Annotated in this window: 100 protein-coding genes, 1 tRNA gene, 2 pseudogenes and 1 riboswitch (1 of these 104 only partly in view); of the genes and pseudogenes, 60 read left to right on the top strand and 43 right to left on the bottom strand. The window is 72.4% G+C overall.

Translation table 11 applies throughout. From position 1 onward, the window contains the following. The 8 genes from IH48_RS37430 to IH48_RS0100500 form a co-directional block, all read left to right on the top strand. Positions 1-159, top strand: partial view of a transglycosylase family protein gene (locus IH48_RS37430; RefSeq protein ID WP_051838897.1) — the 3' end only. Its footprint begins 1,269 nt before the window's first position; the window shows 159 of its 1,428 coding nt (coding positions 1,270-1,428); its start codon lies beyond the left edge, outside the window; the stop codon is at positions 157-159. Between the two features lie 321 nt (positions 160-480). After that, a riboswitch (cyclic di-AMP (ydaO/yuaA leader) is annotated at positions 481-708 on the top strand. Between the two features lie 6 nt (positions 709-714). Continuing rightward, a complete protein-coding gene (locus tag IH48_RS0100530) occupies positions 715-1,407 on the top strand; it encodes a transglycosylase family protein (protein WP_030897526.1) in 693 nt (230 codons plus the stop codon). A 468-nt stretch (positions 1,408-1,875) separates the two neighbouring features. Beyond that, positions 1,876-3,171 carry a phosphopyruvate hydratase gene (gene eno / locus IH48_RS0100525; RefSeq protein WP_030897524.1) on the top strand — a complete coding sequence of 432 codons (1,296 nt, stop codon included), beginning with the start codon at positions 1,876-1,878 and terminating at the stop codon, positions 3,169-3,171. Between the two features lie 140 nt (positions 3,172-3,311). Further along, the gene (locus IH48_RS0100520) at positions 3,312-3,815 is read left to right on the top strand and encodes an FtsB family cell division protein (protein ID WP_030897520.1); all 504 of its coding nucleotides are present in this window, start codon (positions 3,312-3,314) and stop codon (positions 3,813-3,815) included. 67 nt (positions 3,816-3,882) lie between these two features. Next, positions 3,883-4,443 (top strand): DUF501 domain-containing protein, encoded by a 561-nt coding sequence (locus IH48_RS0100515; protein ID WP_030897518.1) that lies wholly within the window; start codon positions 3,883-3,885, stop codon positions 4,441-4,443. Beyond that, positions 4,440-5,372, top strand: coding sequence for a Ppx/GppA phosphatase family protein (locus IH48_RS0100510; RefSeq protein WP_030897516.1), 933 nt, complete (start codon positions 4,440-4,442; stop codon positions 5,370-5,372). Before IH48_RS0100515 ends, IH48_RS0100510 begins: the two co-directional genes overlap by 4 nt. A gap of 397 nt (positions 5,373-5,769) precedes the next feature. Beyond that, entirely contained in the window at positions 5,770-7,161 is a 1,392-nt protein-coding gene (locus IH48_RS0100505; RefSeq protein ID WP_030897513.1) for an NAD(P)/FAD-dependent oxidoreductase, read from the top strand. 426 nt (positions 7,162-7,587) lie between these two features. Further along, the gene (locus tag IH48_RS0100500) at positions 7,588-8,886 is read left to right on the top strand and encodes an SAM-dependent methyltransferase (RefSeq protein ID WP_051838896.1); all 1,299 of its coding nucleotides are present in this window, start codon (positions 7,588-7,590) and stop codon (positions 8,884-8,886) included. A gap of 222 nt (positions 8,887-9,108) precedes the next feature. Here the strand turns inward: IH48_RS0100500 and IH48_RS0100495 are convergent, their stop codons facing one another. Then, complete coding sequence (locus IH48_RS0100495) at positions 9,109-11,628, bottom strand: ABC transporter permease (RefSeq protein WP_030897506.1); 2,520 nt, start codon at positions 11,626-11,628, stop codon at positions 9,109-9,111. A gap of 649 nt (positions 11,629-12,277) precedes the next feature. Then, a pseudogene (locus IH48_RS0100485) lies at positions 12,278-12,706 on the bottom strand (ABC transporter ATP-binding protein); the annotation flags it as partial. A 270-nt stretch (positions 12,707-12,976) separates the two neighbouring features. Between IH48_RS0100485 and IH48_RS0100480 the strand changes: the two are divergent. Continuing rightward, positions 12,977-15,484: a glycoside hydrolase family 2 protein gene (locus tag IH48_RS0100480; protein WP_030897501.1), complete on the top strand. Its 2,508-nt coding sequence runs from the start codon at positions 12,977-12,979 to the stop codon at positions 15,482-15,484. Between the two features lie 231 nt (positions 15,485-15,715). Then, positions 15,716-15,802 (top strand) — tRNA-Leu (locus IH48_RS0100475). Positions 15,803-15,838: 36 nt separating this feature from the next. On the opposite strand, the gene IH48_RS0100470 is transcribed toward IH48_RS0100475, so the two are convergent. From IH48_RS0100470 to IH48_RS34195, 3 genes are all read right to left on the bottom strand, one after another. Further along, a complete protein-coding gene (locus IH48_RS0100470; protein WP_051838894.1) occupies positions 15,839-17,059 on the bottom strand; it encodes a 3-deoxy-7-phosphoheptulonate synthase in 1,221 nt (406 codons plus the stop codon). 94 nt (positions 17,060-17,153) lie between these two features. Continuing rightward, a complete protein-coding gene (locus tag IH48_RS0100465) occupies positions 17,154-19,127 on the bottom strand; it encodes an FAD/NAD(P)-binding protein (protein ID WP_030897495.1) in 1,974 nt (657 codons plus the stop codon). Between the two features lie 24 nt (positions 19,128-19,151). Continuing rightward, positions 19,152-19,955, bottom strand: a complete 804-nt coding sequence (locus IH48_RS34195; protein ID WP_158710216.1) for an O-methyltransferase — start codon at positions 19,953-19,955, stop codon at positions 19,152-19,154. A 562-nt stretch (positions 19,956-20,517) separates the two neighbouring features. On the opposite strand from IH48_RS34195, the gene IH48_RS34190 reads away from it, so the two are divergent. Both IH48_RS34190 and IH48_RS0100450 read left to right on the top strand, forming a co-directional pair. After that, positions 20,518-21,477 (top strand): helix-turn-helix transcriptional regulator, encoded by a 960-nt coding sequence (locus IH48_RS34190; protein ID WP_051838891.1) that lies wholly within the window; start codon positions 20,518-20,520, stop codon positions 21,475-21,477. A gap of 101 nt (positions 21,478-21,578) precedes the next feature. Next, a complete protein-coding gene (locus IH48_RS0100450; protein ID WP_078849369.1) occupies positions 21,579-22,646 on the top strand; it encodes a histidinol-phosphate transaminase in 1,068 nt (355 codons plus the stop codon). A gap of 76 nt (positions 22,647-22,722) precedes the next feature. Here IH48_RS0100450 and IH48_RS36745 read toward each other — a convergent pair whose 3' ends face one another. The 10 genes from IH48_RS36745 to IH48_RS0100400 form a co-directional block, all read right to left on the bottom strand. Then, positions 22,723-23,364: a hypothetical protein gene (locus IH48_RS36745; RefSeq protein WP_234434068.1), complete on the bottom strand. Its 642-nt coding sequence runs from the start codon at positions 23,362-23,364 to the stop codon at positions 22,723-22,725. Next, a complete protein-coding gene (locus IH48_RS36740) occupies positions 23,364-23,921 on the bottom strand; it encodes a hypothetical protein (protein ID WP_234434067.1) in 558 nt (185 codons plus the stop codon). The genes IH48_RS36745 and IH48_RS36740 overlap by 1 nt, the downstream gene beginning before the upstream one ends. After that, complete coding sequence (locus IH48_RS0100440) at positions 23,918-25,213, bottom strand: MFS transporter (protein ID WP_030897482.1); 1,296 nt, start codon at positions 25,211-25,213, stop codon at positions 23,918-23,920. The genes IH48_RS36740 and IH48_RS0100440 overlap by 4 nt, the downstream gene beginning before the upstream one ends. A gap of 2 nt (positions 25,214-25,215) precedes the next feature. Beyond that, the gene (locus IH48_RS34660) at positions 25,216-27,870 is read right to left on the bottom strand and encodes an ATP-grasp domain-containing protein (protein ID WP_078849446.1); all 2,655 of its coding nucleotides are present in this window, start codon (positions 27,868-27,870) and stop codon (positions 25,216-25,218) included. Between the two features lie 77 nt (positions 27,871-27,947). Continuing rightward, positions 27,948-28,577, bottom strand: coding sequence for a DsbA family protein (locus tag IH48_RS0100425; protein ID WP_030897476.1), 630 nt, complete (start codon positions 28,575-28,577; stop codon positions 27,948-27,950). Beyond that, positions 28,574-30,259: a class I adenylate-forming enzyme family protein gene (locus tag IH48_RS0100420; RefSeq protein ID WP_030897474.1), complete on the bottom strand. Its 1,686-nt coding sequence runs from the start codon at positions 30,257-30,259 to the stop codon at positions 28,574-28,576. Before IH48_RS0100420 ends, IH48_RS0100425 begins: the two co-directional genes overlap by 4 nt. A gap of 156 nt (positions 30,260-30,415) precedes the next feature. Further along, complete coding sequence (locus tag IH48_RS0100415; protein WP_037840737.1) at positions 30,416-31,300, bottom strand: prephenate dehydrogenase; 885 nt, start codon at positions 31,298-31,300, stop codon at positions 30,416-30,418. Then, positions 31,297-33,369, bottom strand: coding sequence for an aminodeoxychorismate synthase component I (gene pabB / locus IH48_RS0100410; protein WP_030897468.1), 2,073 nt, complete (start codon positions 33,367-33,369; stop codon positions 31,297-31,299). The genes IH48_RS0100415 and pabB overlap by 4 nt, the downstream gene beginning before the upstream one ends. Continuing rightward, the gene (locus IH48_RS0100405; protein ID WP_037840732.1) at positions 33,366-33,671 is read right to left on the bottom strand and encodes a chorismate mutase family protein; all 306 of its coding nucleotides are present in this window, start codon (positions 33,669-33,671) and stop codon (positions 33,366-33,368) included. The genes pabB and IH48_RS0100405 overlap by 4 nt, the downstream gene beginning before the upstream one ends. 410 nt (positions 33,672-34,081) lie before the next feature. After that, complete coding sequence (locus IH48_RS0100400) at positions 34,082-34,570, bottom strand: MarR family transcriptional regulator (protein WP_030897464.1); 489 nt, start codon at positions 34,568-34,570, stop codon at positions 34,082-34,084. 105 nt (positions 34,571-34,675) lie between these two features. On the opposite strand from IH48_RS0100400, the gene IH48_RS0100390 reads away from it, so the two are divergent. The 9 genes from IH48_RS0100390 (at position 34,676) to IH48_RS0100350 (ending at position 45,176) form a co-directional block, all read left to right on the top strand. Further along, positions 34,676-35,377: a nitroreductase family protein gene (locus IH48_RS0100390; RefSeq protein WP_051838887.1), complete on the top strand. Its 702-nt coding sequence runs from the start codon at positions 34,676-34,678 to the stop codon at positions 35,375-35,377. Between the two features lie 177 nt (positions 35,378-35,554). Next, positions 35,555-36,238 (top strand): phosphoribosylanthranilate isomerase, encoded by a 684-nt coding sequence (locus IH48_RS0100385; RefSeq protein WP_030897459.1) that lies wholly within the window; start codon positions 35,555-35,557, stop codon positions 36,236-36,238. Between the two features lie 89 nt (positions 36,239-36,327). Beyond that, positions 36,328-36,993, top strand: coding sequence for a uracil phosphoribosyltransferase (upp, locus tag IH48_RS0100380; protein WP_030897457.1), 666 nt, complete (start codon positions 36,328-36,330; stop codon positions 36,991-36,993). Further along, entirely contained in the window at positions 36,990-37,895 is a 906-nt protein-coding gene (locus IH48_RS0100375; RefSeq protein WP_030897454.1) for an EamA family transporter, read from the top strand. The genes upp and IH48_RS0100375 overlap by 4 nt, the downstream gene beginning before the upstream one ends. A gap of 46 nt (positions 37,896-37,941) precedes the next feature. Further along, a complete protein-coding gene (locus IH48_RS0100370; RefSeq protein WP_051838886.1) occupies positions 37,942-41,775 on the top strand; it encodes an amino acid adenylation domain-containing protein in 3,834 nt (1,277 codons plus the stop codon). A 65-nt stretch (positions 41,776-41,840) separates the two neighbouring features. After that, positions 41,841-42,092 carry a tautomerase family protein gene (locus IH48_RS0100365; RefSeq protein WP_030897450.1) on the top strand — a complete coding sequence of 84 codons (252 nt, stop codon included), beginning with the start codon at positions 41,841-41,843 and terminating at the stop codon, positions 42,090-42,092. After that, on the top strand, positions 42,092-43,024 hold the full coding sequence (locus IH48_RS0100360) for a pseudouridine-5'-phosphate glycosidase (protein ID WP_030897447.1): 933 nt from the start codon (positions 42,092-42,094) through the stop codon (positions 43,022-43,024). The genes IH48_RS0100365 and IH48_RS0100360 overlap by 1 nt, the downstream gene beginning before the upstream one ends. Before the next feature lie 160 nt (positions 43,025-43,184). Then, positions 43,185-44,255 carry an alkene reductase gene (locus IH48_RS0100355; protein ID WP_030897444.1) on the top strand — a complete coding sequence of 357 codons (1,071 nt, stop codon included), beginning with the start codon at positions 43,185-43,187 and terminating at the stop codon, positions 44,253-44,255. Between the two features lie 129 nt (positions 44,256-44,384). After that, positions 44,385-45,176: an SAM-dependent methyltransferase gene (locus IH48_RS0100350; RefSeq protein ID WP_030897442.1), complete on the top strand. Its 792-nt coding sequence runs from the start codon at positions 44,385-44,387 to the stop codon at positions 45,174-45,176. Positions 45,177-45,196: 20 nt separating this feature from the next. Here the strand turns inward: IH48_RS0100350 and IH48_RS0100345 are convergent, their stop codons facing one another. Next, on the bottom strand, positions 45,197-46,777 hold the full coding sequence (locus IH48_RS0100345; RefSeq protein ID WP_037840730.1) for a S53 family peptidase: 1,581 nt from the start codon (positions 46,775-46,777) through the stop codon (positions 45,197-45,199). Between the two features lie 139 nt (positions 46,778-46,916). Between IH48_RS0100345 and IH48_RS0100340 the strand changes: the two genes are divergently transcribed. After that, positions 46,917-47,792: a Bax inhibitor-1/YccA family membrane protein gene (locus IH48_RS0100340; RefSeq protein ID WP_030897437.1), complete on the top strand. Its 876-nt coding sequence runs from the start codon at positions 46,917-46,919 to the stop codon at positions 47,790-47,792. Positions 47,793-47,897: 105 nt separating this feature from the next. On the opposite strand, the gene IH48_RS0100335 is transcribed toward IH48_RS0100340, so the two are convergent. Then, entirely contained in the window at positions 47,898-48,128 is a 231-nt protein-coding gene (locus IH48_RS0100335; protein WP_030897435.1) for a DUF4287 domain-containing protein, read from the bottom strand. A 159-nt stretch (positions 48,129-48,287) separates the two neighbouring features. Between IH48_RS0100335 and IH48_RS0100330 the strand changes: the two genes are divergently transcribed. The 4 genes from IH48_RS0100330 to IH48_RS0100315 all read left to right on the top strand — a co-directional run bounded on the left by IH48_RS0100330 (position 48,288) and on the right by IH48_RS0100315 (position 50,994). Next, a complete protein-coding gene (locus IH48_RS0100330) occupies positions 48,288-48,608 on the top strand; it encodes a hypothetical protein (RefSeq protein WP_030897432.1) in 321 nt (106 codons plus the stop codon). A gap of 171 nt (positions 48,609-48,779) precedes the next feature. After that, complete coding sequence (locus IH48_RS0100325) at positions 48,780-49,829, top strand: aromatic ring-hydroxylating dioxygenase subunit alpha (RefSeq protein ID WP_030897430.1); 1,050 nt, start codon at positions 48,780-48,782, stop codon at positions 49,827-49,829. Further along, complete coding sequence (locus IH48_RS36495; protein ID WP_199809862.1) at positions 49,826-49,996, top strand: hypothetical protein; 171 nt, start codon at positions 49,826-49,828, stop codon at positions 49,994-49,996. Before IH48_RS0100325 ends, IH48_RS36495 begins: the two co-directional genes overlap by 4 nt. A gap of 62 nt (positions 49,997-50,058) precedes the next feature. Next, positions 50,059-50,994: a PDR/VanB family oxidoreductase gene (locus IH48_RS0100315; protein WP_030897427.1), complete on the top strand. Its 936-nt coding sequence runs from the start codon at positions 50,059-50,061 to the stop codon at positions 50,992-50,994. Here IH48_RS0100315 and IH48_RS0100310 read toward each other — a convergent pair. Then, positions 50,945-51,763: an IclR family transcriptional regulator gene (locus IH48_RS0100310; RefSeq protein WP_037840727.1), complete on the bottom strand. Its 819-nt coding sequence runs from the start codon at positions 51,761-51,763 to the stop codon at positions 50,945-50,947. The two genes, IH48_RS0100315 and IH48_RS0100310, sit on opposite strands and share 50 nt — an antisense overlap. A 187-nt stretch (positions 51,764-51,950) precedes the next feature. On the opposite strand from IH48_RS0100310, the gene IH48_RS0100305 reads away from it, so the two are divergent. From IH48_RS0100305 to IH48_RS0100265, 9 genes are all read left to right on the top strand, one after another. After that, positions 51,951-52,421 carry a MarR family winged helix-turn-helix transcriptional regulator gene (locus IH48_RS0100305; RefSeq protein WP_030897422.1) on the top strand — a complete coding sequence of 157 codons (471 nt, stop codon included), beginning with the start codon at positions 51,951-51,953 and terminating at the stop codon, positions 52,419-52,421. 66 nt (positions 52,422-52,487) lie between these two features. Beyond that, complete coding sequence (locus IH48_RS0100300; RefSeq protein ID WP_030897419.1) at positions 52,488-53,978, top strand: MFS transporter; 1,491 nt, start codon at positions 52,488-52,490, stop codon at positions 53,976-53,978. Then, complete coding sequence (locus IH48_RS0100295) at positions 53,975-55,153, top strand: M24 family metallopeptidase (protein ID WP_030897417.1); 1,179 nt, start codon at positions 53,975-53,977, stop codon at positions 55,151-55,153. The genes IH48_RS0100300 and IH48_RS0100295 overlap by 4 nt, the downstream gene beginning before the upstream one ends. Further along, on the top strand, positions 55,150-56,223 hold the full coding sequence (locus tag IH48_RS35600) for an aminopeptidase P family N-terminal domain-containing protein (protein ID WP_030897414.1): 1,074 nt from the start codon (positions 55,150-55,152) through the stop codon (positions 56,221-56,223). Before IH48_RS0100295 ends, IH48_RS35600 begins: the two co-directional genes overlap by 4 nt. Then, a complete protein-coding gene (locus IH48_RS35595) occupies positions 56,220-57,299 on the top strand; it encodes an ornithine cyclodeaminase family protein (RefSeq protein ID WP_037840724.1) in 1,080 nt (359 codons plus the stop codon). Before IH48_RS35600 ends, IH48_RS35595 begins: the two co-directional genes overlap by 4 nt. Positions 57,300-57,356: 57 nt before the next feature. Next, positions 57,357-57,869, top strand: coding sequence for a 3-isopropylmalate dehydratase (leuD, locus tag IH48_RS0100280; protein WP_051838882.1), 513 nt, complete (start codon positions 57,357-57,359; stop codon positions 57,867-57,869). Beyond that, a complete protein-coding gene (locus tag IH48_RS0100275; protein WP_030897406.1) occupies positions 57,866-59,161 on the top strand; it encodes an aconitase/3-isopropylmalate dehydratase large subunit family protein in 1,296 nt (431 codons plus the stop codon). The genes leuD and IH48_RS0100275 overlap by 4 nt, the downstream gene beginning before the upstream one ends. After that, positions 59,158-60,447: a 3-isopropylmalate dehydratase large subunit gene (locus IH48_RS0100270; protein ID WP_051838879.1), complete on the top strand. Its 1,290-nt coding sequence runs from the start codon at positions 59,158-59,160 to the stop codon at positions 60,445-60,447. The genes IH48_RS0100275 and IH48_RS0100270 overlap by 4 nt, the downstream gene beginning before the upstream one ends. After that, positions 60,444-60,941, top strand: a complete 498-nt coding sequence (locus IH48_RS0100265) for a hypothetical protein (RefSeq protein ID WP_051838877.1) — start codon at positions 60,444-60,446, stop codon at positions 60,939-60,941. Before IH48_RS0100270 ends, IH48_RS0100265 begins: the two co-directional genes overlap by 4 nt. Positions 60,942-61,074: 133 nt before the next feature. Here the strand turns inward: IH48_RS0100265 and IH48_RS0100260 are convergent, their stop codons facing one another. Then, positions 61,075-62,193, bottom strand: a complete 1,119-nt coding sequence (locus IH48_RS0100260; protein WP_078849367.1) for a hypothetical protein — start codon at positions 62,191-62,193, stop codon at positions 61,075-61,077. 397 nt (positions 62,194-62,590) lie between these two features. Here IH48_RS0100260 and IH48_RS0100255 point away from each other — a divergent pair, with 397 nt between their 5' ends. Continuing rightward, positions 62,591-64,078, top strand: coding sequence for a hypothetical protein (locus tag IH48_RS0100255; protein ID WP_158710215.1), 1,488 nt, complete (start codon positions 62,591-62,593; stop codon positions 64,076-64,078). A 210-nt stretch (positions 64,079-64,288) separates the two neighbouring features. On the opposite strand, the gene IH48_RS0100250 is transcribed toward IH48_RS0100255, so the two are convergent. Further along, the gene (locus tag IH48_RS0100250) at positions 64,289-65,509 is read right to left on the bottom strand and encodes an acetyl-CoA C-acetyltransferase (RefSeq protein WP_030897392.1); all 1,221 of its coding nucleotides are present in this window, start codon (positions 65,507-65,509) and stop codon (positions 64,289-64,291) included. Positions 65,510-65,848: 339 nt separating this feature from the next. Continuing rightward, positions 65,849-66,832: an SGNH/GDSL hydrolase family protein gene (locus IH48_RS0100245; protein WP_030897389.1), complete on the bottom strand. Its 984-nt coding sequence runs from the start codon at positions 66,830-66,832 to the stop codon at positions 65,849-65,851. A 249-nt stretch (positions 66,833-67,081) separates the two neighbouring features. Between IH48_RS0100245 and IH48_RS0100240 the strand changes: the two genes are divergently transcribed. Beyond that, positions 67,082-68,551: a cystathionine beta-synthase gene (locus IH48_RS0100240; RefSeq protein WP_051838873.1), complete on the top strand. Its 1,470-nt coding sequence runs from the start codon at positions 67,082-67,084 to the stop codon at positions 68,549-68,551. Positions 68,552-68,659: 108 nt separating this feature from the next. On the opposite strand, the gene IH48_RS0100235 is transcribed toward IH48_RS0100240, so the two are convergent. The 6 genes from IH48_RS0100235 to IH48_RS0100210 form a co-directional block, all read right to left on the bottom strand. Then, positions 68,660-69,517, bottom strand: a complete 858-nt coding sequence (locus tag IH48_RS0100235) for a polysaccharide deacetylase family protein (RefSeq protein WP_030897384.1) — start codon at positions 69,515-69,517, stop codon at positions 68,660-68,662. A gap of 257 nt (positions 69,518-69,774) precedes the next feature. After that, positions 69,775-71,241 (bottom strand): amidohydrolase family protein, encoded by a 1,467-nt coding sequence (locus IH48_RS0100230; RefSeq protein ID WP_030897381.1) that lies wholly within the window; start codon positions 71,239-71,241, stop codon positions 69,775-69,777. Positions 71,242-71,311: 70 nt separating this feature from the next. Beyond that, positions 71,312-71,674 carry a hypothetical protein gene (locus IH48_RS0100225; protein WP_030897378.1) on the bottom strand — a complete coding sequence of 121 codons (363 nt, stop codon included), beginning with the start codon at positions 71,672-71,674 and terminating at the stop codon, positions 71,312-71,314. Next, positions 71,671-72,570 carry an extradiol ring-cleavage dioxygenase gene (locus tag IH48_RS0100220; RefSeq protein ID WP_051838872.1) on the bottom strand — a complete coding sequence of 300 codons (900 nt, stop codon included), beginning with the start codon at positions 72,568-72,570 and terminating at the stop codon, positions 71,671-71,673. Before IH48_RS0100220 ends, IH48_RS0100225 begins: the two co-directional genes overlap by 4 nt. 2 nt (positions 72,571-72,572) lie before the next feature. Further along, complete coding sequence (locus IH48_RS0100215) at positions 72,573-73,475, bottom strand: citryl-CoA lyase (RefSeq protein WP_078849366.1); 903 nt, start codon at positions 73,473-73,475, stop codon at positions 72,573-72,575. Beyond that, entirely contained in the window at positions 73,472-74,644 is a 1,173-nt protein-coding gene (locus IH48_RS0100210) for a CaiB/BaiF CoA transferase family protein (RefSeq protein WP_420705438.1), read from the bottom strand. The genes IH48_RS0100215 and IH48_RS0100210 overlap by 4 nt, the downstream gene beginning before the upstream one ends. A 174-nt stretch (positions 74,645-74,818) precedes the next feature. Between IH48_RS0100210 and IH48_RS0100205 the strand changes: the two genes are divergently transcribed. Beyond that, positions 74,819-75,643 carry an IclR family transcriptional regulator domain-containing protein gene (locus tag IH48_RS0100205; protein WP_051838870.1) on the top strand — a complete coding sequence of 275 codons (825 nt, stop codon included), beginning with the start codon at positions 74,819-74,821 and terminating at the stop codon, positions 75,641-75,643. A gap of 9 nt (positions 75,644-75,652) precedes the next feature. On the opposite strand, the gene IH48_RS0100200 is transcribed toward IH48_RS0100205, so the two are convergent. Then, positions 75,653-76,063, bottom strand: coding sequence for a membrane protein (locus tag IH48_RS0100200; protein WP_030897368.1), 411 nt, complete (start codon positions 76,061-76,063; stop codon positions 75,653-75,655). Between the two features lie 146 nt (positions 76,064-76,209). Between IH48_RS0100200 and IH48_RS0100195 the strand changes: the two genes are divergently transcribed. Both IH48_RS0100195 and IH48_RS0100190 read left to right on the top strand, forming a co-directional pair. Continuing rightward, positions 76,210-77,055, top strand: coding sequence for a MurR/RpiR family transcriptional regulator (locus IH48_RS0100195; protein WP_030897365.1), 846 nt, complete (start codon positions 76,210-76,212; stop codon positions 77,053-77,055). A 110-nt stretch (positions 77,056-77,165) separates the two neighbouring features. Further along, on the top strand, positions 77,166-77,741 hold the full coding sequence (locus IH48_RS0100190) for a hypothetical protein (protein ID WP_030897362.1): 576 nt from the start codon (positions 77,166-77,168) through the stop codon (positions 77,739-77,741). Positions 77,742-77,810: 69 nt separating this feature from the next. On the opposite strand, the gene IH48_RS0100185 is transcribed toward IH48_RS0100190, so the two are convergent. From IH48_RS0100185 to IH48_RS0100165, 5 genes are all read right to left on the bottom strand, one after another. Continuing rightward, positions 77,811-78,185, bottom strand: coding sequence for a hypothetical protein (locus IH48_RS0100185; RefSeq protein ID WP_030897359.1), 375 nt, complete (start codon positions 78,183-78,185; stop codon positions 77,811-77,813). Between the two features lie 99 nt (positions 78,186-78,284). Further along, entirely contained in the window at positions 78,285-78,719 is a 435-nt protein-coding gene (locus IH48_RS0100180; protein ID WP_078849365.1) for a roadblock/LC7 domain-containing protein, read from the bottom strand. A gap of 40 nt (positions 78,720-78,759) precedes the next feature. Continuing rightward, positions 78,760-79,536 (bottom strand): hypothetical protein, encoded by a 777-nt coding sequence (locus tag IH48_RS0100175; RefSeq protein ID WP_030897353.1) that lies wholly within the window; start codon positions 79,534-79,536, stop codon positions 78,760-78,762. Beyond that, on the bottom strand, positions 79,533-79,931 hold the full coding sequence (locus IH48_RS0100170; RefSeq protein ID WP_030897350.1) for a hypothetical protein: 399 nt from the start codon (positions 79,929-79,931) through the stop codon (positions 79,533-79,535). Before IH48_RS0100170 ends, IH48_RS0100175 begins: the two co-directional genes overlap by 4 nt. A gap of 183 nt (positions 79,932-80,114) precedes the next feature. Next, entirely contained in the window at positions 80,115-80,852 is a 738-nt protein-coding gene (locus tag IH48_RS0100165; protein WP_030897348.1) for an SDR family oxidoreductase, read from the bottom strand. An 85-nt stretch (positions 80,853-80,937) separates the two neighbouring features. Between IH48_RS0100165 and IH48_RS0100160 the strand changes: the two genes are divergently transcribed. After that, positions 80,938-81,579: a TetR/AcrR family transcriptional regulator gene (locus IH48_RS0100160; protein WP_051838867.1), complete on the top strand. Its 642-nt coding sequence runs from the start codon at positions 80,938-80,940 to the stop codon at positions 81,577-81,579. 30 nt (positions 81,580-81,609) lie between these two features. Here IH48_RS0100160 and IH48_RS0100155 read toward each other — a convergent pair whose 3' ends face one another. Then, a complete protein-coding gene (locus IH48_RS0100155; RefSeq protein WP_030897344.1) occupies positions 81,610-82,986 on the bottom strand; it encodes a diaminopimelate decarboxylase in 1,377 nt (458 codons plus the stop codon). A gap of 119 nt (positions 82,987-83,105) precedes the next feature. Between IH48_RS0100155 and hutU the strand changes: the two genes are divergently transcribed. The 10 genes from hutU (at position 83,106) to IH48_RS0100105 (ending at position 95,947) form a co-directional block, all read left to right on the top strand. Next, positions 83,106-84,779 (top strand): urocanate hydratase, encoded by a 1,674-nt coding sequence (hutU, locus tag IH48_RS0100150; RefSeq protein WP_030897342.1) that lies wholly within the window; start codon positions 83,106-83,108, stop codon positions 84,777-84,779. A 20-nt stretch (positions 84,780-84,799) separates the two neighbouring features. Next, on the top strand, positions 84,800-86,002 hold the full coding sequence (locus IH48_RS0100145) for an allantoate amidohydrolase (protein ID WP_030897340.1): 1,203 nt from the start codon (positions 84,800-84,802) through the stop codon (positions 86,000-86,002). Next, positions 85,999-87,378 (top strand): formimidoylglutamate deiminase, encoded by a 1,380-nt coding sequence (locus IH48_RS0100140; RefSeq protein ID WP_030897338.1) that lies wholly within the window; start codon positions 85,999-86,001, stop codon positions 87,376-87,378. Before IH48_RS0100145 ends, IH48_RS0100140 begins: the two co-directional genes overlap by 4 nt. 56 nt (positions 87,379-87,434) lie before the next feature. Beyond that, the gene (gene hutI, locus IH48_RS0100135) at positions 87,435-88,640 is read left to right on the top strand and encodes an imidazolonepropionase (protein WP_030897336.1); all 1,206 of its coding nucleotides are present in this window, start codon (positions 87,435-87,437) and stop codon (positions 88,638-88,640) included. A gap of 227 nt (positions 88,641-88,867) precedes the next feature. Then, positions 88,868-90,022 (top strand): GNAT family N-acetyltransferase, encoded by a 1,155-nt coding sequence (locus tag IH48_RS0100130; protein ID WP_030897334.1) that lies wholly within the window; start codon positions 88,868-88,870, stop codon positions 90,020-90,022. Between the two features lie 123 nt (positions 90,023-90,145). Continuing rightward, the gene (locus IH48_RS0100125) at positions 90,146-91,555 is read left to right on the top strand and encodes a glycosyltransferase family 2 protein (protein ID WP_078849364.1); all 1,410 of its coding nucleotides are present in this window, start codon (positions 90,146-90,148) and stop codon (positions 91,553-91,555) included. Then, a complete protein-coding gene (locus IH48_RS0100120) occupies positions 91,552-92,343 on the top strand; it encodes a polysaccharide deacetylase family protein (protein WP_030897330.1) in 792 nt (263 codons plus the stop codon). Before IH48_RS0100125 ends, IH48_RS0100120 begins: the two co-directional genes overlap by 4 nt. A 131-nt stretch (positions 92,344-92,474) precedes the next feature. Next, positions 92,475-94,361, top strand: coding sequence for a hypothetical protein (locus IH48_RS0100115; RefSeq protein WP_030897327.1), 1,887 nt, complete (start codon positions 92,475-92,477; stop codon positions 94,359-94,361). A 42-nt stretch (positions 94,362-94,403) separates the two neighbouring features. Then, positions 94,404-94,844, top strand: a complete 441-nt coding sequence (locus IH48_RS0100110) for a hypothetical protein (protein WP_051838864.1) — start codon at positions 94,404-94,406, stop codon at positions 94,842-94,844. 2 nt (positions 94,845-94,846) lie between these two features. Continuing rightward, on the top strand, positions 94,847-95,947 hold the full coding sequence (locus tag IH48_RS0100105) for a glycoside hydrolase family 26 protein (protein ID WP_107059194.1): 1,101 nt from the start codon (positions 94,847-94,849) through the stop codon (positions 95,945-95,947). 22 nt (positions 95,948-95,969) lie between these two features. Here the strand turns inward: IH48_RS0100105 and IH48_RS0100100 are convergent, their stop codons facing one another. From IH48_RS0100100 to IH48_RS0100090, 3 genes are read right to left on the bottom strand one after another with little or no spacing between them, the layout of a single operon-like run. Next, positions 95,970-97,178: a dipeptidase gene (locus IH48_RS0100100; protein WP_030897319.1), complete on the bottom strand. Its 1,209-nt coding sequence runs from the start codon at positions 97,176-97,178 to the stop codon at positions 95,970-95,972. A gap of 8 nt (positions 97,179-97,186) precedes the next feature. Then, a complete protein-coding gene (purE, locus tag IH48_RS0100095; RefSeq protein WP_051839063.1) occupies positions 97,187-97,684 on the bottom strand; it encodes a 5-(carboxyamino)imidazole ribonucleotide mutase in 498 nt (165 codons plus the stop codon). Between the two features lie 32 nt (positions 97,685-97,716). Next, positions 97,717-98,916, bottom strand: coding sequence for a 5-(carboxyamino)imidazole ribonucleotide synthase (locus IH48_RS0100090; RefSeq protein ID WP_267885299.1), 1,200 nt, complete (start codon positions 98,914-98,916; stop codon positions 97,717-97,719). Between the two features lie 110 nt (positions 98,917-99,026). Between IH48_RS0100090 and IH48_RS0100085 the strand changes: the two genes are divergently transcribed. Further along, positions 99,027-99,533 carry a GtrA family protein gene (locus IH48_RS0100085; protein ID WP_030897309.1) on the top strand — a complete coding sequence of 169 codons (507 nt, stop codon included), beginning with the start codon at positions 99,027-99,029 and terminating at the stop codon, positions 99,531-99,533. 57 nt (positions 99,534-99,590) lie between these two features. On the opposite strand, the gene IH48_RS0100080 is transcribed toward IH48_RS0100085, so the two are convergent. Both IH48_RS0100080 and IH48_RS0100075 read right to left on the bottom strand, forming a co-directional pair. After that, positions 99,591-100,856, bottom strand: a complete 1,266-nt coding sequence (locus IH48_RS0100080) for an ATP-binding protein (RefSeq protein ID WP_030897305.1) — start codon at positions 100,854-100,856, stop codon at positions 99,591-99,593. A gap of 60 nt (positions 100,857-100,916) precedes the next feature. Beyond that, positions 100,917-101,594: a response regulator transcription factor gene (locus IH48_RS0100075; RefSeq protein WP_030897302.1), complete on the bottom strand. Its 678-nt coding sequence runs from the start codon at positions 101,592-101,594 to the stop codon at positions 100,917-100,919. 334 nt (positions 101,595-101,928) lie between these two features. Between IH48_RS0100075 and IH48_RS0100070 the strand changes: the two genes are divergently transcribed. After that, positions 101,929-103,449 carry a peptide MFS transporter gene (locus IH48_RS0100070; RefSeq protein WP_030897299.1) on the top strand — a complete coding sequence of 507 codons (1,521 nt, stop codon included), beginning with the start codon at positions 101,929-101,931 and terminating at the stop codon, positions 103,447-103,449. 265 nt (positions 103,450-103,714) lie between these two features. Here the strand turns inward: IH48_RS0100070 and IH48_RS0100065 are convergent, their stop codons facing one another. Together IH48_RS0100065 and IH48_RS0100060 are read right to left on the bottom strand one after the other, a co-directional pair. Further along, on the bottom strand, positions 103,715-104,197 hold the full coding sequence (locus tag IH48_RS0100065; RefSeq protein ID WP_030897297.1) for an ATP-binding protein: 483 nt from the start codon (positions 104,195-104,197) through the stop codon (positions 103,715-103,717). Positions 104,198-104,371: 174 nt separating this feature from the next. Then, complete coding sequence (locus tag IH48_RS0100060; protein ID WP_030897295.1) at positions 104,372-104,740, bottom strand: STAS domain-containing protein; 369 nt, start codon at positions 104,738-104,740, stop codon at positions 104,372-104,374. Positions 104,741-105,090: 350 nt separating this feature from the next. Here IH48_RS0100060 and IH48_RS0100055 point away from each other — a divergent pair, with 350 nt between their 5' ends. From IH48_RS0100055 to IH48_RS0100035, 5 genes are all read left to right on the top strand, one after another. Continuing rightward, positions 105,091-106,083: an RNA polymerase sigma factor SigF gene (locus tag IH48_RS0100055; RefSeq protein ID WP_030897292.1), complete on the top strand. Its 993-nt coding sequence runs from the start codon at positions 105,091-105,093 to the stop codon at positions 106,081-106,083. A 178-nt stretch (positions 106,084-106,261) separates the two neighbouring features. Then, positions 106,262-107,536 (top strand): DegT/DnrJ/EryC1/StrS family aminotransferase, encoded by a 1,275-nt coding sequence (locus tag IH48_RS0100050; protein WP_420705426.1) that lies wholly within the window; start codon positions 106,262-106,264, stop codon positions 107,534-107,536. After that, positions 107,529-108,854, top strand: a complete 1,326-nt coding sequence (locus IH48_RS0100045; RefSeq protein ID WP_420705425.1) for a lipopolysaccharide biosynthesis protein — start codon at positions 107,529-107,531, stop codon at positions 108,852-108,854. Before IH48_RS0100050 ends, IH48_RS0100045 begins: the two co-directional genes overlap by 8 nt. Before the next feature lie 421 nt (positions 108,855-109,275). Next, positions 109,276-109,731, top strand: coding sequence for a peptidase inhibitor family I36 protein (locus IH48_RS0100040; RefSeq protein ID WP_078849362.1), 456 nt, complete (start codon positions 109,276-109,278; stop codon positions 109,729-109,731). Between the two features lie 125 nt (positions 109,732-109,856). Beyond that, a complete protein-coding gene (locus IH48_RS0100035; protein ID WP_030897283.1) occupies positions 109,857-110,183 on the top strand; it encodes a YrhK family protein in 327 nt (108 codons plus the stop codon). A gap of 100 nt (positions 110,184-110,283) precedes the next feature. Here IH48_RS0100035 and IH48_RS0100030 read toward each other — a convergent pair whose 3' ends face one another. Then, entirely contained in the window at positions 110,284-110,646 is a 363-nt protein-coding gene (locus IH48_RS0100030) for a VOC family protein (RefSeq protein ID WP_030897281.1), read from the bottom strand. A gap of 159 nt (positions 110,647-110,805) precedes the next feature. Next, complete coding sequence (locus IH48_RS0100025; protein ID WP_030897278.1) at positions 110,806-112,149, bottom strand: UDP-glucose dehydrogenase family protein; 1,344 nt, start codon at positions 112,147-112,149, stop codon at positions 110,806-110,808. Between the two features lie 206 nt (positions 112,150-112,355). On the opposite strand from IH48_RS0100025, the gene IH48_RS0100020 reads away from it, so the two are divergent. Next, positions 112,356-113,537, top strand: a complete 1,182-nt coding sequence (locus IH48_RS0100020; RefSeq protein ID WP_078849361.1) for an acyl-CoA dehydrogenase family protein — start codon at positions 112,356-112,358, stop codon at positions 113,535-113,537. A 382-nt stretch (positions 113,538-113,919) separates the two neighbouring features. Further along, positions 113,920-114,174, top strand: a pseudogene (locus tag IH48_RS0100010) (transposase); the annotation flags it as partial. Between the last annotated feature and the right edge of the window lie 153 nt (positions 114,175-114,327).

The raw sequence follows: 114,327 nt of genomic DNA, 5'->3' as shown, positions 1-114,327 counted from the left end.
AGCTACACCGTCCGCGCGGGCGACAGCCTCTCGGGCATCGCGGCGAGCCGGCGGGTGGACGGCGGCTGGCGCGCGCTCTACGAGGCCAACAAGTCCGTCCTCGGGTCCGATCCCGACCACATCCTCCCTGGCCAGACACTCGACCTCGGCGTCGGCTGACGCCGTAGGCGACTTCGGGGACAGCGCGCGGGCGGCCACGAAGTGGCCCCCGTGCGCTGTCAGTTCGGCACCCTATGTCCGATTCTGTGAAAGTGAGACAAGCGTCTCTTCGGGTTGTTTGGTCGAAATGGCCCACCCAAAGGGCCTGTTTCGGCTGCCACCTGGGGATATGGACCCATGTGGGTGAACGCTTTGGGCGTTTTCGTCGAGATGTCCTTCTTTGAAGATCCGACAGTCATATGTTTACGGTCGTCACCGCTCGCACCGCGGGCCCTGACGACCGAAACGCCGAATCCTGCCGTCGGTCGCCAGGAACAGTCGTCGCGTCAAGCGCCGTAGGCAGGAGCGGGGGACCCATGGTTCCGCCGCCGGACCGGGAAGGCCGTCCCACGGGGACGGCCCAGCGGACCGGCTAGGGGTGAAGCCGCGAGCGGCACGCACGAGCAGTGCGGGCCGCACGGGCCACGAAGCACGTGGACCGATCGCGACCGGGCAACTCACTTGGCCCGAACCCGACAGCTGACCTCGCAGGCGTCGGTGAGGAGATGTTCCATGCTGCTGCGCTCCAGCAAGGCCCACAAGCACCGCCGCCCGTCGAAGGCCGTCCGCTACGCCACGCTCGCCGGTGTCACCGGCGCGGCCGTGGCCGTCCCGCTGCTGGCCGCGACGTCGGCCTCAGCCGCCTCCGTCTCCGAGTGGGACCAGGTCGCTCAGTGCGAGTCCGGCGGCAACTGGTCGATCAACACCGGCAACGGCTTCTACGGCGGCCTGCAGTTCACGAACTCCACCTGGGCCGCGTACGGCGGCACCGCCTACGCGCCGCAGGCCAACCAGGCCACCAAGTCGCAGCAGATCGCCGTCGGCGAGAAGGTGCTCGCCGGGCAGGGCAAGGGCGCCTGGCCCACCTGCGGCGTGAACCTCTCAGGCCCCGGCGGCTCAGGCGCCGCGCAGGGCAGCGGCACGTCGTCGCAGTCCGCCCCGTCGCACCAGTCGCAGTCGAGCACCTCGCACCAGTCCTCCGCCCAGTCCGCCCACACCGGCTCCGAGCACGCCGGCCGCGGCAGCGCGCGCCCGACGAAGATCAAGAAGGGTGACGGGGAGTACAAGGTCAAGTCCGGCGACACCCTGTCGAAGATCGCCAAGGCGCACCACGTCAAGGGCGGCTGGCACAAGCTGTTCGACCTGAACAAGGACATCGTCAAGGACGCCAACGTGATCTACCCCGGCCAGCAGCTGCACCTGCACTGATCCGGCGAAGGCGGCCGCGCCCACAGCGCGGCCGCCCCGCGGTGATCCCGCAGCTCGTCGTCGTGTCCGCGTCGCGGCCAACCCGGCCGGCACCCCGCAGGGCGGGGACCGGCCGCCTCCCACCGGCCCGCGGCGCGACACGCGGACACGGGCGCAGGCCCGCCCCACGGGACGTGCCGCCTGTCGGGATCGCACAGCGGACGGGCCGACGCGACCCAGCCGGCCCGGCACCGCACGGCCGCTCACCCGGGACCGCCCCGGTCCTTCGCACTCCCCCCGGTGCGACGGGCCGGGGCTCCGTGCTGAACGGGCCCGCGGCCCCCGCACGCCCCCGTCCGGGCGTCAGCGGCCCGGACTCGTGGCACGGCGACTGCCCGGGGGCCCATCCCGGCGCCCGCGCCGGATAGGCTCTTGCCGCAAGGACCACAGGCGCAGCGCCGCGCTCCACGTGTCACATACGAGAAGGAGATGCTCGTGCCGTCGATCGACGTCGTCGTAGCCCGGGAAATCCTCGATTCACGAGGCAACCCCACCGTCGAGGTCGAGGTGGGCCTCGACGACGGCAGCACAGGCCGTGCCGCCGTCCCCTCCGGCGCCTCCACCGGCGCCTTCGAGGCGCTCGAGCTGCGGGACGGTGACCAGAACCGCTATCAGGGCAAGGGCGTGGAGAAGGCCGTTCTCGCGGTGATCGAGCAGATCGGCCCCGAGCTCGTCGGCTACGACGCGACCGAGCAGCGCCTGATCGACCAGGCGATGTTCGACCTGGACGCCACCCCCGACAAGTCCTCGCTCGGCGCGAACGCCATCCTCGGCGTGTCCCTCGCCGTGGCGCACGCCGCGTCCGAGGCGTCCGACCTGCCGCTTTTCCGCTACCTCGGCGGCCCGAACGCGCACCTGCTGCCGGTGCCGATGATGAACATCCTGAACGGCGGCGCCCACGCCGACTCGAACGTCGACATCCAGGAGTTCATGATCGCGCCGATCGGCGCCGAGTCCTTCTCCGAGGCGCTGCGCTGGGGCGCCGAGGTGTACCACACGCTGAAGAAGGTCCTCCAGAAGAAGGGCCTGTCGACGGGCCTCGGCGACGAGGGCGGCTTCGCGCCGAACCTGGAGTCCAACCGTGCCGCGCTCGACCTGATCCTGGAGGCCGTGAACGAGGCCGGCTACGTGCCGGGCCGCGACATCGCGCTCGCCCTGGACGTCGCCGCCTCCGAGTTCTACAAGGACGGCACTTACGAGTTCGAGGGCAAGACGCGCTCCGCCGAGGAGATGACGGCGTACTACGCGGAACTCGTCGACGCCTACCCGCTGGTCTCCGTCGAGGACCCGCTGCACGAGGAGGACTGGGCGGGCTGGAAGACCATCACCGACCAGCTCGGCGCCAAGGTGCAGATCGTCGGCGACGACCTGTTCGTCACCAACCCCGAGCGGCTCTCGCGCGGCATCGACGAGGGCGCGGCCAACGCGCTGCTGGTGAAGGTCAACCAGATCGGCTCGCTGACGGAGACGCTCGACGCGGTCGAGCTGGCCCAGCGCAACGGCTTCAAGTGCATGATGTCCCACCGCTCGGGCGAGACCGAGGACGTCACCATCGCCGACCTGGCCGTCGCGGTGAACTGCGGCCAGATCAAGACCGGTGCCCCGGCCCGCTCGGACCGCGTCGCCAAGTACAACCAGCTGCTGCGCATCGAGGAGATCCTCGACGACGCGGCGGTGTACGCGGGCCGCAGCGCGTTCCCGCGTTTCCGCGGCACGGAGGGCTGAGAGGCTGTTGTCTTACCCGATGTGGGATCAGTAAGACAACAGCCTCTGACCCCGGTCCGTGTCACGCCGTCCCCGGCCGCGGTCCCGTACCGTGTCCGGGGACGCGCACGTACGTACGCAGGTGACAGGGGAGTGTGGCGATGGCACGGACCGGGAACCGGGACGACCGCTTCTCCACGGCGACACGGCTGCGCGTGCTCGGCGAGCAGACGGCCGCCCGCGTCTACCGCTCGCAAAGCCGCAGGCAGGCGCACCGCTCTCGGATGACGGGACGGGCGGCGTTCCTCGCGCTCGTGGTGTGCACGCTGGTCGTCGCGCTCGCCTACCCGATGCGCCAGTACGTCTCGCAGCGCGGCGACATCGCCGATCAGCGCAGGACGGCGCATGACGCCGAGAAGCAGGTCGAGAAGTTGCGCGACGAGAAGGCCAGGCTGCAGACGGACGCGTACATCGAGCGGCTCGCGCGCGAGCGCCTGCACTACGTCATGCCGGGGGAGAAGGGGTTCACGATGAACGCCCCGACGGCCGTCCAGCACGAGCAGCAGGCGGTCGGTCTCGCGAACAGGCCCTGGTACGCGAACATGTGGGACGACGTGGACCACGCGGACGCGGCCGCCGCGCGCGCCGGGACGGCGAAGCACTGACCGGCGGCGACGGCCGCCGCCCCTACGACGAACAGCTACGAGCAGCAAGGCAGCACACCAGGCAGTCATGGACACCCCTCCTCCGCAGACAGAACGCACCGAGCCGCCGACGGCGGAAGACACCGCGGCCTTCGCCGCCCAACTCGGCCGGCCGGCGCGCGGCCTGCGCGCCATCGCGCACCGCTGCCCCTGCGGCCTGCCGGATGTGGTCGAGACCGCGCCGCGCCTGCCCGACGGCACGCCGTTCCCCACCACGTACTACCTGACCTGCCCGCGCGCGGCCTCGGCGATCGGCACGCTGGAGGCGAACGGCGTGATGAGGGAGATGACCGAGCGCCTCGCGACCGACCCCGAACTCGCCGCCGCCTACCGGGCCGCCCACGAGGACTACCTGGCGCGGCGCGACGCGATCGAGGTCCTCGCCGGGTTCCCGAGCGCCGGCGGCATGCCGGACCGGGTGAAGTGCCTGCACGTGCTGGTCGCTCATTCGCTGGCGGCAGGCCCTGGCGTCAACCCGCTGGGGGACGAGGCGATCGCGATGCTGCCGCAGTGGTGGCTCAAGGGCCCGTGCGTGCGGGTGGCGGAACAGGGCACGGACAAGACGACGGGAACGGGGGCGGGCGCATGACCAGGGTGGCGGCGATCGACTGCGGCACCAACTCGATCAGGCTGCTGGTGGCGGACGTCGACACGGCGACAGGCACGCTGCGCGACCTGGACCGCCGGATGAGGATCGTCCGGCTCGGCCAGGGCGTGGACCGCACGGGCCGGCTCGCCCCCGAGGCGCTGGAGCGCACGTTCGAGGCGTGCCGCGAGTACGCGGAGGTGATCGCCCGTCACGACGTGGCGGCGACGCGGTTCGTGGCCACCTCGGCCTCGCGCGACGCCTCCAACCGCGACGACTTCGTGCGCGGGGTCGTGGACATCCTCGGGGTGCGCCCCGAGGTGATCACCGGCGACGAGGAGGCGGCGCTCTCCTTCACCGGCGCGACGCGGGAGCTCGCGACGCACGAGACGGCCCTGGTGGTCGACATCGGCGGCGGCTCCACCGAGTTCGTGCTCGGCGACGAGCGGGTGAAGGCGGCGCGGTCCGTGGACATCGGCTGCGTCCGCCTGACGGAGCGCCACCTGCTGCACGACGGCGAGTTGACCGATCCGCCGACGCGGGCTCAGATCGCCGCCGTGCGACGGGACATCGAGCGGGCTCTCGACGAGGCGGAGCAGACGGTACCGCTGCGGCGGACGTCGGCACTCGTCGGCCTCGCGGGCTCTGTGACGACGGTGGGCGCGATCGCGCTCGGCCTCGCGGAGTACGACTCGGCGGCGGTCCACCGCTCGCGGGTGGCGTTCGAGCGCGTCAAGGAGATCACGTCCATGCTCCTGACCTCGACCCACGAGGAGCGGGCGGCCCACGCGGTCATCCACCCGGGGCGGGTGGACGTGATCGGCGTGGGGGCGCTGATCCTCCAGACGATCATGGAGCGGACGGAGGCGGCGGAGGTCGTGGTCAGCGAGCACGACATCCTGGACGGCATCGCGCACAGCGCGGCCCGCTGACAGCCGAAAAGGGCCCACCGTGCGGCCCGTGCCCTGTGCCGGGAACGTCCGGGTGCGGCCCGGTCCGGAAAGTTCGTGAAGTTCTTCACAAGGAAATCCGGGCCGACGCGCCCGGCAGGTGGGCCGACGGGGTGGAAAGGATCTCCCCCGAGCGATGCCTTGCGCGAACGAGCGGTTATTGTACGGGGAGGCGTAGAGCCGCGGCGTGCCGCCGCCCGCCGTCCGCGAGCGCGGACCGGCAGCTCAGCGCCGGTGGAACCGCCCCGCGTACCGTCCGGTACGCATGCCGGGCCCCACCCGTCTCAGGTGAGGTGCCGCGCAGAGTAACACATAGTGGGTAAGTTCTTGTGAAGGGGCTCACGAGTACCCCCCTCGGGGCGGGTGGATACTCGATGCCATGAGCACCACGGAGCGTCCCAGGATCCTCGTTGTAGGCGGTGGGTACGTTGGCTTGTACGCAGCTCGTCGCATTCTCAAGAAGATGCGCTACGGGGAGGCGACCGTCACGGTCGTGGACCCGCGCTCGTACATGACGTACCAGCCCTTCCTTCCCGAAGCCGCGGCCGGGAACATCTCGCCTCGGCACGTCGTCGTCCCGCTGCGGCGCGTGCTGCCCAAGGCTGAGGTACTCACAGGCCGCGTCACGACCATCGACCAGGACCGCAAGGTCGCCACCGTCGCGCCGCTCGTCGGCGAGGCGTACGAGCTGCCCTTCGACTACCTGGTGATCGCGCTCGGCGCCGTGTCGCGCACCTTCCCGATCCCCGGCCTCGCCGAGCAGGGCATCGGCATGAAGGGCGTCGAAGAGGCCATCGGCCTGCGCAACCACGTGCTTGAGCAGCTCGACAAGGCCGACTCCACGAACGACGAGGAGATCCGCCGCAAGGCGCTCACCTTCGTCTTCGTCGGCGGCGGCTTCGCCGGCGCCGAGACCGTCGGCGAGGTGGAGGACATGGCGCGCGACGCGGCCAAGTACTACACCAACGTCAAGCGCGAGGACATGCGTTTCGTCCTCGTCGACGTCGCCGACAAGATCCTCCCCGAGGTCGGCCCGAAGCTGGGCACCTGGGGCAAGGAGCACCTCGAGTCGCGCGGTGTCGAGGTCTACCTCAAGACCGGCATGGACTCCTGCGTCGACGGGCACGTCGTACTCAACAACGGCCTCGAGGTCGACGCCAGCACCATCGTGTGGACCGCGGGCGTCAAGCCCAACCCGGTGCTCTCCCGCTACGGCCTCCCGCTCGGCCCCCGCGGCCACGTGGACTCCTCCGCGACGCTCCAGGTGCAGGGCACCGACTACATCTGGGCCGCGGGCGACAACGCCCAGGTGCCGGACATGGTCGGCCGCCGCGCCGGCAACGAGAACGCCTGGTGCCCGCCGAACGCCCAGCACGCGCTGCGCCAGGCCAAGGTCCTCGGCGACAACGTGATCTCCGGCATGCGGGGCTTCCCGCAGAAGGAGTACAGCCACGCCAACAAGGGCGCGGTGGCCGGCCTCGGCCTGCACAAGGGCGTCGCGATGATCGTCTTCGGCAAGACGAAGATCAAGCTGCGCGGCCGCCTCGCCTGGTACATGCACCGTGGCTACCACGGCATGGCCATGCCGACGTTCAACCGCAAGATCCGGGTCATCGCCGACTGGACCCTTGGCATGTTCCTCAAGCGCGAGGTCGTGTCCCTGGGTGCCATGGAGACGCCGCGCGAGGAGTTCTACGAGGCCGCCAAGCCGGCCCCGAAGCCCGCCGCCGTGGCCGCCCCCGCGGAGCCGGAGAAGGCCAAGGCCAGCTGACCCCGTCCGGGCGTAACGAAGGCCCGGGGCGCGAGGTCGCCACAGCCCAGCTCAAGGACGCGCTGGAACAACCCCAAGACCGAGAAGGCCGCCCGCCATCCGTGGTGCGGGCGGCCTTCTCCATGTCCGCGTGCCGGGCGCCCGGGCAGGTCGAGCAGGGGCGCGCGCCGCGTACGCCCCGGCGCCCGCGCCGCGCGCGTCGCCCTGACGGGCCAACAGGGCGCCGCGCGTGCGGCCGACATGGAGCGGGGCGCCCCGCCCGGCCCGCGCACCCCCGCCGCAGGTGGGACGGACCCCGCACGGCAAGGTACGTGGTGGTGCCAGGTATTTTGCCGTCCCATTGCGTTCCGCTGGTATCGCAGTGGCACGTCGACGGTGTTTACGTGGTGTGGGAAAGACTGGGATACGAACACGGAGGTGTGCGCCATGGCCGACGCCGCGTCGCGGCTGTCCGCTCTGACAGAGGAGCTGATCGGGGCGCCGCCCCCGGTGCGCATCCGTGCCTGGGACGGCAGCACGTCAGGACCCGCTGACGGCCCGACCCTGGTGATCCGCCACCGGCGGGCCCTGCGCCGCTTCCTGTGGAAGCCGGGCGAGCTGGGACTCGTACGGGCGTGGGTCGCCGGCGAGATCGACGTCGAGGGCGACCTCTACACGGTGCTCGACCGGCTCGCGCGGTTCATCTGGGACCGCGGCGAGGAGGCCGAGGCCGCCGCGAAGCACCCGGCGCTCGACCCGAGGCTGCGCTCGGCGGCGAAGTCGCTCGTTCGGCTCGCCGGCGCGTGGCCGCCGCCCCCGCCGCCCGCCGAGGAGATCCGCGGCCGGCAGGGCAGCCGCCACACCAAGCGCCGCGACAAGCAGGCCATCAGCCACCACTACGACGTCGGCAACGACTTCTACGAGATGGTGCTCGGCCCCTCGATGGTCTACTCGTGCGCCTACTGGGACGACGCCCCCGACTTCACCCTGGAGGACGCCCAGCGCGCCAAGCTCGACCTCGTCTGCCGCAAGCTCGAACTGAAGGAGGGCGAGCGGCTCCTCGACGTCGGCTGCGGCTGGGGCAGCATGGCGCTGCACGCGGCGCGCGAGTACGGCGCACGCGTCACCGGGGTCACGCTCTCGCGCGAGCAGGCGGTGTACGCGCGCAAGCGCATCGCGGAGGAGGGGCTCACCGACCGGATCGACATCCGCGTCCAGGACTACCGGGACGTCAAGGACGGCCCGTACGACGCGATCTCGTCCATCGGCATGGCGGAGCACGTCGGCATGGTGCGCTACCGCGAGTACGCGGACGACCTCTACGCCCTGCTCAAGCCCGGCGGGCGGCTGCTCAACCACCAGATCGGGCGGCGCCCGCTGGTCAACGACGAGGCGTACGAGATCGACGCCTTCATCGACTCCTACGTCTTCCCCGACGGGGAGCTCGCCCCGGTCGGCAAGACGCTCGCCACGCTGGAGGAGGCGGGTTTCGAGGCGCGTGACGTGCAGGCGCTGCGCGAGCACTACGCGCTGACGCTGCGGCGCTGGGTGGCGAACCTCGAAGCGCACTGGCGTGACGCGGTGCGCGCCACCTCGCCGGGCCGCGCACGGGTGTGGCGGCTCTACATGGCCGCGTCAGCGCTCTCCTTCGAGCACAACAAGATCGGCGTGAACCAGATCCTCGCGGTCAAGCCCCCCGAGGGCGGCCGGCCGGTGACGGCGCTGCGCGAGCTCGACTGGCGCTGACGCGCGCGGCGGGCGATGCGCCCGTCCGCGCGCCGTCCGCCGGCCTCGTGGGCCGTATGAGCGTGGCCACTGGCCACTTGCGGCCTGGCCCCGCCGCCGTGTACGGCGGCGGGGCCGGAGACTACGGTCTCCGGCCCCGCTTCCGTCACCGTGGGCGGGGCCTTCGCCGGGTCGGCGCGTCGCACGCGGCCTCGGCGGAGTAGCCCCGGCCTCCCGCCGGGGCTACTCCGTCTTCACCGCGCCGAGCACGTCGAGCCTGGCCGCGCTGCGCGCCGGCCACAGCGACGCCAGCACTCCGACGAGCGCCGAGAGCACCAGGAACAGCGCGATCCGCCCCCACGGCAGTACCAGCTCGTACCCCGGCAGCTCGCCCCTGATGGTCCGGCCGATCGCCCAGGCGAGGAACGTGCCGAGCACGACGCCGAGCACCGCGCCGAACATCGAGATCACGACGGCCTCGACGCGGATCATCCGCTTGACCCTGGCGCGGTCGAGGCCGATCGCCCGCAGCATGCCGATCTCACGCCGCCGTTCGAATACGGACATCGCGAGGGTGTTGACGACCCCGAGCACCGCGATGATCAGGGCCATCGCGAGCAGCGCGTACAGCAGGGCGAGCGCGGTGTTCACGAAGCCGCCGTAGCTCTGCCTGATGTCCTGCCGGTCCTGGAACGTGAACGCGGGGCTGTCGCCGAGCGCGTGCACCAGCGCCTTCTCGTGCGCCGCGCTCGCGCCGCCCGCCGTCTTGACCCACACCTGCGGGATGTACGGCTCCTTCTCGTGCGGGGCGACGACCGCGGTGGACACGACGAGCGGCGAGAGGAACTGGTTGTCCTCGTACGTGGCGCCGATCGTGAGCGTCCCCTTGCGGTCGTCGTCGTAGGTGACCCGCAGCCGGTCGCCGACGTGCCAGCCGTTGGACGCGGCGGTCTTCCGCGCGACCGCGACCTCCCCCTTGGCGAGGGTGCGCAGCGAGCCGTCGACGGTGTCCATCGTGAGGACGCGCTCGACGGCGCCGGGCGTGACGGCGGACGCCGAGTGGTAGTGGCCGCCGACCCGCAGATCGACCGCCTGCTGCGGGGAGACGGCGGTGACGCCGGGCACCTTGGCGAGTTCGGACGCGACGGACGGGGCGAGCGTGGAGCCCGAGGCCATGGAGACCATGTAGTCGCCGCGCACGCTGTCCGTCGTCATCCGGTCGACGGCGCTGCCGAGCGTCACGCCGAGCACGGTGAGGCCCGTGACGAGGGTGAGTCCGATGGCGAGCGCGGAGGCCGTGGCGCCGGTCCTGCGGGGGTTGCGCACGGCGTTGCGGCTCGCCAGGTTGCCCGGCGTGCCGAACACCGCGCGCAGCAGCGGCCGCACCAGGGCCACGGCGGGCCGCGACAGCAGCGGGATCAGCACGATGACGCCGATGAGCAGCAGGAAGGCGCCGCCCGCGATCAGCATGCGGCCGCTGTCCCCGCCGACGGACGCGCCGCCCGCGATGCCCGCGGCGCCGACGGCGGCCAGCGCCGCGCCGATGCAGTTGCGCACGACCAGGGAGCGCGTACCGGCGGGCGCGTGCGCGCTGCTCATGGCCGCGACCGGCGGGATCTTCGCGGCCCGGCGCGACGGCAGCCAGGCGGCGAGGAGCGTCACGAGGACGCCCACGCCGAGCGCGGCGGCCACCGCGTCACCCCCGACGACGAGGGGGCCGGCGGGCACCCGCGCACCGAACGAGCCCATCACGGAGCGCAGCCCGACGGCCAGCCCGAGGCCCAGCACGAAACCGGCGACGGAGGCGGCGAGCCCGACGAGCGCCGCCTCGACGATGACGGACCTGCGCACCTGCCGCCGCGACGCGCCGATGGCGCGCAGCAGCGCCAGCTCCCTGGAGCGCTGGGCGACCAGCATCGTGAACGTGTTCGAGATCAGGAAGACGCCGACGAACAGGGCGATGCCGGCGAACGCGAGCAGGATCTTGTTCAGGCTGGACAGGCTCTGGGCCGCCGTCCTCGCGTCCTGGCCGGCGAGCGCGGAGCCGGTGTCGGCGGTGGCGCCGTGCGGCAGGAGCCGCTTGACGGCGGCGAGCACGGCGGTGTCGGACGCGCCGGGCGACGCGGTGACGGTGGCGTCCATGAACCGGCCCGCGCGACCGCCGGGCAGGTAGAGGTGCTGCGCCTGGGCCGTGTCGAACAGGACGAGGCTGCCGCCCGCCTGGACGGCGCCGTCGTGCGTGGTGAAGACGCCGGAGAGCGTGTATGTGCGCACGGGCCCGTCGGTCGCGACGCGGACGCGGTCGCCCACGTGGTACCCGCCCGCGGCGGCGGAGCGCGCGTCGAGCGCGATGTGCCGGGCGTCGCGGGGGCCGTTGCCGTGGCGGAAGGCGTAGGAGGGGTCGCGCCCGTGGGAATCGGGCGCGAAGTTGGCGCCCTTGTTGGACCATCCCGTCCCGATGAGCTTGCCGTCGGGTCCCGCGACCCCGGCGAAGCCGCTCACCCGGCCGGTGACGGTGGCGACACCGGGGGCGTCCCGGATCGTGTCGAGGTCGTGCGCGGTGAGCCGGTGCTGGTCCTCGGTGGACACGGCGACGGCCACGCCCTTGTAGTCCTTGGCCGACTGGTCGGCGTAGGCCTTGCCGAGCGTGTCGGTGAAGACGAGCGTGCCGGACACGAACGCGACGCCGAGCAGGACGGCGAGGACGGTCATGAGGAGGCGGGCTTTATGGGCGAGAACGTTGCGGAGCGACGTACGGAACATGAGGGGTCCAGGTAGGGGTCGAAGGATGTAGTGGGGCCCTGCGGGTGGGCTGCGGCGGGGCGTGGCCGGGCGTGAACCCGTGACCCCGGCGGTGGTCGCACCCGCCCGGTGCGGCGGAAGCGGCGCTCCGGTCACGGGCCGGGTGCCGGCCCTGTGCCGTCGGCGGGCGCGTGCCGCGTGCTGCGTGCAGCGTGTGGGCTTACGCCTCCGTGGCGTGGGTGGGGCTGGGGCGCCGTTCGGTTGGGGTGTGAGCTCGTGCCTTCGGCGGGGCCGTGCCCGCCTGGTTCGGCGGGGGTGGTGGTCCTGTAATGGTCGGGGTGCGGGCCGTGCGCGGTCGGCTGCCGCGTGCCCCGTGGCGTGGGTGGGGCCGGGGCGCCGTTCGGTTGGGGTGTGAGCTTGTGTCTTCGGCGGGGCCGCGCCTGCCCGGTTCGGCGGGGGTGGCGGTCCCGTCACGGACGGGGTGCGGGCGGCGTCCCGCGCCTCGTGGACGCGTCCACGCGCCGGCGGGCGGCGCGGTCACGGCCGGCGTCCCCCGACCGCGGGGCCCGCGGTCGGGGGACGTCACAACGTGCGGCCCCGGCCGTCGAACGCCTTCATGCGGTCCAGCACGCCGTCCGCCGTCGGCTCGTACATCTCATCCACGACCCTCCGCGAGACCCACCGTCTCCACGACCCGCCGCAGCCACGCCTCGTCGGGCTTGCGGCCCGCGATGTCCATCGGCAGTGTGATGTTCTCGATCGCGTTCAGCGTCGGCAGCAGGTTGAACGCCTGGAAGATGAAGCCGATACGGTCCCTGCGCAACTGCGTCAGCTGCTTGTCCTTCAGCGTGCCGAGCTCGACGTCGCCGATCCGCACCGATCCCTCGCTGAACGAGTCGAGCCCCGCCACGCAGTGCATGAGCGTCGACTTGCCCGACCCGGAGGGGCCCATGATCGCCGTGAACTCGCCCTGCCGGAAGTCGACGCTGACCCGGTCGAGTGCCACGACGCGTGTCTCGCCCTCGCCGTAGACCTTCGACACACCGGCGGCGCGCGCCGCGGTGATGTCCTTGAGTCCGAGGGACGGGGAGATGGTCATGGCGAGACTCCTGGGTCGGTGCGACGGGGACAGGCACCATCCTGGGTGCGGCGAGCGCACGGATCGTCAGTCCCCGTGCTCGTTCCCGTGGCCCTCTCGGGGCGGACACCCGGCCCCCGCGTACGTCTCTGGTATGACGCCGGCCCCGGACGGGTACCACGAGGCGATCTTCCGCGGGCGCCGATGCCTCCATAGCCTGGGTGCGGCGTCTGCACCGTTCCGACACAGCGTCCGAGCGAACAGCGTCCGAGCCCCCCGGAAGGACCCCTGGTGCCCCTCACGACCACACCCCTGGTGACCGGCTGGACCCTCGCCCTGCCCAGGGACGGAGTCCCGGCACGTGACACCGTCCCGGACAGCGTGGACGCCACCGTCCCCGGCTGCGTCCACACCAACCTGCTCGCCGCCGGGATCATCCCCGACCCGTACGAGGGCGGCAACGAGGCCAGGCTCGACTGGATCGGCCGCGCGGACTGGACGTACACGACCACCTTCGCAGCCCCGCCGGCGGCCCGGAGCGCGGGACACCGCACCGACCTCGTGTTCCAGGGCCTCGACACCGTCGCCACCGTCACCCTCAACGGCGCAGAGCTCGGCCGCACCGCCAACCAGCACCGCTCCTACCGCTTCCCGGTCGACGGCCACCTGCGCCCCGGCGCCAACACCCTCACCGTCCGCTTCACCTCGCCCTACACCTACGCGGAGGAACTGCGCGAACGGCTCGGCCCGCTGCCCGGCGCCTACGACGAGCCGTACCCCTTCATCCGCAAGATGGCCTGCAACTTCGGCTGGGACTGGGGGCCCACGCTGGTGACCTGCGGCATCTGGCGCCCCGTCGCGCTGGAGACCTGGAGCGGCGCGCGGATCGCCTCCGCGTCGCTCGCGCCCGACGTCGCGGACGACGGGGTGCCGCTGCTGCGCACCGCCGTCCGGCTGGAGCGCGCGCCCGGCTGCGCGGGGCCGCTTGAGGTGGGCGTCGAGGTCGCCGGGGCGCGCGCCACGGTCCTCGTGCCGCGCGGCCGCACCGAGGGGTCCATCGACCTGCCGGTGCCCGGCGCCGAGCTGTGGTGGCCGCGCGGCTACGGCGAACAGCCGCTGTACGACGTGTGCGTGACGGTGCGCTGCCCGCCGGACGGGGCAGCGGCCGGGGCAGGGGCGCGTGAGGAGGAGGACGCGGAACCCGCCCACACCTGGCGCGACCGCACCGGCTTCCGCTCCGTCACCCTCGACACCGACGCGTTCCGCATCTCCGTCAACGAGGAGCCCGTCTTCGCGCGGGGCGTCAACTGGATCCCGGACGACTGCTTCCCCGCACGCCTCACCCGCGAGCGCGTGTCACACCGCCTCGACCAGGCCGTCGCCGCCGGGGTGAACCTCGTACGGGTGTGGGGCGGCGGCCTCTACGAGAGCGACGACTTCTACGCGCTCGCCGACGAGAAGGGCCTGCTCGTGTGGCAGGACTTCCCCTTCGCGTGCGCCGCCTACCCCGAGCAGCAGCCGCTGCGCGGCGAGGTCGCGGCCGAGGCGCGGGAGAACGTCGTCCGCCTGGCGCCGCACCCGTCCCTCGTGCTGTGGTGCGGCAACAACGAGAACATCGAGGGCCACGCCGACTGGGGCTGGCGCGACGAGCTGGCGCCGGGGCGCACATGGGGCGCCGGCTACTACTACGAGCTGCTGCCCTCGATCGTCGCCGCACTCGACCCGACACGGCCGTACTGGCCCGGCACCCCGTACTCGGGCGATCCTGACGTGCCGCCGCAGGACCCGGACCACGGCACGGTGCACCTGTGGGACGTGTGGAACCGGGTGGACTACCGCGCGTACGCGGACCGCGTGCCGCGGTTCGTCGCCGAGTTCGGCTTCCAGGGCCCCGCGACGTACGCGACGCTGCGCGCGGCGCTCGGCGACGCCGGGCTGCACCAGGACTCGCCGCTGCTGGCGAGCCACCAGAAGGCGGAGGACGGCGCGGGCAAGCTACTGCGCGGCCTCGGCGACCACCTGCCCCGGCCGGCCGCCGGAGACTTCGACGCCTGGCACTGGCTGACGCAGCTCAACCAGGCGCGCGCGGTGGCCTTCGGCATCCGGCACTTCCGCTCGCACGCGCCCGCCTGCATGGGGACGATCGTCTGGCAGCTGAACGACTGCTGGCCGGTGGTGTCCTGGTCGGCCGTCGACGGCGCCGGCCGTCGCAAGCCGCTCTGGTACGCGCTGCGCGCCGCCTACGCCGACCGCGTCCTGGTCGTGCGGGACGGAGCCGTGCACGCCGTCAACGACTCTCCCGACACCTGGACGGGCACGCTGAAGCTGGCGGTCCGCTCCTTCGACGGTGCGGTTCTGGCCAAAGAAGAACACCGGGTACGGGTGGCACCGCGCTCCGTCGCACACGTCGACCTCCCGGCCGCACTCGCGGAGCCGGCCGACCGGAACAACGCGCTCCTCACGGCACGGCTCGACGCGACGCGCACGCTCCACTTCTACGCGGAGGACACCGTGGCCGCGCTGCCTCCCGCGCGGTACACGGCCGGCGTCTCGCGGACCGGACCCGGCGGCTACGAGGTGCGCGTGACCGCCGAGACCCTCGTACGGGACCTGGCCCTCTTCCCCGACCGCCTCGACGCGGCGGCTGAGGTCGACGACATGCTGGTCACTCTGCTACCGGGCGAGAGCGCCGTCTTCCACGTGACGGGGGCGGATCTCGCCGACCCGGCCGCCCTCACGACCCGCCCCGTGCTCCGCTGCGTCAACGAGGCGCCGCGCACGGCCGGCGAAAACGCGTGACGGCTGACGTCCGTCCCGCCCGCGCCACGGGGCGGCGACTTCTCGTCATTCCGGCACGCGCCCCGGCGAACGACCGGCCGCGCCGCGGGCCTCCGGCATGTGCCCATGGCCAGGACCCGGTGCTGACGGCCCCTCAGACTCCAATAAAATAAGACAAGATCGGGTTGGCGGTCCGTTGTCGAACTGCCGCATCCCGATAGGCTCGTGAGCCAACACGGAGCCGCGCGCCACGCCCGGATGGTGGAATGCAGACACGGCGAGCTTAAACCTCGCTGCCCCTCAGGGGGCGTGCCGGTTCAAGTCCGGCTCCGGGCACCACCACGCCTTCCCCGGGCGCGCACGGCGACGCCAGGGTCACTCTCCGTCGCCTTCGTCCTCGGAGCGATCCGGTGTGCTGACCGCGTACAGTTCGGCCAGCTCGAAGGCCAGGTCGAGGGCCTGCCCCCGGTTCAGGCGAGGATCGCACGCCGTGTCGTAGCGGTCGGGCACCTGCGCGGGCAGCACCTCGTAGGTGCCGCCGACGCACTCCGTGACGTGCTCGCCGGAGAGCTCCAGGTGCACGCCGCCGGGGTGCGTGCCGAGCGAGCGGTGCACCTCGAAGAAGCCCCTGATCTCGTCGACGACGTCGACCAGCCACCGCGTCTTGTGGCCGCTCGGCGCGCTCACGGTGTTCCCGTGCATCGGGTCGCACACCCACACCACCCGTGCGCCGGACGTGGTCACCTTCGCCACCAGATCGGGCAGCGCCTCGCGCACCGCGCTCGCGCCCATCCGCGTGATGAAGGTGAGCCGACCCGGCTCGCGGTCCGGGTCGAGCATGTCGACCAGCGCCAGGGCATCGTCCGGTGTGGAAGCGGGCCCCAGCTTCACCGCGACCGGGTTGCGCACGCCCGCCACGAAATTCAGGTGCGCGCCTGCGGGTTGGCGGGTGCGCTCGCCGACCCACACGAGGTGTGCCGAGAGGTCGTAGGCGCCTGACGCCGCCTCACGCGTCAGGGCGCGCTCGTACTCGAGCACCAGTGCCTCGTGAGCGGTGAAGAACTCCCCGCCGCGCTCCGCCACGAGGCCCCGCAGGACGTCCAGGGTCCCGGCGGCCCGCTCGTAGCCGCGGCGCAGCCGCCCGGCCGAGGGCGTGCGCGAACGCTCCGTGAACTCTCGGCCGTTGACGAGATCGCCGCGGTACGCGGGCAGCGTGACGCCGTCGCGCGTCTCGTCGGGCCGCGAGCGGGGCTTGGCGTACTGCCCGGCCATCCGGCCGACCTGCACGACCGGCAGCGCGGCCCCGCCGGAGACGACGGCCGCCATCTGCCGGATGGTCCGGTACGTGCTCTCGATCCGGCCGGGGGTCGTCCCGTCGAACGTCTCGGCGCAGTCCCCGCCCTGGAGCGTGACGGCCGCGCCGTGGGCCACCTCGGCGAGCCGGGCGCGCAGCAGGTCGCACTCGGCCGCCGTGACAAGGGCCGGCCGGCCCGCCAAATCGGCGGCAACGGCGTGCAGCGCCGCCGGGTCGGGCCAGTCGGGCTGCTGCGCGGCGGGGGGATCGACCGCGTGGGGCGAGGGCGCGTGAGGCGTCATGCGAGATCCGCCTTTCGGTTGCGGAGCGCGCGGCCGGCCGGGTGGCCGGCCGCGCCCGGGTGGCCGATGGGCCCGTCGAGCCGGGCGGGCGAGCTCACGCGATCGCCTCCGCCTGTGCCGGCGCCGTGCCGTCGCCCGGCCCGGGCGGTACGCCGGGGACGGCGCGTGCGAGGGACCGTACCGCCGCGGCGATCGCGTCCGCGTCCGCCTGCGTCCCCGAGTCGGCACACGGGCGGGTGCCGGCCGCCGTCGCCCAGTGGACCCCCTCGGTGGGGACGCCGTACGCGAAGCGGCGCGGGTGCGCCCACCCGTCGGCGTCGAGCAGCCGGTACGGGCGCCGCGTCACCGCGAGCCCGCCGCTCTCGTGGACGCCGCCCGCGCCCTCGATGCGGTACGGGGTGCACTGGCCGGTGCCCAGCAGGTGGCGCAGCAGCGGGTCTGCTGTGCGCCGCAGGTCGGGCTCGGGCAGCCGTGCCTCGATGAGGGTGGTGGCGCGGCGCCGGCTGCCGGGCACGGCCGGGGACTCGACGAGGAACGCGGCTCCCGCGCCGTCGTCCGGCAGGCAGCTCACCCGGGCGCCGGGTCCGGTGATCTCGACGACGCCGGCTTCGATCAGCGCGATCAGCTCGGCGACGCGCGAGGCGGGCGGCCCGATGGACAGGAAGGCGTGGAGCGGTGTGTACCAGGCGTCGAGCTCGTCGCGGTGCGAGCCGCCGTCGAGCCCGCCGTGGCCGACCGCGAGGCGCACCTCGTCGCGCAGGTCGCTCAGCACGTCGAGGGCCGCCGTGAGCGGACCCGACACGTTGCCGAGGCGGGCGGCGCGCACATCGCTCGCGAGGTGGTCGAGCAGCCAGCGGCGGAAGTCCACCGGCCCGGCGAAATCCCGTCCGGAACAGGGGTGTTGTATGGCCTCCCAGTCCCAGCGCTCGGACGGGGACAGGCCGGCGGCGGCGACCACGGCGGCTCGCTCCCCGTCGGTGCGGGCTCCCAGGTAGTGTGCCGCGAACGGCTCCGCGTCCGCGCCCCGCGAGCGCAGCAGCGCCGTGTAGTACACGCTCTCGACCTCGCGGGCGATCAGCGGCCACAGGTGGGCGGTGAAGCCGATCGAAGCGTCCGTGGACGCCCGCAGCCGGGCGATCCGCGCGGCCGTCAGCGAGCGTGGCTCGTGCCGGCCGCCGGCGCCCTTCTCGTTGTCGCCGCGTGCGCGGTACGGCACGCCGCGCCGGGAGGCGGCATGGATCTTCGGCTCACGGCCCGAGCGCCGGTACACCAGCCGGTCGCCGCCCGCGCGTTCGAACGATCCGCCGCGCCCGACGGTGAGCTGCGCCATCCAGTCGAAGAAGCTGAGGCCGAGACCGCGCAGGACGACGGCCTCGCCCGGGGGCACGACGGCCGGGTCGGCGTCGGCGGGGTTGCCTGGCGGCAGGTAGCGCAGGCCGTGGGACGACGCGAAGGAGGCGAGCGCGGCCTCGGCAGGTGCGGGCAGCGCGGGCAGGTGGCCGAGCGCCAGCACGACGGCGTCCAGACCCGTCAGGCGTGTCCCGTCGTCGAGCACGACGACCTGGGGGCCTGCCTGCTCGCCGTGCTCGTCGTCGAGTTCGACGACGAGCGCCCGGTGCACCCGTATCGCCATGTGCCCCGGGGCGGTGGCGGTCAGCCGGTGGAAGGCCCACGCGAGGTACTGGCCGTGGAAGGCGCGGGTGGCGTAGTCGTCGGGCCCCAGGTCCCGGGCCTCCGCGAGGGTGGCGTCGTCGGTGGCCGGACCTGCGCCGCGCAGCAGCCCCTTGGCCCACGCGTAGAGGCTGGGGCCCTTCTCGACGGGGCCCTCCATCCGCGCGCCGGCGTCCGCGAAGAGGGTGACCTGCGAGGCGACGGTGTTCATCAGCAGGTGACGTGACTGGGTGGTGCGCCAGACGGCGCCGGGGCCGGGGGGCGCGGGGTCGACGACATGGACGGTGAGCCGGTCGCCGGACGGCGAGGTGCGCTCCTTCGCGCAGAGCCGTTCGAGCACGGACACCCCGCGGGGGCCCGCCCCCACGATGCAGAGGTTCAGATGTCTGCTGTTCACGTGTGGTTCTCCATCGGCGTGGGATCAGGAGGACATTCCCGGGTCCGTACGGGTGGGACCGTCCGCACGGGAGGGGCCGGCGAGGCGGCTCGACACTTCGAGGCCGTCGCCGATCGGCAGCGCCAGGGACAGGTAGCGCCCGGAGGCGCGGACCTGGTGCGCGTAGGCGCCCGGCAGGCCGTGGCGCTCGCTCGCCACGACCTGGCTGCCGGGCCGCATCACCGGTTCGAGCAGTTCGAGCGCGGACGGCCAGGCGGCCGGCCGGCCGCGCAGGACGAGCAGGTCGAGCGGGCCCGGCAGGGCTGCGGCCAGGTCGCCGAACGGCCCGAGGACGCGCGCCCACGGGGCGAGCCCGGCCCGTTCGAGCCAGGCGCGTGCACGGGAGGCGGCTGGGCGCCCGGGCGCCCAGCACACCGCCAGGCCGGTGCCGTTGTCCCGTACGGCGGCGGCCAGCGGGATCGCGGTGTCGGGCCAGGCGCCGCCGTAGTCGACGGTGACCCCGGGACGCCTGGCCCGGACGAGGGAGTACAGCAGCCTGCCGGCGTCCCGGGGCAGGGCGTCGGCGCCCGCCCGCGCCCGCAGGGCGCACAGCAGGGCTTCCACCGCCGGATCGTCGAGGCAGCAGTCCTGCGTGGCGGCCGTGCCGGGCGCGAGGAGGCCGGACCGGCGGCCGGCGGGACCGTGCTCCGGCGCGAACGACCAGGCCCGCGCGGCCGTTCGCGCGGCCACGCCCTGACCCGCGCGCCCCCGCAGGGCGAAGGGGCCTTCGACGAACTGGCCGGGGCACGGCCACTCGTGGTAGCGCACCTTCGGCGCGCCCCCCGGCACCGATGCCTTTTGGCCTGACTGCCGTGAGGAGCACGGGTCGTGGATGCGGGGCGGCTCCGCCCCGCACGTCCTGTCGTCGGCCCGGATCAGTTCCGCCCGGCACATTCCGTCTCCCCCCGCAGATGTCAGGATCCCGCCTGGTGGTGGCACCGCCGGGCCGGTAGTGCCACCCGGTGGCGGTGCGGACCCATCGGCGCGGTCAGCCGGGAACGTTCCAGCCGACGTCGTCCGTGTGGGCCGCTCCCTCGGGGCAGCGGCACGGCCGCTGCGCGCCCCTGGCCGCGCAGCCGTCGGAGAATGGCGCGAAAACGCCTCTCGATCTTGCGATCCGCCCGCAACTTGATATTCCCCCGAACATGGCATTTCCTTCGCAGTAGGATTTCGTCTGTTTGTGCATTGGCGACGCGGTTTGCGGTACGTCGACCGACTCGCGCAAACCGCGGCTTTTCTTTTCGTAGAAGTGACTCTGCCACCTCTGGACGGCCTGTAGGAGTTCGTACATGCTTCGGGTAGGCGCAGTGCAGTGAAACGAGGGATGCGAATGCAGACGAGCTCACATGAAATGGACATCGAAGGTGAGGGGGACCCTTCCGTGGCCGACGTGAGCGCCGCGGCCCTGCAGGGCCTGTCCGCGCAGTGGCCGTCCAGCGCGCAGCCCGAGAAGCGCGAGGCGTTACTGCGCATGGCGCAGGCGCTCAGCGAGATCTCGGGCATGATCGCCGCACAGGCCGAGCAGCCCGACCGGCGCGCCTGCGAGGACGGCCAGGACGAGTACCGCGAGGGCGCGGGTGATCGAAGACCGCGGCATCCGGGATTCCGTTACCTCGAAGGGGAAGCGGAGATCAACCACGCCATCCAGGAGGTCCTCGCCACCGCACACACGGAGATCCTCACCGCCCAGCCGGACGGCCCGCGCCCCGGCCCCGTGCTGGACGACGCGCTGCACGCCGTGCACGACCAGGTCGCGGCCGGCATCAGCATGCGCACGCTCTACCAGCACAGCACGCGCTTCGACGAGCCGACGAAGGAATACGTGCAGTCGGTCACGCAGTACGGGGTGCAGGTGCGCACCCTCGCGGAGTTCTTCGACCGGATGATATTGGTCGACCGCGCCGCGGCCTTCATTCCGGCCAACGCCGACCGGTCAAGGGCGGTGCTGGTCACGGAGACGGCCGTGGTCCATTTCCTCGCGGACGTCTTCGACCGTGCGTGGGACCGGGCCGCCACGTTCCCCTTTCTGCCGGTGCGCGCTGCGGACGCGGCCCCCGAGGTGATCCCCGCGATTCGGGAGTCCATCTGCAAACTCCTGATCGAAGGGCGCTCGGACAAGGAGATCGCCCGCCGCCTCGGACTCAGCCTGCGCTCCCTGCAAGCACACGTGGCCTGGCTGAAGAAGGAGTACGGGGCCCAGCACCGGCTGCAACTCGGCTACTTGATGGGGATGCGGAAACGCGACACGGGAACGCTCCCGGACGGGAGTTCGGCGCAAGGCGGTCTTGCGGCCACCCAGGCGGCCTCTTAGGGTGAGGCACCGCGCCGCAAGCCGGGCCCCGTGGCGGCCCGCAGCGCGCCCGTCGATCGGTCCCCCCAGGGGATCCATTTCTCCCTTTCTCTGTTGCCGCGGTGCCGGTGGTCCGCTGTTTTTCCGCTTCTGCTTCCGGCGCCACGCCATTCCGCGCCGGAAAGGTGCCCGATGACGCCCTACGGACTGTCTGCCAACGAAAACCCCATCCGCCGCTGCCCTCGGTGCGCCGGGTCGTCGCCGATGCGGCGGTCGCGGAAATGAACCGCTACCCCGACCGGCTCGCCGCGGAGGTGACGGGCGCGGTCGCCGCCCGGCTGTCCGTGCCGGCGGACAATCTCGCCTTCGGCGCGGGATCGGTGGGGGTGCTCCTGCACCTGCTGCACGCCGCGGTCGCCGACGGCGGCAGCGTGCTCTGCGCATGGCCGTCGTTCGAGGCGTACCCGCACCTCACGCAGGTGTGCGGGGGCGCGTCGGTGCGCGTGCCGCTGCGCGACGGCGTGCACGACCTTGACGCGATGGCCTCGTGCCTGCGCGAAGACACCCGCGCCGTCGTGGTGTGCAACCCCAACAACCCGACGGGCACCGTCGTGCGGCGGGTGGAGCTGGAGCGCTTCCTCGACCGGATGCCGCCGCACGTGCTGGTCGTACTGGACGAGGCCTACCGGGAGTTCGTCCGGGACATCGACGTCCCGGACGGCGTCGACCTGTACCGCGAGCGCCCCAACGTGGTCGTGCTGCGGACGTTCTCCAAGGCCTACGGCCTGGCCGGGCTGCGGATCGGCTACGCCGTCGCGTCGGCGCCGGTGGCCGCGCGGATCCGGGCGCGCGCCGTGCCGTTCGGTGTGAACGCGGCCGCCCAGGTCGCCGCGGTGGCCTCCCTCGGTGCCGAAGCCGAACTCATGGAGCGCGTCGATGCGTTGGTGAAGGAGCGTGGACGGGTCGAGGCCGGCCTGCGGGACGCGGGGATGGCCGTGCCGCCGTCGCAGGCGAACTTCGTGTGGCTGCCGCTGGGGGAGCGCACCGAGGAGTTCGCGGCGGAGTGCGCCCGGCAGGGCGTGCTGGTACGGGCGTTTCCCGGCGAGGGCGCCCGCGTCACCGTCGGCGAGGCGGCCGCGAACGACACCGTGCTGCGCGTCGCCGCCGCCTACGGCACGGCGGCCCGCTGAGCCGGGGACACGGGACACGGCGGGCGGCCGGCGGCCCCTGGTACGGGACCGCCGGCCGCCGGGCCGGTGCGGCGGCTCAGGCCGGGGAGACCTCCACCCGCAGCGTCTCGCGCACGAACTTCAGCGCGTCCTCCCGCTCGGACGGCGAGTGCGCGCACACCAGGACGTGCCCCATCCGTTGGGACGACGACGTCAGCGGGCGCACGACGTCGCCCGGCCCCTTGCGCAGCCGCACCCGTACCACGGCTGGGTGGTCCTCGCTCTCCTCGACCCCGGTGATCCGGGTGATGGTGCCTGGCGCGGAGGTCGGGAAGTATGTGGCGGCCCAGGCGGTGGGGTCGCCGGAGGGGAGGTCGCCCACGGGCAGGCCGAGGGAGAGTTTGACCACGGCCTCGTACAGGTCGAAGCCGAAGGTCAGGCCGATCGCGTCGGGCAGGTAGTCGCCGGGGGTACGCACGGCCGTCTCCATCAGGACCGGGCCCCGCGGCCCCACCTTGAACTCCAGGTGCACCAGGCCCGTGCGCATCCCGATCGCGCCGAGTACGCCCCTGGTCAGCCTCTCCACGGCGGCCGCCGTCGCCGGGTCGTCGAAGCGGTGGCCGCAGCGGTGGGACAGCTCCACGAAGTACGGCGGCGGTGTGGTCTCCTTCGCGGTGGTGTTCGCGAACAGCACCTCCCCGTCGCGCACCAGGGCCTCCCAGCTGAACTCGGGCCCCATCACCCCCTCTTCCACCAGGACGGTGCCCTCGCCGGCGCGCCGGCGTCGTCGACGGCCGCCTCGTCCGCGACCAGCTCCACGCCCTCGCTGCCGGCCCGGGTGAGCGGTTTGACGACCACCGGAAGGCGTTGAAGCATCCACGCCCGCGCGTCGGCGACGCTCGCCACCAGCCGGAACTCCGGCTGCTGAACGCCGTGGTCGGCGAACGTCGTGCGCTGCAGCGCCTTGTTGCGCGAGATGACGGCCGCGTGCAGGGACGGGCCGGGCAGTGCGAGCCGGTCCTGGGCCAGTGCGGCGGAGAGCACCTGCGGTTCCGCGAAGGCGACCACGCCGCCCGGCACATGCTCGGCGACCGCGCGGTTCACCGCCAGGTTCCACAGCTCCTCGGGGCCCGCGGGGGCGCGGTGGAACGCCTCCGCGAGCGCCTGCGGCCGGTGGTCCCACGTCGCGGCCGATTCGACGGCGCGCACCCGCACGCCGAGCCGCGCGGCGGCTTCCAGATAGGGCCGGCCCATCGTGCCGACGCCCACCACCAGCAGATCCTTGCTGTCGTTCACGGGGTGGCCCCTTCCGTTTCCGTGGGAGTCCGCGACGCGGCGCCGGATGCGCCGGCACCGTCCGCGGCGACCGCCGCCACCGGCCTCAGCAGCCGGGTGACCGGCGTGACGAGCAGCGCGGCGGCGGCGAAGACGGTGGCCAGGCCGATCCAGCCCGCAGGGCCCGCGGCGATCACCACCGAGGTGACGAGCGCGGGTCCGATGATCCGCTGGCCCGTGCCGCCGAGGCTGAAGACGGACAGATACGTGCTCTTGCGGTCCTCGGGGGCGAACGCGTAGCTCAGGTCCCAGCCGCCGACCGCCTGCCACATCTCACCGAAGGTGAGCAGCACGCAGGCGCCCAGCAGCACCGCGCCGGCGAGCCAGGCGGATGCGGGTCCCGCGGCCAGCGCCATCGCCAGGCAGCACGCGGTGAGCGCCGCGCCGCCGAGCCGCAGGGAGCGTGCCGCACCCCCCGGCCCCTCGGCCGTCCTGGACACCGGCACCTGGAGCACCACCGAGAGCACGGTGTTGGTCAGCACGACGATCGGCAGCAGCCCGGTCGGCACGCGTGTGGCGTGCAGCGCCCACAGCGGGATGCCCACCGAGAGGATCGTGGTGTGCAGGTTCAGCACCCCGTTGAGGCCGGCCAGCAGCAGGTAGCGCCAGTCCCGGAACCCCTTGATCGCGGCAAGCGGGCCGGCCCTGCGCTGCACGGCGGCCCCCGCCACCGCGCGCAGCCGGGTCAGCAGCAGCGCCGAGACGACGAACGCGGCCGCCGTGCCGAGCACGATGCCGCGGTACGCCCAGACGCTGTGCGAGGCCAGCAGGGGCGCCGCGAGCAGCGCCCCGAGCGAGAAGCCCATGTTGCGGACCGTACGGATGATCGCCATCGTGTGGGTGCGGTCGCCCTCCTCCGTCGCGGCGGACGCCACGGCCTGCGTCATCGGCTGGGTGGCCGCCTCGGCGGCCGCAAGGCACGAGGACACCAGGGTGAAGCCCACCACGCCGTGTACGAAGGTCAGCGCGACGAACCAGCCCGCCCGCCACAACTGCAGCACGACCAGCATGTGCCGGGCGCCGATGCGTTCGGCCAGCGCGCCGACGGGCACCGTCGTCAGGAAGCCGACGATGCCGGACAGGGCGAGACCGAAGCCGACCTCCGCGGTGGTCAGCCCGACCGAACGGACGAAGAACACCGCGGAACCGGCCAGGTACAGGCCGGTTCCGACCGCGTTGATCAGCGAGGTGACGGCGAACGTGCGGCCCGCGCGCGTCGCCGGCACGTACTCGCGAAGGGAGATGCGGCGCACGGTCACCGCCCCCCGGAGGCCGCCGCCGGCGTGCTGTCCCCGGGGCGTCCGCGCCCGTCGCCGCGTCCGTCGCCGCCGGCGGTCTCGCGGACCCGCACGGTGATCAGCGACCGGGCGCGCTCCGCGGTGCTCGCCGCGTCCGCGCTCGACGGCGCGGTGGCCACGACGAACCCCGCACGCTCCCACGAACTGGTGATGGCGCGCACGGTGGCGCCGGGTTCCACCGACACGTGCACCTCCTCGACGCCCGGCACGGCTGCGGCCTCCTGTGCGCCGGCGACCGACGTGACGGTGCCGGGTGCCGCGGTCAGGAAGCGGACGGCCGCCGCGCAGCGCGGCGCGATCGGCCCGGCGGGACCGCGGCCCTCCAGCACCCGCAGCAGGTTCGCGAGGATGTCGGTGCCGTACGCGAGGTCGACGAGGACCGTGATCGCGCCGCCGGGCAGCCGACCGGCGCACTCCACGAGGTGCGGGCGGCCGTCGGCGAGTATCCACTCCGAGTGCAGGATGCCGGAGCCGAACCCGGTGGCCTCGGCGAGTCGGGCGACGGCCTCGCGCAGCGCGTCCGCCGCGGGCTCCGGCAGGTCGGCCGGCAGGGTGTGCCCCATCTCGACGGGGTGGCGCGAGGCGAGGACGGATTTGGCGGTGATGTTGGTGAAGCCGACCGTGCCGTCGTGGACGAAGGCCTCGACGCTCACCTCGGGCCCGTGCAGGCGTTGTTCGACGAGGTAGCGGGCGGTGCCGGGGTAGCCGGCGCGCAGCGTCGGCTCGTCCGCGCCCGTGGTGTGCGCCCAGGCGGCGGGCACGTCGTCGCCGGGCCCGAGGAGCTGCACGCCGAGGCTGGCCTGCCGGCCCGCGGGCTTGAGCACGCACTCGCCGCCGTGGTGCGAGCGGAACTCCGCCACGTCGTCCGGTCCCTCGGCCCTCGCCCAGGCGGGCTGGGGGACGGCGCCGGATGCGGCGGCCCGCAGCAGTGCCTTGTCGCGCAGCACCCGGGCCGCCTTGAGGCCGGCGCCCGGCAGCCCCCACGCCTCCGCGAGGGTGGCCGCCACCACGACCCCGTACTCCACGACGGGCACCACGGCGCGCACGCGCGGCGGGCGCGGCAGCGTGTCCGCGACGCGGTGCGGGTGCTGCTCGTCCTGGCTCGGCACCGGCAGCAACGCACCAACGCAGGCGTGCCGTTCGGCGAGGTTCGCGATGCCGCGCGCGGCGATGACCGCGGGCTCCTCCAGCACCAGGACGGATGCCCCGGGCGCCGACTCGTCGAGCTTGGCGAGCATCACCGGGCTGTAGCCGACGAGGACGTGGGTGACGCTCTCGGGCACGGTGTGGATGGTGACGGACGCGCGGACCTCGGCCTCCAGCGCGTCGAGTTCCGCGAGTGTCGGCGCGTCGATGAAGAAGGACAGGGTGCGGTCCTCGGAACTCAGCAGCGGGCCGAGGCGCGCACCGCGGTCCTTGTGCACGAGCACCGCGCGCAGCGTGGGCGCGTCGCCGGCCGCGGCCGGGCCGATGGACGGCCAGAGGCCGCCCTCACCCACCCAGGCGGGTTCGACGTCGAAGCCCTCGACCGTGACGCCGGCGAGGATGCCGGGGGCGTGCTCCAGGTAGACCTGCCGGGCGTGCCTGCGGGGATGCGGGTACGACGCCGGCTCGCCGAGCGCGATCCGGATGATCTCCGGTTCGAGCGGCGCGCCTGTGGCCAGTTCGTACAGCACGCAGAGGCCGTCGCCCGGCGTGCGCGCGGCGACTTCCATCAGCACCGGCCGGCCCGCCGCGTCGACGCGCCACTCGGCGTGCGCGATGCCGTCGCGGAAGTCGAGCCCGTCCTCCAGCAGCCGCTGGTTGGCCGCCAGCAGCGCGTCCCGGGTGGCCGGGTGGTCGCTCGGGACGGTGTGGGACAGCTCCACGAACGTGCGCGCGTGCGCGTCGGTGGTGTCCTTGCGGGTGACGGAGGCGAACAGGATCCGGCCGCCCTGCACCAGGCTCTCCACCGAGTACTCCTGCCCGGCGACCTTCTCCTCCACCAGTACGGTCTCGTGCGCCGGGAAGGCGTCGAGCGCGGCGCGCAGCGCACCCGCGTCGGCGATCGTCTCGACCCCCGAACTGGAGTGCCTGCCAGTGGGTTTGACGACGGCGGGGTAGTGCACCCCGCTCAGGTCGACACTGCCGCGCTCGTCCGGCGGGACCACGATCGAGGCGGGGCTGAACTCCGGCAGGTACCACCGCTGCAGGTACTTGCTGCGGCACACCCGGGTGGCGCGCAGGCCCGGGGTGGCGACGCCGAGGGCGTCCGCCAGCAGGCCGGTCGGCTCGACCTGGGTCTCGCCGACCGCGTAGCAGCCGGTGATCCGGTACCGCTCCCGCCAGCGGCGGGCCGCCGATACGGCGCCGGGAAGGTAGGAGTTGTCGCGGCTCACGTCGCCGTCCACAAAGGCGAATTCGCTGATCGCGGACGCGGCATGAGACGGATCGGCGGTGGCGCGCAGGGCCTCTTCACGCCATCGGGAGGGCGTGATCAGAAGTATTTTGAGGCCCCTGCGGGCGAGTTCTTCGAGATACAGCGGCGCACGACAGACCACCAGGAACGATCCGGTGAGAATGAAGGCGTCCGGCCGTGGTGCGGGGATTGCGTCCGCGGAAGTCTGCTGCATGTCCATGTGCCTGTTCTCGTCGGGACGTGGACCGCCCCCGGCAAGGAGCGGTCCACGTCGAACGGTTCGCCCGGGACCTAGTCGAAGGAGAGCTTTCCGGTGCGTGTCCTCTTCAGCTCGAAGAAGTCGGGATAGCCGGCCAGCGCACGCGCGCTGTCGAAAATGCGCGCGGCCTCAGCACCGCGCGGGATGGAATTGAGCACCGGCCCGAAGAAGGCCACCCCGTCGATGTGGATGGTGGGCGTGCCCACGTCCTCGCCGACCGGGTCCATGCCGCGGTGGTGGCTCTCGCGCAGCGCCGCGTCGTACGCGTCGCTGTCCGACGCGTCGATCAGCCCGGCGGGCAGGCCGGTCTCGGCGAGCGCTTCCACGCCGACGGCGCGGAAGTCCTTGTTCCCGCCGTTGTGGATACGGGTGCCGAGCGCGGTGTAGAGCCCGGCGAGGACGTTCTCGCCGTGCTGCTGCTCCGCGGCGATGCACAGACGTGTCAGCGCGAGCGAGTTGTCCACCAACTCACGGTACCAATCGGGTAGTTCCCGGTTCTCGTTGAGAACGTAAAGACTCATCACCCGGAATCTGAGGTTCAGCTCTCGCTGTCGTTCGACCTCGAGAATCCACCGGGAGGTGATCCATGCGAAGGGGCAGGCCGGGTCGAAGTAGAAGTCGACCTCGGCGGGGGTGTCCGTGCTCCGACTGTTCTGTGTCACGCTGATTCCTCGAAGATGACAGAAGCGAGGGAAGCGGAATCGGTCCGCTCTACGTGGCTCCGCAAACTCGCGTATGTCTCGCGGAGTTGGCGCTTGAGTACCTTGCCGGTGACGCCGATGGGGAACTGGTCGGGCGTGCGGGCTATTTCCAGAACTCCCAAGCGGGGGTGGCCCGCCGCGTCCAGGGCCTCGTTGGCGCGGTCGAGCAGCTTGCGCGGGTCGGCGCCGGTCCGTTCGGCGACGGTGACGACGGCGACCGGTACGACCGTCGCGCCGTCCCGGCCGGCGACGACGGCGATGTCGTCCACCTCGGGCACCTCGTTGAGCACGACCTCCTCCATGAACACCGAGTAGCCCGTGCCGGTGGGGGTGTGCAGGGCGTCCACCGTGCGGTCCACGAGCAGGAAGTTGTTCTCCGCGTCCCGGTAGGCCATGTCGCCCGGCAGCCAGTGGCCGGCCAGCCTGCAGCGGTAGGTGGTGTCGGAGTCGGCCCAGTAACCGGGCGTGACGCCAGGGCCCTTGGCGGCCAGGTGGCCGACCTCGCCGACGTCCGCGTGGCTGCCGTCCTCGTGCAGGATCGCGACCTCGGCGACCCCGGTGGGCTTGCCGGCGCAGCGGTCGTTGCCCTTCGAGTCGAGCGTGTGGACCTGCAGCAGCACGCCCCAGCCCAGCTCGGTGGTGCCCAGGCGGTCGAAGAACGCGGGGGACGGCAGCTCCGGGCTGCGCAGCGAGAGGACCTTCTCGATGTGCGCGCGGTGCACCGCGTCGCCGATGGAGGTCCACACCGCCACGGAGTCGACGGAACCCACCGGCAGGTCCGCCGCGGCGAGTTCCGCGTAGCCGTGGGCGAACGACATCACCGCGGTGGGCCGGTGGCGGTCGACCGCGGCGGCCAGTTCCTCGCCGCTGCGGTCGCTGAACGCCACGAACGGGGTGCCGCCGAGTACGGCGTAGACCGTGTAGGCGATGCACCCCAGGTGCGACTGCGGCAGCGCCGTCATCATCAGCGCGCCTGGCACCTCGGTGTGGTCCACGAGCCGGAACTTCGGGCCGGAGACGATGGAGCGGTGCGTGTGGATCGTCGGCTTGGGCCGTCCTGTGGTGCCGGACGAGTGCAGGATGACGACCGGGTCGTCGTCGTGGTGCGGCCAGTACTGCGCGTCGGTGAGCGCGGCGGCGGGCGGCGCCGGAAGCTCATCCTCCGTCCGCGTCCACGCGAGGCCGAGGCCGTCGAGCGCGGAGCCGAGGCGCTCCAGCCGGGCGGCATCGGCGTAGAGGCCTACCGGAGCCGTCTGTTCGAGCAGCGACTGCGCGATGGCCCGCGGGGCCTTGCTGTTGACGAGGACCGCGACCGCGCCGATCTGCGCGAGCGCGTAGAAGTGCACCGAGTACGCGAACGAGTCCTCGATCCACACCGCGACCCGGTCGCGGGGGCGCACGCCCTGCGCCAGGTACCAGGCAGACCAGCTCTGCGCGAGCTCGTCCACCTCGTTGATGCTGAAGTCGTGGCGCCGCTCGCCCGAGGCGGTGGTGAGCGGGCGCGCGGAGTGGATGAAGCGCGCCGCGGGCGCGATGCTGGCCGCGAGGGCGGACTTGAGCAGGTTGCCGCCGCCCACCAGCGGGTCGGCGGAGATCTTCGCACGCTGGTCCGGGGTGAGCACGGTCGGGGCGAACGTGGTCATGAGGTGCACCTTCCTGATCGTGGGCCGGCCCGGCGGTGGCGCCGCGGTGGCGGCGCGTCGCCCGGGCCGGGCCCGTCTCGGGTCGTTCCGGTGGTTGCGTGGTGCCGGTGGTGCGTTGCGCTTGTGCGGTGCGGGGCGTTTCGGTGATGTCGTGCGTCAGAGGTGCTCGAAGAGGGCCGCGCAGGTATCGCCGAGGCGGGGAAGGTCCGCGCCGAGGTGGGCGCGCAGCTCACCGACGAGGTCCTCGAACGCCTCCTCGGTGCCGCCCTCCACGGTGTCCGTGAGCCGTGCCAGCGACTCCGCGAGCGCCTTGCGTGCGGCAGGCGCCTCGGGGTTGGCGGCCTGGACGTCCCAGTACACCTCCGGAGTGCCGCAGGCGATGCGGGCCACCAGTGCCAGCAGGGCGCGGTGCGGGGGCGGCGCGACGCGCAGCAGGTCCCGCGGGTGGACGTCGTCGAGCCGCGCCAGCGCCAGGCCGAAGGCGAGCACCGCCGCATGGGTGAGCGCCTGGGTGGCTCCGGCCAGGCGGTCGTGGGCCCGGTCGTCGACCCGGACGATCCGGGCGCCCCAGCTCGAGACGAGATCGAGCAGGCCGGCCACGCGCGGCCCGTCGCCGACGACGACGGCGGCGACGGGCCGGCCCTCGAACCCGAGCGACGGCGCGAACATCGGGTTCAGGCCCACCGCCTGGACCCCCGGCGCGTGCCGGCGCACGGCGTCCGCGAAGCGCTGCTTCACCGACAGCGTGTCGACGAGCAGCGCGTCGGGCCGCAGCGCCGCGCCCACTCCCGGCACGGCGGCGAGGGCGACCTGCTCGGGGACCGCGAGTACCACCAGGTCCGCGTGGCCGAGTTCGGCCGCGAGCCGGTCGTCGATCGCGGTGACGTCGCCGCGCACCCACGCGAAGCCGCCGCCTGCCCGCCCGGCGGGCGGGCGGGCCGGGTCGACCACGCTGACGCGCGCGCCGGCGGCCCGGATGCGCTCGGCGAACAGCGCGCCCACCGCCCCCGAGCCGCCGACGACGACGCAGCGCCGTATCACCGGGCACCCCCGGCAGGCTGAGCCGCGGTGTCGAGCACCGCGGTCACCATCGCCCGGGACTTCACGACCGTCTCCTCGAACTCCTCGTCCGGGTCGGAGAGCGCGACGATCGCCCCGCCCACGCCGAAGGCCACCTTGTCGCCGGTGGCGACGAGCGTGCGGATGACGATGCTCAGGTCCGTCGCGCCGCTCAGCGAGAACCAGCCGAGCGTCCCCGAGTAGACGCCGCGCGGCCCCTCCTCGAGCCGGTCGATGATCTCCATGGTGCGCAGCTTGGGGGCGCCCGTCATGGACCCGCCGGGGAAGGCGGCCCGTACGCAGGACACCGCCGACTCGCCGGCACGCAGGGTGCCGCGGATGGTGGACACGAGCTGGTGCACCGGCGCGTAGGTCTCGACGTCGAAGAGGACCGGCACGTGCACGGAGCCGACCTCGCTGACGACGTTGAGGTCGTTGCGGATCAGGTCCACGATCATCAGGTTCTCCGCGCGGTCCTTCTCGCACCCCGCGAGGTCCTGGCGGAGCGCCTCGTCCTCGGCGGGCGTCGCGCCGCGCGGGCGGGTCCCCTTGATCGGCTTCGACTCGATGACCCGGTCGGTCCCGACGGTCAGGAATCGCTCGGGCGACGCGCTGAGCACGGCCACGCCAGGGAACTCCAGCAGCGCGCCGTACGGGACGGGGCTGATGGCGCGCAGCCGCCCGTAGGTGCGCAGCGGGTCGATGACGGCGTCCAGGGTCACCGAGTTGGTCAGGCACACCTCGTACGTCTCTCCCTGGCGGATCTCCTCCAGGCACCGCGTGATCCGGTCGAGGTAGGCGCGCTCCCCGTGGCGCATCGCCACCGACGCCCCGGCCGCGGGGTCGGTCATGCCGACGCCCTCGAAGGGGACGGCCGCCCGCCCGTGCTCGCGCGGCGGCAGCGCCGCGAGCCGGGCCGCGGCCTCGTCGAGCCAGGCCGTCGCGCCGGCCGTGTCGCCGTCGACGGAGAGTGCCAGCAGGTGGCTCACCCCCTCGGCGTGGTCGACGGCGAGCATCCGGTCGGCGAACAGCAGCGCCGCGTCCGGCGTCTCGGCCTTGTAGGCCGCGCTGCCGCCCGTCTCCGCCTTGAGCTCGTAGCCGAGGAAGCCGACGTAGCCGAGGTTGAAGTCGAAGGGCAGGCCCTCCGGCGTGGGCACCGCGCGCCGGGCGAGTTGCTCCTCGACGTAGTCGAAGAACTGCTGGTCGACGATCTCCCCGGGGTCCCCGCTGCCGGCGGGGCCGTGCACCTTCACGGCGCCGTCGCCGACGCGGTAGGTGACGTACTCGGCGAGCGGGCCGCTGCCGTCCCCGAGGAAGGAGAACCGGGACAGGCCGTCGATGACGGCGCCGCTGTCCAGCCAGAAGCCGTACCGGCCGCCGTGGAACAGCTCGCGGTAGGCGGCCTCGGTGTCCGGCTCGCAGGGCACCGTGCGCACGTGCACCCGGTAGCGCGGCCGGCGGCGCCGGCGCTCGGCGGCGTGTGCGAACGCCATGTCGCGGAAGTTGGCGAGGAGTTCGCGTCCGTACTCGCTGCTGATGGATTCCGGGTGGAACTGGACGCCCCAGATCGGCCGGGTCCGGTGGCGCACGCCCATGACGACGCCGTCCTCGGTCCACGCGATGCGCTCGAGCTCGTCCGGCAGCCGGGTGGCGGCGAGCGAGTGGTAGCGGACCACGTCGCACGGCGAGGGCAGCCCGGCGAAGAGGCCGGTGCCGTCGTGGTGGACGGGCGAGACGCGGCCGTGCATGGGCTGCGGCGCGAGGGCGATCTCGCCGCCGAAGAGGTGGCAGATGCCCTGGTGTCCGAGGCAGACGCCGAGCACGGGCAGCCCGCTGTCGAGGATGGCCCGGGCGCTGATGCCGAAGTCGCGCTCGCGCTCGGGGCGGCCGGGGCCCGGGGAGACGACGACCGCGTCGAAGTCCGCCAGGCGCAGCGCGGACCAGTCCGCGCCGTTGCGCACCACGACCGGCGGTACGCCGTTCACCTCGCCGAGCAGCTGGTAGAGGTTGTAGGTGAAGGAGTCGTAATTGTCGATCAGCAGGGTTCTCATGCGGCGGAACCCCCTATGACGAGGTTCTCCACGCGGCACGTCTCAGCGATCACGAGATCGTAAAGCTCTCGCAGGAACTTTTGATCTATTCCGTTTTCCGAACCGAATATGGCGGCCCGTTCCTGGACCACCCCGATGCGGTGCGGCTGCATCATCGGTATGTCGTTCTCGCGTTTGTGGTGCGCAATCTGCACGCAGATTTCGATTCGCTCGCGCAGCCGGTCGAGGAACTGCTCGTCGACGCGGTCGAGCCGCGCCCTCAGTTCTTCGATTCCCGCGGCGGGAGCCGGTGCTTGGGCCATGTTCTCCCCCTGTGCTCTCCCGGAGACCGCGAGGGTGCCCGGCCCCCGCCCCCGACCGCGGCCGGCGGCGGGCGGCACCCTCTGACACTGCACCGGACTCTGCCGTTCACGGCATCCGGTCGCCACGCACCCGATGGTTCGGGTCTGCGCAGTGCACACACCGGCGGGATGCAGATCCGGACATACCGTGCGTACCACCCTGTCCGCATGCCCCGTGCCTTCTTGCCAAAAAGCCTGCTGCGAACTCATAGTTCCTGCGGAGGGGAATTCACGGCCACACGGGGGAGGAGAAGTCGGTGAGACGTCGCGCGATGCCGGCGGCCGGGGGTGCGGGGTCGCGATTATCCGTCCCGGCGGTGGTTTCGGAAAGCCTTGCCGGTATACGCGCGGGAAATGCTCGGCGGCGCCCCTCACGGCACGTCGCCGAGCGAGACGAGGAGGGCGCGCAGGATTTCGTCGAGCGCCCGGCAGTCGTCCTTGTCGATGCCGGAGAGCAGTCGGCGCTGATTGCGGACGTGGCCCTCCACGACGCTGTCCACGCGTTCGCGGCCCTCCTCGGTGAGGGAGATGTGCAGGCTCCGCCGGTCGCCCGGGACGGCGTCGCGGCTCACCAGGCCGCGGGCGACGAGGCGGTCGACCCGGTTGGTCAGGGCCGCCGAGCCGATCATGACGCTGGCGGCGAGAGCGCTGGGCGTCAGCGGTCCTCCGCTGCGGCGGAGCGTCGCGAGGACGTCGAACTCCCATGTCTCCATGGAGTGTTCGGCGAAGTACTCCTTGAGTCCTGCGCTCAGCAGCCGCGCGAGGCGCAGGCTGCGCCCGACGGTCCCCATGGCGGCCAGGTCGAGATCGGTGCGCTGGGCCGCCCACTGATCGAGGAACCCGTCGACGCGGTCGCGCACGGTGCTCCACCTCTTCCGATACTTCGACATCAAGACGTTTGACGTCATTCTAGTCCAGGACGTACTCTCTGCGCATCAGATAGTTTGACATCGAAAGGTTCGATCATGTCCCCACACGGATCGAGCGAGACCGTGGCGCAGGTCATCCGCTCACGACGGGCCATCCGCCACTTCCGCCCCGATCCCGTTCCCGCCCCGCTGCTGCGGGAGCTGATCGACCTCGCCCTGGAAGCGCCGTCCAGCTACAACCTGCAGGCCCGCTCGATCGTCGCCGTCACGGGCGCCGCGGGGCTGCGGGCCCTGACCGAGGCCACCGGCGGGCAGCCGCACCCGCAGGAGGCGCCCGTGGTCCTGGTCTTCGTCGCCGAGGCCGCCGCCTGGCGGGAGGGCCGGGACGACATCTGGCGTGCCGCGTGCGAGCGCGGCGCCTGGACCGAGGCCTTCGCGGCCGGCACGCCCGGCAGCGTGAAGGAGTTCTACGAGGCGCGCAGCGAGCGCGGCCTGGAGCGCGAGTGCCCCATCAAGGACGCGATGCTCGCCGCCGCGTTCCTGATGGTCGCGGCGGAGGCCGCGGGCCTCGGCAGCAGCCCCATGGGCGGTTGGGACGAGGCGGCCGTCAAGCGCGCCATCGGCATCGCCGACCGGCCGGACCTGCACATCGCGCTGCTCGTCCCGCTCGGCTACCCGGGGGAGGTCCGCCTGCACCCGGGCCGCCGCCCGCCGCACCTGACCACGCACCACGACACCTACCTGAGCGGTGCGCCCGCGCCCGGGTTCCCGCGCCGGCCGCACCTCACGGACTGCTGACGCGACCGGAGCCGCCCGGCCCGCACCGGCAGGCACCACCGCACGGAACGACAGCACGGCTCGACGGCCGGCCGCCGCACGGCAGCCGGCCCGGGGCGGCCGCACCGCGGCCGTCCCGCCCCGCGAGCGGGGCCCGCACGGCGGATCCCCCGCACCAGCCGAGGAGAGATCACCTTCATGGTCACCGTGAACAAGCTCGTCCAGGTCGCCGGCATCATCGACGCCGAAGAGGCCGACATGATCATCGAGGAGGGGGCGGACTGGCTCGGCTTCGCACTGCGCCTGCCGTCCGGCAAGGACGACATACCCGAGCAGGACGCTGCCGCCATCGTCAAGGGCCTGCGGGCGCCTCACGCGGGCGTCCTCATCAGCTACCTGACGGACGCCGAGGAGATCAGCGCGTTCTGCGGTGAACTCGGTGTGATCGCCGTCCAGTTGCACGGAGACGTGGAGGTCGCGCAGCTCAGGGCACTCAAGGAGGTGCGCCCCGACCTCTTCGTCCTGAAGTCCCTCGTGGTCAAGGAGGGCAACACCGAGGAGCTCCTGGAGCTGGTCGACGCCACCCATCCGTACGTCGACATGTACATCACCGACACCTTCGACCCGAGGACCGGCGCCAAGGGTGCCACCGGCCTCACACACGACTGGAGCGTCTCGGCGGCCCTGGTACGCCGCTCGCCCAAGCCGCTGATGATGGCCGGCGGCCTGCGCCCGGACAACGTGGGCGACGCGATCCGCGCCGTCCGCCCGGCGGCCGTCGACGCCCACTCCGGCCTTGAGGGCCCCGACGGCCGCAAGGACCGGACGAAGGTCGCGACCTTCGTCGCCGAGGCGCGCAAGGCCTTCGACGAGATCGGCTGATCCGCTCAGGCACCGGGCCCGCCCCACAGGGCCCGGCAGCACCACGCACCGGACCCCGCACAGGACCGACCACCGGAGAGGCATCCGTCGTGACCACCGCACCGAACGTCCACGTGCTCCCGCAGACCGACCAGTTGCGGGCGCTGCACACGGTCATCCGCGACCGCAGCTGTACCCAGCAGGACTTCGTGACGCACTCGCGCCGCGTCTTCCGGCTGCTCCTGGAGGCCGCGCTCGATCTGCTGCCCTTCGCCAAGAAGGAGGTCAGCACCCCGATCGGTGCCGTCTACGAGGGACTCGAGCCGGCCCGCGACCCGTACGCGGTCAGCGTCGTGCGCGCCGGGGAGGCGATGGAGACCGAACTGCGGGACATGATGCCCGGCATCCGGGTCGGCAAGATCCTCATCCAGCGCGACAAGCAGACCAAGCTGCCGCACCTGTACTACCAGCACCTGCCCGACGACATCGCCGACCACCCGGTGCTGCTGCTCGAACCGATGCTCGCGACCGCCGGCTCGGCGCTCGCCGCCGTCGACGTCCTGCTGGAGCGGGGCGTGGCCGAGGAGCGCATCGTGCTCGTGGACCTGCTCGCCTCGCCGCAGGGGCTGCGGCGGGTGGGCGCGCACCGGCCGCACCTGCGCGTCATCACCAGCTCGATCGAGGAACGCCTCACCGAACACGCCTTCATGCTCCCGGGCATCGGCGACTTCGGGGACCGGTTCTTCGGTACCACCGATTCGGGAGCCCGGCCATGAGCAACCAGCGCATCGCGGCCACGTCCGCGCTGACCGCGCTCGCCCCCGCCGTATGGGGCTCGACCTACCTGGTCACCACGGAGTTCCTGCCGCCGGACCGGCCGCTGCTCGCCTCGACGCTGCGGGCGCTGCCCGCCGGGCTCATCCTGCTGGCCGCGACCCGGGTGTTCCCGCGCGGCATCTGGTGGTGGCGCGCGCTCGTCCTCGGTGTCCTGAACATCGGCGCGTTCTTCTACTTCCTCTTCGTCGCCGCCTACCACCTGCCCGGCGGCGTCGCCGCCCTGGTGATGTCGATCCAGCCGATGATCGTGCTGCTGCTGAGCGCGGCCCTGCTGCGCGACAGGATCAGGCCGATCCAGATCGGCGCCTGCCTGCTCGGCGCGGCCGGAGTGGCACTGCTCGTGCTCGAACCGCACGCGGGCCTGGACGCCGTCGGCGTCGTGGCGGGCGTGCTCGGCGCCGCCTGCATGGCCAGCGGCATCGTCCTGACCAAGCGGTGGGGCCGGCCCGAAGGCGTCAGCCTGCTCGCGTTCACCGGCTGGCAGCTGACCGTCGGCGGGCTGGTCCTGGTGCCGGTCACCCTCGCGACGGAATCCCTGCCGACCCACCTGACGTGGGGAAACATCGGCGGGTTCGCCTACCTGAGCCTGATCGGGGCGATGGTCGCCTACGTGCTGTGGTTCCGCGGGCTGTCGCGGCTGCCCGCACTGGCTGCCTCCTTCCTCTCGTTCGCCTCGCCGCTGTGCGCGACCGTCCTCGGCTACCTCTTCCTCGGCCAGTCGCTCGGCCCGCTGCAGTTCCTCGGCGCGGCAGCGGTCGTCGGCTCGGTCGTCCTGGCGCAGCGCCGGCCGCGGGAGGCCGAGCCGCAGCCCGAGCGCGCACCGGCTCCGAGCCGGGTGTGAGCACAGCTCCGCACGCCTCATCTCATCTTTCTGGGGGACACCTTCCATGGCCATCGAGACGCTGACGTCCGGCGTACCCCTCAAGGGGGACTCGCTCGGCTCCCTGCTCGCACAGCAGGCCCGGATACGGCCCTACGCGATCGCCGTCACGGCGGGCGGCCGGGACCTGACCTTCGCGGAACTCGATTCCGAGGCACGCAGGACGGGGGCGCTGCTGGTCTCGCTCGGCGCCGTCCCCGACACGTGCGTCGGCCTGTTCACCGAGCCGTCCACCGACCTCGTGACGGGTGCCTGGTCCATCCTGAGCGCGGGTGCCGCGTACCTGCCGCTGTCGCCCGAGTACCCGGACGACCGGCTGCGGTACATGATCGAGAACTCCGGCGCCCGCATCGTCGTCACGCAGGACCACCTGCTCCGGCGCCTGCGCGGCCTGGCCCCCGAGGGCACCGCCGTGGTCACGGCGTCCGACGCCCCCGAGGCACCGCCGGGGCCGCTGCCCGGCGCGCGCGGCGAGCACCTCGGGTACGTCATCTACACGTCGGGCAGCACCGGCAGGCCCAAGGGCGTGATGATCGAGCAGCGCAGCGTGGTCTCGCAGCTGCGGTGGCTCGCCAACTGCGGCCACCTCGGGCCCCGCGTGTCGATCCTGCAGAAGACGCCGATGAGTTTCGACGCCGCGCAGTGGGAGATCCTGGCCGCGGCCGCGGGGGCCCGCGTCGTCATGGGCACCCCGGGCATCTACCGCGACCCCGAGGCGGTCATCGACATGATCGCCGCGCACCGGGTGACCGCCCTGCAGGCTGTGCCCACCCTGCTGCGTGCGCTGATCGACACCGAGCGGCTCGGCGGATGCGCCACTTTGCACCGGATCTTCTCCGGCGGGGAGGCGCTGACCGCCGCACTGGCCAGGGACCTGTTCGCGACCGTGCCCGGTGTCTCCCTCGTCAACCTGTACGGGCCGACGGAGACCACCATCAACGCCACGTCGCACTGGGTCGACCCGGAGGCCCTCGGGGACCGCCCGTCGGGCATGCTGCCCGTGGGCGTGCCCGCGGACCGGGTGACGTGCTACATCCTCGACGAGCACCGGCGGCCGGTCGACATCGGCGAGACCGGTGAGCTGTGCGTCGGCGGACGGCAGGTCGCGCGCGGCTACATAGGCCTGCCGCAGGAGACGGAACGGCGGTTCATCGCCTCGCCGTTCAACCCCACCGAGCGGCTCTACCGCACCGGCGACCTGTGCCAGTGGAACGAGGACGGCACGATCCAGTTCGCCGGCAGGGCGGACAACCAGGTCAAGCTGCGCGGCTACCGGGTCGAGCTCGAGGAGGTGGCCGCGCGCATCGAGGAGCACACGTGGGTGCGCAGGGCCGCCGCGCTGGTCGCCGACGACCCCCGTACCAGGGGCCGCACGCTGGTGGCCGCGGTCGAGCTCAACGAGCGCACCGCCGCCACCATGGACCAGGGCCGCGACGACGCCGGGCACCACCGCTCCAAGGCGTCCAAGCTCCAGGTCAAGGCGCAGCTCTCCAACCCGGGGCTGCGCGGCCCCGCCGAGCTCGGCGGACGGCCCGTGGTCGCGCTGCCGGGCTCAGAGCCGGGCGAGCGGCAGCGGCGCGAGGCGTACGCGCGCAAGACGTACCGCTTCTACGGCGGCGGCCCCGTCGGCGTCGGCGACCTGCTCGGCCTGCTCGCGCCGCGGCCGGAGGGCGCGACCTCGCGCCCGCCCCGCATGCTGTCCCTGCCGGAACTCGGCGAGATACTGCGCTGGCTCGGCCCGTTCCGCAGCCAGGAGAGGCTGCTTCCCAAGTACGCCTACGCCTCCCCGGGTGCGCTCTACGCGACGCAGCTCTACCTGGAGACGCGCGGCCTGCCTGGCCTGCCCGCGGGCCTGTACTACCACCACCCCGCCGACCACACGCTCGTACGCGTCGACGGCGCCGCGGGGGACGGTGAACAGCCCCTGCTGCGGCTGCACTTCCTCGGCAAGCGGCGGGCGATCGAGCCGGTCTACAAGAACAACATCGCCGAAGTGCTCGAGCTGGAGGCCGGGCACATGCTCGGCGTGCTGGAAGAGGTCCTGCCCGACTACGGCCTGGGTGTCGAGCCGGCCGGGTACGACCCGCGTGTCAAGCGCCGCATGGACGTCGCCGATGAGGATTTCTACCTGGGCGGCTTCGACGTGGCCGCGTACCGGCCCGGGCAGTGGGCGGACGGGGTCGAGCTGTTCGTCCAGGCGCACGGCGACCGCGTCGCCGGCCTCGCGGCGGGCCTGTACCGCTACCGCGACGGCGCCCTGGAGCCGCTGGGCGCCGGCGTCGTCGAGAAGCGGCACGTCATCGCCATCAACCAGGGCGTGTACGAGCGTGCCGCGTTCGGCATCAGCGCCGTCTCCAGGACGGACACCGAGGCGTGGCTGCGGTACGTGGTGCTCGGCACCGCCCTGCACCGGCTGCAACGCGTGCCGGGCTTCGGCCTGATGTCGTCCGGGTACTCCTCCAAGACGGGCACCCCGCTGCCCGCCGGCACCCGCCTCGACGACCTGCTGGCCGCCGCCGGCGTGGAGCCCGCCGCCGCCTCGTACTTCTTCGTCGGCGGCCGGATCACCCCGGAGCAGGCCGCGCACCAGGGCATGGACGAGGACGCCGTGCACACCAAGGGCCCGGCGGAGATGATCCGCGAGGAGCTCGCCCGCTTCCTGCCCTCCTACATGATCCCGGCGCGCGTCCTCGTCGTGCCCCGGCTGCCGCTGACCGCCAACGGCAAGACCGACTCCCGCGCCGCGGCCGCCCTGCCCGAACTAGCGGCCGTTTGGCGGCCCGCGCCCTACGTCGCCCCGGCCACGGACACCGAGCGGTGGCTCGCCGCCGAATGGGGCGGCACCCTCGGCTACGAGGATGTCTCCGTACGCGACGAGTTCTTCGCCTCCGGCGGCAACTCCCTGCACGCGGTGGCCCTCGTCAACAAGATCAACCGGGAGTTCGGCACCGCCCTGCCGCTCCAGATCCTGTTCGAGTCGCCGGAACTCGGCGCCCTGGCGGCGCGCATCGACGAGGGATCCACCGCGCGCGCGTCCTCGCGCCTCGTGCCGCTTCGCCCCGGCGGCGCCGACCGTCCGGTGTTCTGCTGGCCAGGCCTCGGCGGCTACCCGATGAACCTGCGGGCGCTCGGCCGGGAGGCGCGGCTCGACGGGCCGTTCTACGGCGTGCAGGCCTACGGCATCAACGCGGACGAGGAGCCGTACCCCACGATCGGCGAGATGGCGCTCGCGGACCTGGAGGAGATCAGGGCCGTCCAGCCGGCGGGCCCGTACCGGCTGTGGGGCTACTCCTTCGGCGCCCGGGTCGCCTTCGAGGCCGCGTACCGGCTGGAGCAGGCGGGCGAGCAGGTCGAGCAGGTGATGCTGATCTGCCCCGGCAACCCCGCGCTGCGCAGCCGGGACGCCGGGCGGCGTGGCCGGGAGGCGAGCTTCGCGAACCCCGCCTACGTGACCATCCTGTTCTCCGTGTTCGCCGGCGCGATAGAGGGCAGGTCGCTCGACGCCTGCCTCGAACGGGTCCGTGACGAGGAGTCGTTCGTCCGCTTCGTCCACGAGATGCTGCCCGCGCTCGACGCGGGGACGATCCGGCGGATCACCCGGATCGTCGCGCGGACCTACGAGTTCGACTACACGTTCCGCGAACTGCGCGAGCGCCGCCTGGACGCGCCCGTCGCGGTCTTCAAGGCGCAGGGCGACGACTACTCGTTCATCGAGTCGAGCGAGGGCTACAGCGCCGCACCGCCCACCGTGATCGAGCTGAAGGGCGACCACTACAGCGTGCTCAAGGACGAAGGGGTGGCCGAACTCGCCCTGCACATCGCATCCGTGGCCGGCAGTTGAGCAGCACCTCCCCACGCAGGCACCGCACCCACCGCACGCAGCACACCACCGAGGAGGGCACACGCATGCCGCACGTCAGCATCAAGCACTGGCCGACCACCTTTACCGAGTCTCAACGAGACGAGCTGGTATCGGAGTTGACGCGAACCGTGACCCGCGTCTTCGGCGTGGAGGAGGGCTCGGTGTCGATCGCCGTCGAGGCCGTCGAGCCCTCGCGCTGGATGGACGAGGTGCACACCCCCGAGATAGCGGGCCGCGCACACCTCCTGTGGAAGCAGCCCCACTACTCGGCGCCGATCCCGACGCAGGCGCCGTGATGGGCGGCGGCATCCCGATCGTCTACGCGGAAGAGGTCCGCGAGGCACTGCACGAGCGGCGCCCCGTCGTCGCCCTGGAGTCGAACGTCATCACCCACGGCCTCGCGTACCCGCACAACGCGCGGACCGCGCACCGGGTCGAGGCAGCGGTGCGCAAGAGCGGCTCCGTGCCGGCGACGATCTGCGTCGAGGACGGCGCGCTGCGCGTCGGCATGACGGAGCGCGACATCGAGCGGTTCGCGTCCGGCACCGGCATCCCCAAGGTCTCCAGCCGGGACCTGCCCGTCGTCCTGGCACGCGGCGGCAGGGGCGCGACGACGGTCGCCTCCTCGCTCGTCGCCGCGGAACTCGCGGGCATCCCGTTCTTCTCCTCGGCCGGGCTCGGCGGAGTGCACCGCGGCGCGCAGACGACGATGGACGTCTCCTCCGACCTCATCCAGCTCACCCGCTCCAGGGTCGCGGTGGTGTGCGCGGGCGCGAAGATGATCCTCGACCTGAAGCTGACGGCGGAATACCTCGAAACGCACTGCGTCCCCGTGATCTCCTGCGGATCCGACGACTTCCCGGCGTTCTACTGCAGTTCCAGCGGCGTACGGGCACCGCACCGCATCGACGACGAGGACCTGATGGCCCGGACCGTCGCCGCCTACTGGGCCACGCCCGCGCCCGGGTCCGTGGTGATCACCGTGCCGCCGCGCCCCGAGGACGCGGTCGACGCGGCCGAGGCGGAGGCCGCCATCGCGAAGGCGCTCCAGCAGGCCGAACGCGACGGCGTCACCGGGCAGGGCCTCACCAAGTACCTCATGCGCGCCGTCGACGAGGCCACCGGCGGCCGGACCGCCGAAGCCAACATGGCGGTCCTCGTCTCCACAGCGGAGACGGGCGGGCGGATCGCCGCGGCCTACGCCCGGCACGTCGCCGCCGCCTCCTGAACGCGTGTCACACCGGTGTGCGCCCCCCGTCGCGCCGGTGTGGCACGCCGACCCTGCCGCGCGGTGTCCTCCCCGGAACCGCGCGGCAGGGCGCCCACCAGCACCGCCCACCAGCACCGGCCACCCGCACCGACCATCCGCACCTCCGAGAGGGAAACCGATGACCTCGCTGTTCGACCCCGCCTCCTTCGGCAAGATCGCACTGTCCAACCGGCTGGTGATGGCGCCGATGACGCGCAACAGGGCCAAGCCGACCGGCGAGGCCACCGCGCTCATGGCCGAGTACTACGCCCAGCGCGCCTCCGCCGGCCTCATCGTCACCGAGGGCACCCAGCCGTCCCAGGTCGGCCAGGGCTTCCTCGACACGCCCGGCATGTACACCCCCGAGCACGTCGCGGCGTGGCACGCCGTCACGGACCGAGTGCACGCCAACGGCGGCAGCATCGTCGTCCAGCTCATGCACGCGGGCCGCATCGGCCACCCGCTGCTGTACGCGGACGGCCACCGCTCCGTCGCGCCGTCCGCGGTCACGCCCGCGGGGCAGGCGTTCACCCCCGAGGGCCCCAAGGACTACCTGGAGCCCCGCGCGCTGTCGCTCGCCGAGATCGCCGCGACGATCGAGGACTACGCGGCCTCGGCGCGCGCCGCCGTCGAGGCGGGCTTCGACGGCGTGCAGATCCACGCCGGCAACGGCTTCCTGCCGCACCAGTTCCTCGCCGCGAACACCAATCGGCGCACCGACGGCTACGGCGGCTCCGTCGCGAACCGGGTCCGCTTCACCCTCGACGTCGTCGAGGCCGTCGTGGGCACCATCGGCAACGAGCGCACCGCGCTGCGCATCTCGCCCGCCAACCCGTTCAACGACATGGCCGAGGGCGACTCCGCGGCGATCTACTCGGAACTCGTCCCCAACCTGCCGAACATCGCCTTCCTCGAGACGTGCGAGATCGTCGCCCGACCGCTCACCGCGCTGGTCAGGAGTCTGTGGAAGGGGAACCTCATCGTCAACCCGCACGCCGCTCCCGACGCGTTCCCCGCGTCCGCGGCCGCCGCGCGGGAGGTCCTCGACGCGGGCCTCGCCGACGCCGTCTCGCTCGGCGCGCTGTTCCTCGCGAACCCGGACCTTCCGTCCCGCATCCGGGCAGGCGGCCCGTACACGGCCGCGGACGAGGCCACGTTCTACGGCGGGGACCACCGCGGGTACACGGACTACCCGCACCTCGCCGGCTGAACGGCAGCCGAACGCCGCGGCCCGCCACCTCGGGCGTGGGCCAACTGATCCGCCGGTGCGGTGAGATGATCCGGGGAGCCAGCCACGAAGGCCGTCCGCCACCGCCCGCGCGCACTTACGGAGCCCCCCTTGACGACAGGCATCCCAAGAACCCAGGTCGACACCAGCAAGCCGCATCCCGCCCGGGTGTACGACTGCCTGCTGGGCGGCAAGGACAACTACCCCGTGGACCGGGCCGTGGCACGGCAGTTGCCGGAGAACTCGCCGCGGGACGCGCGGCTGAACCGGGCGTTCATGCACAGGGCCGTGGCATGGCTGGCCGAGTCGGGGATCGACCAGTTCCTCGACATCGGCACGGGCATACCGACCGAGCCCAACCTGCACCAGGTCGCGCAGCGCGCCAACCCGGCGTGCCGCGTCGTCTACAGCGACAACGACCCCATCGTGCTCAGGCACGCCGAGGCCCTGCTGATCAGCACGCCCGAGGGCGCCACCGACTACATCCAGGCCGACGTGCGCGAGCCCGAGGTCATCCTGGAACACGCGCGCGCGTTCCTGGACTTCGGCCGCCCCGTCGCCCTGTCGCTCATCGCGCTGATGCACTTCGTCCCGGACGGCGACGACCCGTACGCCATCGCGCGCGTCCTCACCGACGCGCTGGCGCCCGGCAGTTTCTTCGTGCTCACCCAGGGCACCGCCGACTTCCACCCCGACCTGGCGGCCACCGTGTCAGGCACCTACAAGTCCGGCGGCATCTCCCTCGCGCTCCGCAGCCGCGAGCAGGTCGCGCGCTTCTTCGACGGGCTCGACCTGGAGGAGCCCGGCCTCGTGCGCGCCACCGAGTGGTACAGGACGGGCCCCGCGCCCGAGGCGGAGGACTGCTCCTTCTACGTGGGCGTCGCACGCGTCCCGGAGCGTTAGGGCCTCTTGCGCGCGGCGACTCACGGGGCGGTGCCACGCGTCGCGCGCAGGTGGGCGAGGAGGGCGGAGCCCAGCGGTGTGCCGAGGCCCGTGCAGGGGTCCCAGCCCGCCGCCGCCTGGTAGCGGCCGTTGCCGCCCGCCGTGATGTCACGCAGTGCGCGCGGCGGCGGCTCCAGCGCGTAAAGCAGCGGCGGCAGCAGGCCGAGCGGCGTGCCGAGCGCCTGGCTCAGCCGGCAGGCCAGCGCCGCCCACAGCGGGGCGGCGGCGCTGGTGCCGCCGAGCGTGGTCGGCTTGCCGCCGACCCGTACGCGGTAGCCCGTCGACGGGTCGGCGACGGCCGCCACGTCCGGCACGCCGCGCCGCCCCGCGCTCTGGCCGCGCTGCCACAGCGGCGGCGGGAACGTCGCGCTCCTGCCGCCGCCCGTGGAACCGCCGCCCGCCGCCAGCGCGTTCCAGACGGTCTCCGCCGGCCGGCGCCCGTCGAGCCGCAGCGTGGTGCCGCCCACGGACAGGACGTGCGGGCTCGACCCCGGGTAGTCCAGGTGCGGCCGCCCGTCCTCCTCGCCGTCCGTGGAGCCGGAGTCGCCGGCCGCCGCGCAGACCGTGACGCCGAGCGCCGCCGCGTCGGCGAGCGCCTCTTCGAGCGCGGCGACGGACTGCCGCGTCCAGTGGTTCTCCGGGGCGCCCCAGCTGATGGACAGCACGGTCGGCGTCGGGTCGGCGTGGACCGCCGAGGACACGGCCTCCACGTAGCCGCGTGCCGTGCCGGGCGCGAAGTGGACGACCAGGTCGGCTCCGGGCGCGAGCGCGCCGAGCACCTCGATGTCCAGTTGCACCTCGCCGTCCGCGTTCTCGTCCCTGCCGGGGCTGTTGGCCGCGCCCGCGACGCCCACCGCCCGGATCGACGGCGGCTTCACGCCCAACTGAGCGAAGTAGGAAACAAGTTCGGCTTCGTCGTAGCCGCCGCCGAACTCCACGAGCGCGGCGGTGGTGCCGGTGCCGTCCGTGCCGGGCGGGAAGTCGTAGAACTCGGCGAGCCGCGGCGGCGTGTACGCGACCGGCGCGGCCGTGTGCCCCGCGGGGGTCGTGGCGTCCCCCCGCGGCGTCCGGTCGTCCGCCGGACGCGCGCGCAGCAGCGGCCGCCCGTGCGGGCGTGTGTCGGTGCCGAGCACCGCGACCACCGCGCCCGTGAGCGGTTCGGGCACACGCAGGGAGCCGCTGCGCGAGCGGTGCGTGACCACGCGCCCGCGCGGGTCGGTCCACCGCGCCGCGCTCAGTTCCGTGCCCAGCAGCGCCCCGACGGCGTCCGCGCGCCCCGACACCCGTATCCGGCGCGAACCCTCGTGCACCTCCTCGACCGTCAGCCCGGCCGCCTCGACTGCGCGGCGTACCCGTGACACGTCCTGTGGATCGGCCCCGAAGCGCGCGGCGAGTGCCTCGCGGGTCACCGTGCCCGGCCCCTCGACCAGTTCGCGCGGAAGGGCGGCCCTGCGGCGCAGGACGACGACGAAGTCGACGCGCTCGTCGGCGGCGAGAGGCCCCAGGCGCTCCGTCCACGGAACGTCGTCGCGGAAGCTGCCGGGCAGCGGCAAGGAGGTCATGCGGTCAGGTTAGGACGGCGGCGAACACCGTGTGACGGTGGTGTGACGCGGGCAGGGTCACCCTGCGGCCGGAACGGTTTTCTTTGCCTTCCCATTACCCTTGACGCGAGGCCGCGCACGGCGGTCACGAAGGAGTGAGATGAGGAGCAGCAACCCCGTCTTGTCACGCCGGGGCTTCACCAGTGGCGCCGGTGGCGGCGGTGGGTACGCGGGCTTCAACACGGCGCCCGCGGGCCCGGCCATGGGCGCGGGCCCGGACGCGGGCAACCCGTACGCGACGAACCCCTACGCGGCCGACGCCTACGCGCGCCAGGCGGCGGCGGGCCGGCCCGGCGCCATGACGATGGACGACGTCGTCTCCCGCACGGCGATCACGCTCGGCACGGTCGTCGTCACGGCCGTCCTGGCGTGGCTGGCGCTGCCGGTGGACGAGGGCAACCTCGGCAAGTCCTACGGCATCGCCTTCGGCGCGGCGGTCGTCGCGCTGGTGCTCGGCCTGATCCAGTCGTTCAAGCGCAGGCCCGTGCCCGCGCTGATCGTCGCGTACGCGGCGTTCGAGGGATTCTTCCTGGGCGTGCTGTCCAATGTGGTCAGCACGTACATCGCCCCCGGCGTCGTCGTCGAGGCGGTGCTCGGCACCATGGCCGTCTTCGCCGGGACGCTCCTCGCGTACCGGATGCGGTGGATCCGCGTCACGCGCCGCTTCACCCGGTTCGTGACGGCGGCTGCGATGGGCTTCCTCATCCTGATGCTCGTCAACCTGCTGTTCTCGCTCTTCACCCACGGTGACGGGCTCGGCTTCCGCAGCGGCGGCCTCGGCATCGCCTTCGGCATCATCGGCATCGTGCTCGGCGCCTGCTTCCTCGCGCTCGACTTCAAGCAGGTCGAGGACGGCGTCGCCCACCGCGCGCCGCGCGAGGAGTCGTGGCTGGCGGCCTTCGGGCTCACGATGACGCTGGTCTGGATCTACCTGGAGGTCCTGCGGGTCCTGTCGATCCTGCAGAGCGACAACTGACACCGACACCGGAAGGGGCCGCGGGCAAGCACTGCCCACGGCCCCTTCCGTCGCTCCGGCGCGGCGCAAGCGTCGCCGGCTCGGGTCGGTTCGGGTCAGGCCGGGTCACAGCAGGCGGCGCGCCGCCCGCCTCAGCTCGTGCTCGTGGACGATCGCCTTGGCGTGTCCGTACGACAGGTCGTGCTCGCCCCGCAGCCAGCTGACCTTCTCCTCGAACCGGACGAGGGCCGGGCCGTCATCGAGCGCACGCAGCCATTCCGACACTTCACGGCCGGTGCACTGCGGGATGTGGGAGAGCATGTTGCGATGGGTCTCTTCGGAGAAGACAAGGGACATCGGCGCCTCCGGACGCGTCGCGCGTACTGGTGCAGGCGGCGGCTGCCGCTGAAGCACCCGTTAACCACACCGTGCCTGAGCGTTCGCCCGTTGGCAACAGCCCGGGCGGTTCGCGGCGGCGCGGGCCCGGGGCGCGCGCCGGGCGCGTAGGGTCGGCGTGTGCTGGATACGACCCCGCTGACGTCGACCGTGGACCGGTTCACCGACCGGTTGCGCGCCGCCCCGCAGAGCAGGCTCGGACGCGGCGCGGCCACCGCCGCACTCGCGCTGGCCAGGGAGCTGTCCGTCCGCGCGCAGCGCATCGAGGCCCCCGACGCGGAGCCGCGCGTGATGCCGGACGCGGGCATGTTCGTGGTCGCCGACCAGCTGGCGGTGGCCGCGTCCGACCTCGCCGAGGCGCTGCGGGGGGCTCCGTCGCAGCAGGAGCTCGACGAGGCCGTCAGGTCCGTCGTACGGACCGTCGCGGCCGCGAAGCTGTAGCGGTCACCCCGGTCACCCCGGTCACCCCGGTCACCGCGACCTCCGTGGCCCGCCGCCCCGGCTTCCGCTGAGCGGAAACCGCCCTGGCCCCCGCCCCTGGGGAAGAGCACCCTGAGCCCACCGCCCCGGCGGACCCTCCCGCTCCGCACGCTCCTTCCCCAGGAGGCACAGATGACGACGACGTCTTTCGTCCGCAACCAGTGGTACGTCGCTGCCTACGGCTACGAGGTCGGCCGCGAGCTGTTCTCGCGCACGGTCTGCGGCGAGCCTGTGCTGCTGTGGCGCACCGAGGCCGGCGAGGTGACGGGCATGTCGGACCGCTGCGTGCACCGGCGCTTCCCGCTCTCCCAGAAGCCGAGCCACCTCGTCGGCGACCAGGTGGTCTGCGGGTACCACGGCTTCACGTACGGGGCGGACGGCGCCTGCGTCAACGTCCCCGGGCAGCGGCGGATACCGCGCACCGCCCGGCTCACGTCGTACTCCGTCGTCGAGCAGGACTCGTTCGTGTGGGTGTGGATCGGCGACCGCGAGCTCGCCGACGAGAAGCTGATCCCCCGAGCGCCCTGGCTCGATCGACCGGGATACACGACGGTCTGCGGCATGGAGCCGCTCGCCGCGCGCCACGGGCTCCTCGTCGACAACCTCCTCGACCTCTCGCACGAGACGTACCTGCACGGCGGCTACATCGGCACGCCCGAGGTCGCCGAGACGCCGATCACCACCGAGGTCGACGAGCAGGCGGGGATCGTGCGCGTCAGCCGGCACATGGACGACGCCGTGTGCCCGCCGTTCTACGCCGAGTCCACCGGCATCACCGGACGCATCACGCGCTGGCAGGACATCGAGTACCACGCTCCCTGCCTGTACCTGCTGCACAGCCGCATCGCCCCGGTCGGCACGCCGCCGCCCGACGTGGACGGCGGCGACCCGGACGCCTTCCACGTCGAGGTCGTCTACGCGATCACCCCGGAGACGGAGAACAGCACGCACGACTTCTGGGCCGTGGCGCGCGACTTCGCCCTCGGCGACGAGAAGGTCAGCGGCTTCCTGCACGACAACAACCGCACGGTCGTCCTCCAGGACGTCGTCGCCCTCGACGTGCTGGAGAAGGCCGTCGCCGCCGAGCGAGACGGATACCAGGAGCTGAGCATCAACATCGACACCGGCGGCCTCGCCGCCCGCCGGATCCTGGCGCGGCTCGCCGAGGAGGCCGCACGATGAGCGCGGTCGGCGCGCCCGCACGCGTCGACGACGGTGTCTACCGCATCCACTGGGTGCCGGGCACCGACAGGCTGCTCGCGGTCTGCTTCTGCGGTGAGGAGCGGGAGTTCGAGGACCCGGTGGAGCTGTGGGACTGGCTGCTCGCGCACCCGGAGCACGGCGCGTGAGCGCGGGGACGGACGCGGTGGCCACGTACACGGCTGCCGCATCCTGTGCGCCCGGGACCCCGCTGACCTTGACGCTCACCCGCAGGGAGGCGCTCGCCGACGGTGTCGTCCGGCTGACGCTCGCCCGTGCCGACGGGCTTCCTGTGCCCGCATGGACCCCCGGCGCCCACATCGACCTGCTCCTCGGCCCCGGGCTCGAACGGCAGTACTCCCTGTGCGGGGATCCTGACGACACGTCCGCCCTGCAAGTGGCGGTCCTGCGCGAGACGGCGGGCCGCGGCGGCTCGCAGTACGTGCACGACAGGCTCACCGAGGGCGCCACGGTACGGGCACGCGGACCCCGCAACCACTTCGCCCTGGTCGGCGCCGAGCACTACCTCTTCATCGCGGGAGGCATCGGCATCACACCGCTCCTGCCGATGATCGCCGAGGCCGGGCGGCGCGGCGCCGGCTGGCACCTCGTCTACGGGGGCCGCACCCGTGCCTCCATGGCGTTCGCCGGCGAACTGCGGGCGAGGTGGCCCGAGCACGTCGAGATCTGCCCGCAGGACGAGACCGGGCTGCTCGATCTGGACGGCCTGCTGGGCGTGGCGCGCGACGGCACCGCGGTCTACTGCTGCGGCCCCGAGCCGCTGCTGGCCGCGGTCGAGGAGCGCTGCGCGTCCTGGCCGCCGTCCGCGCTGCACATGGAGCGGTTCGCGCCCAGGGCCGGCGGCGACGCGGTCCCCGAGGAGCCGTTCGAGGTGGAACTCGCCCAGTCGGGCATGACGTTGACGGTGCCGGCGGACCGTTCCGTGCTCGAAGCGGTGGAGGACGCCGGGGTGCCCGTGCTCTCCTCCTGCCGTGAAGGCACGTGCGGCACCTGCGAGACCGGGGTGCTCGAAGGAGTCCCCGACCACAGGGACTCGCTGCTCACCTCCGAGGAACGGGCCGTGGGGGACGTGATGTTCATCTGCGTGTCCCGGTGCCGCTCGGGAAGGCTGGTGCTCGACCTCTGACCGCCCCGCCTTCGCCGCCCAGGGCGCGCGAGATGGAGCGCGCCGCCACCTGGACCAGGGGGACGAGCGCGTACGGCTGGACGCTGCCGAGGCGGACCACGACGGAGACCGCCGCGGCGACCTCGCCGCGCGGCCCGTACACGGGCGCCGCGACGGACACGCTGTCCAGGGTGACCTGGCGTTCGCAGATCGCGATCCCCGCGTGGCGCACCTCGGCCAGCACCTGCCTGAGCCTGCCTGGGTCGCAGAGCGTCGCCTCGGTGCAGCGGACCAGCGGCTGTGACAGTGCCTGCTCCTGGACCTCGGCGGGCGCGTAGGCGAGCAGGACGCGTCCGACGCCCGTCGGTGCCAGCGCGAAGCGGCCGCCGACGCGGGTGAGCACCGGCACGGCGCCGCGGCCGGCGAGGCGCTCCACATACACCACCTCAAGGCCCTCGCGCACCGCCAACTGCACGTTCTCACGAGTGACATGGGCCAGGTCGGAGAGCGAGGGGAGGGCGAGCTCGCGCAGCCCGAGCCCGCGAGGGGCCAGCGAGGCGATCTCCCAGAGCCGCAGTCCTATCCGGTAGCCGCCCCCGCCCTCGCGCTCCAGCGCGCCCCACTCGGTCAGCTCGCCCACCAGGCGGTGGGCCGTGGTGAGGGGGAGGCCCGTGTGGCGGGAGATGTCCGTCAGCCTCAGCACGGGCGTGTCCGTCGAGAAGGCTTCGAGGACCCGCAGCGCCCTGCTGGTCACCGACCCCGTGCCGTCCGTGTCCGTCATACGGGTCATACGGCTCTCCTCCGGCCGGCCACCTCGCCTGACGAAAAGCTAGGCAGACGTTCCGTGTTCGTCAACGCGGCGGCGAGGACCCGGGGCAGATATTTCTTGCCGACGACCTCTTGCCGTCCCCGCGCGGCCGGTTGTAACTTCCTCGCAGTCGATACTTCGGGCACCGGACAGTACGGAGACCTAAGCGATGAGCGAGAAGACGGGATCCGTCGATCCGGACGACTCGGGAAACAGCCTCGGTGAGGTTCTGCTCGCGCTGGGCGGGCGCCTGACCCGGTTGCAGACCGAGATACTCGCCGAACTCGACCCGCCCATGACGATCCGGCAGTACCGCATTCTCTCCAGGGTGAACGCCGGGCACACGTCACTGACCGCACTGTGCAAACTCGCGCACAGAAACCCCTCCACGATGTCGCAGAGCGTCGAAAAGCTCGTCACCCAAGGACTGCTGACCCGCGGGGTCTCGGACACCAGCCGCAGGACGATGCGCCTCTCGCTCACCCGCGCGGGAGCGCGGGCGCTGGAATCCGGCGACCGGGCGCTCGGAAAGTTCACCTCAGAACTCACCGCGGGGTTGCCGCAGGAGCTTCAGGACCAGATTCTCCCGGCACTGAATCAGCTGTATGTCGACGTCCAGGGAAATCTGGACGCTCGATAGCGGGCCGGGACAGCACCACGTCCCGGCCGAGAAGGAATCGACCGGGGGATCAGAACACACAGCGAGGTGTTCGTGATAAATGACCGCTCCACCGTCCATACCCAAGCCGACCTGCTGAGCAGACTCGACCGATCCCGATTCACCAGGCGGCACGCCGTGATCTACGGCACCGCGCTCTCGGGCCATTTCCTCGACGGCTTCGTCATCAATCTCACGGGCGTCATCCTGCCGGGCGTGATCGGGGACTACCACCTCTCCAGCCGGCAGGCCGGCTTCCTCAGCTCGGCGCTCTTCCTCGGCATGCTGGTCGGCGCGGCCGCCGCCGGGCTGATCTCCGACCGGCTCGGCCGCAAGTTCCCGCTCGCGGTGTGCCTGCTGGTCTTCGCCGCGTTCTCCCTGCTCGCCGCCTTCTCCTGGAACTACTCGTCACTGGTGACGGCCCGCGTCTGCCAGGGCGTCGGCCTCGGCGCCGAAATCGCGGTCGTCCTCCCGTACATCGCCGAGTTCGTGCCGTCCCGCCACCGCGCCCCGCTGGTCACGGCGGCGACCGCGGCCTGGCTCATAGGCGTGCCCGTAGCGGCGCTCGTCGGTACGGCGGTCGTGCCCTCGCTGACCTGGCGTGCGATGTTCGTCATCGGCGCGCTGCCCGTCGTGGTCGGCGTCGTCATGATGGCGAAGCTGCCCGAATCCGTGCGCTATCTGGTGCGGACGGGGAAGCACGAGGCGGCGCGGGAAATCGTCGGCAGACTCGCCGTCCCGTCCGCGGACGCACCGATTTCGCGGCCGGCGCACGAACCGCCGGCACCGCCTGTGGCGCGGCGGAATGCGATGGGCTCCGTACGCGATCTGGTCGACAGGCGGCATCTGCGCTACACCGTGTCGCTGTGGTTCATGGAGGTGTGCGCAGGATCGTTCCTCTACGGCCTTTCCATCTGGCTCCCGTCCATTCTGGAGAAGAAAGGCGTCAGCCTCGTCGGGAGTTTCACCTACACCGCCGTCATCACCGGGGCCGGCGTGCTGGGTGCCGTCATCGCGGGCCATATCGTCAACCGTGTGGGGCGCCGGGCGACGATGGGCGTGTCCTTCCTGCTGAGTGCGCTGCTGTGCCTCTGGTGGGGCGGTGTCTCCACCACGGCCGCGGTGCTCGTACTCGGCTCGCTCGCCACGTTCTTCGGCAGCGGATTCGCCGGCAGCACCCTTTTCGTCTACGCCAGCGAGCTCTATCCCACGGTGAGCCGGGCCACCGGTCTCGGCTGGGCCGCTGCCTGGCAGAAGGTCGGCGGGCTCATCATCCCCACCGTCATCGGCTGGGTGATCGCCGCCCATTCATCGAGCTTCCTCTTCTTCGTCCTCTTCGCCGTGATCTCCGCGCTCGCCGGCATTTCCGCACTGGTCTCCACTTTCGAGACACGGGGAAAGACCATCGAGCAGATCACCGTCGCGCTCGACGCCCGGGTGAACGGCGTCCGCGCCCCTCGAACCGCCGGGAGCACACGGCAGTCACCCACGACCGAATTCAGCAGCCAGTACGAGAAAGAACAGGCAGGTGAAGGATGACCACGGTCAGCACGGCGACGAGGCCCGCGCCAGGCCCACACCCCGACGACCTCGCTGAACTCCTGCAGAGGCACGCCCGCGTACGGGCCGCCATGGCCGGGGACGGCCTGGACCTTCTGATCGCGTTCGCCCCGGGCTGGCGCCGGGAGAACGTGCGGTACTTCACCGACGCCGGCCTGACCGGCGCCGCGTCCCTCGTGCTGTTCCCCGCCGTGGGCGAGGTGAGCGCCTACTCCACGCGCAGGAGCGACCTGCCCGAACTCACCCGCCCCGGCTGGGTCGACCACGCCGCGCTGCTCGACGTACGCGACCCCGCGGCGCTCACCACAGCCCTTCGCGACCTGCGCCCGCGCCGCGTCGGCGTGGCCCACGGCGAGCTGCTGCCCGTCGTGCTGTCCGACGCCCTGCGTGCCGCGCTGCCGGGCGCCGAGATCGTCTCCGCCACCTCGCTCATGGACCGGGTGCGCCTGGTCAAGAGCGACTGGGAGCTGGCCAGGATGCGGCGCAGCGCCACCGTGTGCGCGGCGGGCTGGGACGCGTTCGTCGACGCGCTGGAGCCGGGTCTGCCCGAGTACCGGATCGTCGCCGAGGTGGAGGCCGCGATCAAGAGGCTCGGCGCGGAGGACAACTTCATGCTCATCGCCTCGGGCAAGGACGAGGTGCGCGGCATGACCGCGCCCACGCCGCGCGTCCTGGAGGCCGGTGACATGGTCCGCACCGAGCTGACACCCCAGATGGACGGCTACTGGCTGCAGATCTGCCGCTCGGCGGTCGTCGGCGAGCCGAGCGACGGGCAGCGCAGGTCGTTCGACCTGTTCAACGAGTCGGTCGAGGCCGGCATGTCCGCCGTGCGTCCCGGCGTCACGGCGCACGACGTCGCGAAGGCGCAGAACGACGTGTTCCGCAGGCACGGCTACGGCGAGTACTGCACCAGCCAGTACACCCGGGTACGCGGCCACGGCCACGGGCTGCACCTGGACGAGACGCCGATCATCGAGGGCAACGAGACCGAGCTGCCCGAGAACGCCGTCTTCATCATCCACCCCAACACCTATACGCCGCTTGCCGGTTACCACGTACTCGGCGACCCGGTACGGGTGACCAAGGACGGCTGCGAGGTCCTCATCGACACCGAACGCAAGCTGTTCCACTCCACCAGGGGAGTCGCCGCATGAAGCGCGGACTTGTCGTACTCGACCCGGCCGAAGTGCCGGAGGGCGAATGGCGTGGCCGGGTCGCGGCGCTGCAGGACACCCTGGCCGCCGAGCAGGTCGACGTCGGGCTGGTCTACGGGGACGTGTACGCGTCCGACGACATCGCCTACCTGACCAACCTCTGCGTCTACTGGAACGAGGGCGTGCTCGCCGTGCCCGCCACGGGCGACCCGGTGTTCCTCACCAAGCTCTCGCCCCGTGTCCACCCCTGGATGCGGCGCGTGTCCACCGTCTCCCGTATCGAGAGCGGCAAGGACTTCGGGGCGCTGGCCGCGAAGCTGCTCGACGGCGCGCCCGCGGGCACGGTCGGCCTCGTGGACGCCGCGCTGTGGCCCGCGCACGTGGCCGAGCAGGTGCGCGCGGCGCTGCCCGGGTGGCGGGTGCGCGATCTCGGCGGCCTCGTACGCGAGCGGCGCACCGTCGCCTCGGCACGCGAGGTGGCGCTGCTGCGCACGGGCGGCGAGGTCGTGGGCCGCGCCGCCGACGAGGCGGTACGGGACGGGCTCGGCGGCTTCGAACGCGTCTCGGTCGCCGAACGCGTGGTGCGCGGCGCCGGCTTCCTCGACGTGCAGGTGGGCAGGTCGTCCACCGCGGACGGGGTGGAGTGCGTGCGCGTCACCGGCCAGTTCCGCACCGGCTGGCTGCAGGCCGGACGGCTGGCGGGAAGCGCCCCGTGGACGCTCGCGCTGGACGACGCGCTCGCGGCGGCCGTGTCGGCGGCGCGAGCGGGCGCCTCGCCCGGGGACCTCGCGAAGGCCGCGTCGCCCGCGCTCGAAGGGCTCCCCGAGGGCGCCGACGCCCAGGTGGGCTGGGTCAACCAGTCGGACCTCTCGTCCGGCGGCGAGTACCGCGCCGAGGTGGAGAGCCTGGCGCCCGGCAACGTCGGCGCGGTCACCGTCGACGTGCTGTTCGCGGACGGCGGCTACGCGGCGGTGGCGGACACCGTACTGATCACTTCCGGCGCGGCGCGCCGCCTCACCGCGGCCCCGGCTCCCACCACGGCAGACACCACAGGGAGGGCATCCGCATGAGGATCCTGTCCAACAGCGACATCGAGCAGGTGCTGACCGCGGAGGAGTGCCTCGGCACGCTGCAAACGGCGTACGGCGAGCTCACCCGCGGCCGGGGCGCCAACCGTCCGCGCAACCACACGTACTTCCCGGTCGAGGACGAGCGGTACCCCGGCTTCGGCTACCGCTTCAAGTCGCAGGAGGGCGGCAACGTCTCCAGCGGCGTCTGGGCGCTGCGCATCACGTCCGACCTCGCCGGCGTCGAGACGCTGCCGGGCGGCGGCCGCAGGCGCCGGCTGATCCCGGCGGCGCCCGGCGGCAGGTACGTCGGCCTCGTCACCCTGTACAGCCTGACGACGCTTGAGCCCCTGGCGATCCTGCACGACAGCTTCGTGCAGAAGATGCGGGTGGGCGCCACCTCGGCGCTCGGCATCCGCGAACTGTCCAACGAGGACGCCACCGTGGCCGGCATGTTCGGCTCCGGCTGGCAGGCGGAGGCCCACCTGGAGACGCTGCTGCTGGTGCGGCCCGGGATCGAGGAGGTGCGGGTCTTCAGCCCGACCGCCGAGCACCGGGAGCGGTTCGCGAAGGAGTGGAGCGAGCGCACGGGCCGCCGCGTCGTCGCCGTCCCCGAGCCGCGCGACGCGGTGGCCGGCTGCCACATCGTCACGTGCGCCACCGCCACCATGGAGCCCTGCTTCGACGGCTCCTGGATCGAGCCCGGCACGCACGTCACGGCCATCACCTCCCCCGACGGAACGGCGACGCGGCGCGAACTGGACGACGCCACATTCGACAGGGCCGACCGGATCGTCGTGCTCTCCCGCGAGCAGGTGCACCACGACAAGCAGTACGACATCCTCGGCCCGGTCGAGCGCGGCCGCCTGGCCTGGGACGACATCAGGGAGCTCGGCGAGGTGCTGCTCGGCGACGCACCGGGCCGCGCCGCGCACGACGACGTCACGGTCTTCGCCAACAACACCGGCATGGGCGTCCAGTTCGCCGCCGTCTGCGCACGGGCGCTGGAACTGGCTGAGGAGCGCGGCCTCGGGCACGTCGTGCCGACGGACTGGCTCCTGGAGGAGACGAGCCCCTGAGCGGCCCTTGCGTACGCCGAAGGGACCCGCGCGCACCACGACAGGAGAGACGCACACATGGAAGCCGCACACCGCGTCGGCGGCCCGACGATCACCTTCGGGGAGAGCGTCAACACCGACGTCATCATTCCGGGCCGTTACCTGGTCAGCATCGACCCGGCGGAACTGGCCGAGCACGCCTTCGAACCACTGGGACCCGACGTCCAGCAGCGCCTGCGGCGCAGTCCCGTCGTCGTGGCGGGCCGCAACTTCGGCTGCGGCAGCGCCAGGGAGCAGGCCGCGACCTGCCTCATCGGCGCAGGCGTCAAGGCCGTCGTGGCGAGCTCGTTCTCGCGGGTCTTCTTCCGCAACGCGATCAACACCGGCCTGCCCGCCGTCGAGTGCCCTGACGCCGTCGACGCCCTTCAAGCCTGCGACGACCCCGGCGGCGAGATGTGGGTCGACTACCACGCGGGCACCGTCGAGACGGCCGGCCGCACCTTCACGTTCGCGCCCTACCCCAGGGGCCTGCTCGACATCCTGGAGGACGGCGGCCTGATAGCCCATCTGATGCGAGGAGCTCGGGCATGACCACAGCCGCACCCAGGACGTTCGCGCAGAAGGCGATCGAGCGGGCCTCGGGCGAGCACGGACTCGTACCCGGGCAGATCGTCGACGCCTTCCCCGACGTGTACATGAGCCACACGGCCAGCTGGCGGTGCATCCGCACCCTGGAGAAGATGGGCGTCGCCGAGCTGTACGACCGCGATCGCGTGGCGATGGTCATGGACCACATCTCCCCCGCGATGAACGCCAAGACGGCAGCCGACCACCAGCTGTGCCGCGCGTTCGCCGACCGCATGGGCATCCGGCACTTCTACGACGTCAACGCGGGCATCGCGCACATCGTGCTGATGGAGAACGGCCTCGTCAGGCCGGGGCAGTTCATCATCGGCACCGACTCGCACTCCACCATCTACGGCGCGCTCGGAGCCTTCGGCACCGGCGTCGGCTTCAGCGAGATCACCGCGGCGTGGGTGACCGGCAAGCTGTGGGTGAAGGTCCCCGAGTCGGTGCGGATCCTGATCGACGGAGAGCTGCCGGCGGGCAGTTACGCCAAGGACGTCATGCTGAAGCTCATCGGCGACCTCGGCGCCGACGGACTGACGTACTGCTCGGCCGAGTTCGGCGGATCGTACGTCACCTCGCGATCGGTCTCCGAGCGCATGACGTTCTGCAACCTGGCCATGGAGATGGGCGCCAAGAACGCGTACGTCGCCCCGGACGGCGAGACGCGCCGCTACCTGGGCGAGCAGGCGGGCGTCGACGCCGGCGCGTACGAGGTGCTGCTCCCCGACACGGGCGCCACCTACCGCGAGACGGTGCGGATGGACGCCTCGGGGCTCATGCCGCAGATCGCCGTCCCGCACACCGTGGACAACGTGGTGGGCGTCGACGAGGTGGCGGGCACGAGGCTCGACCAGGTCTTCATCGGCTCCTGCGCCAACGCGAAGTACGACGACCTCGCGATCGCGGCCGAGGTACTCGCCGGCCACAAGGTCGCCAGGGGTGTGCGCATGGTGGTGACCCCGGCCTCGGCCGCGGTGATGGCGAAGGCCTCCGCGTCCGGCGTACTCGCCACCCTGATCGAGGCGGGCGCGATGATCACCAACGCGGGCTGCGGCGCGTGCGCGGGCAACGGCGGCGCGATGGCCGACGGCGAGGTGACGCTGTCGACGGCGAACCGCAACTTCCAGGGCCGCATGGGCAGTTACGCGTCGAGTATCTACCTGAGCAGCCCGGCGACCGCCGCGGCCTCGGCCATCAGGGGAGTCATCACGCACCCGGCGGACGTCATGACGGGCGAAAGGATCACCGCATGAACCTGGCCGAGAAGATCCTCGCGAAGGCGAGCGGGCGCTCGTCCGTCGAACCCGGCGAGATCGTCGTCGCCACCGTCGACCGGCTGCTGATGCACGACCTCAGCGGCTACCTCACGGCGGACGTGTACGAGAAGAGGGTGGGCCGGCCCGTGCCGCACCCGGAGCGCGCCGTGCTGGTCTTCGACCACCACTTCAGCCCGCCGACCGAGAAGCAGGCCGAGGTGCTCAAGGCCAATCGTGAGTGGGCACGGAGGCACGGCATCAACCTCCTCGACTGCGGCAACGGCAACCTCCATCACGCCGCCGTGCGCGGCGGCTTCGTCAAGCCAGGCATGATCGTGGTCGGCTCCGACAGCCACACCCCGGTGCACGGCACGCTGGGCGCGCTCGCGATGGCGCTGGGCAACGACTCGCACGCGGGAACGGTCCTGCCGTACGGCAAGGCGTGGTTCAAGGTCCCGCGCACCGTGCGGATCGAGCTGCACGGCACCCCGCGCCCCGGCACCACCGCGCGCGACATCGCGCTGTGGCTGGTGGCGGAGATAGGCGAGGGCGAACTGAACTACGCGGCCGTCGAGTTCGCCGGTCCGTACATCAAGGGTTCCACCTTCTGGGAGCGCTGGCTGTTCCCGCTGCTCTGCGTGGACCTCGGCGCCAAGTGCAGCTACGTGGAACCGGACGAGGTCACCGAGGCCTTCGTCCGGACGCTCCCCGGCGGTCTGCCCGCAGGCCTGCCCGACGGGTTGCCGCGCGGCGACGGGGCGGGGCAGGAGGCCGCCACCGTGCTGCGTTACGACGTGGGCGAGGTGGTGCCCCTCGTGGCCTGCCCGCCCACGGTGGGCAACACGAAGCCGGTGACGGAGGTCGCCGGGCACGCGGTGCAGTGGGCGGAGCTCGGCGGCCACGGCGGGGGCCGCATCGAGGACATCCGCGCGGCGGCGGAGGTGCTGGCGGGCCACCGGGTCCACCCGCACACGCGGTTCAACATCGTGCCGTCGAGCCGGGAGGTCTTCGCCCAGGCGGACAGGGAGGGACTGGTGCTCGCCCTGCACGAGGCGGGCGCGACCTGGTTCCCGCCGAGCACCGGCTCCAACCAGGCCATCAACATGGGCGCCATGGCGTCGGGAGAGGCCATGATCTCCACCCATTCGAGGAACTTCCCCGGCCGCAACGGCAGCAGCGAGGCGGAGATGTACCTGGCGTCGGCGGCGACCGTGGCGGCGTCGGCGGTGGCGGGCGAGATCGCCTGCTCCTCAGCGGCGAAGGCGAAGGGTGGCGTGAAATGAACTTCGAGGGCCGCTGCTGGAAGTTCGGCGACAACATCCCCACGGACCGGCTCGTGAAGTCGCAGTACGTCTTCGAGCCGATGGACGTGATGGCCAGGCACGTACTGGAGGACCTGGACCCGGACTTCCCGCTGCGCGTCGCGCCGGGCGACATCGTGGTGGCGGGCCGGCACTTCGGCCAGTCCTCGGGCCGCGCCATCGCCACGAAGGCCCTGAAGGCCACGGGCATCGGCTGCGTGGTGGCGGAGACCTTCGCGCGGACGTTCTACCGCAACTGCTTCGAGGTGGGGCTGCCGGCGATCGAGGTCAGGGGCGTCACCGCGCTGGCGAACGGGGGCGACACCCTCCGGGTGGACCTCGCGGCGGGCGTCGTCACCAACGCCGCCACGGGCGAGTCGCTGAGCGGCGAGCCGGCCGACCCGTTCCTGGTGGAGATGCTGGACGCGGGCGGCCTGATCGCCCTGGCGGCGAACAGGCCCGAACTGTTCAGGTAGCGGACACGCGGTAGCGGGCACGCCCCGCGCGGAGCCGGAAACGGCGAGGCGGGCCTCCACGGGGGCCCGCCTGGTGTTTCGTGATGTGGCCGGCGCGCTGGAATGCTCGGCGCCCGGCCGGGACGCTCCGCGCCTAGAGCGAGGCGATGACGCGGTCCGCGAGGATGTAGACGTGGTCGTCGGCGGCCGCGCCGTCGACGCCGTCCTCGCCGCTGCCGCAGGAGAACGTCAGGCTGTACGCGCCCGCGACGCCCGACCCGCCGAGGAGGAACGGCGCCGCACCCTCGCGCAGGGCGCGCGCGAGGCGCTCCGCCGTCTCCCGGTGCCCGGGCGTCATGCAGAGGGTGGTGCCGTCGGTGAACATGTACACGTCCAGTGTGCCCAGCGGTCCGGGACGCACGTCCGACAGCGCGGTACGGGACTCCGCCAGCTTCCCGAGCCTGGCGACCGTGCGCTCGTGGTCCGTGACGACGGGTGTACGGCCCGGCACGAAGTCGGGGTGGGACGGGTGCCTGCGGCGGGCCGCTGCCAGCTCGGGCGAGTCCGCCGGGTACTCCGTGGACCCCGCGGACGCCGTTGCGGCGCCATCGCCGTCCAGGCTGTCCAGGCCACCCATGCCGTCCGCCCCGATCGCGGCGTCCTGGGCGGCGTCCGGGTTCGCGGACGGAAGGGGGCCGGCGAAGTCGTCGAACGCGTCGGCGACGTGGTCGAAGGCGACCTGGTCGTACGCGACCGGCTCGTAGGGCTCGGGCGCGGCGCCGTTCATGGCACCGGTGCCGCCCGGGAGGCCGGACAGGCCGGGCAGGCCGGGCAGGCCCGAGAGTCCGGGGAGGTCGTGGTCGAGGGCCTCAAGGCCGGAGAAGTCGGCCTGGCGCGGCATGTAGAAGGCCACGTCCTCGATGGACGGGTCCACTCCCGCGCCGTTCAGGCTCCCGAACGCCGTCGGGGCGTCGGCCGCGTCGCGGGCGTCCTGGGCCGCCCAGAAGGCGCGGGCCTCCGCGAGCTCACGCTCGCGCTCGTCGGCGAGGGCCTCGGCCACCGCGGTGCGTATCGCCTCCGCCGCGTCGGGCGTGACGGCCGCGTTCGCGCTGCCCCTGGCCTGCGGCACGCAGGCGCCGAGCCCGCGGCCGTTCGCCTCGGCCAGGTCGCCGCGCAACGCGGTGACCTGCTTCCGCAGGCCGTGGGCCGCGTGCAGCGCGGCCGCACCCACGGCGGTGGCGGTGGCCGTGGTCAGCAGCAAGGCAAGAGACATGGCGCTCACTCACTACTCCCAAACTCATCGGATTCCCCCGGTCTTCCTATCTCAGCTTGTCGTGCGGGCGTGGCGGCCGTCAGTGCATTACGTCACGAAATGGGCGGGTCTTTGGACCCACCGGCGGCGGCCGGGAACGCTCTGACCTGGGAAGAAGAAGAGCTCCTCGGACTTGGTCACAATCCGGGGGACGTTTCCGTCACGGCCGGGTCCACGCCGATCCGAACATCCGGAAAACGTTGTCTCACGATCACGGGTAGTCAATACTACGGACAGACGAAGTGAAGACGGGGGGATGGCGGTGGGTGTACCGGCCTTCGAGGCCCGCACGCGGAGACCGGCGGCTTCACGGCCGCGACGCACGGGCCCCGGCCCGGGCCCGGGCACCCTCAGGGGAGTGCCGCACGCGGGCGGCGTCGGACCCGCGATGGGGACGATCCAGGCGCTCGCCGGCAACCGCGCCGCGTCCGTCGTCGTGCAGCGCCTCGAAGCGGACGGCAAGGCGGCCGAGGGCAAGGCGAAGAAGTCCCGCAGCGGGCTGAACATCCGCGACCGCATCGCCGACGCGCTCGAGAAGGCCAACAAGCAGCTCGACCGCCTCGACACCTTCGTTCTGCGCGGCATGAACCCCATCGACGCCGGGCTGGCCTCGGGGGCCGCCAAGACCTCCGACGCGGCGCTCGGCAACCACGTGCACGAGGCCTCGGGCGCCGCCGCGGGCGAGATGGCCGTCACCGACGGCGTCACCGCGGTCAACGGCGTCCTCGACGCGCGCAAGGCGTACAAGGAGTCCAAGGAGAACCCGTCGGGTCCCGCGTCCCACGCCGCGCGCAAGAAATACCCCTCCAAGGCGCTCGACGCCGTCCAGTCCATGACGACGTTCGTCTCCGACAACCTGTCCGCCGCGAAGAACTTTCTGCACTCGGACGTCGTCGCGGCGGCGAGCACCGCGGAGGCCGGCGGCGGAGTGCTCGGCACCGTGGCCGGCGTCAAGAGCGTGCGCGCCACGCGGCGGGCCGGGCTGACCACACGCAAGTACCGGGCCATCCAGAAGGTCGACGTGGGGGCGCCGGTCGCCGACGAGGAGCTCGCCGAGCTCCGCGAGGCGGAGCTGGCGGGCCACCGGGCACTCGGCGATGCCTACCTCGCGCTGCAACGCTCGTACGACGAGGGGGAGGTGGGAGCCTTCGCGCAGCGGCTCGACGCCGCCATCGGCCGGGCCGGCGAAGCCATCGAGGGGATCAGCAAGGCCGCGGAGGGCCTCAAGAACGCGCAGGACACCAACACGCTCAACACCAGCAAGAACTACGCCCTTGGCAAGCAGCGCAACAAGGTCATGAAGCTGGGGGTCGGCGCGCTGGGCGACGGCGCGAGGTCGGCGGGCGCCGGCGTGACGATCGCCGCGGCCGCCACGGGGACGCTGGCGAGCAACCCGGTCGGCTGGGCACTCGCCGCGACGGCGGCGGGGCTGCTGCTCTCCGTCACCGCGTACAAGGCCGGACGCGCCGGCAAGAAGCGCTACGAGGGTGCCCGCCACCCCGAGCGCTGGGCCCCGCCGGCGGAGGAGGGCGGCGAGGCGCCCGCCGCGCCCGCCTCGCAGCGGGGGGCCCTCAAGGAGGCGCTGAAGTTCTGGAAGAAGGCCAAGCACGGCGAGCGCCAGGCCATGGCGCGCACCCTCTACGGCCTCGCCGCAGGGCCGGACGTCCCGGCAGGCAAGGGCACCTCGCCGGAGCTGCGCGCCTCGGCCAGGGAACTGCTGGTCGTCCTGAAGGCAGGCCCCGAGAAGATGCGGATGACGGCGGACGAGTGGGCGAAGTCCCTGAACGATCCGGCGCAGACCGTGAAGTGGCAGACAGAGATCGAGAACCAGCTCTCGTCGGGCTGAGGCGTCGGGGGTGTCGGGGCGCCTCGCCCCGACACCCCCCTACCCTCCGCTGCGGGCAGGTGCCGCCTTCGTACCTCAGGCGACCCCTACCCTCCGCTGCGGCTCAGCTCAGCCGCTCGTGTTGTCGGTCGCGCTGAGCTTCGCCTCCGCTGCGGGCAGGTGCCCGTCCTCGTTCCTCGGACGAACCCCTACCCTCCGCTGCAGCTCAGCTCAGCTCAGCCGCTCCAGCACCATGGCCATGCCCTGCCCGCCCCCCACGCACATCGTCTCGAGTCCGAACTGCTTGTCGTGGAACTGCAGGCTGTTGATGAGGGTGCCCGTGATGCGCGCTCCCGTCATGCCGAACGGGTGCCCCACGGCGATCGCGCCGCCGTTCACGTTCAGCTTCTCCAGCGGGATGCCCAGGTCGCGGTAGGACGGGATGACCTGCGCCGCGAACGCCTCGTTGATCTCGACGAGGTCGATGTCCGCCATCGTCATCCCGGCCCGCTTCAGCGCCTGCTTGGACGCCTCGACCGGGCCGTAGCCCATGATCTCGGGGGAGAGCGCTGTCACGCCCGTGGAGACGATGCGGGCAAGCGGCGTCAGACCCAGTTCGCGCGCCTTCGTGTCCGACATGATCACGAGCGCGGCCGCGCCGTCGTTGAGCGGGCAGCAGTTGCCCGCCGTGACCCGGCCGTCCGGGCGGAAGACCGGCTTGAGGCCCGCGACGCCTTCCATCGTGACGCCCGCGCGCGGGCCGTCGTCCTTGGCGACGACCGTACCGTCCGGCAGCGTGACCGGGGTGATCTCCCGCTCCCAGAAGCCGTTCTTGATGGCCTCCTCCGCGAGGTTCTGCGAGCGCACGCCGAACTCGTCCATCTCCTCGCGGGAGATGCCCTTCAGCCGCGCCAGGTTCTCCGCGGTCTGACCCATGGCGATGTAGGGGTCGGGGAAGAGCCCGTCCTGCCGGGGGTCGTGCCAGTCCGCACCCGTGGACTGCGCGACCTCCGCCGTGCGGGCCTCCGCGCTCGCGAAGAGGGGGTTGTGCGTGTCGGGCATTCCGTCGCTCGTGCCCTTCACGGAACGGGAGACCATCTCGACGCCCGCCGAGATGAAGACGTCGCCCTCGCCCGCCTTGATGGCGTGCAGCGCCATCCGCGAGGTCTGCAGCGAGGATGAGCAGTACCGCGTGATCGTGCAGCCGGGCAGGTGGTCCATGCCCATCTGCACGGCCACGATGCGGGCCAGGTTGTGGCCCTGCTCGCCGCCGGGGAGACCGCAGCCGAGCATCAGGTCCTCGACGTCGCCGGGGTCGAGCGCCGGGACCTTGTCGAGCGCCGTCTTGATGATGGTGGCGGTCAGGTCGTCGGGCCGCAGCTCCTTGAGCGAACCCTTGAAGGCCCGCCCGATGGGGGAGCGGGCTGCTGAGACGATCACGGCTTCTGGCATCAGAACGCTCCTGGGGCGGGGTGAGTCGGGATGTGGCGGGCGGCTCTTCTCGTCCGCTCTCGTCCACCCACCCTAAGCGGTTGCTCAGGCGACTGGGATGGTAGTTCCCCGACGGGTCGGGTCCCGAAACCGCGACGCGGATGTGCCCGGGGTGAGATGGGCCACCCCGGGCCACCCCGGTCCACCCCGGACGCGGCACCCGGACGCGGCTCTCGCGTGCGCCGCCTCGACGGCGGGTCGGCAGGGCGGGCGACCGGGGCGGCGTGGGGGGACGGTGCAGGCCGGGTCGGTAGCCCTCGCCCGGCCAGGGGGCCCGCCCGGCCAGGGCGTCCGGCCCCGTCAGGACTCCTGGCGCGCCTCGCTCGGGGCCGGCTCCTGGGCCGGGAGGTGACGCCTGCGCCGGTGCTTGAGCAGTGCCCACGGCGCACGCGCGCCCGTGACCTCCGTGCCGCCGCGGGACGCCGCCTCCGACGCCGCCTTGGCGACCGGCAGCATGTTCTCGTCGCGCAGCACGTCGAGCCTGTCCGTCTCCGGCCACAGGTCGAGCGACGCGCAGACCGTGGGCAGCACGGCCATCGCCGCCGTCGCGTAACCGTCCACGGACGGGTGATAGTGGTCGGGCCCGAACATCTCGCTCGGGTGCGCCTCGAACTCGGGGCCGAGCAGGTCGCCGAGCGACACCGTGCGGCCGCCCTGCTCGACCGTGACGATCGTCTGCGCCGCCGCGAGCTGGCGGCTCGTGCGCCGCGCGAGCCAGCGCAGCGGCTGGTACACGGGCTCGACCGTGCCGAGATCAGGGCACGTGGCGACCACCACCTCCGCCCCCGCCGTCCGCAGCCGCCGCACCGCCGCGGACAGGTAGCGCACCGACTGCGTCGGCTGCATGCGGTGCGTGACATCGTTGGCGCCGATCATGACCACGCAGACGTCAGGCAGCCGCGACGGGTCCGACAGCATCAGCGTCACCTGCCGGTCCAGGTCGTTGGAGCGCGCTCCCGGGAGCGCCACGTTCACCAGGTCGACCGGCCGCTCCGCCACCGCCGCGAGCCCCGAGGCGAGCAGCGCCCCCGGCGTCTGCCCGACCCGCCGCACCCCCTGCCCCGCCGCCAGCGAGTCCCCGATGAGGCCGATCCGCAGCGACTGCGCCTCGCCGAAGGCGAGCCCGTACCAGCCGCTGCCGTTCGCCGGGATCGGCGCGTCCGGAACCCCCACACGGCGCTTCGCGAGCTGGACCTCCGCCAGCACCACCCCCATGCCGGCCGCCCCCAGCAGGCCGATGCTTCCGCCTCCGAAAGCCGCGCCCGCCGCGATCCGCCGTGCCACCCTCGCTCTCGACACTGTCCGAGCCACCTCCTCCTGCACACACGCATGTACACCGCATATCTGCCCGCCGCGCGGCACCTCGTCAACGACATCAACGGTCGAAATCCGACCTGTATGCCTGAACGCGGCCGCCGTCGTGCCTAGGCTGCCGTGTCCAAGGCCCGTACGCCCGTACGCAGGCCGTGTCTAGGCTGTCGGGGACCATCTCGGAGATCCCGATGGCAGCCCCGGACAAACCGGAGACAAACGGTGCAATTCCACGATTCGATGATCAGCCTCGTCGGCAACACCCCGCTGGTGAGGCTGCGCAGCGTGACCAAGGGCCTCCAGGCGACGGTCCTGGCCAAGGTCGAGTACTTCAACCCCGGCGGTTCGGTGAAGGACCGCATCGCACTCCGCATGATCGAGGCCGCCGAGCGCAGCGGCGAGCTGCGCCCCGGCGGCACGATCGTGGAGCCGACGAGCGGCAACACCGGCGTCGGCCTCGCCATCGTGGCCCAGCAGAAGGGCTACAAGTGCGTCTTCGTCTGCCCGGACAAGGTCTCCACGGACAAGATCAACGTCCTGCGTGCGTACGGTGCCGAGGTCGTCGTCTGCCCGACGGCCGTCGACCCCGACCACCCCGACTCGTACTACAACGTCTCCGACCGGCTGGTGCGTGAGACGCCCGACGCCTGGAAGCCCGACCAGTACAGCAACCCGAACAACCCGCGCTCGCACTACGAGACGACCGGGCCCGAGCTGTGGGAGCAGACGGACGGCCGCATCACGCACTTCGTGGCGGGCATCGGCACCGGCGGCACCATCTCGGGAACGGGCCGCTACCTCAAGGAGATCAGCGCGGACCGCGCGAGCGGTCCTGTCCGGATCGTCGGAGCCGACCCCGAGGGGTCCGTCTACTCGGGCGGCTCGGGGCGCCCGTACCTGGTGGAGGGCGTCGGGGAGGACTTCTGGCCGACGGCCTACGACCGCACGGTGACGGACGACATCATCGGCGTCTCCGACAAGGACTCCTTCCAGATGACGCGCCGCCTCGCCAAGGAGGAGGGCCTGCTCGTCGGCGGCTCCTGCGGCATGGCGGTCGTCGCGGCGCTCAAGGCCGCGGAGGGGCTCGGGCCCGACGACGTGGTGGTCGTGCTGCTGCCGGACAGCGGGCGCGGCTACCTCAGCAAGATCTTCAACGACGAATGGATGAACGACTACGGATTCCTGGAGCACGGCGGCGGCGCCACGGTCGGCGACGTGCTGCGGCACAAGGAGGGCGCGATCCCGACGCTGCTGCACATGCACCCGGGCGAGACGGTCGGCGAGGCCATCGAGGTGCTGCGGGAGTACGGCGTGTCGCAGATGCCCCTCGTGAAGCCGGGCGCCGGGCACCCCGACGTGATGGCCGCCGAGGTCGTCGGCTCCGTGGTGGAGCGAGAGCTGCTCGACGCGCTGTTCGCGAAGCGCGCCACCCTGACAGACGCGCTGGAGTCGCACATGTCGCCGCCGCTGCCGCAGGTCGGCTCGGGCGAGCCGGTGGCCGACCTCATGGCAGCGCTGAGCGGCACGGGCCGGGACGGCGCGGACGCGGCGATCGTCCTCGTCGAGGGCAAGCCCACGGGCGTGGTGAGCAGGCAGGACCTGCTGGCGTACCTGTCGGCCGGCACCGGCACCGGCACCGGCGCGGGTGCGGGCGCGGTCGCGGGCGCCGGGGCCGTGACGCCGGTCGCGTAGGGCGTGGCCGCCGCCCCTCTCACGGGGTGCGGCACTCTCGCGCGCACTGCCCGTCCCCGGTGGGGGCGGGCAGCGGCGTGCCCGCCCCGTGCGGCCGCGCGGGCGGCGTCACGGCTTGTCGGGGCGGTAGACCTCGCCCGGCTTCGGCTTCGCCGGCCACAGGAGCTGGGAGACGGTGACGACGGTGTACCCGCGGTGGTCGAGTTCGGCCAGGATCCCCGGGAGGGCGGGCGCGGTGCCCGGGTAGATGTCGTGCAGCAGGATGATGCCGTCGCGCCGCGTCTGGTCGATGACGCGCTTCTTGATGACGGCGGAGTCCTTGGTCTTGTAGTCCTTCGCGGTGACGCTCCACAGCACCTGCGACAGGCCCAGTTCGCGGCAGACCTTGGTGACGTCCTCATTGGTGCGGCCCTGCGGCGGGCGCATCAGGGTGGGCGCGGTGCCGGTGATCTTCTTGACCGCCTTCTGGTTGAGCTCCAGCTCCTTGCGCGCCTCGGCGGGCTTGACCTTGGTAAGGATCTTGTGGGTCCAGGTGTGGTTGCCGATCTCCATGCCGGCGGCGGCCTCCTGGCGCACCAGCTCCGGGTGGACGAGCACGTGGTTCTTGCCGAGCGTCATGAAGGTGGCGTGGGCGTGGTACTTCTTCAGCGCCTTGAGGACGGCGGGCGTGTACTTGCTGGGGCCCGCGTCGAAGCTGAGGGCGACGCACTTCACCTTGCGGCAGTCCACGGCGCCGGGGCGGCCGGCCGCGAGGGTCGCGGCCTCGGCGGCCGAGCTCCCGGAGGCCGCCGGCGGCTTGGCGGCCGCGCTGCGGCCGGCGCTCCCGGCCGCGTCGCGCGCGTCCTTGGGTGTCATCACCGGGTACGACGCGCCGCAGGCGCTCAGAGCGGGGACGAGGCACCCCGCTACGGCGATGCCGGCGACGAGCCGGGCCGCGGCCGAGGGCATGGATATGTGCTGGGACATGGGGCTGCTTCCGTATTTCCGCGAGGACATGGCGAGGCGGCCCCCGAACGGGGCTCGCTCGCTTAGTCATGGGCATGACAGATGACCGGAGGAGCGGCCGGCCGGGGACCGGCTTCCTCCGAGCCAGTGCAGTGCCGTCGCGGTGCCACCTGGTCAAGGACTATACATGGTGCGTATACACGTAGTGCATAGTGGCCCGCGGGAACGCGGAGGCCCACCGCATCCGGGGCGCGGCCCCCGAATGCCGTGGGCCCGTGTCAGTTCTGGTGGGTCGACCCGTCGGCGTACTTCGTGTACGTGTACGGGTTGTCGAGCACCTTCGACTCCGGGATCTCCGGGCTCATCCCGGCCGCCCACTCCTCCTCGCCGAGCTCGGCGCGTATGTACTCGACGGTCTGCTCGACGGCACGGCGCGCCTTGGCGAGGCCGGTGCCGATGAGACGGTGGCCGTACTTCACCGGGCGGCCGTTGACGAGCACGGTGTGGACGTCGCCGCGCTGCGCCTGGAAGACGACGTGGCCGTAGGCGTTGAGGATCGGGAACATCGCCGGGGACTCGTCGTTCTTGAGCAGGACGATGTCGGCGCGCTTGCCGGGCTCGATGCTGCCGACCAGGTGGTCCATGCCGAGCGCGCGGGCGCCGCCGCGCGTCGCCCACTCCACGACCTCCTGGGCGCGCAGCGCCACGTGCGTGACGGTGTCGCCACAGGCGTGGGCCTCGTGGTGCTCGCGTGCCCGGTCGGCCGAGAGTGTCGAGCGCATCGCGGCGAACGCGTCGGCGCTCCACCACATGCTGGTGTCGACCGAGAGGGAGACCGGGATGGAGTGGCGGCGCAGCGCCCAGCTCGACGGGTAGCCCTGCCCGCAGCTGGCCTCGCTCTCGGCCGACACCGACGCTGACCCGCCGGTGGCGGCGATGCGCTGGTAGGAGTCCTCGCTCAGCGTCGCCGCGTGGACGTAGACGGTCTCGGGCGTCATGAACCCGTGCTCGTGCATGAGGCGTATGCCGTTGTCGTTCGTGGCGCCCCAGACGCCGGCGTGCGTGGTGACGGGCACGCCGAGCTCGCGCGCCACCTCGAAGGCCGCCTTCTCGGGGAAGGCCGGGTCGCCGGTGACATCGAACGCGAGCTGGAAGCCGAGCATCTCCGAGCGCGGCATGCGCCGCTCCACGAAGCCGCGGAACTCGGGCGAGGCGGTCCACTCCCACGGTCCCGCGTGAATGTCGCCGTACGCGAAGACGAAGCGCCCCGGCACTTCTTCGAGGGCGTCGACCGCCGCTTCGGCGTGGTCGACCGTCACGAGCCCGTGCGACCAGTCGACAGTGGTGGTGACCCCGGCGTCGATCGCCTCGATCGCGCTGAGGAGGTTCCCGGCGTAGATGTCCTGCGGCCGGAACCGCTTGCCGTGCTCCAGGTAGTTCCAGACGAAGTACTGCGTGAGGGTCCAGTCGGCGCCGTATCCCCGCATGGCGGTCTGCCACATGTGGCGGTGGGTGTCGATCATGCCCGGCATGAGGATGCCGCCGGTCGCGTCGACCTCGACCGTGCCTTCGGGTGTGGCGAGGTTCGTGCCGACGGCCCTGATCGTGTCGCCGACGACGAGGACGTCACCGTCGGTCAGGGCCGTGCGCCGGTCGTCCATCGTCAGCACGTGGCCGTGGCGGAAGACCACCGCCGGGGCGTCGGCGATCTCGCTCGCCGCGGGTGCGCCAGGTATGGGTGCCATGAGCTTCTCTTTCGGGGAGTGCAGGTGTGGGTGGATGCCCGAGCGGTCGCGACGCGGACGGTGCGACGCGTCAGGTGCTGATGTCGGGGTAGGGCCGTGTCACGTGGCCGAGTTTGCGGGCGTAGTCGAGTTGCATGCCGAGCGGCTCGTCGAAGTCGCGCTCGAACATCGCGATCCACAGGGTGAGCGTGAGGAACGGGTGCGCGCCCAACTCGAAGAGGGCCACATGGTCATGGGTGGCCAGCGCCCTGCGCTCCTCGTCGGTGAAGGAGAGCCAGGTGGTGTCCTCGGCGGCGGCGGTGCCCAGGATGCGGCCCGCCCGTTCCCTCTGCCACCAGGCGACGGTCCCCGCGGGGTCCTCGCGGTAGCGCTCGGTGAGCTCGTGCTCCCGGTCGACGGTGTAGAGGAACTTGTTGACCAGGTACTTGCTCATGCGCGTGACTCCTGCCCGGTGGCGGCGGCCGGGCAGTCGACAAGGGAGGGGTCCGGGTACCAGGTGAAGTAGGCCTCCATGGTGTGGAAGAGGCTGAGGTGGTCTGCGTAGTCGGCCGGCCGGTGTCCCGCGACCCCCATCATCAGCATGAAGTCCATGAATCCGTGTGTCGCGTTGCCGGGGGCGTGGAGGCTGTCGAGGGTGACGCCCGCCAGGCAGCCGTCGATGTCGCCCTCGGTGATCCACCCGACGGCCCGCTCGTCGAACTCCGGGTCGGGCCCGGTGGGGCCGAACTGGCGCGGGCCGCCGAGTTCGAGCGAGAGGTGGCCGGTGCCGATGACGGCGACGCGCAGGTGGCTGGGCCAGGCGTCGATGATCTCGCGGATGGTCCTGCCGAGCCGGACGAACCTTTCCGGCCGGGGCAGCGGCGGAGCGAAGATGTTGGTGTAGACGGGCACGATCGGCAGGTCGGCCTCGGGGCGGACGGTGACGATCGGGCAGGTGATGGAGTGGTCGACCCGCAACTCGTTGGAGAACGCGAGGTCGAAGCCGCGGTCCAGGCCCTCGCGCAGCATGTACGCCGAGAGGGCCTCGTCACCCTTGAGCAGCATCTTCGGCAGCCCGAACTCACGTTGCTCGTTCTCCCAGTTGGCGTCGTAGAAGGGCGCCTTGCCGATCAGGAACTGGGGCATGTTGCCGAGCCAGAGCTGATGGAAGTGGTCGGAGCCCACCATCACGAGCACGTCGGGCCGCGAGCGGGTCAGCGTCTCCCGGTAGGCCTCGACCTTGCGGACCCACTCCGCCGCGAACGGCGGGGCGTCGCCCGCGGGGAGTCGGCTGGTCCGGTAGTAGAACGGGTGGTGGGTGGTAGCGAGGATCGCGACGAGCTGAGCCATCGTCAGCCCTCCCCTGTCTCTTCGGACTCTTCTGTCTCTTCGGGCTGTTGTCTCTCCGAGGTGTCTTCCGGCGAAGCGGGGCGGGCCGCCGGCAGTCTCGCCGGGTCGACGAACTCGGCGTGCCGCTCGACGAAGAGGTAGGTGTCCATGCCGACCGGCATCCGCTCCTCCTCTGCGAGCTGGCCGAGCAGTCCGACGGCACGGGCGACCAGCGCGAAGCCGCGCAGCAGCTTGACGGGCAGCCCGAGGTCGGCGAGCCCGGCGCCCACGACGCCCGCACCGTTGAGCACGAGGGTGCGGCCGAGGAACTCAGGATGGACCCGGCCGATCGCCTCGAAGAGCGCCAGGTGCGGGCCGTAGCAGCCCTCCTCGGTGGCGATCGTGACCAGCGCGGGTGTGCGGGGGTCGAGGCGCTTGTGCACCGGGTGGCCGAGGCCTGGAATGATCCTCTGGTGCGCTCGCGCCTCGCGGACGGCGTCCCGGGCGGCCTCGTCCCACTGACCGGGGGTGGTGGGGACGGATCCGAGCCCGTCGATCACCCCGTGCAGGAACTGGCCGCAGTCCTCGGTCACGCCGAGGAAACGGGAGCCGCCGCCGAGCAGCCCGGCGGCCATCGCCCCCTGGACCGAGTCGGGCGCGGAGAGGTATGTCAGGCGCGCCGCGATCGCGGTCGGGGTGAAGCCGTGGTCGGCCAGCGCGAGGAGACAGGCGTCGAGCATCCGCACCTGGCCGGCCGTGGGCGTGCGCAGTGTGACCAAGCGGTAGGCCAGCTCGGTCAGGCCGACCGAGCCCATCAGGTCGTTCGCGAGGTCCTCGCCGAGCAGCGTGATGGTCGAGGCGGTGGACGTCCCGAGCGAGGTGGGGAAGCGGGGCCCGTCCTCGCCCTCGCCCGTGGGGCGGCTCATCGGGTTCCCTCCAGCCAGGCGCGGACTTCGGCCCTGATCTCGTCGCTCTGCTCGCCGACGGCGGGCGGCGGCAGGTCGTAGCGCTGCTGCGAGCGGGAGAACCGGATCGGGTTGCGCACCAGGGGCACGGTGCCCGCGCCGCTGCCGGCGCCCACCTCGACCACCGGCTCAAGACCGAGGCCGGTCGCGAACTCGACGCCCTCGGCGATGGAGTTGATCGGCCCGGCGGGCACGCCTGCCGCGACCAGGATGTCGAACCACTCGGCCTTGGTGTGCCGGGCGAGCGCCTTCTCCAGGAGCGGGCGGAGCGTCTCGCGGTGCGCCGTGCGGTCGCCGACGGTGCGAAAGCGCGGATCGTCGGCCAGCGCCGGTGCGCCGAGTGCCGTGCACAGGGCACGGAACTGCCGGTCGTTGCCGGCGATGACGATGATGTCGCCGTCGGCGGCGGGCAGCGGCTCGTAGGGGAACAGGCTCGGGTGGGCGTTGCCCATCCGCTGCGGGACCACGCCGCCCGCCGCGTACGCCCCGGTCTGGTTGACGAGGCCCGACAGCGCCGACGAGAGCAGGTTGACCTCGACGTGCTGGCCCTGCCCGGAGTTCTCGCGCTCGCGCAGCGCGGCGAGCACGCCGATCAGGGCGTGCATGCCGGTCATCACGTCGAAGACCGAGATGCCGGCACGGAACGGGGGCCCGTCGGAAGCGCCGGTCAGGCTCATCAGCCCGGACACCGCCTGGACGAGCAGGTCGTAGCCGGGCAGGTGCGCGCCGCCGCCCGAGCCGAATCCGCTGATCGACGCGTAGACGACGCCGGCGTTGACGGCCGCGACGCTGTCGTAGTCGAGGGAGTACTTCGCCAGTCCGCCCGGCCGGAAGTTCTCGATCATCACGTCGGCGCGCCGTGCGATGGCACGGGCGAGTTCGACGTCGCCGTCGTCCTTGAGGTCCAGTGCGACCGAGCGCTTGTTGCGGTTGATGGACAGGTAGTACGTCGAGACACCGTCCCGGGTCGGCGGCACCCACGTGCGGGTGTCGTCGCCGCCCGGTGCCTCGACCTTGATGACGTCGGCCCCGAGATCAGCCATCAGCATCGTGGCGTAGGGCCCGGCCAGGATGCGGGAGAAGTCGGCGACCAGGAGGCCGCTCAGCGGTCCGGATGGAGCATTGTCGATCACGTGGTCGTCCTGTCCGTATGCCGGTCATACGTCCGTACGGCGACCAATGTGGAGCCGTCGCGCGTTCTCGTCAAGGGTTTCGCCCGGTCGAAGGCCGAAGTGCGCCCCGATGGGGCGGCCGACCGGCGCCGTAGAGTGGGCCGGGACGGCGGGCGGACAGGGAGGCACCCGATGAGAGAGCGTGGGCGTGGCCCCGACTTCATCGAGGCGCTGGCGCGCGGGCTCGACGTGATCAAGGCGTTCGACGCCGCGTCCCCCGTGCTGTCGATGTCGGAGATCGCCCAGTGCACCGGTCTGGCGCGGCCGACCGTGCGCCGCATCCTGCTCACCCTCGAGGAACTCGGCTACGTGCGCTCCCGCGGGCAGGGCTTCTCGCTGACGCCGCGTGTCGTCGAACTCGGGATGTCGTACGTGCACTCGATGGGGCTGTGGGACATCGCCAGGCCCCGCATGGAGGAACTGGTCGCGAAGACGGGGGAGTCGTCCTCGATCGCGCAGCTCGACGGGTCCGACATCATGTACGTGGCGAGGGTGGCCGTGCCCAGGATCGTGGCGCTCCGGGTGGTCATCGGGACCCGGTTCCCGGCTGCCGCGACGTCTCTCGGGAAGGTGCTGCTCGCGGATCTTCCGCCCGGCGAGGTGGAGCCGGTGCTGGCCGAGCCCTCCCGTGCCGGTGTCGTGGCGCATCGGACACCGCCGCTGCCCGACCTGCTGGCCGAGCTCGAACAGATCCGCTCACGGGGCTGGGCCATGACGGACCAGGACCTGGCCGCCGGCATCCGGTCCGTCGCGGCGCCGGTCAGGGACGGCAGCGGGGCCGTCATCGCCGCCCTGAACGTGAACGCCCATGCTGCCGAGACCCCGCTCGGGGTGCTGAGGGACCGGCACCTGCCGCATCTGCTCGCGACCGCCGCGGCGATCAGCGGCGACTTCGCGGTGCGCGGGGCGATCCCGGAGTCGGACATCGCCCGGGGGGCGCCGCGGCCGGGTCCGTAGGTCGTCGGGTCAGTCGTCGCGTTCGGATTTGCGGTGGGAGCGGGCCCATGCCCCGAAGCGTGTCGAGTGGACCATGTTCACCCCGAGGATGCCGACCCAGGCCACCAGCAGGCCCGCGAGATGCCCGAGCGATCCCGCGATCGCCGAGAGCGGCACCGCGAGGACGAGGGAGACGATGCCGAAGCCGTGCCGCTCGCCGAAGCCCTCGTGCGTGGAGCGGGGGCTTGAGGCTCCGCGGGCCACGACCAGTTGCTGCTCCGCCAGCTCGCGGCGGATCTGCTTGTTCCGGCCGTCCAGGCGCTGGTCGATCTTGTCCAGGAACGAGTCCACGAGCGCGGAGTCGTACTCCTCGCCGAGCTCCCGGCGGGCCTGAAGGGTGGCGTTGAGCTCCTTCTTGAGCTCCGAGTCGTGGGTGTCCATACCTGATGACGGTACGGTGGAGCACCCTTCCGCGCAGTGGGGGTAGCCCCCCTCTTGCCGGTCGTGCAGGCCCTCGGAAAGCCACCCTCTGCATGGATATATGCAATCACGTGCGGTTGTGAATGGATCGCTGATACCTTGCCCGCATGAGCGACTCTCCCGCCGAGCGGATGCATCGGCTCTTCGAGGGGCACCGCCTCACGCCCGCACAGCGGCGCATCGCGCACTGCATGGTACGGCGGCCCGGCGAGGCGCCGTTCCTGTCCAGCGTCGAACTGGCGGAACTGGCAGGGGTCAGCCAGCCGTCCGTGACCCGGTTCGCCGTCGCGCTCGGCTTCGACGGCTACCCGGCGCTGCGCAGGCACCTGCGGGAGGTCGCGCCGGGCGCCGTGCCCGAGGAGGACGGCGGGGACAGCGAGTGCAACGCGTACCAGCAGGCCGTGCTCGCGGAGATCGACAACCTCAGGGAGCTCGCGGCGCTGCTCGCCGACCCGGCGCCCGTCGAGCGGGCGGGCCGGCTGCTCGCCGCGTCCAGTCCGCTGCCCGTGCTGGGCCTGCGGGCGGCCTCCTCGCAGGCGCGCGGCTTCGCGTACTTCGCGGCCAAGGTCCACCCCGACGTCCGCCTGCTCGACGAGGGCGGCAGCATGCTCGTCGACCGCCTCGACGCCGCACGGCGCAGCGGCGCGACCGCGCTGATCTGCTTCGCGCTGCCGCGCCACCCGCGCGAGGTGGTCGACGCACTCGCGCACGCGCGTGAGCTCGGGCTCACCGTCGTTACCGTCGCCGACTCGACGTTCGCGCCCGTCGCCGCGCACAGCGACGTCCTCATCCCGGCCGCGGTCGGCACGGGCCTCGCCTTCGACACGGTCTGCGCGCCCATGCTGCTCGGGCGCGTGCTGCTTGAGGCCATGTTCGACGAACTGCCCGACGCGCCGACCAGGCTCGAGGAGTTCGACGCCGCCGCCGTCGCGCGCGGGCTCTTCGCCGGGTAGCGCCGGCCCGTCGTTTCTCAGAGTGCGTTCAGCTTCTCTCATCACTCCCTCACCTCCGCTGGTTAACCTGCCGCCCCGGCAACCGGCGAGCGGAGCGGAGGAGGCACAGCGTGGCGCGCGGAGGACAGCAGTCCCTGGCACGGGTGGCGGTGGTCGTACGGGCGGGAGCCGTGCCGCTGTTCTGGCTCGGCGTGCTCTCCGCCGCGATCGGGCTGCTGGTGCCCGGCTTCACCGGCCGCCGTATCGGCGTCCTCGCCGGGGCCGCGCTGTTCGTGGTCTGCGCGGCGGTCGTCGCGCTCGTCAGGCGGGGCCGTTACCGCGCGTGGGCCGACCGCGCCTCTCGCGCGGGCAAGTTCGACTTCCTTCAGGACCGCGCCGTCACGCTGCACAACTGGCGCAAGGCTCACCGCTGGTGGCTGGCCGCGGCCTTCGTGCTCGGGATCGCCTGCTCGATCGCGGTTCCCGCCGCTTTCGGCATGGCCGTCGCCGGCGCGGGGGCCGGGCTCTGGCTGAAGGCGGTGTGGATCGGCCGCAAGGAGCGCGGCGCGGGCGCGGTCTACTGGGTGCGCACCGACTGGGCCGGCACCGGCCGCCCGGCGGGCAAGCAGGTCAAGGGCTACCGGACGACCGGCGTCGCGGCCGGCGACGCCGCGCCGGGCGGGGCGCGGCGCCGCGCGGGCCGCTGACGGGGCCGTCCAGGCCTGACGGCGCCGCGCGGGCGTGACGGGGCCGGCCGGCGGCCTTCGGCCCCCGGCTCAGACCTCCAGCGCCGCCTCGATGCCGGACAGCTGGTGGCGCGCCATAGCCAGATTCGCTCTGGTCCGATCCAGCGCGAGGTAGAGGAACAGCCCGTTGTTGCCCCGTCCCTTGAGCAGCCGGATCATGTGGTACTGGCCGCCGAGCGTGATCAGGATGTCCTCGATCTCGTCCTTGAGGCCGAGCAGCTCCAGCGTGCGCACCTTCGCTCTCACCACGTCGGTGTTGCCCGCGGCCGCGACCGTCAGGTCGAGGTCCTTGCCGCCGCCGACCGTGCCGAGCGCCATGCCGCTGGTGTAGTCGACGAGCGCGGCGCCGATCGCGCCGTCGATGGTGGTGAGGGCTTCCTTGAGTGACGCTTCCGTGTTGGCCATGGATGTCGCACTTCCTCTGGTTCTGGTGGCGCCCTTGGTCTGGCGGGGGCCACGGTTCTTCGGGGACGTGGGGGGTTTCGCGGGTGTGGAAGTCATCGGTCAGGCGTTCTCCAATCGTTCGAGTGCGCCGTCCACGAGTGCGCCGACGCGGGCGCTCGACCTGCGGGCCTCCAGGTGCAGCCGGCCCACGTTGACGCGCGGCTCGGCCAGCAGCGTCAGCACCGCGGACGAGCCCGCCGCGTACGTGGCGACGTAGCCGCGCTCGCCGCGTACGAGCAGCTCGCGGAAGGCGCCCTGACCCGTGGTGTCCGTCAGGCGCTGGGCGACGCCCAGCGCGGCGGCGGTCAGCGCCGCCACGCCTTCCGCCTCGTCGCCCGCCGTCTCCCGGGCGAGCACCAGCCCGTCGGCGCTCGCCGCGAGTGCACCCGTGACCTGCGGGAGGCGGGCCCTGAGCCGCCTCAGCTCGCCGAGGACGTCGGCCTCTGCCGTCAACAGCTGTCTCCTTTCGGCGCGTTGCCGCAGCGTGCGCCTCATGACGCGGTGGTCGGGGCATGGTCGGCGGGGGAGCGGGGGATCACAGGGTTGCCTCCAGGGCGTCGCGCAGCCTGCGCAGCAGGGCGATGTCGGGGTCGTCGGAGATGGCCGCGACCCATGGGGGCACCGCCCCGGCGGTCTCCTGCGGCGCGGGCGGCGGGCCCTGGGGCGTGTCCACGAGCCCAGCGGCGGCGAGCCGCCGCACGTCGAGCAGGGTGTGGAAGGCGGGCCGGCCGAGCGCCCAGGCGATCGTGGCCGGCGACCTGGTGCCGTCGGCCATGGCGAGCAGGTCGCGCTGCCTGCGGGTGACGGCCTGGCCCGGCGCGGGAGGGCGGGCGACGACGGGGGCGCTGTCGACGGCCTCGTACGGCCAGACCGCGTCGAGCAGTTCGCGGCGGCGGAGCGTTTCGCGCTCGACGGCGGCCGCGGACACGGGCCGCACGGTGCCGAACCAGTGGGCGACGCCGTAACGGAACCTGGTCGGCCCGCCGGCGGGCGCGAGTGCGAAGAACGCCGCGTCGAACATCGCGCCCAGGTGGCATATCTCCAGCTCGCCGCCGCCTACGCGGCCGCTGTCGACCAAGTGGCGACCCACCGCGCCGCGCGCGCCCGCCTTGTCGACGGCCTCCTGCCAGCTCGTGCGCGGCAGCCGGCCGCCCGCGGTGAGCAGGACGTCGACGCCGGGCGCGGCAGGGCTCTCCGCGTGCACGATCCGGCCATCGGAGAGGTAGAGGGTGCCGTGGTCGCGCAGCAGGGCGCCGGTCGCGCGCTCCTCGGCGAGGCGCAGCAGCATGGGGGAGACCGCGCGTCGGGTCATCCGAGCACCATCCGCTGTGCCAGCTGCCGCATGCGGATGCGGGCGAGCGCGAGGTTGCCGGTGGCGCCGTCGAGCCACAGGTGGATGAAGACGCTGCTGTCGAACGTCGTCTCCACGAAGCACAGGAGGTGGTAACCGGTGCGGGTCGAGACGATCACGTCCTCCACGGGCAGGCCCTTGTCCGCCTCGGAAGCCGCCGCTTCGGGCGCGAACGTCGCGTACTCGGCGGCGGCGCGCGCCAGTTCCGCCGTCTCGGCGGCCGTCGCCTCCGCGTCGCCGCCCGGGGACTCGCCCGCCGTGCCGAGGGCGAGCCCGCTCGTCCAGTCGACGACCGACGCGCCGCGCGCTCCCGGCAAGGCCATCGCCTCGTCCAGGCATGCGTCGATTCCGGGCACGCGGAGTCCCTCCCCCAGTCGGGTGTGCCGGCGCACACCCGTGCGGTAACTGTGACCGCGACACTACGCACTGCTTCCGGCGCTGGAGGGGCGTCGGCAATGTTCCGTCCGAAGATTCCCAGTTATGAACGTGGCATATGCGAGAACGCGTCTGATCGCGATCGTTTCCGATCGGACGTGCCGTCAGCCCTGGGCCGTGGGGCGGACGACGATGTCGCCGACGTCCACCTGGGCGGGCTGCTCGACCGCGAAGGCGATGGCGCGGGCGATCGCCTCCGGCGGGATGGCGATGCCGCGGCCGGTCTCCCGCACCCGGGCCCTGACCGACGGGCTGGTCACGGAGTCCGCGAACTCCGTGCCGACATAGCCCGGGGAGACCATGGTCACCCGCAGGTCGGGACCGGCTTCCTGACGCAGGCCCTCGGTGAGGGTGCGGACCGCGTTCTTCGTCGCGGCGTACACCGCCTGATCGGGGACGATGCGCAGGCCGGCGGTGGAGATCACGTTGACGAAGTGCCCGCGCCCTTGCTCCCGGAAGACCGGCAGCGCCGCCGCGATCCCGTGCAGGACGCCCTTGAGGTTGACGTCGACCATCCGGTCCCAGTCGTCGACGCGCAGTTCGTCGAGCGGCGAGATGGGGCCGATTCCGGCGTTGCTGACGAGGACGTCGAGCGCGCCGTACCGCTCGCGGGCGAGCGCGACCAGGCCCGCGAGGTCGGAGCGCCGCCGCACGTCCACCTCGGCCCAGGCGGCGCTGCCGCCGTCCGCCGTGATGCGGGCCGCCAGCGCCTCGAGCCGCTCGGCGCGGCGCGCCCCGAGGACGACCTTCGCGCCGCGGGCCGCCAGGAGTGACGCGGTCGCCGCTCCGATCCCGCTGCTCGCGCCCGTGAGAGCCACGACCTTGCCGTCGATTCCATCCATGATGACCTCGCATCCATTGAAGTAAGAGGGCTATCACTTTTAAAGTAAGAACCCTCTAACAAAGTTGTCAAGGAGGGATGCCGAGGTGGCCGGCGAGAGGGATGGAACGGAACGTGCGGGCGCGGCCGGGCGCGCGGGCACGCGTCCGGCCAGGGGGCGGCTCAGGGCGGCGCTGGTCGCCGAGAGCTTCGCACTGCTGTCCGAGTCGGGGCTCGCGGGATTCTCGGTCGCCGAGCTCGCCCGCAGGCTCGGCGTGAGCGCCGCGGCCCCCTACCGCCACTTCCGCGACCGCGACGAACTGCTCGCCGTCGTCGCCACGCAGGCCGCCCAGGAGCTCACGGGGGCGCTGCGGGCCGCCGCCGACGCGGGGGGCGCCGAACCGGTCGACCGGCTCGCGGCCGCCATCGGTGCCTACGTGCGCTACGTCGGCGCCCGCGGGGCCGGGCTCGACGTCGTCTACGCCCGGGAGCTGAGGCACCTGCGGAACGGCGAGCTGGCCGGGGCCGGACGGGAACTCATGGCGCTGCTGCTCGACCTCACCCGGGAGGCGGGCCACCCGGATCCCGCCCGGGCCCTGGCGGTGCTCGAGCAGCTCTTCGCGCTCGCCCACGGCTACACGGCCCTGGACGCGGGCGGCCTCCTCACCCACTCCCGCCTGTCCGACGAGGAGACCGCCGAGCGGGCCGCCCGGGCGGCCGCCGCCCTGGTCCGGGGCAACGCGATGTGAGGGGTGGGGCGCACGGCTCCTGCCCGGGCGTCAGATCAGCGCGTCCCGGTGGGCGCCGCCCGACTCGGCGACGATCTCCTCGACCGTCTGCGGCGTCCGCACCGTCGCGAAGGACACCGGACCGTCGTCCGGGGCCGTGAAGCCGTGCACGCCGGGCCGCGGCAGGCTGTTGTAGGCGTAGTGGTGCGCGAAGTAGTACGCCCCCGTGTCCAGCGCCGCGACCAGCTCGCCCTGCTCGATCCTGGGCAGCGGCCTGTCCGTCGCCAGCAGGTCGCCCGAGAAGCAGGCGGGGCCCGCCACGTCCTGGGCGATCGGCTCGCCGGTGCGCGGCTCGCCCTTCGCGTCGAACACGGCGATCCGCAGCGGCCACGACTGAGGCGCGTAGACCGTGCGCGTCGCCACCTGGACGCCCGCGTGCGTCACGGCTATGGGGCGCTTGCCTGCGGACTTCGTGTACTCGACCTTGGCCAGTACCGTGCCGTGCTTGGCGAGCAGGGACCTGCCGAACTCCGTCACCAGGCCGTACCTGCCGTCGAACAGCCCGGGCACCGTCTCCTTGAGCACGCGCACGTACTCCCCGTAGCCGGGCGTGTGCTCGTCCGAGGCGAAGTTCACCGGGAGGCCGCCGCCGATGTCGAGCGTGTCGATCTGCCGCCTGCCGGCCGCCGCGTTGATCTCCTCGGCCAGCTCGTACAGCGCCCTGATGCCCTCGGCGCTCAGCGCGAGCGGCACGCCCTGCGAGCCGGAGTGCGCGTGCAGCCGGGTCAGCCAGGGGCGGCGCGCGTACGCCTCGACGAGCCACTCGCGCGCGCCCTCGTCGCGCAGCGCCACCCCGAACTTCGACGTCGACGTGGCTGTCGAGGTCGCGCCGATCGAGCCCGTGCCGGTCTGCGGGTTGACCCGGACGCCGAGCGGGGAGGCCGTCTCGCGCCCGTCGACGAGCGCGTCGAGCCGCGCCAGCTCCTGGGCGTTGTCGGCGTTGACCGCGATGCCCAGGTCCAGCGCCTGCCGCAGCTCGGCGGTCGTCTTGGCGGGGGAGTCGAGCACGATCGCGCCCGCCGCCATCCCGGCGGCGCGCGCGAGCGCCAGCTCGCCCGGGCTCGCGACCTCGGCGCCCACGCCCTCCTCGCGCAGCAGCCGCACCACGGCGACGAGCGGCGAGGCCTTCACCGCGAAGGCGTGCAGCACCGGCGTGCCCGGCGGCAGCGCCGCGGCGAAAGCCGTGCGCAGCGCGGCGGCGGACTCGCGGATACCCGCCACGTCGAGCAGGCCCACCACGGGCTGCTCGTCGCTGATGAGCCCCTCGGCCACGGCAGCCCGCACGGCGCGCTCCCGCCTGGCGGCGGCCGCCTCGCCCCGGCCCGCCGCCCTGCCCTGTATGTCGGTCTCTGTCTCACCCGTGTGCATGTGCCCATCATGCTTGATGCGCCCATCGTCCCGCCGGGCCCTGTTGACTAAAAATATTCAGCACGTCAGGATATGAATAACCAGTTCACGCCGGATCGCTCGCGGAGGAGTAACCCGCCATGTCAGAGCCTCGCCTTGTCAGGGCCCCTCGCGGCTCCCAGCTCAGCGCCCTGGGATGGCAGCAGGAAGCCGCCCTGCGCATGCTCCAGAACAACCTCGACCCCGAGGTGGCCGAGCACCCGGAGAAGCTCGTCGTCTACGGCGGCACCGGCAAGGCCGCCCGCGACTGGCGCTCCTTCGACGCCATGGTCCGCACGCTGCGCACCCTCAAGCAGGACGAGACGATGCTCGTCCAGTCCGGCCGCCCCGTCGGCGTGATGCAGACCCACGAGTGGGCCCCGCGCGTCCTGATCGCCAACTCGAACCTCGTCGGCGACTGGTCGAACTGGGAGGAGTTCCGCCGCCTGGAGGCGCTCGGCCTGACGATGTACGGGCAGATGACCGCGGGATCCTGGATCTACATCGGCACCCAGGGCATCCTCCAGGGCACCTACGAGACGTTCGCGGCCGTCGCCGCCAAGCGCTTCAACGGCACGCTCGCGGGAACGATCACGCTCACCGCGGGCCTCGGCGGCATGGGCGGCGCCCAGCCCCTGGCCGTCACCATGAACGACGGCGTCGCCATCTGCGTCGACTGCGACCCGCGCGCCATCGAACGGCGCATCGAGCACCGCTACCTCGACGTGCGCGCCGACAGCGTCGAGCACGCCCTGCAACTCGCCGTCGAGGCCAGGGACGCCCGCCGCCCCCTGTCCATCGGCCTGCTCGGCAACGCCGCCGAGGTGCTGCCCCGGATGCTCGCCGACGGCGCCCCGATCGACATCGTCACCGACCAGACCTCCGCGCACGACCCCCTCTCCTACCTGCCGGTCGGCGTCGACTTCGACGACATGGCCGCCTACGCCGCCGAGAAGCCCGCCGACTTCACCACCCGCGCCCGCGAATCCATGGCCCGGCACGTCGAGGCCATGGTCGGCTTCCAGGACGCGGGGGCCGAGGTCTTCGACTACGGCAACTCCCTGCGCGGTGAGGCCAAGCTCGCCGGTTACGAGCGCGCCTTCGACTACCCGGGCTTCGTCCCCGCCTACATCAGGCCGCTGTTCTGCGAGGGCAAGGGCCCCTTCCGGTGGGCCGCGCTGTCCGGCGAGGCGTCCGACATCCACAAGACGGACAAGGCGATCCTCGACCTCTTCCCGGAGAACGAGTCGCTGCACCGCTGGATCACCCTGGCGCAGGAGCGCGTCCACTTCCAGGGCCTGCCCGCCCGCATCTGCTGGCTCGGCTACGGCGAGCGCGACCGCGCCGGCGAGCGCTTCAACGACATGGTGGCCTCCGGCGAGCTCGCCGCGCCCCTCGCGATCGGCCGCGACCACCTCGACACCGGCTCCGTCGCCTCCCCCTACCGCGAGACCGAGGCCATGCGCGACGGCTCCGACGCCATCGCCGACTGGCCGCTGCTCAACGCCATGGTCAACGTCTCCTCCGGCGCCTCCTGGGTCTCCATCCACCACGGCGGCGGCGTCGGCATGGGCCGCTCCCTGCACGCGGGGCAGGTCACGGTCGCCGACGGCACACCCCTCGCGGGCGAGAAGATCCGCCGCGTCCTCACCAACGACCCGGGCATGGGCGTCATCCGCCACGTCGACGCCGGGTACGAGGAGGCCGAGGCCGTCGCCGAGGCCAAGGGCGTCCGCGTCCCGATGCGCGAGCAGGCGCAGGAGGAGGGCAAGTGACCACCGCCGCCTTCCAGACGATGTGGGACGACCTCGCGCGCATCGGACGCGAGGCCTCCACCGGCGGCTACCGCCGCTACGCCTGGACGGGAGCCGACACCGACTGCCGCGCCTGGTTCCGCGAGCAGGCCGAGTCCAGGGGCCTGCGCAACGAGACCGACCGCAACGGCAACCTGTGGGCGTGGCTCGGCGACCCCGAGGCCGGGGACGCCGTCGTCACCGGCTCCCACCTCGACTCCGTCCCCGACGGCGGAGCCTTCGACGGCCCGCTCGGCGTCGTCTCCGCCTTCGCGGCGCTCGACGAACTCCGTGCCCGCGGCACGCGACTCACCAAGCCGCTCGCCATCACCGCCTTCGGCGACGAGGAGGGCGCACGCTTCGGCGTCGCCTGCGTCGGATCCCGGCTGTCGGCCGGCCAACTGACCCGCGAGCAGGCCCAAGCCCTCCGAGCCGCCGACGGCACCACGCTGCCGCAGGCCATGGAGGCCGCCGGCTACGACCCCGACGCCATCGGCCCCGACCCCGAACGCCTCGGCCGCATCGGCGCGCTCGTGGAACTGCACGTCGAACAGGGCCGGGCGCTCGACCTCACCGACGCGCCCGTCGGCCTCGCCTCCGCCGTGTGGCCGCACGGCCGCTGGCGGTTCGACTTCCACGGCGAGGCCAACCACGCGGGCACCACCCGCATCGAGGACCGCCGTGACCCGATGCTGCCCTACGCGGAGACCGTGCTCGCGGCCCGCCGCGAGGCGGAACTCGCCGGTGCTCTCGCGACCTTCGGCAAGGTCCTCGTGCAGCCCGGTGGTGTCAACGCCATCCCCTCCCTCGTCAGTGCCTGGCTCGACTCCCGAGCCGCCGACCCCTCGTCCCTCGACACCGTCGTCGGCGCCGTCGAGTCGGCCGCCCGCGACGCGGCCACCCGCTCAGGCGTCCAACTCGACGTCGTACGCGAGTCCTTCACACCCCTCGTGGAGTTCGGCCACGCCCTGCGTGACGAACTCGCCCGTATCCTCGGCCGTACCTCCACCACCCCGCTCCCCGTGATCCCCTCGGGCGCGGGACACGACGCGGGGATACTCTCCGCCTCCGTCCCGACCGCCATGCTGTTCGTGCGCAACCCCACCGGGATCTCGCACTCCCCGGCGGAGTCCGCCACCGAGGACGACTGCGTGGCCGGCGTGCGCGCCCTCGCCGACGTACTGGAAGGACTCGCGTGCGCATGAGCACCAGCGCCGCCGGCAGCAGCGCCGCCACCTACTGGCTCGAGCACGCCTGGCTCGGCAGTCGCGTCGAGCCGGGCGTGACGGTCGAGACCTCGAACGGCCGCATCACCGCCGTCCACCCGGGTGTCCCGGCGCCACCGCCCGGCGCGGCCGCACTGCGCGGCCTCACCGTGCCCGGCCTGGCCAACGCCCACAGCCACGCCTTCCACCGCGCCCTGCGGTCCGAGGTGCAGGTCGGCAGCGGCACCTTCTGGACCTGGCGCGACGTCATGTACGGCACGGCCGCCCGCCTCACACCCGACACGTACCACGCGCTGGCCCGCGCCACGTATGCCGAGATGGCCCTCGCGGGGATCACCGCCGTCGGCGAATTCCACTACCTGCACCACGCGCCCGACGGCACTCCCTACGCCGACCCCAACGCCATGGGCGAGGCCCTCATCGCCGCCGCCGCCGAAGCCGGCATCCGCATCACCCTCCTCGACACCCTGTACCTCTCCTCCGCACCCTCGGCGAAGCGCGGTGGCGCGCCCCTCACCCGCGAGCAACTCCGTTTCTCCGACGGCACCGCCGACGACTGGGCCGAGCGCGTCTCCGCCCTGCGGCCGGCCGACCCCGGCCAGGCACTCATCGGCGCGGCCCTCCACTCCGTACGCGCCGTGCCCGCCGATCAGATGGCCACCGTCGCCGCCTGGGCCGAGGCGCACGACGCGCCCCTGCACATCCACCTGTCCGAGCAGACCGCGGAGAACGACGCCTGCCGCGAGGTGCACGGCCGTACTCCGGCCGCGCTCCTCGCCGATCACGGTGTGCTGGGCCCCCGCACCACGGCCGTACACGCCACGCACCTGACCGACCAGGACGTCGAACTCATCGGCTCCTCCCGTACCGGCACGTGCATGTGCCCGACGACCGAGCGCGACCTCGCCGACGGCATCGGCCCCGCCGTCGCCCTCGAAGCGGCGGGCTCCCCCCTCTCGCTCGGCAGCGACAGCCACGCCGTCATCGACCTGCTCGAAGAGGCCCGCGCCATGGAGCTCGACGAGCGCCTGCGCACCCGCAGGCGCGGCCACTGGACCGCGGCCGCACTGCTGCGCGCGGCATCGGCCACAGGCCACGCGGCCCTCGGCCGCCCCGACGCGGGCGTCATCGAGCCGGGAGCGCCCGCCGACCTGGCGACCGTCGCCCTCGACTCCGTCAGAACGGCGGGTGCACGGCCTGCGATCGGTGCGGAGACCGCCGTATTCGCCGCGTCAGCGGCCGACGTGCGCCATACCGTGGTGGCCGGCCGCCACGTCGTACGGGACGGCGTGCACACGCTCGTGCCCGACGTGCCCACCGCGCTCGCGGACGCGATAGCGGCGCTGCGCCCCTGACCGGGCCCACGAAGACGTCACCACGCACGCGCCCCAGGAAGGAACACAGCACCGCGATGACGACACTCGTCACCCACATCGCCAGCCTGGTCACCAACGATCCCTCCCTCGGATCGGGGTCCCCCCGTACGAACACGGCCGAGAGCGCGGGAGGCGCCCCTGTCGGACTGATCCAGGACGCGGCCGTCGTCATCGACGGCGACCGCATCGCCTGGGTCGGTGAATCAAGCAAAGCACCCGCCACTGACAATCGGGTCGACGCCGGGGGCAGGGCGGGCATCCCCGGCTTCGTCGACTCCCACTCCCACCTGGTCTTCGCGGGCGACCGCACCGCCGAGTTCAACGCCCGCATGTCCGGCCGCGCCTACTCGGCCGGCGGGATCCGCACCACCGTCGCCGCGACCCGTGCCGCCACCGACGAGCAGCTCGCGGCGACCCTCGACCGCTACCTCGCCGAGGCGCTGCGGCAGGGGACCACCACCTTGGAGACCAAGTCGGGCTACGGCCTCACCCCCGACGACGAGTCACGCGCCCTGCGCATCGCGGCATCCCGCACCGACGAGGTCACCTACCTCGGCGCCCACATCGTCGCCCCCGAACTCGCCGACGACCCCGCGGCCTACGTCGGCCTCGTCACCGGCGACATGCTCGACGCCTGCGCCCCGCACGCCCGCTGGGTCGACGTCTTCTGCGAGCAGGGGGCCTTCGACGGCGACCAGGCACGTGCCGTGCTCACCGCGGGGATGAAGAAGGGGCTGCTGCCCCGCATCCACGCCAACCAGCTGACGTACGGCCCCGGCGTCCAGCTCGCCGTGGAACTCGGTGCCGCATCCGCCGACCACTGCACCCACCTCACCGACGCGGACGTGGACGCGCTGGCCCAGAGCGACACCGTCGCCACACTGCTGCCGGGTGCCGAGTTCTCCACCCGCGCCGAATGGCCGGACGCCCGCCGCCTGCTCGACGCCGGTGCCACCGTGGCGCTCGCCTCCGACTGCAACCCCGGCTCCTCGTTCACCTCTTCCGTGGCGTTCTGCATCGCCCTCGCCGTGCGCGACATGGGCATGACGCCCGACGAGGCCGTCTGGTCCGCCACCGCGGGCGGCGCCGCGGCCCTGCGCCGCTCCGACGTCGGCCGGATCACCGTCGGGGCCCGCGCCGACCTCGTCCTCCTCGACGCCCCCAGCCACGTCCACCTGGCCTACCGGCCGGGTGTGCCGCTGGTCTCCTCGGTGTGGCAGGCGGGGCGGAAGGTCGTCTGAACCACTGGCCGCCGGTCCTCCGAATCACCGGCTGCCGCACAACAGTTGGCCCGTTCGTCACCCCCGTACCATCCGCCCCACGGGAAGGCCGGAAGCCCTGTCCCCGGAGTGGGCGGGCCGGTAACGTCCTGTTCCGCATGCGGGCACCACGGAGATCGTGGACCCGCGGGGGATGGTGCCCAGAGCACCGCGACCGGGGGGTCGAGTTGAGCGTTGTGCACGGTGCCGTGCGAATCCGGGTGGTCGCGCCGGAGGAGCTGGGCGCAGCCGAGATCGAGGCGTGGCGCGCCTTACGCGCCGGGTCGGGGGCCCCGCTGAACCCCTTCATGGAGCCCGAGTTCACCCGGGCGGTGGGCAGGGTCCGGCCGGCCGCACGGGTCGCCGTGGTGACGGAGGCGCCCGGCACGGCCCGGAACGAGTACGCGGCTGCCGGGGCCGGGACGGGAGCCGGGCCCGCGGCCGGAGCGGGAGCCGGGCCGGGCCCTGTCGGCTTCTTCCCGTACGAGGCGGGCTCCCTCGGACGCGGCCGCGCCATCGGCCTTGGCGTGTCCGACAGCCAAGGGGCCGTTCTGCGGCCCGGTCTGCGCCTCGGCGCCCGCGATCTGATGCGCGCCTGCTCACTTTCGGCCTGGGAGTTCGACAACCTGGAGGACGGGCAGGCGGGATTCCTGCCCTACGCGGCCGAAGGGTTCGAGTCACCCGTCATCGACATGGGGGACGGCTACGAGGCGTACGAGGCCGGCCTGCGCCTGAGCGCCCCCAAGTTCTACAGGACCACGACGGCCAAGGAGCGGCGCCTCGGACGGCAGGCGGGCGAGGTCCGCTTCGTCTTCGACGAGCGGGACCCGGCGGCGCTGGACGCGCTGATGGCGTGGAAGTCCGCTCAGTACAGGCGGACGGGCCGCCGCGACCGGTTCGCCAAGGACTGGATACGCGACCTGGTGCGGCTGCTCGCGAACACCCGGACGCCGGGCTGCTCCGGCGTGCTGAGCGTGCTGTACGTGGCGGGCCGGCCGGTCGCCGCGCACTTCGGCCTGCGCTCCGCGACCGTACTGTCCTGCTGGTTCCCGGCGTACGACACGGAGTTCGCGAAGTACTCGCCCGGCCTCGTCCTGCATCTGCGGATGGCGGAGGCGGCCGCGGCGGAAGGCATCCGCATGCTCGACCTCGGGCGGGGGGCCGCGGAGTACAAGGACTCGCTCAAGAACGGCGCGCTCACGGTCTACGAAGGCTCGGCCGTGCGCCCGGGGCCGCTGGCCGTGCTCCACCGGGCGAGCAGGGAGCCGGGCCGCCGCATCCACAGCTTCGTGAGGAACAGACCGGTGCTCGCCTCGCTCGCGCAGCGCACGCTCAACCAGGTCGGCAGGGTACGGGCACGCTGATCGTGCGTGACGTTCTGCCTCCGGCGGGGTCAAAGGAACAGGGGAGGGATCGGCGCACACGGCGCGGAGCGGCTCGCCGGGCTCGGAGCACGACACGGACAGTGGTACAGAACAGGGGGGACCATGCCGTACAGAGATGTGCCACCGCAGTTGACGGCGCGTGGCCGCCGAGCGCCGGGGGCGGGTGGCGCGGTGGCCGAGGAGACGCCGGCCGCGCCGGGGCCCGCCTCGATCGCCGTCGCCGACCTCGACCTCGCGGGTCCTGACGGGCCGGTGCTGTCCTGCACGCCCGCGTCCGGCGGCCCCGAACCGGTGCCCGGCGGTGACGCGTATGCGCTGGTCCGCCTCGGCGGTGTGCCGGTGGCCACGGTCCTGACGCACATCCCGCGGGGCGCGGATCCGGCGGAGACACTCGCGGCGGCCTACCGCGCCCACCGTGCGGCCGGGACGGCCGGCGGCGTGCAGGCCGGGTCCTGTGACCGCGCCGAGCGGACCGCTCAGCCGCCGCGCACGGCGGTCGTCGTCGCGACGCGTGAGCGGGCGGGCCGCCTTGCCCGGGCTCTCGACTCCCTGCTCGCCCAGGAGCACCCCGACTTCGGGGTCATCGTGGTGGACAACGCTCCCGCCACGCCGACCACACGCGACCTCGTGACGTACGCGTACGCCGACCGCGTCACCTATGTGCGCGAACCCGTGCCGGGCCTCGCCGCCGCCCACAATCGCGGGCTTGCGGCCGTGCCCTCCGGCACGGACGTCGTCGCGTTCACCGACGACGACGTCGTCGCCGATCCCCATTGGCTGGCCTCGCTCACCGCGCCCTTCGCGGCGGATCCGCGCCTCGGCTGCACCACCGGGCTGATCCTGCCCGCACGCCTCACGACACGCGCACAGATCCTGCTGGAGAGCCACGGCGGCTTCGCCAAGGGGTTCACGCCACGCCTGTACGACCCGGCCGCGCCACCGGCCGACGAGCCGCTGTTCCCGTTCACCGCGGGCAGCTTCGGCTCCGGCGCCAACATGGCCTTCCGCACGGAGGTTCTGCGCGCTGTCGGCGGCTTCGACCCGGCCACGGGCACGGGTACCGCCGCGCGCGGGGGCGACGACCTCTACGGATTCGTACGAGTCCTCAGCGAGGGCCACCGGCTGCGGTACACGCCGGACGCGCTCGTGTGGCACCACCACAGGGAGACCTGGCAGGACCTCAGAAGCCAGGCCTACGGCTACGGCGCGGGCCTCACGGCCTACCTCACCGCGGTCCTGGTGCGGCGCCCGGCCCTGCTGCCGGCGCTGCTCGCGAAGATGCCGCGCGGCCTGGCGCACGCGCGCGCCATCACGGCCCACCGGCCGACGGCACCAGGTGCCGGTGCGGGTGCGGGTGTGGCGGACGGACGGCCGGCCGTACCCGGAGCGCACGGCGCACAGGGCCACGCATGGCCGCGATCGCTGTCCCGGCTCGAACGCAGGGGCATGGTGTACGGGCCCCTGGGCTACGCCAAGGCGCGGTTCGCGCAGCGGGGGAGGCGGCGGACATGACACCCGTACCAGTGCTGCTCTACCACGCGGTGATGCTCGATCCACCGGCCTGGATAGCGGAGTTCACGGTCACGCCGCGTGTGTTCGCCGCGCAGCTCGACGCGATCGTCGCGAGCGGGCGCGCGCCCGTCACCGCGAGCACGTACGTCGCGGGCCTCGCCGGCCGGGCGGAGCTGCCCGCGAGGCCGGTCGTGCTGACCTTCGACGACGGCTTCGCCGACCTGCCGGGGCCGACGGCCGAGGCGCTCGCGGCCCGGGGGCTGCCCGCCACCGCGTACCTCACCACCGGCGCCGTCCAAGGAGGCGGTGGCAGCCTGCTGCCGCCCGCGCCGATGATGGCGCTGGCACAGGCCGCCGAACTGGAGGCGCACGGCATCGAGATAGGTGCCCACACGGTGACGCACCCGCAGCTCGACACGCTGCCCGCGGGCGACCTGCGCCGCGAGCTCGGCGAGTCGAAGGGCGTACTCGAGGACGCCCTCGGGCACCGGGTCGACCACCTGGCCTACCCGCACGGCTACAACAGCCGGGCTGTGCGCGCCGCCGCCGCGTCGGCGGGGTACGCGTCCGCCGCGGCCGTACGGCACGCACTGAGCTCGCCGGCCGACGAGGCCTACCGGATAGCCCGGTTGATCGTGCGCCGATCGCACACGGCCGCCGACGTCGCGTCGTGGATGGCGGGCGAGGGGGCGCGTGTCGCCCCGTTCCCCGATGCGCCGAAGACGGTCGGCTGGCGGCTCTACCGCCGGGCGCGCGCCCGGGTGCGCGGCCCGGAGTTCGCGGGTTAGCCGGCAGCGGGCGCGTGAGGGGACACGGACGGGGATGGCAGCGAACCACCGGGCGAACCATCGGGGCCGAGAGAGAGCCGGGACGTGACAGACAGCCGTAGTACCACCGAGACATCAGGGGGAGCAGGACCGTGGCACAGCACGAGATGTCTGCGCCGGGCGGCGCGCACCGCACGCTGACACGGGAGCGTTCACGACGCCTTCCGGTCAGCCCGGCACGGCTGCTGACGTGGCTGCCGCTGCCGGTCGGCGCCGCCCTGTGGGCCTGGTCGCTGCCGAGGATCGTCTTCCGCGACATGGACGACTTCGGGTTGCTCGACCGCTTCCCCATCGCCTTCTACGCCTCGCTCGCCGTCCTCACCGTCGGCTTCATCGCGTCCCTGCGCCGCGCGGGGACCGCCCCGTGGTGGCCGCTGACGTACAGCCTCGGCATGCTGTTCGCTCTCAAGGCGCCCACGGCGCTGCTGTACCACACGGTCCGCTACGCCTGGGCGTCCAAGCACGACGCGGTCATCGCGCGTCTGCTCACCGAGGGCACGGTCCATCCGCACCACGCGCTGAACGGCGGCATGTCCGCCTACGACCAGTGGCCCGGGTTCTTCTCCCTCAACGCGGCCCTGATCCGGGCATTCGGCGTGCACGGCGCCGCCGTCTACACGAACTGGGCGCCCGTCATATACGGCGCCCTGATGCTGCCGATCCTCGTGGTCATCTACCGGACGTTCACCGACGACTGGCGGCTCGTGTGGACCGCGGTGTGGATCTTCCAGCTGGCCAACTGGGTCGGCCAGGACTACCTCTCGCCGCAGGGCTTCGCCTACGTGCTGTTCCTCGCGGTCTTCGCCGTCGTGCTGCGGCACTTCGTACGGCCGGGCACGGCCGGCCGGCTGCGCGAGCGGGACGCACTCGACCCGGCGGCCGCGCCGGTACCGCCCGCGACGACCTGGCGGCAACGGGCGCTCGGTGTGGTGCTGCTGGCGCCGCTGATCGCGGCCATCAACTCCGCTCACCAACTGACGCCGGTGATGCTGTGCGTGACGCTGTTCGCGTTCTGCCTCACCCGGCGCTACCGCAACATCGGGCTGTTCGCGGTCGCCGTGGTCATCATGGGCGTCTGGGACCTCACCATGGGCAGGCCGCTCTTCGTCGACACCATGAAGACGCTCAGCGGTCAGCTCGGCGACCTGCTCAGCAACGCCAAGCCCGGGATCGGCGGCAACCCGACCGGTGAGGGCGCCGAGCTCGTCGGCATGGTCAACATCATCATGGTGGTCGCCCTCGGGGTCCTGGCCGTGGCCGCCGTCCTGCTGCGCCGCCGCCTCGCGAGATCGGCGCTGCCACTGCTGCTCGCGGCGATCGCGCCCGTGCCGCTCCTCGCCGTCAACAACTACGGCGGCGAAATGGTCTTCCGCGTCTACCTGTTCGGCCTGCCGGGCGCCGCGTTCTTCGCGGCCGCCGCGCTCGTCCCGTCCGTGGCGTACGCCGGCAGGGCCAGGAGGATCGCCCAGCGGGCCATGGTGGTCGCCCTGCCGGCCGGGGCGCTGGTGCTGCTCGCCGGCTTCCTGCCCTCGTACTACGGCAAGGAGAGCATGCAGTACGCGCCGCCCCAGGAGGTCGCGTTCGTGAAACGCGCCTACGACAGGGCACCGACCGGCGCGCTCGTCATGGCGGCCACGGGTTCCTTCCCCGACGCGTACTACCACTACAACCACTACGACCACTGGTTCTTCACCGAGCAGGACGCGGCGGCCAACCGCAAGCTCCTCAAGGATCCCGGCGACTACCTGGCGGGCGGGATACCCGACGGCTGTCCCGCCTTCATCATCCTCACGCCCACGCAGCGCGACGCGGTGCAGGGCGAGGGGTACCTGCCGACGGGCGGTTACGACCGGCTGGTCGCCGAGCTCAAGCGGTCCCCGCACTTCAAGATCGTCGAGAACACCAGCCACGGCCTGCTCCTCGAACACCTGCCCCTGCCCACGAAGCCCGAGCCCCTGCCACCGGACGTCGAGCCCTGATCCCGACCGCCCCGCCGCGACCACCAGGAGCCACGCCACCTCATGAACCGCACCCAGGCACAACTCAGAGCCGTCCTCGCCTGCTCCGGATGGGTCGCCCTCGCGGTGACCCTGCTGCCCGGCGGCGCGCTGCTGCGCTGGATCCCCGTGCTCCTGTTCGTCACCTTCGGCCCTGGGCTCGCGCTGCTCCACCCGCAGCCCGGCGAACCCCGGCCCGGGGCCCTCCTGGAGACATTCGCGCTCGCGGCGCCCCTGAGCTGGTCGCTCGCGACGCTCGCCGCGACCGCGCTGTTCCTGGTACGGGGCTTTTCCGCCACGGTGTTCCTGATATCGCTCGCGGCGTTCTGCACGGTGGCCGCGCTGCTGCCCGGGCTGCCGCTGCCGGCCGCGCTGCGGGGCACGGGCGACGAGCCGGAGGCGCCCGCGGACGCGGTGGGGGCGGACGCGGCCGGTGCCGGAAGTGGCACGGGCGGGGAACCCTGAGGATGAGGCGTCACACGGGCGGACGGCCCGCTCCCTCCGCGGCACGCAGGTTCGGCGGCACGGAACTGCTCCTCGCCCTGGCGACGGTCGGCGCCCTGCTGGCCGGTCTCGCCACCTGGTGGATCAACCGGCCGGACGAGGCGCCGGCCGCCGGGGACTGCGCGCCGACGAAGTTGCTGGAACCGCCGTGCGGGGCCTGGTGGGGGGCGTACGTGCCGTATGCGAAGAACGGCTCGCTCACGGACGCCGTGCACTCCTTCGAGAAGAAGATCGGCCGCAGGCTCGACCTCGTGTACACGTACCACGACATGTCCAACACCCCGCGCGACGGCGTGCTGCTCACCCCGGACGAGCGCGAGTTGGGCAAGGACCGGATGCTGATGCTGGCCTGGGAGTCGACGGTGTGGACGGAGCCGCACCACAAGAACTACACGGAACGGCAGCTCGGCTGGTCGAAGGTCGCGGCCGGGGACTACGACCGGACGATCATCGACCCGCAGGCGGAGCGGATCAAGGCGTACGGGAAGACGGTCTTCTTCTCCTTCGACCAGGAGTCGGACTTCCGCACGCCGGCCGCGGGCACACCCGCGCAGTTCGTCGCCGCCTACCGTCATGTCCACGACCGCTTCGAGCAACTGGGGGTGAAGAACGTCGTCTGGGTGTGGACCGTGTCCGGTTACCTCGGGCACGAGAAGCTGATGAAGGAGCTGTACCCGGGCGACGCGTACGTCGACTGGATCGGAATGGACCAGTACAACTACTACCTGTGCCACAGGTCGACGAACTGGCTGGACTTCCGCAGCAGCCAGCAGCCCTCCTACACCTGGCTGCGCGAGAACATCTCGCGCACGAAGCCCCTGATGATGGCGGAGTTCTCCACGGCACCCGACCCGGCCGACCCCGGCCGGCAGAAGGACTGGTACGAGCAGATACCGAAAGCCGCGCCGCACCTGCCCGGGGTGAAGGCGATGGTGCAGTGGGACAGCCCCGTGCCCGGGCCCGACTGCGACCTGAGAGCGGATCACGGCCCGGCCCTCCAGGGCTATCGCACGGCCGGTGAGGCGCCCTACTTCCACCAGCCGCTGCCGGCCGAGGTCCGCTGACGGGCCCCGGCCGGTCGCGGGGTCAGGCCTGGTGCTGGCCGTCCAGCCGCTCGATCGTCGCCAGGGACGGGCCCCTGCGGGCCCGCAGGCCGCGTGCGGCGTCCTCGGCGGAACGCAGCGTGCGCACGGCGTTGTGCCAGGTCAGCTTCGCCAGGTCGGCGCGGGACCAGCCGCGGGCGCGTAGCTCCGCCAGCAGGTTGGGGTAGCCGGCGACGTCCGGCAGGTCGCTCGGCGTGAACGCCGTGCCGTCGAAGTCGCCGCCGATGCCCACGTGGTCCGCACCCGCGACCTCGCGCATGTGGTCCAGGTGGTCCGCCACGGTGGCCGACGTGGCGACCGGGCGCGGGTGCGCCGCCTCGAACTGCTCGTGCAGACGCATCGCGGCCGGCGTCGTGTCCAGGTGGTGCAGCCCGTGCGCACGCAGGTTCTCGTCGGCGGCCTGCGTCCACGCCACCGCGTCCGGCAGCACGAACTTCGGCACGAACGTCGCCATCGCCACGCCCCCGTTGGCGGGCAGCAGCGCCAGCACGTCGTCGGGGATGTTCCTCGGGTGGTCGCAGACCGCACGCGACGAGGAGTGCGAGAAGATCACCGGCGCCTCGGCGACCTCGATCGCCGCGCGCATCGTCGTCGCCGCCACGTGCGACAGGTCGACGAGCATGCCCAGCCGGTTCATCTCCCGCACGACCTCGCGGCCGAACGCGGACAGGCCGCCCACGCGGGGCTCGTCCGTCGCCGAGTCCGCCCACCGCAGGTTGTGGTTGTGCGTGAGCGTCATGTACCGCACGCCAAGGTCGTACAGGGCCCGCAGGGTGCCGAGCGAGTTCGCGATGGACTGGCCGCCCTCGGCGCCCATCAGCGACGCGATCCGCCCCTCGGCGCGTGCCGCCTCCATCTCGTCGGCGGTGCGGGCGGGGGCCAGGTCCTCGGGGTAGCGCGCCAGCAGCTGCCCGACGAAGTCGATCTGTTCGAGCGTCGCCGCGACGGCGTTCTCCTCGGGCCCCAGGTCGGACGGCACGTACACCGACCAGAACTGGGCGCCGACCCCGCCCCTGCGCAGCCGGGGGATGTCCGTGTGCAGCTCGCCGGTCCGATCGCCCGCGACGTCCACCGCGTCCAGGTCGTAGCGCGCCTTCTCGCGCATCGCCCACGGGAGGTCGTTGTGGCCGTCGACCACGGGGAACTCGGCCAGCAGTTCCCGGGCCTCGGCCTCGTACGAGGAGGATGTCATCGTGCCGCTCACTTCCCGAATCCGAAGGACGCGTCGCCCTGCTGCTTCGCGCGCAGCCGCTTGCCCTTCTCCGTCGCCTGGTGGTTCAGCTCCTGCTGGAACTCCTTCATGTGGGCCCGCAGGCCAGGATCGTGCGCGCCGAGGATCCTCGCGGCGAGCAGCCCCGCGTTGCGGGCGCCCGCCACCGAGACGGTCGCCACCGGCACACCCGCCGGCATCTGCACGATCGACAGCAGCGAGTCCATGCCGTCCAGGTACTTCAGCGGCACCGGCACGCCGATCACGGGCAGCGGTGTCACCGACGCCAGCATGCCCGGCAGGTGCGCCGCGCCGCCCGCGCCCGCGATGATCGCCTTCAGCCCGCGGTCCGCCGCGCCTTCGCCGTACGCGATCATCTCGCGCGGCATGCGGTGCGCCGAGACCACGTCGACCTCGTAGGCGACACCGAACTCGTCCAGTGCCTTGGCCGCGCCCTCCATGACCGGCCAGTCGGAGTCGGAGCCCATCACGATGCCGACGAGCGGCTCATCAACGGAAGTCACTCGGTGATCGTTCCTCGCAGGTAGCCGGCGGCGTGGCGGGCGCGCTCCAGCACGTCGTCCAGGTCGTCGCCGTAGGTGTTGACGTGCCCGACCTTGCGGCCCGGCTTGACGTCCTTGCCGTACATGTGGATCTTCAACTGCGGGTCGCGTGCCATGCAGTGCAGGTAGCCGGCGTACATGTCGGGGTAGTCGCCGCCGAGCACGTTGCACATCACCGTCCACCGCGCGCGGGGGCGCGGGTCGCCGAGCGGCAGGTCGAGCACGGCCCGCAGGTGGTTGGCGAACTGCGACGTCATCGAGCCGTCCTGCGTCCAGTGGCCCGAGTTGTGCGGGCGCATCGCCAGCTCGTTGACGAGGATCTCGCCCTGGCGGGTCTCGAACAGCTCGACCGCCAGGTGGCCGACGACGCCCAGCTCCTTCGCGATCCGCAGTGCCAGTTCCTGCGCCTCGCCCGACAGCTCGTCCGACAGGCCGGGGGCCGGCGCGATGACGGTGTCGCAGACGCCGTTCACCTGCTGCGACTCCACCACCGGGTAGGCGACGGCCTGGCCGTGCGGGGACCGGACGACATTGGCGGCCAGCTCCCGCGCGAAGTCGACCTTCTCCTCGGCCAGCACCGGCACGCCCGCCCTGAACGGGTCGGCCGCCTCAGCCTGAGCCCGTACGACCCACACGCCCTTGCCGTCGTACCCGCCGCGGACCGTCTTGAGGACGACCGGGTACCCGGCGCCCTCCTCGGCGAAGGCCGTCACGTCGGCCGGGTCGCGGACGATGCGGTGGCGCGGGCACGGGACGCCGAGCGCCGTGAGCCGCTCGCGCATCACGCCCTTGTCCTGCGCGTGCGCGAGGGCGTCGGGGGAGGGACGGACGGGCACGCCGTCCGCCTCCAGCGCCCGGAGGTGTTCGAGCGGTACGTGCTCGTGATCGAAGGTGATCACGTCGCAACCGCGTGCGAACGCCCGCAGGGTCTCCAGATCGCGGTAGTCACCGATGACGACGTCCGCGACCGCTTGGGCGGCGGAGTCCTGCGGTGTGTCACTGAGCAGCTTGAACTTCAGGCCGAGGGGGATGCCCGCCTCGTGGGTCATACGGGCGAGCTGACCGCCACCGACCATGCCGACTACGGGGAACGTCACCCGACCAGGGTATCCGGCGCCCCCCGCCGGGCTTCGGCCACTCACCGCCACCTGCCGGATGCCCCGATGCCCGGGCGCCCGGATACCCGGATGTCCTGGAGGGACAGCCGTGGCGCCTGCGGCTCGTTAGCATGGGCCGCCACGACACCGAACGGACGGGGCGAGGCCAGATGAGCGGACCGGGCGCCGGCGAGACGCCGGGAACGCGACTGCGCCGGCTGATCCAGGAGGTCGTGAAGTTCGGCGCCGTCGGCGGCTCTGGCCTGCTGGTGAACCTCCTGGTGTTCAACCTGGTCAGGCACGTCACGGACCTGCAAGTGGTCCGCGCCTCCGTGCTGGCGACGGTCGTGTCGATCATCTCCAACTACATCGGCTTCCGGTACTTCGCCTACCGCGACCGCGACAAGTCGGGCCGCACGCGCGAGCTGACGCTCTTCCTGGTCTTCAGCGGGATCGGCCTCGTCATCGAGAACGGCGTGCTGTACGCCGCGACGTACGGGTTCGGCTGGGACGGACCGCTCCAGAGCAACGTGTTCAAGTTCATCGGGATCGGGGTGGCCACGCTGTTCCGGTTCTGGTCGTACCGGTCGTGGGTGTTCAGGGCACTGGTGCCCGCGGCCGAGGCGCGGCCCGAACGGGAAGCCCCCGTGAAGGCGCAGCCCGACCGGGTCGGCTGAGGGCCACGCCCCGGCCTGTGCCCGGGCCCGCGCCTCGGGCTGCGCCAAGGGCGCAGGTCACCGCACCGGACGTTCCGGTTCCTCCCGCTCCTGGGTCTCGCGGCTCAGGAACAGCGCGAACACCGGCGGGTACGGCTGGAGCAGTTCGAGGCGCCCGCCGTCCGCCTCCGCGAGGTCGCGCGCGACGGCGAGGCCGATGCCCGTGGAGTTGTGGCCGCTGATCGCCCGTTCGAAGATCCGCGCGCCGAGGTCGGGCGACACTCCCGGGCCCTCGTCCGTCACCTCGATGACGGCCTGGTTGCCGGTGACGCGCGTCCTGAGGGCCACCGTGCCGCCGCCGTGCATGAGCGAGTTCTCGATCAGCGCGGCGAGCACCTGCGAGATCGCGCCGGGCGTGGCCATCACCCACACGCCCTGCCTCCCGGAGCGCACGATGGCGCGGCCCGCGCCGCGGTAGACGGGCTTCCACTCCTCTGTCTGCTGCTTGATGATCCCGTCGAGATCGAGCGCGACCGCCGAGCCGGTGCGCGGGTCGCGGGCGTTGGTGAGCAGGCGCTCCACCACGTCGGTGAGCCGTTCCACCTGGTTGAGGGCGATCGCCGCCTCTTCCTGCGCGGTGTCCAGGTCCTCGGTGAGCGTGATCTCCTCAAGACGCATCGACAGGGCGGTCAGTGGCGTACGGAGCTGGTGCGACGCGTCGGCGGCGAGCCTGCGCTCGGCGGTCAGCATCCGCGCGATGCGCTCCGCGCTCGAGTCCAGCACGTCGGCGACACGGTCGAGCTCGGGCACCGCGTACCGCTTGTGGCCCGGCCTCGGGTCGCCCGAGCCCAGCTTCTCGGCGGTCTCCGCGAGGTCGACGAGCGGCGAGGCCAGCTTGTTGGCCTGCCGCACGGCGAGCAGCACGGCGGCGATGATCGCGAGCAGCGCGACCGCGCCGATGATCAGCAGCGTGCGGCCTACCTCGCGCGTGACGGACGAGCTCGCCTCCTCGACGGTGACGACCTCGCCCTGCTCACCGCGTGCCTGACCCCGGATGACGGACCCCGTGGGCTTCTCGCCCACATGGACGTCGGGGTGGCCCGGCACCTCGACGCGCGCGTACCGGTGGATGGTGATCTGCTGCTTCAGCGCGTCCGCGCCGATGGACTCGCCGCCGAGCAGCCGTCCGTCGACGATGCTGACCACGCGCAGGGCTTCGGAGTCCACGCTCTCCTGGGCGCTGTTCGTGATCGTCCGCGTCTCGACGATGACGAGGGAGACGCCGAAGACGGCGATGACGACGAGCACCACGGCGAGCGTGGAGTTGATCAGTCGACGGCGCAATGTGCCCTCCGGGCATGGGTGGCTCGGGGTCGCCCGGGCCGGTGCCCGCGGCCGGGCGGGTCAGCTCTTCTCGAAGCGGAAGCCGACGCCGCGTACCGTGGCGATGTAGCGGGGGTTGGCCGCGTCGTCGCCGAGCTTCTTGCGCAGCCAGGAGATGTGCATGTCGAGCGTCTTGGTGGACGACCACCACGTCGTGTCCCACACCTCGCGCATCAGCTGGTCGCGCGTGACGACCCGGCCCGCGTCCCTGACCAGGACCCGCAGCAGGTCGAACTCCTTGGCGGTGAGCTGGAGTTCGTCATCGCCCATCCAGGCGCGGTGCGACTCGACGTCGATGCGCACCCCGTGGGTCGCGGGTGCGGGCGCGGGTTCCGCCGCACCCCGCCTGAGCAGGGCGCGCACCCGGGCGAGCAGTTCGGCCAGGCGGAAGGGCTTGGTCACGTAGTCGTCGGCGCCCGCGTCGAGCCCGACGACCGTGTCGACCTCGTCGGCGCGAGCGGTGAGCACCAGGATCGGCACCGCGTGGCCCTCCGCCCTGAGCCTGCGGGCCACCTCGAGGCCGTCCATGCCCGGTAGGCCGAGGTCGAGCACGACCAGGTCGACGCCGCCCTGGAGGCCCGCGTCGAGGGCTGTGGGCCCGTCCTCGCGCACCTCGACCTCGTACCCCTCTCGGCGGAGGGCGCGGGCCAGCGGCTCGGAGATGGAAGCGTCGTCCTCGGCGAGCAGTACTCGGGTCATGGACGTGATGGTAGTCCGCGGACGGCATCGCCCGGGCCACGATCGGCCGAGCCTGCGGTACGGTCCGGGAAGTAGCCTTTCACCTTCGATTCATGGCGTTCGCAGTGACGATTACCTGTGACTCATCTCTCAAGTACTTTCAAATAGGCCTATAGCGTGCCGTATGGTTATGCGAGGCCTGTAGTACTACCAGGGACCTTTGGCGATGAAGCTGCCAAAGGTCCCTTTCGTGTGCAGGCGGTTCCCCCACGGGCCCGGCGGCCCACAAGGCCCCGCGACCCCCCACGGTCCCGGCCACCCCACGGCCGGTGCGCCACCACGAGCAAGGAACACCATGGCGACCACCCTGACGAAGGACGCGTCGAGCCCACCCGGCAGCGGCAAGACCTTCTTCGGCCACCCGCGCGGCCTGGCCACCCTGTTCATGACCGAGATGTGGGAGCGGTTCAGCTTCTACGGCATGCGGGCGCTGCTCACGATCTACCTGCTGTCCGGCGGCCCCGACGCGTCCAAGGGCCTGCACACCGGTGGCCTCGGCATGGACCTCGCCACCGCCACGGCCGTCTACTCGATCTACAACTCGCTGGTCTACCTGCTCGCGATGCCGGGCGGCTGGCTGGGCGACCGGGTGTGGAGCCCGCGCAAGACGGTGGCGGTCGCGGCCGGCACGATCATGGTGGGGCACCTGACGCTGGCCCTGCCCGGCTCCGGCACGTTCTTCGTGGGCCTCGCCCTCGTGGCGCTCGGCTCCGGCCTGCTCAAGGCCAACATCTCGACCATGGTCGGGCACCTCTACAAGGGCCCGAACGACCCGCGCAGGGACGGCGGCTTCACGATCTTCTACATGGGGATCAACGTCGGCGCCTTCTTCGCCCCGCTGGCGATCGGCACCGTCGGCGAGAAGGTCAGCTGGCACCTGGGCTTCGCGCTGGCGGCCGTCGGCATGGCCCTCGGCCTCGCACAGTTCCTCATCGGCAGCCGCAACCTGAGCCCCGAGAGCAGCAAGGTCCCGCAGCCGCTGTCCCCGCAGGAGCGCTCGGCGTGGCTGCGCAAGGGGTTCACCTGGCTGGCCGTCGCGGTGGTCGCCTACGCGATCATCGTGCTCAGCGGGCACTTCACGCTCAACTGGGCGATGATCCCGCTGACCGTCGCGGGCCTGCTCATCCCGGCGGGCGTGCTGTGGCGGATCAAGCGCGACCGGTCGCTGTCGACGGGCGAGCAGGGCAAGATGTCCGGCTACATCTGGTTCTTCGTCGCCGCGGCGGTGTTCTGGATGATCTACGACCAGGGCGGCTCCACGGTCCAGGCGTTCGGCACCAACAAGGCGTCGGACAGCGTTCTCGGCATCGCCTTCCCGACGTCCTGGTACCAGTCGCTCAACCCGATCTTCATCATGGCGCTCGCGCCCGTGCTCGCCTGGTTCTGGCTGAGGCTCAACCGGCGCGGCTCCGAGCCGAGCACGGTGGTGAAGTTCTCGGTCGGCCTGGTGTTCATCGGCCTGTCGTTCTTCTTCTTCCTGATCCCGCTGTTCATGGCGTCGAACGGGTCGCTCGTCTCCCCGATGTGGCTGGTCGGCATCTACCTGATACAGACCGTGGGCGAGCTGTGCCTGTCGCCGGTCGGCCTTTCGGTGACGACGAAGATGGCGCCGGAGAAGTACGCGAGCCAGATGATGGGCGTGTGGTTCCTGGCCGTGACGGCGGGCGACTCGGTGACGGGCCTGCTCTCCATCGCGAACGTCGGCCTCAACGGCACGGGCGTGGTCACACTGGAGGCGGCACTCGCCGCGCTCGCGGGTGTGGCGGTGTTCATGTACCGGCGGCGCGTGCGCGGCCTGATGGGCGAGATCCACTGACGCGCGAGGCCCTCGCCGCCGCCGGGAGGGCGGCGGCAAGGGCCTCGCCCACGAGAACGGGGCGCGGGGCCGGCGGACGGCCCCGCGCCCCGTTCGCCTGCGTCCGGGCCGGCCGGGCCGTGCCGGCTCCCCGGGCGTACGAGCGGCACGCGCGCACGCCGACGGCCACGCCGGGCGCCGGTGTGCGGCCGTGGGGAAGGCGGCGAGGAAGGCGGCGAGGGGGTGTGGGCGGTGCCCCGCCCGGCTCCGCGGCAGGGGTACCGGATTACACCGGCGCGGCCAGTTCCGCCCAGACCGTCTTGCCCGGCCTGTCGGCCATGCGGCGCACTCCCCAGTCGAGGCAGAGCCGCTGCACGATGAACATGCCGTGGCCGCCGGGCCGGCCGGCCCGGTGCGGTGTGCGGGGTGCCGGCTGGCCGGCGCCCCGGTCGGTGACTTCGAGGCGCAGCACTTTCGCGGCGGTCGACACGCGGAGCCGTTCCGGCCCCTCCGCGTGCAGGCACGCGTTGGTGACCAATTCCGACACGACCAGCAGGACGTCCTCGGCCGCCGCCCGCCCGTCGGCGGTGGAGGCGGGCAGCCAGCCCCAGTCGTAGAGAGCCTGGCGGGTGAAGTCGCGGGCGAGAGGGACGACCCCGCTGGCGCTCTCCAGCGCGAGCGTGCGGTTCGTCCCCCCGGACGCGGATGCCTGCTCGGCGTCCGGCTCGGGGCCGAGGTCGCCCGGCGATGGCTGCCGGGTGGTGCTCATCAGCGCTTCACCTCACCGATTCGCCAATTTGCCATGAGAGCCACACAGAGAGTGATTGCAGGGATGTGTGCGGCCCGCGGGAGTCTTCTGCCCGTCGGGGCCGCGACGACACCCGACGGGGCGGGACAACACCCGGCGACGCGACAGCACCCTGCCGGGACCGGTCTCACACCCTCACTCCGCCAGTGCTTCGTGCAGCGATTCGTGCACGCCGAAGACCGCGTCCGCGCCGGTGATCTCGAAGACCCTGGCGACCACGGGCCGCATCGCGGCCAGGTGGACACCGCCGCCGACGGCGTCCGCCTTGAGGCGGGCGCCCAGCAGGACGTTGAGTCCGGTCGAGTCGCAGAACTCGAGTTGTGAGCAGTCGATCACCAGTCGCGACCTCCCCTGCTCAAGCGCCTCGTCCAGCGGGACGCGCAACAGCTCGGCCGTGTGGTGGTCGAGTTCGCCGGCCGCTGTCACGACCTCGCTGCGGCCCTCGGTGCGAACCTCGACCCTGAGCCGGCCCTGGTTCGTACTGCCGACCGTCTGGCGGTCCATCCCGTCCCTTTTCGCCGTGGTTTGCCCGTGATTTCGCGTGGTGGTGGTTCGTGTGTTCTGTTCGACAGCGAGTCGGCCGCGCTGATCGCGCGTGGGCCGTGCGGCCCGGCCGACCAGCGGCCGCCGCGGACGGGCCGACCGCGGACGCCGCTCGAACATTACGCCTTTCAGCCGCCACCGGGTAGCCGAACTAGCCAACAATGTATGACGAATAGGACAATTGGCACTTGCAACCGCCAGCGCCCAGCAGGTAGGGCTAGAGGGAGACAGATACGACACGGCACGGCACTGGGAGGCGCCGCACGCCGCAAGCGATGCGAACTGGCATCGGCAGCCATATGCCGAGAACGATGGAGGAGACCATGTCACCCCGGCTCGACGAAGCGCGTACCCCGCTCGCGCCGTCGGTATCAACGCACGAACATTCTGTGGCTGACGTCACATCCGGGACGTACGGTCCTGATGTGGAGGACACGGCGTCCGCCGCCACGGTGGCCGAGGACGTGGTGGCCGACTACGCCGTCCTCGAAGGCGAGCACCCGACGGGCATCCCCTCTCAGCAGGCACTCGGCGAGGTGGGCGCGGTCAACGCGCGCGCCCTGTCGAAGACGCTGTTCGCGCGCCTCGAGGCGCTTGAGGAGGGCACCCACGAACACGCCTACGTGCGCAACACCCTGGTCGAGCTGAACCTCGCCCTCGTGAAGTTCGCGGCTTCCCGCTTCCGCACCCGCAGCGAGCCCATGGAGGACATCGTCCAGGTGGGGACGATCGGCCTGATCAAGTCGATCGACCGGTTCGAGCTCAGCCGCGGCGTCGAGTTCCCGACCTTCGCCATGCCGACGATCATCGGCGAGATCAAGCGCTTCTTCCGCGACACCTCGTGGTCGGTCCGGGTGCCGCGCAGACTCCAGGAGCTCCGCCTCGACCTGGCGAAGACCAGCGACGAGCTCGCGCAGCGGCTCGACCGCGCCCCGAGCGTCGGCGAGCTCGCCGGGGCCCTCGGCCTCACGCGCGAGGAGGTCGTCGAGGGTATGACGGCGAGCAACGCCTACACGGCGAGCTCGCTGGACGCGCAGCCCGAGGAGGACGACAGCGAGGCCGCGCTCGCGGACCGCATCGGCTACGAGGACCACGGCATCGAGGGCATCGAGTACATCGAGTCGCTCAAGCCCCTGATCGCCGGGCTCCCGCACCGCGACCGGCGGATCCTGTCGCTGCGCTTCGTGGCGAACATGACGCAGTCCGAGATCGGCGAGGAACTCGGCATCTCGCAGATGCACGTCTCGCGCCTGCTGTCGCGCACGCTGGTCAAGCTGCGCAAGGGGCTCACGCTGGAGGAGTGAGCCCGGTGCGGCCCGAGGCCGAAACCGGAACGCGACCGCGCCCCGTCGGGAGGATCCGGCGGGGCGCGGCCGTGCGTGCGGCCGGTGGCCGGCGACGGCCTCCCGGGATCGACCGCATGCCTTATTGACGTGCCGTCCGGTATGGGCCACATTGAGCGCCGGGGCAGGGGGGATCGGCATGGCGCGTGGGGAAGGCCGTCCGGAGGGCACCGCGGCGCTCGAAGCGCTGATGGGCCGGCGTCTGGGCAGGCAGTGCCTGTACACACCGTCGTGCAGGCTCGCGCTCTACGTGGCGCTGCGCCACTGGTGCGGGCCCGGCGGGCGGGTGCTCATGTCGTCCGTCAACGACGACGTCATCTTCTTCGTCGTGCTCGCGGCCGGACTGCGGCCGGTGCAGGCGCCGTTGGACCCGGTCGACGGCTCCATCGACGTGGCGGCCGTGCCGGAGGAGACCTGGCGCGGCCTGTCCGCCGTCATCACCACCAACCTGTACGGCAACCCCGACCCGGTGGCCGCGCTGCGCGCGAGGTGTGACGCCGCGGGCATCCCGCTGATCGAGGACGCGGCGCACGCCATCGGCAGCCGGCTGCCGGACGGCCGGGCCGTGGGCACCGTGGGCGACGCCGCCGCCTTCAGCCTCTCCAAGCACGTGGGGGCGAAGACGGGCGGGTTCCTGGCATTCGCAGAGCCGGGGCTGCGCCCGGAACTGACCGCGCTGCGGGACGCGTTGCTCGAACCGGCCGCCCTGGGTTCCGAGGCGCTGTACGCGGTCCGCCCGTACGCGGAGGCGGGCGTGCGGGGGCTGCGGCTCGTGCGCGCGGCACACCTGGCCCTGCGGCTGCTCGGCGCCGAGGAGCGCCAGGAGATCAGGATGCCTTTACGGGCAGGGGAGTTGAGGCGGGCGGTCGCGGCAGCGCCCGGCCTCGATCCGTTCGAGTCGTGGGTGCGGGTCGACATGCATCCCTACAGGGTCGCGCCGGGCCGCGTCCGGCTGCGGCGCACCGCCCGCCTGCTGGGGGACCTGGACCGGCGCCTGGCACTGCACCGGGCGGGCACTGCCGCGCTGCTGCGCTCCCGCTGGGGGAGCGGTCACGGTGAGCCCGGCGCCGGCGGCACAAGGACCCAACCGCTCTTCCGCGTGCCGCTGCTGGTGTCCGACCGGGACGCGGCGATCGCGGCGCTCGCCCGGCGGCACATCACCGTCGGATACCTCTACGACCCGCCGCTCGACGTCTACGCCGCGGGGAACGACCCGGACAGCTCCGCCGCCTTCACCGACCCCTCGCCACTGCCCCGCCCTGCCGCCTGGTTCGCACGGCACGCCCTCCCGGTGGACCCGTGCAGGGCCGACGAGGTGCTGCGGGTGCTCGACGGCCTGCCGATCACCCCCGTACGGCCGCCCGCGGCGGTCACGCGCGACGGTGCGGCAGAGGGCAGTGGTGGGGGTGGCTGACACGGCGAGAGCGCCCGACCGCCCCGAACTCCCCGGCGCGGGGCCCGATTCGGGTGCCGGGGACGGGGGCGGGGACGGCTCGGACTCGCTGTTCCGCAACGCGTACGCCCTCATGCTGTCGACCGGTGTGTCGGCGGCGCTCGGCCTCGGGTTCTGGCTGGTCGCCGCGCGCTACTACACCGAGGACGCGGTCGGGCAGGGGTCGGCGGCGATCGCGGCGATGCGGCTGCTCGCGTCCATCACGGCGACGACCATGTTCGGCGCGGTGGTGCGGTACGTCCCGCGCGCGGGGCGCGGCACGGGACCGCTGGTGCGGCGGGTGTACGTGGTGAGCTCCCTGGTGGTGTGCGCGGCCTCCCTGGTGTTCCTCGCGACGCTGGGCCGGTGGGGACCGTCGTACGCGCCGCTCGGCGGGCTCGTGCCCGGTCTTGTCTTCACACTGTCCTGCGTGGCGTGGGCGATCCTCACACTGCAGGAGGGTGTGCTCACCGGGCTCAGGAAGTCGTTCTGGGTGCCCGTCGGCAACGCCGTCTTCTCGCTCGGCAAGCTCGTCCTGCTCGCCGTGCTCGCGGCGACCCTGCCAGTGCTCGGTGTGTTCGTGTCGTGGGCGGCGGCCATGGCGCTGTCCGTCGTGCCGCTCGGCTGGCTGGTCTTCCGCACACTCATCCCCCGCCAGGCGGCAGCAGACCGCGGGCGGCCGCCGCTGCGCCACGCGGACGTGGCCCGCTTCATGGCGGGCGACTCGGTCGGCTCGCTGTTCAGCCTGGCGATGATCAACCTGCTGCCCGTCATGGTGGCCGTACGGTTCGACGCCGCGCACAACGCCTTCTTCTACACCGCGTACACGGTCGGCGGCACGATGGAGTTCATGGCCATCAACATGGCCTCCTCGCTGACGGCCCACGCCTCCTACGACCCAGCCGGTCTCGCGGCCGGCGTACGCGGCGCGCTGCGCAGGACGCTGCTGCTCCTCGTGCCCGTGGTGGCGGTGATCGTGGCGTTCGCGCCGCTGGTGCTGACTCCGTTCGGCGGCTCGTACGCCGCGCACGGCACGACGGTGCTGCGGCTGCTGGCGCTCGCCACACTCCCGAGGGTGGTGGTCGAGCTCTACATCGGCGTGCTGCGCGTCCAGGGCCGCACGGGCGTGCTGGCCGCGCTCCAGGGAGCCATGTGCCTCGGCGTCCTGGGCGGCGCGGCCGTGCTGATGGGCCGTACGGGCATCGCGGGCGCGGGCACGGCCGTGCTGTGCTCGATGGTCCTGGTGGCCCTGTTCGCGGCGTTCGGCCTGCGCAGGGCGCTGCGCGTCCCGCCGCCCTGACGTGCCGCGCCGACGGCGCTGTGCGCGGGCGCACCGGGGGCATGTCTGCCGCCGGTGCGCGACGGCGGAGGGTGCGTGCGCCGCGCTCCGTCAGGACCACCCGTGAGAGGGACCGACTGGCTTGGTGCTCAGCGCAGTACGGCGCTCACGCTCGGCCGTGGAACAGCCGACCGTGCAGGTCGTGGGCGTGCGCAGGGCCGAGCCGAAGCCGCAAGAGCCACTGTTCGGCCGGGTGACATGACTTCGCGTCATGGATCGCCTCCTGTGGGTAATCGGGTCTGGGTGCGGAGATGCTCGTTGCCGCAAGGCCCTTCCGGTGAGCCGGCGCCGTCCCTCAGGGCGGGCCCGGAGCGCCGGACCAGTGACAGGTGCCGCCCCGCCAGTACGGCCGGCGGCCTCGATCTCCTTCAGGAGGACCCGGATGGCGACGAGCGGCAACCCTTCCACAGGAAAGCGCCGTGTGGTGACGGCCGTGGCGGCGATCGTGGCCGCGGTGGCACTGCCGGCCTGCGCGGGCGTGGCGAACGCGGCGGCCCCTGCGGCGGCAGAGGCATTCCTACCTCCCGGTGTGGTCAAGCTCCAGTCCGGCGAACCCTGCCCGCAAGGGACCCTGTGCCTGTACCGGGACTACGGCTACCAGGGCCCCGCGTACGGCATCGGCGCCGGATACCCCGTGGACCTGCGGGCTCTGCCCATGGACGGCGGCGTCAACGGTCACAGCGCGGCCAACGAGGTCTCGTCGTGGGTGAACAACACCGGTACGCCGGCGCTGCTCGTCGATGTGGACACGGACCACGTGCGTCCGCTGTTCCCGGGGCACCGCCTCCAGGAGCCGCAGGCGACCAACGACACGGTCGACGTCGTCAGTTGGCTGTGACGATGCGGCCGCCCCCGCGCAGCGAGGGCCGGGGGCGGCCGTGGTGTACGCCTGCCACCGGCGCCGCGGCTTCGCGCGTCCCCCGCCCGCGGCTCGTTCCAGCTGCGTCCCCGTAGCCTGGGCGCATGGGTAACAGCACGCCTCAGCAGCCGTTGACACTGCACATCGGGCACGACGAGCTGGTCGTACGCCGCCGCTACGAGGTGGCCAGCATCCTCAACGACATCCTCGTCGCCCTGTGGTTCATCGTCGGCAGCGTGATGTTCTTCTCCGAGAACTGGACCACCACCGGGACGTGGTGCTTCCTCATAGGCAGCGTCGAGCTGCTGATCCGGCCGGTGATCCGCCTCACCCGCCACGTGCACATCCGGCGCATCCGCGAGTCCCCGGCCACGGCGGGCGGCCCGGCGGCCGCCACAGGCGCCGTCGCCGACTCCGTCCAGGACTACTAGAGGTCCGCCCCCGGCTCGCGCCGGCACACCACCGCGGACAGCAGCCCGGCAAGGCGGACGTCCCGCCGCCCCACGACGCCGCCCGCGGCGGGCCGCCGGTTCAGTCGACGCAGAGGCAGAACGGGTGGCCCGCCGGGTCGCGGTAGACACGGAAGCGGCGGCCGTTGTCGTCGGTGTCCAGCGGGGTCGCGCCGAGCCGCAGCACCTCGCGCTCGCCCTCGTCCAGATCCGCGACCGTGAAGTCCAGGTGCAGCTGCTGCGACCTGTCGGCGGACGGCCACTGAGGCGGCACGAGGCCCGGCGCCTCCTGGAACGCCAGCCGCGTGCCGGCCGGCGCGTCCAGCTCGACCCAGCCGTTCCCGTCGTCGTTGATCTCGCCGCCGATGATCCCCGCGTAGAAGCCCGCGAGGGCGAGCGGGTCGGGGGCGTCGAGGGCGATGGCGCGGGTGGTGGCCACGGGCATGGCGGAACCTCCGGGCGGTCGGGGGTGTTACACGTACCCACCATTGAACACGTGACCGGGCGCGGCCGGGCAACGGCACGTCCGACGGCGGCGCATGGCCCGCCGCCGCACATGGCCCGCTGCACGCGGTCCGCGCCACGTGGCCGGACGCCCGCCGCGTCAGGCGTTCGGGCGTCCCATCGCCCGGTACGTCCAGCCCGCGTCGCGCCAGCGCGCCGGGTCGAGGACGTTGCGGCCGTCCAGCACCGTGCGCACCGAGGCCACCGCGCCGAGCTCCGCCGGATCGAGGTCGCGGAACTCGCGCCACTCCGTCAGGTGCAGCACGACGTCGGCGCCGCGCACCGCTTCGAGGGCGGATGCCGCGTAGCCGAGCGTGGGGAACACCCGGCGCGCGTTGTCCATGCCCTTGGGGTCGTAGACCGTGACCTGCCCGCCCTGGAGGTGGATCTGCCCGGCGACGTTGAGGGCGGGGGAGTCACGCACGTCGTCGCTGTCCGGTTTGAACGTCGCGCCGAGCACCGCCACCCGCTTGCCGAGGAACGATTCGCCGCCGACGGCCTCGCGCGCCATGTCCACCATGTGCCCGCGCCTGCGCATGTTGACGGAGTCGACCTCGCGCAGGAACGTCAGTGCCTGGTCGGCGCCGAGCTCGCCCGCACGCGCCATGAACGCGCGGATGTCTTTCGGCAGGCAGCCCCCGCCGAAGCCGATGCCCGCGCGCAGGAACTTGCGCCCGATGCGCTCGTCGTACCCGAGTGCCTCCGCCAGCGTCGCGACGTCGCCGCCCGCGGCCTCGCACACCTCCGCCATCGCGTTGATGAACGAGATCTTCGTGGCGAGGAACGAGTTGGCCGACGTCTTCACCAGCTCCGCCGTCGCGAAGTCCGCCACGACGAACGGCGTGCCCTCCGCGATCGGGGACGCGTACACCTCGCGCAGCAGCCGCTCGGCACGCTCGCTGCGCACGCCCACCACGATCCGGTCCGGGTGCAGCGTGTCCTTCACGGCGAAGCCCTCGCGCAGGAACTCCGGGTTCCACGCCAGCTCGACCTCGCCGCCCGCGGGCGCCAGCTCGGCCAGCCGCGCCGCGAGCCGGTCCGCGCTGCCCACCGGCACCGTCGACTTGCCGACGACGAGGGCGGCCTTGCCGAGGTGCTTGGCGAGCGAGTCCATCGCGCTCTCCACGTACGACATGTCGCAGGCGTACTCGCCCTGCTTCTGCGGGGTGTTGACGCAGACGAAGTGCACGTCGCCGAAGTCGGCGACCTCAGCCCAGTCCATCGTCACCCGCAGCCGCCCCGACGAGCCCTCGATCCCGGAGACGTGCCTGCGCAGCAGTTCTTCCAGGCCCGGCTCGTACATCGGGGCGCGCCCCGCGCGCAGCGCGTCGATCTTGTCCTGGGCGACGTCGAGCGCCAGCACCTCGAAGCCCAGCTCCGCCATGGCCGCGGCGTGCGTCGCGCCGAGGTAGCCGGTGCCGATCACGGTGATCTTGAGGGCCATGAGCTGCTCCATTGGTTGCGGCGGACGGTTGCGGCTGACAGGGCGCGGCCCGAGCATATCCGCGACCCCCGCGCGCGCCTCGGCCCCTGTGCCGCTGCCCGCACCACCCCCGTGTGCTCCGGCTCACCTATGCCTGCGGGCGTGCGGCGCTCTAGTATCGGGTTACTTAACGGTAGTTAGCAGCAGCCTCCCGGGAGTGAGAGACCGTGGCCGGAACGACTGGGTCGTCAGCCTTTGACCTGTACCGCCCCGCAGAGGAACACGAGGCGCTCCGCGACGCGGTGCGCGGCCTCGCGGAGGCGAAGATCGCGCCCTTCGCGGCGGCGGTGGACGAGGAGGCGCGCTTCCCCCAGGAGGCGCTGGACGCGCTGGTCGGCAGCGACCTGCACGCCATCCACGTCCCCGAGGAGTACGGCGGCGCGGGCGCCGACGCGCTCGCCACCGTGATCGTCATCGAGGAGGTCGCCCGGGTCTGCGCCTCGTCGTCGCTGATCCCCGCGGTGAACAAGCTCGGCTCGCTGCCGGTCATGCTCTCCGGCAGCGACGACCTCAAGCGCACGTACCTCACACCGCTCGCCGCCGGCGACGCGATGTTCTCGTACTGCCTCTCGGAGCCGGACGCGGGCTCCGACGCGGGCGGCATGAAGACGAGGGCCGTGCGCGACGGCGACGCGTACGTGCTGAACGGCGTGAAGCGCTGGATCACCAACGCGGGCGTCTCCGAGTACTACACGGTCATGGCCGTCACCGACCCGGACAAGCGCACCAAGGGCATCAGCGCGTTCGTCGTGGAGAAGTCGGACGAGGGCGTCTCCTTCGGCGCACCGGAGAAGAAGCTCGGCATCAAGGGGTCGCCGACGCGCGAGGTCTACCTGGACAACGTCCGCATCCCCGCGAGCCGGATCATCGGCGAGGAGGGCACCGGGTTCGCCACCGCGATGAAGACCCTCGACCACACGCGCATCACCATCGCCGCGCAGGCGCTCGGCATCGCGCAGGGCGCCCTGGACTACGCGAAGGGCTACGTCAAGGAGCGCAAGCAGTTCGGCAAGCCGATCGGCGACTTCCAGGGTGTCCAGTTCATGCTCGCCGACATGGCCATGAAGCTGGAGGCCGCCAGGCAGCTCACCTACGCGGCCGCCGCACGCTCGGAGCGCGTGAGCCAGGGCTCGGCCAAGGAGGACCTGACGTTCTTCGGCGCGGCCGCCAAGTGCTACGCCTCCGACGCGGCCATGGAGATCACCACGGACGCGGTCCAGCTCCTGGGCGGCTACGGCTACACGCGCGACTACCCGCTGGAGCGCATGATGCGGGACGCGAAGATCACACAGATCTATGAGGGCACGAACCAGGTCCAGCGTGTGGTTATGGCCAGAAACCTGCCGTAGCTGGATTTTCAGGTAAGAGCTGGTTTCGGGGGAGGCCAGTAGTCTCGGTCAAGCAATCTCTGTGTACTCCGTCGGGTCGTCGGCGCCGGGGGTGAGCATCGTCGCTATCGCCTCGCGCCCGCGCTGGTCGGCCCCTTCGAAGATATAGTGATGTGCTGGCGCAATACGAGTGCTGCTGTGGCCCATCCAATCGGCCACGTCGTTCTAGGGAACGCCTGCGTAGAGGAGGCGTGATCCGTAGTAGTGCCGCAGGGCGTGCGGCTTGCAGTACTCGACTCCCCCCTTACCAAGCGCTTCCAACCAGATCTGCCGGTAAGAGTACGAGGCATACAGGTAGCCAGTGCGGGGTCAAATTCGGGAAGAGGAGTCGTTCGCGCCCCAGACCCTCTACTACCTGCCGCCCTACGCACCCGACCTCAACCCCGTCCAAGGGATCTGGTCACTGCTGCGGCGCGGCTGGCTCCCCAACGTCGCCTTCTCCACACCCGAACACCTCATCCAGCGCATCCGACGCGACCTACGACACATCCATTACCACGGCGACCTCATAGACGGCTGCCTCGCCGAGACCCGCCTGACCATCAGACCCACCCGAACAACCCGCCGCCATCACGAGTTCAACCTCAGCAGGAAGTGAATGGTCCATTTTGTCGCTCAGGCGGCCTTCGCCGTACGGTTCTCCGGCCTCCGAGGCCGTGTGGCGTCACACCGCCGTGGTGTCCTTCGGCACGGCGGGCCTGCGGCTCGCGATCACCCGCCTGGCGAGTGAGCGCGGGCTCGTCAGGAAGCC

The sequence above is a fragment of the Streptomyces sp. NRRL F-5126 genome (assembly GCF_000721265.1).
GTDB lineage: Bacteria > Actinomycetota > Actinomycetes > Streptomycetales > Streptomycetaceae > Streptomyces.
The sequence above is the reverse complement of the archived record's forward strand: the minus strand, read 5'-3'. Positions and strand labels throughout refer to the sequence as shown.

Excerpts from the sequence above, each read along its gene's own strand:
- eno (WP_030897524.1), top strand. The coding sequence starts at position 1,876 with ATGCTCGTGCCGTCGATCGACGTCGTCGTAGCCCGGGAAATCCTCGAT.
- IH48_RS0100520 (WP_030897520.1), top strand. The coding sequence starts at position 3,312 with ATGGCACGGACCGGGAACCGGGACGACCGCTTCTCCACGGCGACACGG.
- IH48_RS0100515 (WP_030897518.1), top strand. The coding sequence starts at position 3,883 with ATGGACACCCCTCCTCCGCAGACAGAACGCACCGAGCCGCCGACGGCG.
- IH48_RS0100510 (WP_030897516.1), top strand. The coding sequence starts at position 4,440 with ATGACCAGGGTGGCGGCGATCGACTGCGGCACCAACTCGATCAGGCTG.
- IH48_RS0100505 (WP_030897513.1), top strand. The coding sequence starts at position 5,770 with ATGAGCACCACGGAGCGTCCCAGGATCCTCGTTGTAGGCGGTGGGTAC.
- IH48_RS0100500 (WP_051838896.1), top strand. The coding sequence starts at position 7,588 with ATGGCCGACGCCGCGTCGCGGCTGTCCGCTCTGACAGAGGAGCTGATC.
- IH48_RS0100495 (WP_030897506.1), bottom strand. The coding sequence starts at position 11,628 with ATGTTCCGTACGTCGCTCCGCAACGTTCTCGCCCATAAAGCCCGCCTC.
- IH48_RS0100470 (WP_051838894.1), bottom strand. The coding sequence starts at position 17,059 with ATGACGCCTCACGCGCCCTCGCCCCACGCGGTCGATCCCCCCGCCGCG.
- IH48_RS34190 (WP_051838891.1), top strand. The coding sequence starts at position 20,518 with ATGGACATCGAAGGTGAGGGGGACCCTTCCGTGGCCGACGTGAGCGCC.
- IH48_RS36745 (WP_234434068.1), bottom strand. The coding sequence starts at position 23,364 with ATGGGGCCCGAGTTCAGCTGGGAGGCCCTGGTGCGCGACGGGGAGGTG.
- IH48_RS34660 (WP_078849446.1), bottom strand. The coding sequence starts at position 27,870 with ATGCAGCAGACTTCCGCGGACGCAATCCCCGCACCACGGCCGGACGCC.
- IH48_RS0100420 (WP_030897474.1), bottom strand. The coding sequence starts at position 30,259 with ATGACCACGTTCGCCCCGACCGTGCTCACCCCGGACCAGCGTGCGAAG.
- pabB (WP_030897468.1), bottom strand. The coding sequence starts at position 33,369 with ATGAGAACCCTGCTGATCGACAATTACGACTCCTTCACCTACAACCTC.
- IH48_RS0100405 (WP_037840732.1), bottom strand. The coding sequence starts at position 33,671 with ATGGCCCAAGCACCGGCTCCCGCCGCGGGAATCGAAGAACTGAGGGCG.
- IH48_RS0100390 (WP_051838887.1), top strand. The coding sequence starts at position 34,676 with ATGTCCCCACACGGATCGAGCGAGACCGTGGCGCAGGTCATCCGCTCA.
- IH48_RS0100385 (WP_030897459.1), top strand. The coding sequence starts at position 35,555 with ATGGTCACCGTGAACAAGCTCGTCCAGGTCGCCGGCATCATCGACGCC.
- IH48_RS0100375 (WP_030897454.1), top strand. The coding sequence starts at position 36,990 with ATGAGCAACCAGCGCATCGCGGCCACGTCCGCGCTGACCGCGCTCGCC.
- IH48_RS0100370 (WP_051838886.1), top strand. The coding sequence starts at position 37,942 with ATGGCCATCGAGACGCTGACGTCCGGCGTACCCCTCAAGGGGGACTCG.
- IH48_RS0100365 (WP_030897450.1), top strand. The coding sequence starts at position 41,841 with ATGCCGCACGTCAGCATCAAGCACTGGCCGACCACCTTTACCGAGTCT.
- IH48_RS0100360 (WP_030897447.1), top strand. The coding sequence starts at position 42,092 with ATGGGCGGCGGCATCCCGATCGTCTACGCGGAAGAGGTCCGCGAGGCA.
- IH48_RS0100355 (WP_030897444.1), top strand. The coding sequence starts at position 43,185 with ATGACCTCGCTGTTCGACCCCGCCTCCTTCGGCAAGATCGCACTGTCC.
- IH48_RS0100345 (WP_037840730.1), bottom strand. The coding sequence starts at position 46,777 with ATGACCTCCTTGCCGCTGCCCGGCAGCTTCCGCGACGACGTTCCGTGG.
- IH48_RS0100340 (WP_030897437.1), top strand. The coding sequence starts at position 46,917 with ATGAGGAGCAGCAACCCCGTCTTGTCACGCCGGGGCTTCACCAGTGGC.
- IH48_RS0100335 (WP_030897435.1), bottom strand. The coding sequence starts at position 48,128 with ATGTCCCTTGTCTTCTCCGAAGAGACCCATCGCAACATGCTCTCCCAC.
- IH48_RS0100325 (WP_030897430.1), top strand. The coding sequence starts at position 48,780 with ATGACGACGACGTCTTTCGTCCGCAACCAGTGGTACGTCGCTGCCTAC.
- IH48_RS36495 (WP_199809862.1), top strand. The coding sequence starts at position 49,826 with ATGAGCGCGGTCGGCGCGCCCGCACGCGTCGACGACGGTGTCTACCGC.
- IH48_RS0100310 (WP_037840727.1), bottom strand. The coding sequence starts at position 51,763 with ATGACCCGTATGACGGACACGGACGGCACGGGGTCGGTGACCAGCAGG.
- IH48_RS0100305 (WP_030897422.1), top strand. The coding sequence starts at position 51,951 with ATGAGCGAGAAGACGGGATCCGTCGATCCGGACGACTCGGGAAACAGC.
- IH48_RS0100295 (WP_030897417.1), top strand. The coding sequence starts at position 53,975 with ATGACCACGGTCAGCACGGCGACGAGGCCCGCGCCAGGCCCACACCCC.
- IH48_RS35600 (WP_030897414.1), top strand. The coding sequence starts at position 55,150 with ATGAAGCGCGGACTTGTCGTACTCGACCCGGCCGAAGTGCCGGAGGGC.
- IH48_RS35595 (WP_037840724.1), top strand. The coding sequence starts at position 56,220 with ATGAGGATCCTGTCCAACAGCGACATCGAGCAGGTGCTGACCGCGGAG.
- leuD (WP_051838882.1), top strand. The coding sequence starts at position 57,357 with ATGGAAGCCGCACACCGCGTCGGCGGCCCGACGATCACCTTCGGGGAG.
- IH48_RS0100275 (WP_030897406.1), top strand. The coding sequence starts at position 57,866 with ATGACCACAGCCGCACCCAGGACGTTCGCGCAGAAGGCGATCGAGCGG.
- IH48_RS0100270 (WP_051838879.1), top strand. The coding sequence starts at position 59,158 with ATGAACCTGGCCGAGAAGATCCTCGCGAAGGCGAGCGGGCGCTCGTCC.
- IH48_RS0100265 (WP_051838877.1), top strand. The coding sequence starts at position 60,444 with ATGAACTTCGAGGGCCGCTGCTGGAAGTTCGGCGACAACATCCCCACG.
- IH48_RS0100260 (WP_078849367.1), bottom strand. The coding sequence starts at position 62,193 with ATGTCTCTTGCCTTGCTGCTGACCACGGCCACCGCCACCGCCGTGGGT.
- IH48_RS0100250 (WP_030897392.1), bottom strand. The coding sequence starts at position 65,509 with ATGCCAGAAGCCGTGATCGTCTCAGCAGCCCGCTCCCCCATCGGGCGG.
- IH48_RS0100235 (WP_030897384.1), bottom strand. The coding sequence starts at position 69,517 with ATGTCCCAGCACATATCCATGCCCTCGGCCGCGGCCCGGCTCGTCGCC.
- IH48_RS0100230 (WP_030897381.1), bottom strand. The coding sequence starts at position 71,241 with ATGGCACCCATACCTGGCGCACCCGCGGCGAGCGAGATCGCCGACGCC.
- IH48_RS0100225 (WP_030897378.1), bottom strand. The coding sequence starts at position 71,674 with ATGAGCAAGTACCTGGTCAACAAGTTCCTCTACACCGTCGACCGGGAG.
- IH48_RS0100220 (WP_051838872.1), bottom strand. The coding sequence starts at position 72,570 with ATGGCTCAGCTCGTCGCGATCCTCGCTACCACCCACCACCCGTTCTAC.
- IH48_RS0100215 (WP_078849366.1), bottom strand. The coding sequence starts at position 73,475 with ATGAGCCGCCCCACGGGCGAGGGCGAGGACGGGCCCCGCTTCCCCACC.
- IH48_RS0100205 (WP_051838870.1), top strand. The coding sequence starts at position 74,819 with ATGAGAGAGCGTGGGCGTGGCCCCGACTTCATCGAGGCGCTGGCGCGC.
- IH48_RS0100200 (WP_030897368.1), bottom strand. The coding sequence starts at position 76,063 with ATGGACACCCACGACTCGGAGCTCAAGAAGGAGCTCAACGCCACCCTT.
- IH48_RS0100195 (WP_030897365.1), top strand. The coding sequence starts at position 76,210 with ATGAGCGACTCTCCCGCCGAGCGGATGCATCGGCTCTTCGAGGGGCAC.
- IH48_RS0100185 (WP_030897359.1), bottom strand. The coding sequence starts at position 78,185 with ATGGCCAACACGGAAGCGTCACTCAAGGAAGCCCTCACCACCATCGAC.
- IH48_RS0100180 (WP_078849365.1), bottom strand. The coding sequence starts at position 78,719 with ATGAGGCGCACGCTGCGGCAACGCGCCGAAAGGAGACAGCTGTTGACG.
- IH48_RS0100175 (WP_030897353.1), bottom strand. The coding sequence starts at position 79,536 with ATGACCCGACGCGCGGTCTCCCCCATGCTGCTGCGCCTCGCCGAGGAG.
- IH48_RS0100165 (WP_030897348.1), bottom strand. The coding sequence starts at position 80,852 with ATGGATGGAATCGACGGCAAGGTCGTGGCTCTCACGGGCGCGAGCAGC.
- IH48_RS0100155 (WP_030897344.1), bottom strand. The coding sequence starts at position 82,986 with ATGCACACGGGTGAGACAGAGACCGACATACAGGGCAGGGCGGCGGGC.
- hutU (WP_030897342.1), top strand. The coding sequence starts at position 83,106 with ATGTCAGAGCCTCGCCTTGTCAGGGCCCCTCGCGGCTCCCAGCTCAGC.
- IH48_RS0100145 (WP_030897340.1), top strand. The coding sequence starts at position 84,800 with ATGTGGGACGACCTCGCGCGCATCGGACGCGAGGCCTCCACCGGCGGC.
- IH48_RS0100140 (WP_030897338.1), top strand. The coding sequence starts at position 85,999 with ATGAGCACCAGCGCCGCCGGCAGCAGCGCCGCCACCTACTGGCTCGAG.
- hutI (WP_030897336.1), top strand. The coding sequence starts at position 87,435 with ATGACGACACTCGTCACCCACATCGCCAGCCTGGTCACCAACGATCCC.
- IH48_RS0100125 (WP_078849364.1), top strand. The coding sequence starts at position 90,146 with ATGCCGTACAGAGATGTGCCACCGCAGTTGACGGCGCGTGGCCGCCGA.
- IH48_RS0100120 (WP_030897330.1), top strand. The coding sequence starts at position 91,552 with ATGACACCCGTACCAGTGCTGCTCTACCACGCGGTGATGCTCGATCCA.
- IH48_RS0100110 (WP_051838864.1), top strand. The coding sequence starts at position 94,404 with ATGAACCGCACCCAGGCACAACTCAGAGCCGTCCTCGCCTGCTCCGGA.
- IH48_RS0100105 (WP_107059194.1), top strand. The coding sequence starts at position 94,847 with ATGAGGCGTCACACGGGCGGACGGCCCGCTCCCTCCGCGGCACGCAGG.
- IH48_RS0100100 (WP_030897319.1), bottom strand. The coding sequence starts at position 97,178 with ATGACATCCTCCTCGTACGAGGCCGAGGCCCGGGAACTGCTGGCCGAG.
- purE (WP_051839063.1), bottom strand. The coding sequence starts at position 97,684 with ATGGGCTCCGACTCCGACTGGCCGGTCATGGAGGGCGCGGCCAAGGCA.
- IH48_RS0100085 (WP_030897309.1), top strand. The coding sequence starts at position 99,027 with ATGAGCGGACCGGGCGCCGGCGAGACGCCGGGAACGCGACTGCGCCGG.
- IH48_RS0100075 (WP_030897302.1), bottom strand. The coding sequence starts at position 101,594 with ATGACCCGAGTACTGCTCGCCGAGGACGACGCTTCCATCTCCGAGCCG.
- IH48_RS0100070 (WP_030897299.1), top strand. The coding sequence starts at position 101,929 with ATGGCGACCACCCTGACGAAGGACGCGTCGAGCCCACCCGGCAGCGGC.
- IH48_RS0100065 (WP_030897297.1), bottom strand. The coding sequence starts at position 104,197 with ATGAGCACCACCCGGCAGCCATCGCCGGGCGACCTCGGCCCCGAGCCG.
- IH48_RS0100060 (WP_030897295.1), bottom strand. The coding sequence starts at position 104,740 with ATGGACCGCCAGACGGTCGGCAGTACGAACCAGGGCCGGCTCAGGGTC.
- IH48_RS0100055 (WP_030897292.1), top strand. The coding sequence starts at position 105,091 with ATGGAGGAGACCATGTCACCCCGGCTCGACGAAGCGCGTACCCCGCTC.
- IH48_RS0100050 (WP_420705426.1), top strand. The coding sequence starts at position 106,262 with ATGGCGCGTGGGGAAGGCCGTCCGGAGGGCACCGCGGCGCTCGAAGCG.
- IH48_RS0100040 (WP_078849362.1), top strand. The coding sequence starts at position 109,276 with ATGGCGACGAGCGGCAACCCTTCCACAGGAAAGCGCCGTGTGGTGACG.
- IH48_RS0100035 (WP_030897283.1), top strand. The coding sequence starts at position 109,857 with ATGGGTAACAGCACGCCTCAGCAGCCGTTGACACTGCACATCGGGCAC.
- IH48_RS0100030 (WP_030897281.1), bottom strand. The coding sequence starts at position 110,646 with ATGCCCGTGGCCACCACCCGCGCCATCGCCCTCGACGCCCCCGACCCG.
- IH48_RS0100025 (WP_030897278.1), bottom strand. The coding sequence starts at position 112,149 with ATGGCCCTCAAGATCACCGTGATCGGCACCGGCTACCTCGGCGCGACG.